This is a genomic window from Corynebacterium accolens (assembly GCF_023520795.1).
Classification (GTDB): Bacteria; Actinomycetota; Actinomycetes; order Mycobacteriales; family Mycobacteriaceae; genus Corynebacterium; species Corynebacterium accolens.
This window is the reverse complement of sequence record NZ_CP046605.1, coordinates 1,210,617-1,325,959: the sequence shown is the minus strand read 5'-3', so window position 1 is coordinate 1,325,959 and position 115,343 is coordinate 1,210,617. Positions and strand designations below refer to the sequence as shown.

Annotated in this window: 107 protein-coding genes, 2 tRNA genes, 3 rRNA genes, 1 pseudogene and 1 riboswitch (2 of these 114 cut by a window edge); of the genes and pseudogenes, 61 read left to right on the top strand and 52 right to left on the bottom strand. The window is 58.3% G+C overall.

Annotated elements, in window-relative coordinates; translation table 11 throughout:
• On the bottom strand, positions 1-636 hold the 5' end (the start) of the coding sequence (gene can, locus CACC_RS06355; RefSeq protein ID WP_023017477.1) for an aconitate hydratase. Its footprint begins 2,181 nt before the window's first position; the window shows 636 of its 2,817 coding nt (coding positions 1-636); the start codon lies at positions 634-636; its stop codon lies off the left edge, out of view.
• Positions 637-1,010: 374 nt separating this feature from the next.
• On the opposite strand from can, the gene CACC_RS06350 reads away from it, so the two are divergent.
• The 3 genes from CACC_RS06350 to CACC_RS06340 all read left to right on the top strand — a co-directional run bounded on the left by CACC_RS06350 (position 1,011) and on the right by CACC_RS06340 (position 5,626).
• The gene (locus CACC_RS06350) at positions 1,011-1,484 is read left to right on the top strand and encodes an Rv1476 family membrane protein (protein ID WP_005279161.1); all 474 of its coding nucleotides are present in this window, start codon (positions 1,011-1,013) and stop codon (positions 1,482-1,484) included.
• Positions 1,485-3,164: 1,680 nt separating this feature from the next.
• A complete protein-coding gene (locus CACC_RS06345) occupies positions 3,165-4,520 on the top strand; it encodes an NlpC/P60 family protein (RefSeq protein WP_244262148.1) in 1,356 nt (451 codons plus the stop codon).
• A gap of 32 nt (positions 4,521-4,552) precedes the next feature.
• Complete coding sequence (locus CACC_RS06340; RefSeq protein WP_005279165.1) at positions 4,553-5,626, top strand: ferrochelatase; 1,074 nt, start codon at positions 4,553-4,555, stop codon at positions 5,624-5,626.
• A gap of 22 nt (positions 5,627-5,648) precedes the next feature.
• Here CACC_RS06340 and CACC_RS06335 read toward each other — a convergent pair whose 3' ends face one another.
• Positions 5,649-6,422, bottom strand: a complete 774-nt coding sequence (locus CACC_RS06335) for a hypothetical protein (RefSeq protein WP_005279167.1) — start codon at positions 6,420-6,422, stop codon at positions 5,649-5,651.
• A gap of 33 nt (positions 6,423-6,455) precedes the next feature.
• Here CACC_RS06335 and CACC_RS06330 point away from each other — a divergent pair, with 33 nt between their 5' ends.
• Complete coding sequence (locus tag CACC_RS06330) at positions 6,456-7,295, top strand: DUF3097 domain-containing protein (RefSeq protein WP_023017483.1); 840 nt, start codon at positions 6,456-6,458, stop codon at positions 7,293-7,295.
• Between the two features lie 26 nt (positions 7,296-7,321).
• On the opposite strand, the gene CACC_RS06325 is transcribed toward CACC_RS06330, so the two are convergent.
• The 3 genes from CACC_RS06325 to CACC_RS06315 all read right to left on the bottom strand — a co-directional run bounded on the left by CACC_RS06325 (position 7,322) and on the right by CACC_RS06315 (position 8,852).
• Entirely contained in the window at positions 7,322-7,894 is a 573-nt protein-coding gene (locus CACC_RS06325; protein ID WP_005279171.1) for a hypothetical protein, read from the bottom strand.
• A 29-nt stretch (positions 7,895-7,923) separates the two neighbouring features.
• The gene (locus CACC_RS06320) at positions 7,924-8,664 is read right to left on the bottom strand and encodes a TVP38/TMEM64 family protein (protein ID WP_005279173.1); all 741 of its coding nucleotides are present in this window, start codon (positions 8,662-8,664) and stop codon (positions 7,924-7,926) included.
• Between the two features lie 102 nt (positions 8,665-8,766).
• A tRNA-Leu gene (locus CACC_RS06315) sits at positions 8,767-8,852 on the bottom strand.
• 238 nt (positions 8,853-9,090) lie between these two features.
• On the opposite strand from CACC_RS06315, the gene CACC_RS06310 reads away from it, so the two are divergent.
• Positions 9,091-9,630 (top strand): YbhB/YbcL family Raf kinase inhibitor-like protein, encoded by a 540-nt coding sequence (locus CACC_RS06310; protein WP_005279176.1) that lies wholly within the window; start codon positions 9,091-9,093, stop codon positions 9,628-9,630.
• Entirely contained in the window at positions 9,630-10,022 is a 393-nt protein-coding gene (locus CACC_RS06305; protein ID WP_005279178.1) for a hypothetical protein, read from the top strand. The genes CACC_RS06310 and CACC_RS06305 overlap by 1 nt, the downstream gene beginning before the upstream one ends.
• Positions 10,023-10,088: 66 nt before the next feature.
• Here the strand turns inward: CACC_RS06305 and CACC_RS06300 are convergent, their stop codons facing one another.
• Entirely contained in the window at positions 10,089-11,204 is a 1,116-nt protein-coding gene (locus CACC_RS06300) for a quinone-dependent dihydroorotate dehydrogenase (protein WP_005279179.1), read from the bottom strand.
• A gap of 3 nt (positions 11,205-11,207) precedes the next feature.
• Positions 11,208-12,260: an NHL repeat-containing protein gene (locus CACC_RS06295; RefSeq protein WP_005279180.1), complete on the bottom strand. Its 1,053-nt coding sequence runs from the start codon at positions 12,258-12,260 to the stop codon at positions 11,208-11,210.
• Positions 12,261-12,326: 66 nt separating this feature from the next.
• Here CACC_RS06295 and CACC_RS06290 point away from each other — a divergent pair, with 66 nt between their 5' ends.
• The 9 genes from CACC_RS06290 to CACC_RS06250 all read left to right on the top strand — a co-directional run bounded on the left by CACC_RS06290 (position 12,327) and on the right by CACC_RS06250 (position 22,019).
• Complete coding sequence (locus CACC_RS06290; RefSeq protein ID WP_005279182.1) at positions 12,327-13,181, top strand: undecaprenyl-diphosphate phosphatase; 855 nt, start codon at positions 12,327-12,329, stop codon at positions 13,179-13,181.
• A gap of 33 nt (positions 13,182-13,214) precedes the next feature.
• The gene (gene mshC / locus CACC_RS06285) at positions 13,215-14,453 is read left to right on the top strand and encodes a cysteine--1-D-myo-inosityl 2-amino-2-deoxy-alpha-D-glucopyranoside ligase (RefSeq protein ID WP_005279184.1); all 1,239 of its coding nucleotides are present in this window, start codon (positions 13,215-13,217) and stop codon (positions 14,451-14,453) included.
• A 24-nt stretch (positions 14,454-14,477) separates the two neighbouring features.
• Positions 14,478-14,861 (top strand): hypothetical protein, encoded by a 384-nt coding sequence (locus CACC_RS06280; protein ID WP_005279186.1) that lies wholly within the window; start codon positions 14,478-14,480, stop codon positions 14,859-14,861.
• 121 nt (positions 14,862-14,982) lie between these two features.
• Positions 14,983-15,705 carry an HAD family hydrolase gene (locus CACC_RS06275; protein WP_005279187.1) on the top strand — a complete coding sequence of 241 codons (723 nt, stop codon included), beginning with the start codon at positions 14,983-14,985 and terminating at the stop codon, positions 15,703-15,705.
• A gap of 43 nt (positions 15,706-15,748) precedes the next feature.
• A complete protein-coding gene (locus tag CACC_RS06270) occupies positions 15,749-16,012 on the top strand; it encodes a phosphoribosyl-ATP diphosphatase (RefSeq protein ID WP_005279188.1) in 264 nt (87 codons plus the stop codon).
• 42 nt (positions 16,013-16,054) lie between these two features.
• On the top strand, positions 16,055-16,900 hold the full coding sequence (hisG, locus tag CACC_RS06265; protein WP_005279189.1) for an ATP phosphoribosyltransferase: 846 nt from the start codon (positions 16,055-16,057) through the stop codon (positions 16,898-16,900).
• A gap of 111 nt (positions 16,901-17,011) precedes the next feature.
• Entirely contained in the window at positions 17,012-18,571 is a 1,560-nt protein-coding gene (gene aspA / locus CACC_RS06260; protein WP_035108477.1) for an aspartate ammonia-lyase, read from the top strand.
• A 325-nt stretch (positions 18,572-18,896) separates the two neighbouring features.
• Positions 18,897-20,204 carry an anaerobic C4-dicarboxylate transporter gene (locus tag CACC_RS06255; RefSeq protein ID WP_005279191.1) on the top strand — a complete coding sequence of 436 codons (1,308 nt, stop codon included), beginning with the start codon at positions 18,897-18,899 and terminating at the stop codon, positions 20,202-20,204.
• Between the two features lie 147 nt (positions 20,205-20,351).
• The gene (locus tag CACC_RS06250; RefSeq protein ID WP_005279192.1) at positions 20,352-22,019 is read left to right on the top strand and encodes a formate--tetrahydrofolate ligase; all 1,668 of its coding nucleotides are present in this window, start codon (positions 20,352-20,354) and stop codon (positions 22,017-22,019) included.
• Between the two features lie 6 nt (positions 22,020-22,025).
• Here the strand turns inward: CACC_RS06250 and CACC_RS06245 are convergent, their stop codons facing one another.
• The gene (locus CACC_RS06245) at positions 22,026-22,847 is read right to left on the bottom strand and encodes a RecB family exonuclease (protein WP_005279193.1); all 822 of its coding nucleotides are present in this window, start codon (positions 22,845-22,847) and stop codon (positions 22,026-22,028) included.
• Positions 22,848-22,893: 46 nt separating this feature from the next.
• Here CACC_RS06245 and CACC_RS06240 point away from each other — a divergent pair, with 46 nt between their 5' ends.
• The 13 genes from CACC_RS06240 (at position 22,894) to CACC_RS06180 (ending at position 38,184) form a co-directional block, all read left to right on the top strand.
• A complete protein-coding gene (locus tag CACC_RS06240; RefSeq protein ID WP_005279194.1) occupies positions 22,894-24,147 on the top strand; it encodes a M18 family aminopeptidase in 1,254 nt (417 codons plus the stop codon).
• Between the two features lie 28 nt (positions 24,148-24,175).
• Complete coding sequence (locus CACC_RS06235; protein ID WP_005279195.1) at positions 24,176-25,012, top strand: tRNA (adenine-N1)-methyltransferase; 837 nt, start codon at positions 24,176-24,178, stop codon at positions 25,010-25,012.
• Between the two features lie 82 nt (positions 25,013-25,094).
• Complete coding sequence (arc, locus tag CACC_RS06230) at positions 25,095-26,675, top strand: proteasome ATPase (RefSeq protein ID WP_005279197.1); 1,581 nt, start codon at positions 25,095-25,097, stop codon at positions 26,673-26,675.
• The gene (gene dop, locus CACC_RS06225) at positions 26,660-28,204 is read left to right on the top strand and encodes a depupylase/deamidase Dop (protein WP_005279199.1); all 1,545 of its coding nucleotides are present in this window, start codon (positions 26,660-26,662) and stop codon (positions 28,202-28,204) included. The genes arc and dop overlap by 16 nt, the downstream gene beginning before the upstream one ends.
• A gap of 31 nt (positions 28,205-28,235) precedes the next feature.
• A complete protein-coding gene (locus CACC_RS06220; protein ID WP_005279201.1) occupies positions 28,236-28,427 on the top strand; it encodes a ubiquitin-like protein Pup in 192 nt (63 codons plus the stop codon).
• A 38-nt stretch (positions 28,428-28,465) separates the two neighbouring features.
• Entirely contained in the window at positions 28,466-29,845 is a 1,380-nt protein-coding gene (pafA, locus tag CACC_RS06215) for a Pup--protein ligase (RefSeq protein WP_005279203.1), read from the top strand.
• Between the two features lie 35 nt (positions 29,846-29,880).
• Positions 29,881-30,867 carry a helix-turn-helix transcriptional regulator gene (locus CACC_RS06210; protein WP_035108479.1) on the top strand — a complete coding sequence of 329 codons (987 nt, stop codon included), beginning with the start codon at positions 29,881-29,883 and terminating at the stop codon, positions 30,865-30,867.
• Between the two features lie 4 nt (positions 30,868-30,871).
• Positions 30,872-31,825 carry a helix-turn-helix transcriptional regulator gene (locus CACC_RS06205; protein ID WP_005279208.1) on the top strand — a complete coding sequence of 318 codons (954 nt, stop codon included), beginning with the start codon at positions 30,872-30,874 and terminating at the stop codon, positions 31,823-31,825.
• A gap of 114 nt (positions 31,826-31,939) precedes the next feature.
• Complete coding sequence (tatA, locus tag CACC_RS06200; protein WP_005279210.1) at positions 31,940-32,209, top strand: Sec-independent protein translocase subunit TatA; 270 nt, start codon at positions 31,940-31,942, stop codon at positions 32,207-32,209.
• 123 nt (positions 32,210-32,332) lie between these two features.
• Entirely contained in the window at positions 32,333-33,442 is a 1,110-nt protein-coding gene (gene tatC, locus CACC_RS06195; protein WP_155802719.1) for a twin-arginine translocase subunit TatC, read from the top strand.
• 21 nt (positions 33,443-33,463) lie between these two features.
• Positions 33,464-36,280: a DEAD/DEAH box helicase gene (locus CACC_RS06190; RefSeq protein ID WP_005279213.1), complete on the top strand. Its 2,817-nt coding sequence runs from the start codon at positions 33,464-33,466 to the stop codon at positions 36,278-36,280.
• Between the two features lie 35 nt (positions 36,281-36,315).
• Positions 36,316-37,437: a M24 family metallopeptidase gene (locus CACC_RS06185; RefSeq protein ID WP_005279214.1), complete on the top strand. Its 1,122-nt coding sequence runs from the start codon at positions 36,316-36,318 to the stop codon at positions 37,435-37,437.
• Positions 37,438-38,184, top strand: a complete 747-nt coding sequence (locus CACC_RS06180; RefSeq protein WP_005279215.1) for an SDR family oxidoreductase — start codon at positions 37,438-37,440, stop codon at positions 38,182-38,184.
• A gap of 5 nt (positions 38,185-38,189) precedes the next feature.
• On the opposite strand, the gene CACC_RS06175 is transcribed toward CACC_RS06180, so the two are convergent.
• Positions 38,190-38,993, bottom strand: coding sequence for a precorrin-3B synthase (locus CACC_RS06175; RefSeq protein ID WP_244262149.1), 804 nt, complete (start codon positions 38,991-38,993; stop codon positions 38,190-38,192).
• Positions 38,994-39,057: 64 nt separating this feature from the next.
• On the opposite strand from CACC_RS06175, the gene CACC_RS06170 reads away from it, so the two are divergent.
• From CACC_RS06170 to CACC_RS06160, 3 genes are read left to right on the top strand one after another with little or no spacing between them, the layout of a single operon-like run.
• Entirely contained in the window at positions 39,058-39,660 is a 603-nt protein-coding gene (locus CACC_RS06170) for an FxsA family protein (protein WP_244262150.1), read from the top strand.
• A gap of 36 nt (positions 39,661-39,696) precedes the next feature.
• Positions 39,697-41,178 carry an apolipoprotein N-acyltransferase gene (lnt, locus tag CACC_RS06165; RefSeq protein WP_425265814.1) on the top strand — a complete coding sequence of 494 codons (1,482 nt, stop codon included), beginning with the start codon at positions 39,697-39,699 and terminating at the stop codon, positions 41,176-41,178.
• A 14-nt stretch (positions 41,179-41,192) separates the two neighbouring features.
• On the top strand, positions 41,193-42,092 hold the full coding sequence (locus CACC_RS06160; RefSeq protein WP_005279219.1) for a polyprenol monophosphomannose synthase: 900 nt from the start codon (positions 41,193-41,195) through the stop codon (positions 42,090-42,092).
• Positions 42,093-42,170: 78 nt separating this feature from the next.
• Here the strand turns inward: CACC_RS06160 and CACC_RS06155 are convergent, their stop codons facing one another.
• A complete protein-coding gene (locus tag CACC_RS06155) occupies positions 42,171-42,548 on the bottom strand; it encodes an RNA polymerase-binding protein RbpA (RefSeq protein WP_005279221.1) in 378 nt (125 codons plus the stop codon).
• Positions 42,549-42,675: 127 nt separating this feature from the next.
• Here CACC_RS06155 and CACC_RS06150 point away from each other — a divergent pair, with 127 nt between their 5' ends.
• From CACC_RS06150 to CACC_RS06135, 4 genes are all read left to right on the top strand, one after another.
• Complete coding sequence (locus CACC_RS06150) at positions 42,676-43,017, top strand: hypothetical protein (protein WP_081443662.1); 342 nt, start codon at positions 42,676-42,678, stop codon at positions 43,015-43,017.
• Between the two features lie 3 nt (positions 43,018-43,020).
• Positions 43,021-43,722 carry a YceI family protein gene (locus CACC_RS06145; RefSeq protein ID WP_005279225.1) on the top strand — a complete coding sequence of 234 codons (702 nt, stop codon included), beginning with the start codon at positions 43,021-43,023 and terminating at the stop codon, positions 43,720-43,722.
• 16 nt (positions 43,723-43,738) lie between these two features.
• Complete coding sequence (locus CACC_RS06140) at positions 43,739-43,903, top strand: hypothetical protein (protein WP_005279227.1); 165 nt, start codon at positions 43,739-43,741, stop codon at positions 43,901-43,903.
• A gap of 642 nt (positions 43,904-44,545) precedes the next feature.
• Positions 44,546-45,451, top strand: coding sequence for a Dyp-type peroxidase (locus CACC_RS06135; RefSeq protein ID WP_035108508.1), 906 nt, complete (start codon positions 44,546-44,548; stop codon positions 45,449-45,451).
• A gap of 15 nt (positions 45,452-45,466) precedes the next feature.
• Here the strand turns inward: CACC_RS06135 and CACC_RS06130 are convergent, their stop codons facing one another.
• Positions 45,467-46,780: a class I SAM-dependent methyltransferase gene (locus CACC_RS06130; RefSeq protein ID WP_005279232.1), complete on the bottom strand. Its 1,314-nt coding sequence runs from the start codon at positions 46,778-46,780 to the stop codon at positions 45,467-45,469.
• A gap of 204 nt (positions 46,781-46,984) precedes the next feature.
• Here CACC_RS06130 and CACC_RS06125 point away from each other — a divergent pair, with 204 nt between their 5' ends.
• The 4 genes from CACC_RS06125 (at position 46,985) to CACC_RS06110 (ending at position 51,500) form a co-directional block, all read left to right on the top strand.
• Positions 46,985-48,334 carry an NAD(P)/FAD-dependent oxidoreductase gene (locus tag CACC_RS06125; RefSeq protein WP_035108480.1) on the top strand — a complete coding sequence of 450 codons (1,350 nt, stop codon included), beginning with the start codon at positions 46,985-46,987 and terminating at the stop codon, positions 48,332-48,334.
• A gap of 104 nt (positions 48,335-48,438) precedes the next feature.
• A riboswitch (TPP riboswitch) is annotated at positions 48,439-48,534 on the top strand.
• Positions 48,522-49,346 carry a hydroxyethylthiazole kinase gene (thiM, locus tag CACC_RS06120; RefSeq protein ID WP_005279236.1) on the top strand — a complete coding sequence of 275 codons (825 nt, stop codon included), beginning with the start codon at positions 48,522-48,524 and terminating at the stop codon, positions 49,344-49,346. (Overlaps the previous riboswitch by 13 nt.)
• On the top strand, positions 49,343-49,972 hold the full coding sequence (thiE, locus tag CACC_RS06115; protein ID WP_005279237.1) for a thiamine phosphate synthase: 630 nt from the start codon (positions 49,343-49,345) through the stop codon (positions 49,970-49,972). Before thiM ends, thiE begins: the two co-directional genes overlap by 4 nt.
• Entirely contained in the window at positions 49,965-51,500 is a 1,536-nt protein-coding gene (locus CACC_RS06110) for a bifunctional hydroxymethylpyrimidine kinase/phosphomethylpyrimidine kinase (protein WP_005279239.1), read from the top strand. Before thiE ends, CACC_RS06110 begins: the two co-directional genes overlap by 8 nt.
• 4 nt (positions 51,501-51,504) lie before the next feature.
• Here CACC_RS06110 and CACC_RS06105 read toward each other — a convergent pair whose 3' ends face one another.
• Positions 51,505-52,107: a class I SAM-dependent methyltransferase gene (locus tag CACC_RS06105; RefSeq protein WP_023028800.1), complete on the bottom strand. Its 603-nt coding sequence runs from the start codon at positions 52,105-52,107 to the stop codon at positions 51,505-51,507.
• 116 nt (positions 52,108-52,223) lie between these two features.
• On the opposite strand from CACC_RS06105, the gene corA reads away from it, so the two are divergent.
• Entirely contained in the window at positions 52,224-53,297 is a 1,074-nt protein-coding gene (corA, locus tag CACC_RS06100) for a magnesium/cobalt transporter CorA (protein WP_005279244.1), read from the top strand.
• Here corA and CACC_RS06095 read toward each other — a convergent pair.
• Positions 53,294-53,749 (bottom strand): PaaI family thioesterase, encoded by a 456-nt coding sequence (locus CACC_RS06095; protein ID WP_005279245.1) that lies wholly within the window; start codon positions 53,747-53,749, stop codon positions 53,294-53,296. The genes corA and CACC_RS06095 overlap by 4 nt on opposite strands.
• Before the next feature lie 59 nt (positions 53,750-53,808).
• On the opposite strand from CACC_RS06095, the gene gndA reads away from it, so the two are divergent.
• A complete protein-coding gene (gndA, locus tag CACC_RS06090; RefSeq protein WP_005279246.1) occupies positions 53,809-55,260 on the top strand; it encodes an NADP-dependent phosphogluconate dehydrogenase in 1,452 nt (483 codons plus the stop codon).
• Between the two features lie 62 nt (positions 55,261-55,322).
• Here the strand turns inward: gndA and CACC_RS06085 are convergent, their stop codons facing one another.
• Complete coding sequence (locus CACC_RS06085; protein ID WP_005279247.1) at positions 55,323-56,852, bottom strand: SLC13 family permease; 1,530 nt, start codon at positions 56,850-56,852, stop codon at positions 55,323-55,325.
• 227 nt (positions 56,853-57,079) lie between these two features.
• Between CACC_RS06085 and CACC_RS06080 the strand changes: the two genes are divergently transcribed.
• The 3 genes from CACC_RS06080 to CACC_RS06070 are packed head-to-tail and all read left to right on the top strand — an operon-like array spanning position 57,080 to position 60,156.
• A complete protein-coding gene (locus CACC_RS06080; protein WP_005279248.1) occupies positions 57,080-58,387 on the top strand; it encodes a DEAD/DEAH box helicase in 1,308 nt (435 codons plus the stop codon).
• Positions 58,388-58,418: 31 nt separating this feature from the next.
• Positions 58,419-59,267, top strand: coding sequence for a hypothetical protein (locus CACC_RS06075; protein WP_005279249.1), 849 nt, complete (start codon positions 58,419-58,421; stop codon positions 59,265-59,267).
• A 49-nt stretch (positions 59,268-59,316) separates the two neighbouring features.
• Positions 59,317-60,156, top strand: a complete 840-nt coding sequence (locus CACC_RS06070) for a vWA domain-containing protein (protein WP_005279250.1) — start codon at positions 59,317-59,319, stop codon at positions 60,154-60,156.
• A gap of 62 nt (positions 60,157-60,218) precedes the next feature.
• On the opposite strand, the gene CACC_RS06065 is transcribed toward CACC_RS06070, so the two are convergent.
• The 5 genes from CACC_RS06065 to secA2 form a co-directional block, all read right to left on the bottom strand.
• A complete protein-coding gene (locus CACC_RS06065; protein WP_005279251.1) occupies positions 60,219-60,782 on the bottom strand; it encodes a MerR family transcriptional regulator in 564 nt (187 codons plus the stop codon).
• 146 nt (positions 60,783-60,928) lie between these two features.
• Positions 60,929-61,522, bottom strand: a complete 594-nt coding sequence (locus tag CACC_RS06060; protein ID WP_005279253.1) for a bifunctional nuclease family protein — start codon at positions 61,520-61,522, stop codon at positions 60,929-60,931.
• Positions 61,523-61,560: 38 nt separating this feature from the next.
• Positions 61,561-62,307 carry a transcriptional regulator FtsR gene (gene ftsR / locus CACC_RS06055; protein ID WP_023017530.1) on the bottom strand — a complete coding sequence of 249 codons (747 nt, stop codon included), beginning with the start codon at positions 62,305-62,307 and terminating at the stop codon, positions 61,561-61,563.
• Between the two features lie 100 nt (positions 62,308-62,407).
• Entirely contained in the window at positions 62,408-62,842 is a 435-nt protein-coding gene (gene odhI / locus CACC_RS06050; RefSeq protein WP_005279257.1) for an oxoglutarate dehydrogenase inhibitor Odhl, read from the bottom strand.
• A gap of 85 nt (positions 62,843-62,927) precedes the next feature.
• Positions 62,928-65,219 carry an accessory Sec system translocase SecA2 gene (secA2, locus tag CACC_RS06045; RefSeq protein ID WP_005279259.1) on the bottom strand — a complete coding sequence of 764 codons (2,292 nt, stop codon included), beginning with the start codon at positions 65,217-65,219 and terminating at the stop codon, positions 62,928-62,930.
• 87 nt (positions 65,220-65,306) lie between these two features.
• Here secA2 and CACC_RS06040 point away from each other — a divergent pair, with 87 nt between their 5' ends.
• The 3 genes from CACC_RS06040 to CACC_RS06030 all read left to right on the top strand — a co-directional run bounded on the left by CACC_RS06040 (position 65,307) and on the right by CACC_RS06030 (position 67,015).
• The gene (locus CACC_RS06040; RefSeq protein WP_005279261.1) at positions 65,307-66,467 is read left to right on the top strand and encodes a bifunctional alpha/beta hydrolase/OsmC family protein; all 1,161 of its coding nucleotides are present in this window, start codon (positions 65,307-65,309) and stop codon (positions 66,465-66,467) included.
• Complete coding sequence (locus CACC_RS06035) at positions 66,467-66,865, top strand: YchJ family protein (RefSeq protein ID WP_005279262.1); 399 nt, start codon at positions 66,467-66,469, stop codon at positions 66,863-66,865. The genes CACC_RS06040 and CACC_RS06035 overlap by 1 nt, the downstream gene beginning before the upstream one ends.
• A gap of 76 nt (positions 66,866-66,941) precedes the next feature.
• Positions 66,942-67,015, top strand: a tRNA-Pro gene (locus CACC_RS06030).
• A 59-nt stretch (positions 67,016-67,074) separates the two neighbouring features.
• Here CACC_RS06030 and CACC_RS06025 read toward each other — a convergent pair.
• Positions 67,075-67,644 (bottom strand): cadmium resistance transporter, encoded by a 570-nt coding sequence (locus CACC_RS06025; RefSeq protein ID WP_005279264.1) that lies wholly within the window; start codon positions 67,642-67,644, stop codon positions 67,075-67,077.
• A gap of 96 nt (positions 67,645-67,740) precedes the next feature.
• Here CACC_RS06025 and CACC_RS06020 point away from each other — a divergent pair, with 96 nt between their 5' ends.
• From CACC_RS06020 to CACC_RS06005, 4 genes are all read left to right on the top strand, one after another.
• Complete coding sequence (locus CACC_RS06020; RefSeq protein ID WP_035108509.1) at positions 67,741-68,667, top strand: ABC transporter ATP-binding protein; 927 nt, start codon at positions 67,741-67,743, stop codon at positions 68,665-68,667.
• 83 nt (positions 68,668-68,750) lie between these two features.
• On the top strand, positions 68,751-69,506 hold the full coding sequence (locus CACC_RS06015) for an ABC transporter permease (RefSeq protein ID WP_005279268.1): 756 nt from the start codon (positions 68,751-68,753) through the stop codon (positions 69,504-69,506).
• A complete protein-coding gene (locus CACC_RS06010) occupies positions 69,506-70,642 on the top strand; it encodes a sensor histidine kinase (RefSeq protein WP_005279270.1) in 1,137 nt (378 codons plus the stop codon). Before CACC_RS06015 ends, CACC_RS06010 begins: the two co-directional genes overlap by 1 nt.
• Positions 70,635-71,252 carry a response regulator transcription factor gene (locus CACC_RS06005; protein ID WP_005279273.1) on the top strand — a complete coding sequence of 206 codons (618 nt, stop codon included), beginning with the start codon at positions 70,635-70,637 and terminating at the stop codon, positions 71,250-71,252. The genes CACC_RS06010 and CACC_RS06005 overlap by 8 nt, the downstream gene beginning before the upstream one ends.
• A gap of 128 nt (positions 71,253-71,380) precedes the next feature.
• Here the strand turns inward: CACC_RS06005 and CACC_RS06000 are convergent, their stop codons facing one another.
• Positions 71,381-71,578, bottom strand: coding sequence for an antitoxin (locus CACC_RS06000; protein ID WP_005279274.1), 198 nt, complete (start codon positions 71,576-71,578; stop codon positions 71,381-71,383).
• 161 nt (positions 71,579-71,739) lie between these two features.
• Between CACC_RS06000 and CACC_RS05995 the strand changes: the two genes are divergently transcribed.
• Positions 71,740-72,990: a site-specific DNA-methyltransferase gene (locus CACC_RS05995; protein WP_005279276.1), complete on the top strand. Its 1,251-nt coding sequence runs from the start codon at positions 71,740-71,742 to the stop codon at positions 72,988-72,990.
• Here CACC_RS05995 and CACC_RS05990 read toward each other — a convergent pair.
• Genes CACC_RS05990 through CACC_RS05980 form a run of 3 tightly spaced genes read right to left on the bottom strand, consistent with a single transcriptional unit; the run spans position 72,987 to position 77,139 of the window.
• Positions 72,987-73,967, bottom strand: coding sequence for a CE1 family esterase (locus CACC_RS05990; RefSeq protein WP_244262151.1), 981 nt, complete (start codon positions 73,965-73,967; stop codon positions 72,987-72,989). The two genes, CACC_RS05995 and CACC_RS05990, sit on opposite strands and share 4 nt — an antisense overlap.
• Positions 73,964-75,706, bottom strand: a complete 1,743-nt coding sequence (locus CACC_RS05985) for an ABC transporter ATP-binding protein (RefSeq protein ID WP_005279279.1) — start codon at positions 75,704-75,706, stop codon at positions 73,964-73,966. The genes CACC_RS05990 and CACC_RS05985 overlap by 4 nt, the downstream gene beginning before the upstream one ends.
• Positions 75,706-77,139: an ABC transporter transmembrane domain-containing protein gene (locus tag CACC_RS05980; RefSeq protein ID WP_035108482.1), complete on the bottom strand. Its 1,434-nt coding sequence runs from the start codon at positions 77,137-77,139 to the stop codon at positions 75,706-75,708. Before CACC_RS05980 ends, CACC_RS05985 begins: the two co-directional genes overlap by 1 nt.
• A 37-nt stretch (positions 77,140-77,176) precedes the next feature.
• Here CACC_RS05980 and CACC_RS05975 point away from each other — a divergent pair, with 37 nt between their 5' ends.
• Entirely contained in the window at positions 77,177-77,992 is an 816-nt protein-coding gene (locus CACC_RS05975; protein WP_005279281.1) for a class I SAM-dependent methyltransferase, read from the top strand.
• On the opposite strand, the gene CACC_RS05970 is transcribed toward CACC_RS05975, so the two are convergent.
• The 20 genes from CACC_RS05970 to CACC_RS05875 all read right to left on the bottom strand — a co-directional run bounded on the left by CACC_RS05970 (position 77,993) and on the right by CACC_RS05875 (position 96,948).
• Positions 77,993-79,378, bottom strand: a complete 1,386-nt coding sequence (locus CACC_RS05970) for an anaerobic C4-dicarboxylate transporter (protein ID WP_005279282.1) — start codon at positions 79,376-79,378, stop codon at positions 77,993-77,995.
• A 285-nt stretch (positions 79,379-79,663) separates the two neighbouring features.
• Complete coding sequence (locus CACC_RS05965) at positions 79,664-80,332, bottom strand: GNAT family N-acetyltransferase (protein ID WP_430733301.1); 669 nt, start codon at positions 80,330-80,332, stop codon at positions 79,664-79,666.
• Between the two features lie 75 nt (positions 80,333-80,407).
• Complete coding sequence (gene der / locus CACC_RS05960; RefSeq protein ID WP_005279284.1) at positions 80,408-81,991, bottom strand: ribosome biogenesis GTPase Der; 1,584 nt, start codon at positions 81,989-81,991, stop codon at positions 80,408-80,410.
• Entirely contained in the window at positions 81,988-82,680 is a 693-nt protein-coding gene (gene cmk / locus CACC_RS05955; RefSeq protein ID WP_005279285.1) for a (d)CMP kinase, read from the bottom strand. Before cmk ends, der begins: the two co-directional genes overlap by 4 nt.
• The gene (locus CACC_RS05950) at positions 82,680-83,591 is read right to left on the bottom strand and encodes a pseudouridine synthase (protein WP_005279286.1); all 912 of its coding nucleotides are present in this window, start codon (positions 83,589-83,591) and stop codon (positions 82,680-82,682) included. Before CACC_RS05950 ends, cmk begins: the two co-directional genes overlap by 1 nt.
• Positions 83,592-83,646: 55 nt before the next feature.
• Positions 83,647-84,201: an SMC-Scp complex subunit ScpB gene (gene scpB, locus CACC_RS05945; protein ID WP_005279288.1), complete on the bottom strand. Its 555-nt coding sequence runs from the start codon at positions 84,199-84,201 to the stop codon at positions 83,647-83,649.
• 37 nt (positions 84,202-84,238) lie between these two features.
• Positions 84,239-85,036: a segregation and condensation protein A gene (locus tag CACC_RS05940; protein ID WP_005279289.1), complete on the bottom strand. Its 798-nt coding sequence runs from the start codon at positions 85,034-85,036 to the stop codon at positions 84,239-84,241.
• A gap of 6 nt (positions 85,037-85,042) precedes the next feature.
• Positions 85,043-85,915, bottom strand: a complete 873-nt coding sequence (locus CACC_RS05935; protein ID WP_005279291.1) for a ParA family protein — start codon at positions 85,913-85,915, stop codon at positions 85,043-85,045.
• 152 nt (positions 85,916-86,067) lie between these two features.
• Positions 86,068-86,958: a site-specific tyrosine recombinase XerD gene (gene xerD / locus CACC_RS05930; RefSeq protein WP_005279293.1), complete on the bottom strand. Its 891-nt coding sequence runs from the start codon at positions 86,956-86,958 to the stop codon at positions 86,068-86,070.
• Positions 86,955-87,593 (bottom strand): NUDIX domain-containing protein, encoded by a 639-nt coding sequence (locus tag CACC_RS05925; RefSeq protein WP_005279295.1) that lies wholly within the window; start codon positions 87,591-87,593, stop codon positions 86,955-86,957. The genes xerD and CACC_RS05925 overlap by 4 nt, the downstream gene beginning before the upstream one ends.
• A complete protein-coding gene (locus CACC_RS05920; protein WP_005279297.1) occupies positions 87,593-88,504 on the bottom strand; it encodes a copper transporter in 912 nt (303 codons plus the stop codon). Before CACC_RS05920 ends, CACC_RS05925 begins: the two co-directional genes overlap by 1 nt.
• Before the next feature lie 14 nt (positions 88,505-88,518).
• Positions 88,519-89,679: a putative cytokinetic ring protein SteA gene (steA, locus tag CACC_RS05915; protein WP_005279299.1), complete on the bottom strand. Its 1,161-nt coding sequence runs from the start codon at positions 89,677-89,679 to the stop codon at positions 88,519-88,521.
• Positions 89,680-89,689: 10 nt separating this feature from the next.
• Complete coding sequence (recN, locus tag CACC_RS05910) at positions 89,690-91,360, bottom strand: DNA repair protein RecN (RefSeq protein WP_005279301.1); 1,671 nt, start codon at positions 91,358-91,360, stop codon at positions 89,690-89,692.
• Positions 91,360-92,241: an NAD kinase gene (locus tag CACC_RS05905; protein ID WP_005279304.1), complete on the bottom strand. Its 882-nt coding sequence runs from the start codon at positions 92,239-92,241 to the stop codon at positions 91,360-91,362. Before CACC_RS05905 ends, recN begins: the two co-directional genes overlap by 1 nt.
• Positions 92,241-93,047 (bottom strand): TlyA family RNA methyltransferase, encoded by an 807-nt coding sequence (locus tag CACC_RS05900; protein WP_005279306.1) that lies wholly within the window; start codon positions 93,045-93,047, stop codon positions 92,241-92,243. The genes CACC_RS05905 and CACC_RS05900 overlap by 1 nt, the downstream gene beginning before the upstream one ends.
• Positions 93,047-93,208 carry a hypothetical protein gene (locus tag CACC_RS05895; RefSeq protein WP_005279308.1) on the bottom strand — a complete coding sequence of 54 codons (162 nt, stop codon included), beginning with the start codon at positions 93,206-93,208 and terminating at the stop codon, positions 93,047-93,049. The genes CACC_RS05900 and CACC_RS05895 overlap by 1 nt, the downstream gene beginning before the upstream one ends.
• Positions 93,199-94,182, bottom strand: a complete 984-nt coding sequence (locus tag CACC_RS05890; RefSeq protein WP_005279310.1) for an HAD-IIA family hydrolase — start codon at positions 94,180-94,182, stop codon at positions 93,199-93,201. Before CACC_RS05890 ends, CACC_RS05895 begins: the two co-directional genes overlap by 10 nt.
• The gene (locus CACC_RS05885; protein ID WP_035108485.1) at positions 94,182-95,003 is read right to left on the bottom strand and encodes a hypothetical protein; all 822 of its coding nucleotides are present in this window, start codon (positions 95,001-95,003) and stop codon (positions 94,182-94,184) included. The genes CACC_RS05890 and CACC_RS05885 overlap by 1 nt, the downstream gene beginning before the upstream one ends.
• A 169-nt stretch (positions 95,004-95,172) precedes the next feature.
• A complete protein-coding gene (locus tag CACC_RS05880; protein ID WP_035108487.1) occupies positions 95,173-95,463 on the bottom strand; it encodes an HNH endonuclease in 291 nt (96 codons plus the stop codon).
• Positions 95,464-95,613: 150 nt separating this feature from the next.
• Complete coding sequence (locus CACC_RS05875; protein ID WP_249852936.1) at positions 95,614-96,948, bottom strand: IS256 family transposase; 1,335 nt, start codon at positions 96,946-96,948, stop codon at positions 95,614-95,616.
• Positions 96,949-97,089: 141 nt separating this feature from the next.
• On the opposite strand from CACC_RS05875, the gene CACC_RS05870 reads away from it, so the two are divergent.
• Positions 97,090-98,282, top strand: a protein-coding gene (locus CACC_RS05870; protein WP_155802809.1) for an IS3 family transposase whose coding sequence is annotated in 2 segments (ribosomal slippage) — positions 97,090-97,369 and positions 97,369-98,282 — 1,194 coding nt in all. Because the reading frame shifts where the segments join, the coding sequence is not laid out codon by codon here.
• On the opposite strand, the gene CACC_RS05865 is transcribed toward CACC_RS05870, so the two are convergent.
• Entirely contained in the window at positions 98,189-98,725 is a 537-nt protein-coding gene (locus CACC_RS05865; protein WP_249852967.1) for a hypothetical protein, read from the bottom strand. The two genes, CACC_RS05870 and CACC_RS05865, sit on opposite strands and share 94 nt — an antisense overlap.
• A 102-nt stretch (positions 98,726-98,827) precedes the next feature.
• Here CACC_RS05865 and CACC_RS05860 point away from each other — a divergent pair.
• Positions 98,828-100,046: pseudogene (locus CACC_RS05860) on the top strand (IS3 family transposase).
• Here CACC_RS05860 and CACC_RS05855 read toward each other — a convergent pair.
• The 6 genes from CACC_RS05855 to CACC_RS05830 form a co-directional block, all read right to left on the bottom strand.
• Entirely contained in the window at positions 100,043-100,531 is a 489-nt protein-coding gene (locus CACC_RS05855) for a hypothetical protein (RefSeq protein WP_005280362.1), read from the bottom strand. The pseudogene CACC_RS05860 and the gene CACC_RS05855 sit on opposite strands and share 4 nt — an antisense overlap.
• A 330-nt stretch (positions 100,532-100,861) precedes the next feature.
• Positions 100,862-100,979: ribosomal RNA gene (gene rrf, locus CACC_RS05850) — 5S ribosomal RNA — on the bottom strand.
• Positions 100,980-101,134: 155 nt separating this feature from the next.
• Positions 101,135-104,216, bottom strand: a 23S ribosomal RNA gene (locus tag CACC_RS05845).
• 504 nt (positions 104,217-104,720) lie between these two features.
• A 16S ribosomal RNA gene (locus CACC_RS05840) occupies positions 104,721-106,238 on the bottom strand.
• The 16S, 23S and 5S rRNA genes sit together here, the layout of an rRNA operon.
• Positions 106,239-106,867: 629 nt before the next feature.
• A complete protein-coding gene (gene tyrS, locus CACC_RS05835) occupies positions 106,868-108,154 on the bottom strand; it encodes a tyrosine--tRNA ligase (RefSeq protein ID WP_005280349.1) in 1,287 nt (428 codons plus the stop codon).
• 54 nt (positions 108,155-108,208) lie between these two features.
• Positions 108,209-108,376 (bottom strand): Trm112 family protein, encoded by a 168-nt coding sequence (locus tag CACC_RS05830; RefSeq protein WP_005280348.1) that lies wholly within the window; start codon positions 108,374-108,376, stop codon positions 108,209-108,211.
• 244 nt (positions 108,377-108,620) lie between these two features.
• Here CACC_RS05830 and thiC point away from each other — a divergent pair, with 244 nt between their 5' ends.
• From thiC to CACC_RS05800, 6 genes are read left to right on the top strand one after another with little or no spacing between them, the layout of a single operon-like run.
• Positions 108,621-110,552 carry a phosphomethylpyrimidine synthase ThiC gene (thiC, locus tag CACC_RS05825; RefSeq protein ID WP_005280347.1) on the top strand — a complete coding sequence of 644 codons (1,932 nt, stop codon included), beginning with the start codon at positions 108,621-108,623 and terminating at the stop codon, positions 110,550-110,552.
• Positions 110,542-111,222, top strand: coding sequence for a thiamine phosphate synthase (locus CACC_RS05820; RefSeq protein WP_005280346.1), 681 nt, complete (start codon positions 110,542-110,544; stop codon positions 111,220-111,222). The genes thiC and CACC_RS05820 overlap by 11 nt, the downstream gene beginning before the upstream one ends.
• On the top strand, positions 111,215-112,336 hold the full coding sequence (gene thiO, locus CACC_RS05815; protein ID WP_005280345.1) for a glycine oxidase ThiO: 1,122 nt from the start codon (positions 111,215-111,217) through the stop codon (positions 112,334-112,336). The genes CACC_RS05820 and thiO overlap by 8 nt, the downstream gene beginning before the upstream one ends.
• A gap of 24 nt (positions 112,337-112,360) precedes the next feature.
• Positions 112,361-112,564: a sulfur carrier protein ThiS gene (thiS, locus tag CACC_RS05810; RefSeq protein WP_005280344.1), complete on the top strand. Its 204-nt coding sequence runs from the start codon at positions 112,361-112,363 to the stop codon at positions 112,562-112,564.
• A gap of 9 nt (positions 112,565-112,573) precedes the next feature.
• On the top strand, positions 112,574-113,356 hold the full coding sequence (locus tag CACC_RS05805; protein WP_005280343.1) for a thiazole synthase: 783 nt from the start codon (positions 112,574-112,576) through the stop codon (positions 113,354-113,356).
• Positions 113,356-114,516 carry a ThiF family adenylyltransferase gene (locus CACC_RS05800; protein ID WP_005280342.1) on the top strand — a complete coding sequence of 387 codons (1,161 nt, stop codon included), beginning with the start codon at positions 113,356-113,358 and terminating at the stop codon, positions 114,514-114,516. Before CACC_RS05805 ends, CACC_RS05800 begins: the two co-directional genes overlap by 1 nt.
• Before the next feature lie 137 nt (positions 114,517-114,653).
• On the opposite strand, the gene ocd is transcribed toward CACC_RS05800, so the two are convergent.
• Positions 114,654-115,343, bottom strand: the 3' portion of a protein-coding gene (ocd, locus tag CACC_RS05795; RefSeq protein WP_005280341.1) for an ornithine cyclodeaminase. 348 nt of this gene lie beyond the right edge of the window; 690 of the gene's 1,038 nt are visible here — the last part of the coding sequence; its start codon lies beyond the right edge, outside the window; its stop codon occupies positions 114,654-114,656.

Here is a 115,343-nt window from a genome sequence, read left to right as displayed (position 1 = left end):
GTTTTCCATGGTGGTGTGGGAATCGGTACCGATACAGGTATCCGGGTATGCAAGGCCCTCGTTGTCAAAGACAACGCGGGACAGGTACTCGATGTTGACCTGGTGGACAATACCGGTTCCCGGAGGAACAACGCGGAAGTTGGAGAAGTTCTCAGCACCCCAACGCAGGAACTGGTAGCGCTCTTCGTTGCGCTGGTACTCGATTTCGACGTTCTTCTCAAGAGCGTCGGTGGAACCAAAGGCCTCAACGATAACGGAGTGGTCAATAACCATCTCGGCAGGGTTCAGCGGGTTCACCTGGTCTGGCGTGCCGCCAAGAGCGGACACGGCCTCACGCATGGTTGCGAGGTCGACGACACAGGGAACGCCGGTGAAGTCCTGCATGAGGACGCGGGCCGGGGTGAACTGGATTTCAGTATCCGGCTCGGACTTTGGGTCCCAATTGGCAAGGGCCTTGATGTGGTCCTCGTTTACATTCTTGCCATCCTCATTGCGCAGCAGGTTTTCTGCCAGCACCTTGAGGGAGTACGGCAACTTCTCCATGCCAGGAACCGTGTTGATGTCGAAGTAGTCGTAAGACTTACCGTTGACATCAAGGGTCTTCTTAGCGTCGAAGGAGTTCAAGCTTTCAGTCACAGGGAGCTCCATTCCTTGTTGATAAACAGTGTGTTCTGTTTTGTACTCGCCGCCTGCTGGAGTTGCGGGATAAGCAAAAGGCGTGCGACCAATTGATGGTTGCGACGAAGCCATGGGGCCCGCAGTGCCAAAGACGGCAAAGAACGCGATGGTTCACCTATTTATTGTAGAGGTAAAAACCTTCCGTTGCTCTCATTGTAACGGGACAAGCGTTCTGTTTAAAGTTATTGGCGGCTCTCGGCGCGTTAACTGCGCGAACGGCCGCGGTAACCTTTATCTTTAGAAAAGATTGGCCCAGGCACAAGCGCAGTGCACAACCCCCGATCTCGGGTGCGCAAGCCCCTGTAATAGGAAAGAAGAGGGAAGGGGATTGAATGGTTCCACATGAAGTGGACATCCCGCAGCTAGCTCAGCAGCTCAAGCAGGACGGCGTGGCCTACTCCGCCCCCTCCTTGGAATCGGATGCTCAGCTGAATGAACACGTCGCCGAGCAACTGCGTGAGGGTGACGGGCTCGCTGTCGTTGATGTTTTTGTCTCCAAGGCTGCGGACGTGCGCGATATTGCACAAGAGCTTTATGACGCTACGGATCTGCAGACCGTCATCGTGCAGACCCCACGCCATGTTTCCTCGGTCAGCGAGAACTATAGCCGCGCGGATATTGAATCCACCCAAGCTCAGTTAACGCCGGGGCTCAATCAGGTCGATCTCCTAGAGCGGTACTACGCGGGGCTTGAGCACAGCAGCTTTCCGATGATCGCGATCGTCGTCGCCGTCTTAATTCTCGCCCTGATTTTGGGTGGCCTAAGTTACCGGCGCACCTCCCGGTACCACGAGACGCGAGGGTAAGTAGCAACTCCTTAGGGGAGTCAGAAGTAGGGAGAAAAGAGCCTCAAAACTAGCCAGTTTCCGGATATGTTTGTTCGAAAAAATAGTGGACATTTTCCGTTCTTTGAGACTCCAGCACGGCCCAAAATTATCCGCCGATGCGGGCCCAAAATTTCAAGGGTGAATGATTCCCTGTGGCCCGTCACGCCGAAAGGTGTGGGGAAGCCGCGCCGAGATTTATAGAAAATGATCTTCAAGCAGCGGCGTCATAGTGGGGGTGTCTATAGGTGTCCGTCGAGCGACACCGGGCGCCCGCGAGTGAAGGAAACTGCACACGTCTAAAGAAGCTAGGGGAGCGGGGGAGGGGTCGAAGTAAAGGTTTAGTGGTTGACTGTGGCCGGGGGAGTGGTTCTCGAGTGGTGAATCGGCCCCGATTTTGGCCACGCCTACGGCCGGGAGGCCATGAAATCTTAAAATTGAAGTGATGAACATCACAATAACGGGATGGTAACAAAATCATTGCAGGTTAGGTACGCCTGTCGTGTCATGTGGTTTAACTTGACTCCACGTAATTAAGTGGAATGTGTGCGAAAAGGGCGTGTCGTGACGTATGGTTCGAGTGTCGACTCAAGGGACATGAATATCTTCTTGAGTTCATGGGCTTAGCCTTGACGGTCAATTGAAGATTCACACGGGTATGTGGGGAAGCACGCCTCGCGGGAATCGAGGAATTGGCGGTACTTGGAAGTCAATGAACCACGAGGGACCTCTCGAACGGGAGGGCAGAAAAACTTTTCACTTGAGCGATGACAATGTTCGAAAAAATAAACATCAACCCACCTTCCTTAAAAGTGGTGAGACGAGTTCGCTAGAGCTCCATCGTGTGGGTATGCGGATGTGGTTCTCCCTGAACCCTTCAACGTTGGATTCCCGGAGAAGCGGGACCCAGTCGCAAGGTTCGCGGAGGAGCGCAGTCGGGTACGCGCAGAATGAGAGAAAGAGGGAACCGAAATCACACTAGGGCCAGCATCGTGTGGCCTGTTCATGGTTTGTGGCCGCTTGCCCTCGCAGGGATGAGCTCAGATTTGGAGCTGTACTTTCACTGCGCCGCGGCGAGTCGCGCCAAGGATCATAGGGCAGTTCTCACTATGCCAAGCGCAGCGTGCGAGGGGGCCTGGACTCTGTCAGCTACCCAAACTCACCGCACACTATAAGCGAAGCTCAATGAAGATGCGCCAATCCCGGATCTCCCGGATTGGCACTGCGATGGGAGCGTAGATGCTTCCCGCAAGTCTAGGGCGCTCACGCTCACAATAAACCGCGTAGGACACGTGGGAGAAGTGCACCATATACGTCGCTGGTATGGGGAAATAGTAGCGAGTGATGGGCATTGAGCCGGTGAGGCAGCGCAGTTAAGCATCAGTGCATAGGGCTTTAGACGTGCGCACTCCCTAGGTGAAGTCTCTAGATTTTCGGGCACATGTGCCGTTTACCTCCTGGAGCCGAGGGCTGCCAGGGCGATGACGCCTACCCATAATCCTCTGGGTAGGTAGCTATCGGATGTGGAATATTCCACTAAAGACTCAGGGCTTACTGCTGTGCGAAATGCGCAAGCTAAGGGTCTCGGGCATTCCTATGTCCATTTACGGCTCATTGTGTCCCAATCTTAAAAAGGAAGGTGGTCCAACAAGGAGAATTCCAGTGGCCACCATTCGTTTACCGCGCATTCGACACGTTCGCGCAATCATTGCTGCAGTCGCAGGTACCGCAGCGCTAGCACCCCTGACCGCCGTCGCTCCCGCGGGAGCAGAAGAGTACCCCGATCCCGCCCAGGCCGATGCCGATGCCTCCATCGCCCGCGCTGTATCCAATGTTGATGCTCAGCAGCGGGAAGTAGATCAGCTACGGCAGCTGCTCGACCAGGCAGAGGAACAAGCGGCGGCCGCGACGGACCGCATCGCCGAGCTTTCGGCCGATCCGGAGGTTGCAGACGATGCGGCAGAACTTGACCAGGCGTATGCCGAGAAGCGCGCGGCCGAGTCGGCATTGGTTGAGCACCGCCGCAACTTGGCCCAGCGGGAAGCGCAAATGAATGCCACGCGCAACTTCGCCGAGGCCTCCTTTGCACACCAGCAGCAGGCAAGGGAAGTAACCCACCAGGGCGACCTTCCAAGTGCGCAAAATCAAGATAATAACCTTGATTTTAGGGTAGATGCGGATGCGCTTGCCGATGATCCCGTCAAGTCCCAAGGCTTGAATGAAGACAAGGGTCAAGACTTTACCGACGAAATCGTTCCGGATGAAGCACCACTACCTGAGGCGGCCAACGATGGCGCCGCTGTAGAGGGGCAGGCTCACTCGACTACCCCGAAGGCAGAGTTCGGCACCGCGCTTAACCAGGGGGCAACGCCGTCCTTTAACACGGTGGACTACGGCACCGGATCCTCGGCATCGGACGTTATGGATATTGCCGGCGAGCTCGCCGCAGCCGTCGATCAGGACGATGTGCGGGCGCTGATGGCGGGTTCTGCGGACCTGTTGGGGATTGGCAGCCCGGATACAGCGCCATCGGCAAGCACTGATCCTTCTGCCTTCGGTCAGGGATCGGGAACCCCATCCAGCGCTGCCCCGGGCAACAGCAGCCAGATTGAGGCGGTCATCGCTCGCGCAGAATCTGTGATCGGAACCCCATACGTGTGGGGCGGTGGCGACAATAATGGCCCCACCGGTGGCCTCCGGGATGGCGGCATTGCCGATAGCTTTGGCGACTACGGCCGCACCGGCTTTGATTGCTCTGGATTGACTAAGTACGCGTTCGCCGCGGCCGGCCTAGACCTTCCACACTATTCTGGTGCGCAGTACCAAATGGGCAATAAGGTCTCGCGCGATAACATGCAACGCGGTGACCTCATCTTCTACGGTGCCGGCGGCAGCCAGCACGTGGCAATCTACTTGGGTAACGACCAAATGATTGAGGCCCCACAGTCTGGGCAGAACGTACAGGTCTCCCCTGTGCGCTGGGCTGGTGCGACTCCGGATGTCGTGCGCCTTCTCTAATTCTTAGCCTTGTGGTTGCTACTATTTAGGGCATGACTGACGCACAGCATCCTGCCCAAAAATTCGACGCCCTCCTCGTTCTTTCTTTCGGTGGCCCGGAAGGAAACGAGGAGGTCGTTCCGTTTTTAGAGAACGTGACGCGGGGCCGCGGCATTCCGCGCGAGCGCTTAGAAGTAGTGGGCAAGCACTATTACCACTTTGATGGGGTAAGCCCGATCAACGGCCTGAATCGGGAAATTATCCATAACGTCGAAGGCGAGCTGAAAAAACGCGGACATAATCTACCGGTTTATTTCGGCAACCGAAACTGGCACCCCTTTGGTACGGCTACCGCAGAGAAAATGGCGGAAGAAGGGATCCGCAACGTGGCCGTCTTTGCCACCTCGGCTTGGGGCGGTTACTCCGCGTGCCGGCAATACGATGAGGACATTGCGGCGATGCGCCAGCACCTTGCAGATAAGGGGCTGCCAGAAATCGAATTCACCAAGATTCGGCAATTTTATGATCACCCCAAGTTCATTGCGGAGATGGTCGATGCCGTCGCCGAGGCCTGGCAGCGTATCCCCGCCGAGAAGATGGGCAGCGCGCGCATGCTGTTTACGGCGCACTCCGTGCCGAATGCACACGATAATGTCGGCGGGGCAGACGGGGACAAGAACCTCTACTCCCGGCAAGTAGCCGAAGCCTCCCGCCTGGTGGCCGAGCGCGCCGGAATCTCGGATTACGATTTGGTGTGGCAATCGCGCTCCGGCAATCCGAAGACGCCGTGGTTGGAACCAGACATCGTTGACCACACCACCGCAATCCATGACCGCGACGGGGTAGACGCCGTCGTGGTGTGCCCCATCGGTTTTATCTCCGATCACATGGAGGTCATCTGGGACTTGGATTCTGAGCTGCAAGCCGCTGCCGATGAAATGGGCGTACAGGTCGAACGCGCCCGTACCGCTGGCCCCTCCCAGCGGTTTGCGGCCATGATCGTGGATCTGGTGGAAGAACTCGAGCAGGGGCAGCCGTGGGAGACCAGCGGGAATGTCACCGTCCAGGGGTGCACCACCAACGGCGCTCCCTGCGCTGCGGGCTGCTGCGATATCCGCGCTCACTAACGGGCCCGCAAAAGAGCCTGCTCTAGCGGGCGAATTCCGCTGCCGAATAAGCCACTCCCGTCATCCGCGCCTGCCGGATATGGCGCCACAGTCGGAGAAGCTCCGGATCGAGGCTGTGATCGTTAATCCTATCCGTGACGGTTTCGATGATCGCGGCAACGCGGTCCGCGCGCGCAAAGAGTTTTGCAGCCCGTGGCGGGGTGGCCGGGGGCAGGCCGGGCGTGTCATAGAAATCGCTCAAGGTGCCCACCGTGAGCCGGGGATTATTAAGAGCGGTGGACTGGTAGCCGCTGGCCGTAATGAGGTCGGCGGATTCATCCGTTGCCTTAGTCAACAATGCGTCCGCCTCGCCGGGGCTTAGCCAGGCAGGCGAGGGCAGCGGCTGATCCTCTCGAATCACCTGCCATGCCGTGTGGGCTTGACGGGGATGGGGGATGAGAACGAGCGAGGCTTCCGGATCATTGGTGCGCACCACAATGGCGCCCGCTGAACTTTGCGCCGCCGCACGGGCAGACTCTGAGCCCGCAGGAAGCGCCGGCGCTTCACCCGGGCCAGATAAAATAAGCCGGAGGAGAGGCTCCCGGCCCGCGCCTGGCTGAGAGGTGAGCTCTTGCGTTTCGGCGCGCAGCAGGGCGAGCAAATCGATGAGGGGGGATTCATCGACGCATTCGGGGCGCCCGCCCAGTTCCGTCAGGGCATCGAGCAGCTCATCTGTTGTCTCATGTCCCCACAACCACGCAGCGAGCCAAATGGCGGAGTTTTGGAGAGGGGACCACACTTCGGCGCGCATATCCATGGCGAGCAAGTGTAGTAGATAGACTATCGGGCCATGAGTTTAGATCCTTATGGCGGAGATATTTTTGCTGGGCACCGACGCAGCAAGCCCACCCAGTACCCAGAAGTGCCGGCAGAACCGGGCATGGTGGTAGAAGTGCGCGGTGATGATTTCGTGGGCGCCGTTTTAGGCGTGGATAAGACCGTCTTTGGTGAGGTCGTGCGGCTAGAGGACCGCCACGGTGTAGAGCGAGTATTTAACCTCATTAAAGGCGGATTCTTAGTAGAAGGTCAGCCGGTGACGCTGACGAGGTACGTGCCCAAGCAAGCACCCCGCAAATCGAATTCGGGTTCTAGGCGGGTAGAAAACGTGGAGGCCAAGGTGGCAGCGCCATCGCGCATTTGGGTCGAAGGCGTCCACGATGCCGCCATCGTGGAAAAGGTGTGGGGGCACGATCTGCGCGTCGAAGGCGTGGTCGTGGAATACCTAGAAGGCTTGGACAACCTCGAAGAAAGGCTCGCCGAATTTCAGCCTGGCCCTGGCCGCCGGGTCGGCGTGCTCGCGGACCACCTGGTCAAGGGGTCGAAAGAAACGCGAATGACTGAGTCAGTGGGGGAACACGTTCTAGTCACCGGCCATCCCTTTGTGGATATTTGGGCGGCAGTAAAACCGCAACGGGTAGGCCTGCAAGCATGGCCGGAGGTACCGCGCGGTGAAGATTGGAAAACGGGGATTTGCCGCCGCGTGGGATGGTCTGATCCCTCCGATGGGTGGCGCCACGTTTATAACGCGGTCCATTCTTTCCGGGATTTGGACTCGAGCCTTATCGGGGCGGTCGAGCGGCTGGTGGATTTTGTGACCACGCCGGAGCTGCACAAATCAGACCTTGTCTAAGCCGCCGCGGGCCGATCTTTCTGGCCCTAGGCTAGATTGGCCCGTTCAATGAGGTTGACCGCCAATTGCCACCCGGCCATCTCGGCGCTCCAGCCCGCAGCCTGCAGCCTTTGGGACATCGCCTGTTTGGAAATGCCCAATTCTTCCGCGGCCTCATTTTGATTGAGCCCCGCCCTTACGAGCGAGGTCGCCTCGCGGCCCTCGATGGTGCGCTTATTCAAAACGTATCCAATGAGCGCGAAGGCGGCGGCGATATCGCTTGCCTCCGCGGAACGGCCGCGCTTATTGAGCTTGGTGTAGACCTGCCCCATGCGCGCGGAATTTTTCAGCGCCGCGGTGGCCACGTGGCGTGCGCTGTCTTCGTCTGCCTGGTTGCCGGGGCTGATGCCGATGCCGATGGCCCAGTCGCCATCGGCAAGCAAGGCCATGACGACCTCACACACCGCGGTGGCGGAATCGACAACGGCGCAAACATCCTCCACGCCAAGGACGTGAAACTCGCCGACGCCCTCGAGGGTGGATAGCGCGGCCGCCGAGCGCTGCACGAGCTCAGCGCGGCGCACGGAACGCCCACGGTAGCGGGCATGGACAGCGAGCACGAGGATCCTCCTTTATTGCGAGCAGTTCGTTACAGTCTATCGCTTAACCTTGACTGGACGGGAGTCGGCAGGCGCGAATCGAGTACAAGCCCGCCGATGCCGGCGAGGGCAAAGACGATAAAGGCAGCGATGATCCCAGGGCTGGCCGTACCGGTAAGCGCATCGCCGAAAAAGACGCCGATGACCGTAGTGGGAATCGAGCCCAGAAACGTAGCCACCGTAAAGTGCGAAACGCTGATGGGGGTAAGCGCAGCGACGTAGTTGAGGAGGCTAAAGGGCACCCCCGCGACCATGCGCAGGGAAGCGATGGCCAGCCAACCGCGCCGCTCCAAGTGGGCATTGATGGTATAAACCGCGGGGTGGGCAAGGTGCGGCCTGATCCATTCTCCGAGCAGGCTGCGCACAATCAGCAGCGATAATACGGCCGATATTGTGAGCGCGAATAGCGAAATGGCAAGACCCTGCCAGGGGCCGAAAAGGATGCCTGCTGCAACCGTCCAGATGGTCCGAGGCAGGGGAAATTGCGTAAATATGACATAACCTAGCGTGAAGGTAACCGGAAACCACGCGCCAAGGCGGGTAGCGGCGGCCCGCATCTGGGAGAGATCGGGAATGTCGAGCCAGATAAAAAGCGCAACTCCAGCAAGCGCGAGCGCGATGATAAGCGCCCAGCGTCGCGGTGACCACGCGCGGACTGAGCCCCACGCAGAGTGGGCGAGTTGAACGCAGAAGCTGCCAAAGCTGCGTATCCAATCCCGGAAAGTGGTCATGCGTTCGTATCGTAGTCGGCGCGGCCGTGCTTTTAGAAAAGAGCAGTACTTATAGAAAAATCTCGAGGCACCTTAGGAACGATGTCTCGAGACTTCACAGTGTGCCCGGAGGGGGACTTGAACCCCCACGTCCGTTAATAGGACACTAGCACCTCAAGCTAGCGCGTCTGCCATTCCGCCACCCGGGCAGGGTGTTTGCAACCTCTCGGTTGGGCACCTCGAAACTTTATCGTGTTCGGCCGTTGGAATACAAATCGCCAGGTAAACGCTCATAAAACGGACGATCGCAAAGCGGTTAAATACATCCTTGTAACTTGGGCGGCCGCAGCGCCTACATAGGAGCACGGTTTGAACCCAGCTGGACGGTGGTGGGGTGAGTGGGAGGGACATCGACAAGCGCGTGTGATCTGCGGTACAAAGGGGTACATGACTTCTTATGCAGATGACACTCGATTCCCCGGACCTGACCCGTACGCCCCGCTGCGCGATCTCCCCAGCTTTGGGCTGTCTTCTACCGACTTGGTAGAAGGCGATGAGATTCCAGAAAAGCACCGCGCGCCGGAAAGCGTGTCCCCACAGCTGGCATGGTCCGGACTGCCGGAGGGAACCAAGTCTTTAGCGGTTACCTGCTTTGACCCGGACGCACCGACTGCCTCCGGTTTCTGGCACTGGGCCGCTTTTAATATCCCGACCGATGTCTCGGAGCTGCCCACCAATGCCGGTGCGGCAGAGGACCTTGGCATCGACGGTGTTATTAGCCTGCGCAATGATTCCGGCAACCGCACCCACTTCGGTGCCAACCCGCCGGCCGGCCACGCTCCGCACCGCTACCTCTACGCAGTCCACGCCGTAGACGTCGAAAAACTTGATATCGATCCAGATTCTTCCCCCACCGTCCTCGGCTTCAACTTGCACTTCCATGCACTGGGCCGGGCAATCCTCTGGGGTTGGTACGAGGCCAAATAATGGCGAGTTCCGCTTCTAAAGATCCCGTGACCCCACCCGCAGCGCTGCGGGTGGGCGGCGCTTTTTTGGTCGTCGCTTTTGTGTTGGTCCTGTTCGCCCTCATTTCCGTTTTTAGTGATGGGTGGGGCGCACCCTTTGTCTGGACCTACAGCAACCTCGCGATCATTATTGCAGCGGTGATGGTGGGTGCCTTCAGCACGATGAGCAAGGAGCATGCCGGTAGCCGCGCACAGATCATCGCCTTGGCGGTGGCGGTGCTCTTGATTATTGCTAGTCGCTTTCTTCCGCAACACGATTTGCTGATTCAGCAGCAGTATTGGCTGCTGTTTTATGCCGGTATGTCCGCCATTTGTGCCTTGATCTTGCGGCGCAGCGTAATGGCGACCTCTTAACCGCCCCCGCCAACAAACAATGCCACGTGTAGGACCACGTGGCATTTTTGCTTTTCTACCGAGCTACTACTTTGTTGCCTTCCACGGCAGGTTGGAGCCTACGGCCTCAGAAATATTGCTCAGTCCATGGGCGCGAATTTGCTGGGCGATGCCCCGGTGAATATCCCGAATCCAATCCGGCCCACCGTAGATGAGCCCGGTATAACCTTGGAGGAGACAAGCACCGGCGGAAATCCGCTCCCACGCCTGTTCCGGGGTGGAAATTCCACCAACGGAAATAAGGACAAGCTGCGAGCCAACGCGCGCATTCAGGCGGCGGAGTACCTCTAAGGAGCGCTCGGCCACCGGTGGGCCGGAAATGCCACCGGCGCCGAGGGCTTCTACCTCCGCGCGGGGAGTGCTAAGCCCCTCGCGGGAGATGGTGGTATTGGTGGCGACGATGCCGGCGAGGCCTAGCTCCACGGCAAGATCGGCGACGGCATCGACATCGGCATCCGAAAGGTCCGGCGCGATTTTGACCATGACGGGGACATCGGTGGATTCTTGCACGGCGCGCAGGATGGGGCGCAGCGATTCGACCGCCTGCAGGTCCCGCAACCCAGGGGTATTGGGGGAAGAGACATTGACCACCAGGTAGTCAGCCAGCCCGCCTAACACGGAAGCGGAGCGGCGGTAATCATCCACGGCGCGTTCGGCCGGGGTGACCTTGGTTTTGCCGATATTAATCCCGATGACGTCGTTGTACCGGCGCTTGCGCAGATTCTCTGCCACGGCCGCCGCACCCTCATTATTAAAACCCATCCGGTTTAAGATGGCGGCATCTTCTTTGAGGCGGAAGAGGCGGGGAGTCGGGTTGCCCGGCTGCGCCTGCGCCGTGACGGTGCCCAGCTCGGCATAGCCGAAACCAAGCGGCGACCAGGCATCGGCGGCAGCGGCGTTTTTATCAAACCCAGCCGCCAGGCCAAGCGGGCGCGGGAAGGTGATCCCGCATACTTCCTGTGTCAAGACCGGATCGTTGACCGGCAGGATGCGGCCAAGCGCGCGATTGGCAGGCCCTGCCGCGTGCAGACCGTGGAGGCCAGAGTTGATAATGCCGTGGATGCGCTCGGGGCTTATGCGAAACATCCCGCGCAGCGCCAGCTGATAGGCGCCTTTGCGCAGCGAATCGAAGGTCGAAACCATGGATTAAGACTCCTTTGCCTTTGTCAGGTGTGGATCCGCCACGAACTGCAGCCCCTGGCCGGATGCGGAGGCAACCACGATGGTGCCATTGGAAAGAGCGGAAATATTTTGCGCATCGGCAAGCGTGGCAATCTCGCCGCGGGATTCGGGAACGCCCTTGTCAATGGAATAGGCGTGTGCGATGTTGTTATCGGTGGTGGTAACCCACGCGAGCTCGCGCGAGTCATCCCAGGCCACCGCCCACGGGGTACCGTCGACCACGCCGTATTGGTGCAGGCGGACGACGTCATCGGAGGTATAGACCGCGATCCGGCCGCCCTCGGTATCGGAGGCGAGCACGACGCCGTTATTACCCACCGCGATTTGGCCGACACCCTGGCCAGCGCGCAACCGGCCGCCGGCGCGGTCATTGGGCCAATCGATATTCTGGATGGTGGAATCCGAACGCTGAATGCGCACAATCCCGTCATCGCCGTCCGCATTGGGAACGGCGAGCATCTGGTCCGAGCCGGCCTCGACGGAGATTTCGCCGTCCCGCGTGCCATCCTTGTACCGGCCGACCACAGCGGAGTCGCTTGCGGTGACAAAGACTTCGCCGGTGGAAAGTTGGGTCGCAGCGGTGACCTGGAAGTCTTCCTCCATCTTGATTTCTTCCGGTGACTCCGGCGCAGAAGGATCAATGAGTAGGACCTTATCCGGGCAAGCCAAGACGAATCCAGATTCGGAGGAGCTCAAATCGCCGCAGGTGGAATCGACATCGATGCTCTTGGCCTTCTTGGCGGCAAAGTCATCCTGGCTGCCAATGCGCACCTGGTCCGCGGTGCGAACGGCAATCGTATCTTTGACCGCGGCCAGATCCGTGATGTCTTCATCGAAGTCGATGACCGTACCGGCAGGATCGGTGTCGCTCGGAGAAGCGGCCGGGGTGGCGTTGCCCTTCACTGCGGTTTCGGGATCACCGCCTACGCCCACGGTGGAATCGCAGGCGGCCAGCGCAGCAGTGGAGAGTGCTAGCAAGCTGGATAGTACGAGTGTGGAGCGGGATCGTGATTTCACGGATACTTATCCTAACAGCGCGCGTTGCGATTTCCCGAAGCCGTGCGCGGCGGTAGTGTATGGCGGGTGATTTCTGATACCGCGACCGAAGCAGTTTCTTGGGCACAAGTTATCGTTTTATCCATTGTGCAGGGGCTTACGGAGTTTCTCCCGGTAAGCTCCTCGGGGCACCTGCGCATTGTTTCCGAGCTCTTTTGGGGCAACGATGCCGGTGCTTCCTTTACAGCCGTCATCCAGCTCGGCACCGAGCTTGCCGTGCTGGTTTATTTCGCCCCGATGATCTGGCAAATCCTCTCCGGATGGCTGCGTGGGTGGACCAACCCCGCCTCGCGCGGACAGGACTGGCGCATGGGCTGGATGGTCATCGCCGGATCCATTCCCATCGGCGTTATCGGGTTGGTTTTTGAAGATGCCATCCGCGGTGCGCTGCGCAACCTGTGGATCACCGCCGCGATGCTGATCCTTTTCTCCTTCGTCTTCATCGCCGCAGAGCGCGTGGGCTCCAAAAAGCGCGGTTATGACGAGCTCACGATGAAGGATGCCATCATCATGGGCCTGTGCCAGTGCTTGGCGCTGATTCCTGGCGTTTCGCGTTCGGGCGGCACCATTTCCGGTGGTCTTTTCTTGGGCCTTGATCGCGAGGTGGCCACGCGCTTTAGCTTCCTCTTGGCCATTCCGGCAGTGCTGGCCTCGGGGCTTTTTTCGCTTCCCGATGCCTTCGCGCCAGAGGCCGGTCAAGCCGCTTCCGGTATGCAGCTGCTCGTCGGCACCGGAATTGCCTTCGCCTTGGGCTACGCGTCGATTGCCTGGTTGCTGAACTTCGTGGGCAACCACTCCTTTGCCTGGTTTGCGGCCTACCGCATCCCAGTGGGCATCCTCGTGATGATTCTGCTGGCCTTGGGAGTCCTACAGCCCATTTAAAGCACCCCATAAGTTCGCGTTAGGATAGGTGCCATGCATTCTTGGCCAACACCTTCTTATAGTCGCGTCCCAGGCGATGCGGCGCAGCTCTATCTCTACGATTCCGCGAATCAGACCAAGGCCCCCGTGCAGGTAAAGGGGGATACCGCCACCATGTACGTGTGCGGCATTACCCCGTATGATTCCACCCACTTGGGCCACGCAGCCACCTATCTCACCTTCGATCTGATTTACCGGCAGTTCCTGGACGCTGGCAAGAAGGTCAATTACGCGCAAAATATCACCGACGTCGATGACCCACTCTTTGAGCGCGCGGAGCGCGACGGCGTTGATTGGCGCGAACTCGGCACCTCCCAGATCGACCTTTTCCGCTCCGATATGGAGCTTTTATCGGTCATCCCACCGCAGCACTTTATCGGCGCCATGGAAGCGGTCGATGAGATCGTGGACATGGTGCAAAAGCTGCTGGATAACGGCGCCGCTTACGTGGTCGATGACCCGGAGTACCCGGATGTATATGCCTCCATCGATGCCACCGAGGAATTTGGTTATGAATCCAATTACTCGATGGAACAGATGCGGGAGTTTTTTGCCGAGCGCGGCGGCGACCCCGACCGCCCAGGCAAGAAGCACCCCATGGACGCCCTGATTTGGCGCGCCCACCGCGAAGGCGAACCGGCGTGGAAGTCTCCCTTCGGTTCAGGCCGCCCTGGCTGGCACATCGAGTGCTCTGCCATTGCCACCAACTACTTGGGTAGCACTTTTGATATCCAAGGCGGCGGCAGCGATCTGAAGTTCCCGCACCACGAATTTTCCGCCGCGCATGCAGAGGCCGCATTGGGCGTAGACCGCATGGCGCAGTTCTATGTCTACACGGGAATGATCGGCCTCGATGGCGTGAAAATGTCCAAGTCCCTGGGCAACCTGGTCTTCGTCCACAAGCTCGTGGAGCAGGGCGAGGATCCCTCCGCCATTCGCCTTGGCGTATTCTCCGGCCATTACCGCGCCGAGCGGGACTGGTCCGATGAGGTGCTCGACCAGGCCAAGGCCCGCCTGGCCACCTGGCGGACCGCCCTGGAAGCCCCTGGGGCCCTGTCGGCTGCGGAGGATGCGGTAGCGGGGCTTCGCCAAGCGCTTGCCGATGACCTCGATACCCCCGCCGCGCTGCGCGCCATCGACAATTGGGCAGGCAGTGACCGTGGCGAGGACGAGGAAGGGGCTGCGCAGTTGGTGCGTACCGCACTTGATTCGCTGCTCGGCGTGCGGGCCTAGCCAACTTAGGGCAATATCGACAGCATGAGCATTCGCGCAGATTTCCAACCCACCGTTGATGAGTTCATTGCTGATCTGAAGTCCTTTGCCACCGGTGATTACCTCAAGGATGAGGAAAAAGAGTTCTGGGAGGCGCCGTTTAACGCGGCGGTGCTACCAGAACTTAAAGGCCACCTCGAGCAGATGCTGGACGGGCTAGACGGGCTGCCGGATGATCCTGATGGCGGCCAGCTCGCCGCGGTGCTGAATAAGACCGTTAAAAAACTCGCCACCTTTAATCGCAAGCAACACGATGCCGTGGTGGAGCCGGAGGAAAAGGAAGAAATCGCCGAGCTTATGTACAACGCCTCCGCGGCAACCGGTGCCGATGATGAGGCGCTATCACAGATTCCCGAGTTGGACTTCTAAGCCTCTTTACGGCGCCAGCCCGCTGTGGGTAGATTCCTAAGGTGAAGTTGATCGATCACCGCGCAGCGCGAATATCCTCGTTGAGCCTTAATTCTATGCCGGAAAAGCCGGTGGAGTGTGTATGACCACAGTGAGTAATTCCCAGCTTTTGTCCCGTCCAGCGGCGATTTTCTGGGACATGGACGGCACCTTAACGAACTCGGAGCCCCTGTGGGGCGAGGCGACCTACTACCTTTCAGAAGTGCTGGGAAAACGCCTTACCCCAAGCCAACGGATGGATACGGTGGGGGCTACTTTTACGACGACGCTGCGCATTTGCGCCGACAACGCTGGGGTTGTCTTGGGTGAAGGCGATGTCGAGGCCTACCGGCACAAGATGTTTGATTATATGAAGACTCTTTTTGCTGGCCGCCTCGAAATCTTTCCCGGCATCCCTGAGCTTTTAACTTCGCTGCACCACGACGGCATGCCGATGATGGTTACGACGAATACGGACCGCGACGTTGCAGACGCCGCCATTGCTGTCATCGGCAGCGAGTATTTCGTAGACACTATTTGCGGCGATGAAGTTCCCACCGGCAAGCCTGCCCCAGACATGTACTTGGAAGCGGCCCGGCGCCTGCAGCTTAATCCAGCTCAGTGCCTCGTATTTGAGGATTCCCCGGCAGGTATGCGCGCTGCCGTGGCCGCGGGATGCACCGTTATCGGTCTGCCAGAAGATGAAGGAGTGGAAGTACCGGACGGGGTAGTAGAAATCTCTCGGCTGCGCGATTCTCGCCACCTCGCCGGCGCGCTCCACACGGATGTCTACGAGTGGTTCCGGGCTATCCAGGAAATGAAATAAAACCCTTCGCATTGTCTGCTTACCTGTGGAACAATAGTTAGCCGTGAAGGATTTTGAGACACTTTTTGCTGAGCTACTAAACAAAGCAGACCAGAAGCCTGAGGGCTCTGGGACCGTCCAGGCGCTGGAAGAAGGCGCCCATCATATTGGCAAAAAGATCATCGAAGAGGCAGGCGAGGTATGGATCGCGGCCGAATACCAGTCCGATGAGGAACTGGCGGAAGAAATGTCGCAGCTTATCTATTGGACGCAGGTCATGATGATCAAGCGTGGCCTGCGCCCTGAAGATATTTATAAATACCTATAACTTGTTGCCACCTGCGGTGGAGCAAAATTCCTGGAGAACAGCATGATCAAAATTGCAGTACCAAATAAAGGGTCCTTATCGGAGGCGGCTTTAGAAATCCTTGGTGAGGCCGGATACAAGGGGCGCGGCCACTCCAAAACCCTGAACGTGGTGGATCTGGATAACGGGGTGGAGTTCTTCTTCCTCCGCCCGAAGGACATCGCGATCTATGTTGCCCGCGGCGTGCTCGATCTAGGGATTACGGGGCGCGATTTGGCGCTCGATTCCAATGCCCAATTTAAAGAGGTCCTCTCGCTCGGCTTCGGCGACTCGACATTCCGCTACGCCGCACCCCAAGGAGAGGGGTGGGATATCTCTCACCTAGAGGGCAAGCGTGTGGCGACGTCGTACCCGAATTTGGTCCGCCAGGACCTGGCGGAGAAAGGGATTTCCGCGGATGTCATCCGCCTAGACGGGGCGGTAGAAATCTCCATCCACTTGGGCGTGGCCGATGTCATTGCTGATGTCGTGTCAACTGGTACTACGCTGCGGCAGCAGGGCTTGGCACCGTTTGGCGAGCCCATCGTGACCTCGGAGGCCGTGGTTATTAAGCGCCACGATGCAGAGGTGACGCCGGAAGAGCAGGTTGTCTTGGGCCGCATCCAAGGAATTTTACACGCCCGCACCTACCTCATGATTGACTACAACATCGCGGAAGAAAATCTGGACAAAGCAGCTGGTGTTACTCCGGGTCTGACTGGACCCACGGTCTCACCGTTGGCGCGGCAAGACTGGGTAGCGGTGCGTGCGATGGTTCCGCAGAAGGAAGCCAACCAGATTATGGATCGACTTTCCCAACTCGGTGCGGAGGCAATTTTGGCTTCCGATCTCCGCATTGCCCGCTTTTAGGGGGAGTATTAAATTCTTGGTCGTCCCAACTGGGGCGAAACGTGGCTACCATTGGCGCTTGAGAACATTTACTCGGACATCATTCTCGACAGGCAAAGGAGCCGCGCCATCATGGCAAAGTCGTCTAAGAAAGAAGAAAAAGACACTAAGTCTGCCGCAAAGGAAGGGCAGGAAAAGCAGGAGGATAAGACCACTCATTCTGCACAGAAAAAGGTAGCTGAGCAGAAGCAGCCAAAGACGTCGAGCAAGAACACTCGTACGGAGACCGACCTGATCGGTGACTTGGAAATTCCTGCTGATTCCTACTTTGGTGTCCACACCGTCCGCGCGATGGATAACTTCCAGATTTCTTACGTGACCATTAACACCATTCCGCACTTCATCCGCGGCATGGTGCAGGTCAAAAAGGCCGCTGCGATGGCCAACCGTCGCCTGCACGTGCTTCCAAAGAAGAAGGCGGAGGCCATCATCTGGGCTTGTGACCAGATCTTGGACGAGGGCCGCTGCATGGACCAGTTCCCGCTCGATGTATTCCAGGGCGGTGCCGGCACCTCGTTGAACATGAACACCAATGAGGTCGTTGCCAACCTGGCCCTTGAGCACTTGGGGGAGGAGAAGGGCTCCTACGACATCATCAACCCCAACGATGACGTCAACATGTCCCAGTCCACCAACGATGCTTACCCAACTGGCTTCCGTCTGGGCCTGTACGCTGCCATCGATGACCTCGTCGTGCGCATCGACAGCCTGCGTTCCGCATTCCAGGACAAGGGCAATGAGTTCCAAGACATCCTGAAGATGGGCCGCACCCAGCTACAGGATGCCGTCCCCATGACCTTGGGCGATGAATTCAAGGGCTTTGCCAATAACCTGAACGAGGAGCAGGCCGTTCTGCGCGACGCACAGAGCCGCTTGCTGCAGATCAACCTCGGCGCCACCGCCATCGGCACCGGCGTTAACACCCCAGCCGGCTACCGCCACCAGGTAACCGCCGCTCTGTCTGAAGTCACCGGCCTGGAGATGAAGACTGCAAGCGACCTGATCGAGGCCACCTCTGACTGCGGTGCCTACGTATTCTTGCACTCCGCCATCAAGCGCGCCGCCATGAAGCTGTCCAAGATCTGTAACGACCTGCGCCTGCTGTCCTCTGGTCCGCGCGCTGGCCTTGGCGAAATCAATCTGCCGGCCCGCCAGGCTGGTTCCTCCATCATGCCGGGTAAGGTCAACCCGGTTATCCCTGAGGTGGTCAACCAGACCTGCTTCAAGGTCTTCGGCAACGACCACGTCGTGACCATGGCCGCAGAGGCAGGTCAGCTGCAGCTCAACGTGATGGAGCCGGTCATCGGTGAGGCGCTGTTCCAGTCCATCCGCATCATGGGCAACGCGGTTGATGCGCTGCGCGAAAAGTGCGTCACCGGTATTACCGCTAACGCCGATGTGTGCCGCCAGTACGTGGAGAACTCCATCGGTATCGTCACCTACCTGAACCCATTCATTGGCCACCACAACGGTGACGAGATTGCCAAGGAATCCCTCAAGACCGGCAAGGGCGTCAAGGAACTCGTCCTGGAAAAGGGCCTTCTGGATGAGGCAACGCTGAACAAGGTGCTGTCGGTAGAAAACCTCATGCACCCAGAATTCCGCGGCCAGCTTTTCTTGGACGAAAACTAAGTAAAGCCCGCGAGCCATAGCGCAACATTCCGCACACACCGTGCTCCCTCTTCCCGTGGAAAACGGGAGGGGAGTACTCCACGGTGTGTGCGGCCTCTTTCGTCTATGCCCGAATTGGTGTCTCCCATTTCCATAGCGCAGTGGCATGGAAATATACCGAACGGTTTATAACGCGAGGTAGAACACATGTGGGAACCGACACAAACGGGCATATTGTGTCAATAAAACAACACATTCAGGGCAAAATAGAAGTGTAAGGGTGGTCCACGACCGGCAGGTCAAGGCGGGTCCACTACGTGTAGTTGAGAACGTGTGGAGTGTATCCATGGTTATTGTTCATATTGTCATCGTTCTCGCGGCCATTATCTTGGGTGCGAGAATTGGGTCCATAGGCATCGGCATGGCCGGTGGCCTGGGCGTTCTCCTTTTGGGTGTTGCGGGAGTTCCCGTAACTAGGGAAGACATTCCATTCGATGTCATCGCCATCATCATGACGGTGATTGCGGCCATCGCCGCCATGCAAAAAGCCGGCGGCATGGACTATTTGGTTCACGTGGCCGAGAAGTTCCTGCGCAAAAACCCTAAGAAAATTACGTACTACGCACCCATCGTGACGTGGCTGATGACGGTCCTTGCCGGTACCGGCCACACCTCCTTTTCCACGCTGCCGGTGATCGTCGAGGTGGCCAAGGAGGGCAAGGTTCGTCCGTCGCGCCCGCTGTCTATCGCGGTCGTCGCCGCGCAGATGGGTATCTGTGCCTCGCCAATTTCGGCCGCGGTGGTCATCCTGGCTGGCCTGCTTGAGCCCATGGGCGTGGGGTACCTTCAGGTGCTCGGCGTGCTGATTCCAGCTACCTTCCTGTCCATCTTCCCGGCAGCGTGGCTGGCCAATAGGTTTGGCAAGGAACTGGAAGATGACCCCGTCTACCAAGAGCGCAAGGCGCAGGGCTTGGTCAAAGAGCCGATTGGTGCTAGCAAATATGAGCCAAAGGAAGGCGCTAAGTCTTCCGTCGTTATCTTCCTTATCGCCATCGTTATCGTCATGGCATGGGCTACCATTTCTTCCGAGCAGGTTGGTCTCATTACGGATCCCACGTTGCCGCGCAATGAGGCGATTATGACCGTCATGCTTTCGGCCGCAACGATCATCGTGCTCAAGACCAAGATTCCGGCAGCTGACGTCCTCAACACCCCGGTATTTAAATCGGGCATGTCCGCCTGCATCTGTGTGCTGGGTGTCGCGTGGTTGGGAACCACCCTCATCAACCACTACTTGGACGATATTCAGGCCTTGGCCGGAGACGTCATCGAAGCTTCGCCATGGTTGCTGGCAGTGGTGCTCTTCTTCGCCGCAGCCCTGCTGTACTCGCAGGCCGCCACCACCAAGGCACTCATGCCCGCCGCCTTGGCGCTGGGAGTAAGCCCGGTTACCGCCGTGGCCGCATTCCCGGCAGTATCTGCCCTGTTCATCCTGCCTACCTACCCAACGTTACTGGCAGCAGTCGAAATGGATGATACGGGCACGACCAAGATCGGCAAGGCCGTCTTTAACCACCCATTCCTCATCCCCGGCGTGGTCAGCATTGTCGGTTCCGTGCTCTTGGGCTACGCACTCGGCGCGGTAATCATCTAGCGAGTCCTTCAATTCGCATTCCCAGTGGCGTCTTCTCCGCAGAGAGGGCGCCACTTTTATGTGGCAACCCCACCCGAAGAATGTTGTGTCTCACACTTCTTACCCCATGCGACTTGGCTTATGTCAGAAATCGGTAGGGTAGGTGCTATGACTACGCAGCCATCCGATGTTGAAATCGCACAAGCCCATAACCTGCAGCCGATTGCGGAGATCGCAGCCAAAGCAGGTATCCCTGAAGATGCAGTAATTCCCTTTGGTTCCACGAAGGCCAAGGTGGATATCACCAAGGTGGACTACGCCAAAGACAAGCGCGGCAAGCTCGTGCTGGTGACAGGAGTCTCCCCAACACCTGCCGGCGAGGGAAAATCCACGGTGCTTATCGGCTTGACCGATGCCTTGGACCAGATTGGGAAGAAGGCCATCGTGGCCCTCCGCGAGCCATCCCAGGGCCCGGTCATGGGCATCAAGGGCGGTGCCGCGGGCGGCGGCTACGCCCAGATTGTGCCGATGGAGGATATCAACCTGCACTTCACCGGTGACTTCCACGCCATTGCCGCGGCAACGAATACGCTGGCGGCCATCATCGACAATCACATTCACCAGGGCAACCAGCTGGGCATCGACCCGCGCCGCGTCACGTGGCAGCGCTGCGTCGACGTGAACGACCGCGCACTGCGCAATGTGGTCACTGGGCTCGGCGGCTCTGCGCACGGCGTGCCGGCAGAAACTGGCTTTACCATTACGGCGGCCTCTGAAATCATGGCCATTTTGTGCTTGGCGACGAGTCTCGATGACCTCAAGCAGCGCCTAGGCGATATCACCGTCGGCTTTACCTATGACCAGCGCCCGGTAACCGCGCGCGAGCTCGATGCGGAAGGCGCGCTGACCGCGCTGATGCGCGATGCCTTGAACCCGAACTTCGTGCAAACCCTCGGTGGGGTTCCCGCACTCGTGCACGGTGGTCCTTTTGCCAATATCGCGCACGGCTGCAACTCCTTGCTGGCGACGCAGACCGCGCTGCAGTTCGGCGATATCGTGTTGTCTGAGGCCGGCTTCGGCGCGGATCTCGGCGGCGAGAAGTTTATGGATATCAAGTCCCGGTTTGGTGACCTGGACGTGGCCGGCGCGGTGGTTGTGGCGACGATCCGCTCGCAGAAGTACAACGGGGGCGTTGCCAAGGATAAGCTCACCGAGGAAAATGTTGAGGCTCTGCAGAAGGGCATCGTCAACCTTGAGCGCCACGTAGAAAACCTGCGCAAGTTTGGTATCAAGCCCGTTGTCGCGGTGAACCTCTTCTGGTCCGATACCGAGGCGGAGCGCCAGTTTATGCGCGATTGGGCCAAGGACTTCGGCGTGGCCTTGGAAGAGGCCAACGTCTGGGCCGAAGGCGGCGCGGGAGCGACGAAGCTGGCCGAGACCTTGCTGGAGAACCTCGAGGGCGGCGCGCAGCAGCTCTATGATCCTGAAGAAGGCATCGAGGCCTCCATCGAGACCATCGCCCGCGAGATCTACCGCGCGGACCGCGTGGAATACGGCTCCAAGGCAGTGAAGGACTTGCAGTACATTAAGGACAATGGCTGGGATAAATTACCCGTTGTCATTTCCAAGACGCAGTATTCCTTCTCCGATGAAGCCACGGAACTTGGTGCTCCTGAGGGACACACATTGCACGTGCGCGAGTTACTGCCGCGCACCGGTTCCGGGTTCATCGTGGTGCTGACCGGCAACGTGATGACCATGCCGGGCCTGCCTAAGAAGCCGGCGGCCAATAATATTGACGTCGCCGCCGATGGCACGGTATCCGGACTGTTCTAAAAGGATTTAATCCGCCGCGGAGCCCGGCCACCCCGGGTACTCCGGCGGCGTGCCGCCAAATTCAGGGCATATCGCCTGATGCGCGCACCAATCACAGAGCTTGGAGCGCTTCGGGCGAAAATCCCCGGCGCGCCCATCGGCTTCAATCTTGGCCCACAGTTGGCCTAGATCGCGCTCGAAGTATTCGAGTTCCTCCTGGGTAGGAGCTAAAAACATCGAATCCAGCACCTTGAGATACATCAGCCGCAGCTGGTGGGGGATGGTGCCCAGCAGGCGCCAGTACACTAGGGCATAAAACCGCATCTGGAATTGGGCGCTGTGGGAAAAGCGCGGTGCTGGTTTCTTTCCCGTCTTATAATCCACGACGCGCACCTCGCCGGTGGGGGCGCGGTCCACGCGGTCAATAAACCCGCGCACGGGCACGCCATTGGGCAGGACCGTATTGACATACATCTCGGTTTCTTGGCAGTCGAAGCCCTGCGGGTTTTCCATCTGGAAATAGCCCTTGAGCAGCTCGCGGGCCGCGACGAAGAAGTCATACGTTTCTTCTTCGGGCACGAGCTCGAGCAGTTCAGCGTCCTTTTCTGTCATCGCGGCCCAGCTTGGTTTAATCATCTTTACCGCTGCCGGGTAGGTGCGCTCTTCACGCGGGAGTTTATGCGTTTCTTCTAGGACCGCGTGGACCAGGGTTCCCTTAACTTGGGCGATGGTTTTGGGCTCGGGAATCTTGTCGATGGCCCGGAATCGATAGAGCAGCGGGCACTGCTGGTAGTCGGAGGCGCGCGAGGGCGACAGGGCAAGAGGGCGGGGAGTAGATGAAGTAGCCATGGTGTATCTAGCCTATCGCCGATAGTTTCGTGGCAAGCTAGAAGGTATGAGTTATACCGATAAGTTCCTTGATTTTCTGGCGGCCTCGCCGTCGTCGTACCACGCCGCGCATGAGGTAGCGCGCCAGCTGCAAGAATCTGGCTTCCAGATTCAGGATGAGCGCGAGGATTGGTCGGCTGCACCGGGCGGGCACGTCATGGTCCGCGGCGGCGCGGTTACCGCGTGGTACGTGCCGGAAGGCGCCGATAAGAACTCCGGTTTCCGCATCGTTGGCTCGCATACTGATTCGCCGGGCCTGGCGCTTAAGCCCACGCCCGATTTTTCTGCTGCGGGCTGGCAGCAGGTCGCGGTAGAAATCTACGGCGGCGCCTTGCTGCACACGTGGTTTGACCGCGAACTGACCGTCGCCGGCCAGGTTGTGACCACGGATGGGCGCCAGCACCTCGTGAATACGGGCCCAGTCCTGCGCCTTCCTTCGCTGGCTATTCACTTGTACCGCAAGGATGAGTTCAAGCCGGACCGCCAAAAGCACATGCAGCCGGTGCTGACGGTCGGCGATGAAGAGGCGTCGATCCTGCAGGTGGTGGGGGAGCAGGCGGGCATCGCTGAGCAGGATATTGCTTCCTTCAACCTGATTACGGCCGATGCCGCCCGGGGTGCGGTCTTTGGCGCGGGCGAAAAGTTTATCGCAGCCGGCCGCATGGATAACCTGTCTTCGGTGCACGCCTCGCTGGAGGCCATGCAGAATGCCGCGCAGGACTATGATGGCTCCGATATTTTGGTCATGATGGCGTTTGACCACGAGGAAGTGGGATCGAGCTCCCGTTATGGTGCCGCCGGGCCCATCCTGCAGGACGTGCTGACCCGTACCGCGCGCGCCTTGGGGGCCAATGAGGAAGAGCGTTTCCAAATGTATGCCCGGTCTAGTTGCGTGTCTGCCGATGCCGCGCACTCGGTACACCCCAACTACGTGGATAAACACGATCCCACCCACCATCCAATTATTGGGCAAGGCCCCGTGACCAAGATCAACGGCAACCAGCGCTATGCCTCCGATGCACAGACGATCGCGCTGTGGGAGACCGCGTGTGCCAAGGCTGGGGTTCCGGTGCAGCGTTTCGTGGGCAATAACGACGTGCCGTGCGGATCGACCATCGGCCCCATTACCGCAACGCGGCTGGGCATCGACACCGTCGATGTGGGCGTGCCGATGCTGTCGATGCACTCCGCGCGCGAGATGGTGGGCGAGCAGGACCAAATATGGCTCTCGCGGGCACTTGAGGCATACTTGAAGGGTTAGTACCCACAACCTCGAGGAGTTTTGCGGCATGGCTTATTCTGGCCCCTTTTCCTATGGCGACCGCGTGCAGCTGACGGACGCCAAGCGGCGCCACTACACGGTCATTTTGAAAGAAGGAGGCCAGTTCCATTCCCATAAAGGCATAATCAACCACGATGACATCGTGGGGATGGATGAAGGTTCCGTCATCGAGTCCACCTTGGGCTCGTCCTTCCTGCTCTTCCGCCACCTCATGGTGGATCACGTCCTCTCGATGCCGCGCGGCGCCGCCGTTATTTATCCCAAGGACGCCGCGCAAATCTTGGTCGAGGGCGATATTTTCATGGGCGCCCGCGTGCTGGAGGCTGGTGCGGGCTCCGGCGCCTTGTCGATGTCCCTCCTGCGCGCCGTGGGCCCCGAAGGCCACGTCTATTCCTACGAGATCCGCGACGATCACTTGGAGTACGCGGTCGATAACGTTGAGGAATACTTTGGCGCCCGCCCCGAGTGGTGGTCGCCGCGCCTAGGCGATCTCGGTGATGTCACCGCTGAGGACCTCGGCGGCCCGGTCGACCGCATCATCTTGGACATGCTTGAGCCCTGGGAGAACCTGGAGACCGTGCGCGATCTGCTGATCCCCGGCGGCGTATTCATGACCTATGTGGCAACGGTCCCGCAGCTGATGAAGGTCATGGAGGGCATCCGCGAGCTGCAATGCTTTACCGAGCCGAAGGCGTGGGAATCCCTCGTGCGCGAATGGAAGGTAGAAGGCCTAGCCACCCGCCCGGAGCACCGCATGAACGCGCATACCGCATTCCTTATTTGGACCAGGCGGCTTGCCGATGGCGTCACCCCGCCGCGCCCCCAGCGCCGCGCCCGCAAATAAGGTGCACAGTTTTAAGTACACGGGTGTAATTAATTACTAAAGTGGCCTCGCTCATAGCTGCTCGCGCGTTAAAGTGGTGTGCATGGATGAAGCCACGGATAATAAGCGGCAACTCAGCCAGCTTGCTGCGCGCAACCAAAAGCTGGTGGAGCTATTACAGAAATCGCGCGCCGAGCTCGAGCAGTTATTTGCTGAGGTCAATGCGCTTGCAGAGCCCGCCTCTACATATGGGGTCTTTTTGGCCTACTCGCCGCACCAAAGCGAGGTAGGCACCACCGCGGAGGTCTATACCAACGGCCGCGTCATGCAGCTCAAGGTCTCTCCCAACGTGGAGCCGGGCAGCCTGCAGGTGGGCCAACAGGTCCGGCTGGGCGATGGCTTCGTGGTCGTCGAAGGCTGCGCTCCTACGAGGACTGGCGAGCTTGCCACCGTGGTCGAGCGCTTGGACCAGCGCCGCGCCGTCGTGGCTAATTCTGCGGGGGATAACCGCGTTGTTCTGCTCGCACAGGCGCTGCAAGAAAGCGTGCGCGCGGGCGAGGTAGTACTGCTGGATACAAAGGCTTCCGTGGCCGTGGAAAAGGTCGATCAAGCAGAGGTTTCCCAGCTTTCGCTGGAAGAGGTACCCGATGTGCGCTACGAGGACATCGGTGGCTTGGACGAGCAGATTTCCCAGATCCGCGATTCCGTCGAGCTGCCCTTTATCCACCCCGAGCTCTACCGGCAGTATGGCTTGCAACCGCCCAAGGGTGTGTTGCTTTATGGCCCACCCGGCTGCGGAAAGACGCTCATTGCTAAGGCCGTGGCGAACTCCCTGTCTACCCAGATGGGGGGAGACGGATCCAGCTACTTCCTCAATGTCAAGGGCCCAGAGCTGCTGAATAAGTACGTCGGTGAGACCGAGCGCCGCATCCGGCTTATCTTTGAGCGCGCCCGCGAGCTCGCCCAGGCCAGCGCGGATCGCCCCGTGGTCATCTTCTTTGATGAGATGGAATCCATTTTCCGCACCCGCGGATCCGGGGTCTCGTCCGATATGGAAACCACCGTCGTTCCCCAGCTGCTGACTGAGCTCGATGGCGTGGAGGGCCTCAGCAATGTGGTCATCATCGGCGCCACCAACCGGGAAGAGCTCATTGACCCCGCCATCATGCGCCCGGGCCGGCTGGATATGAAGGTGCGCATCAATCGGCCTACCAAGCGCGGCGCGCGCGAGATTTTCGCCCGCCACTTCGATCCATCCATTCCACACGAGGGCGATATCGACGAGCTCATCGTCGATGCCGTGGACGAGCTATATAGCGATAGGCCGTTTGCGCAGCTGCACTTTAGCAATGGGCAGCGCCAGGTCCTGCACTACCGCGATTTCGTCTCTGGCGCGATGATCGCCAATATCCTGGCCCGGGCAAAGAAGCTGGCCATCAAGGAGGCGTTATCGCACCACGGTGCGCCGCGCGCCGCGGAGGAAGGCGATGGGGGCGTTAAAGGGGGCATCGGCAAGCAGCACCTGCGCACCGCCATCGCCGCTGAGCAGGAAGAATCGGAATACATGCCAACCTCGACCAACCCCGAGGAATGGAGCAAGATCGTTTCCGCGGATCACGGCGGATCGCGTGTGACCAGTGTGGAACTTTTGAGTGGAAGGAGCTGTACGTGGCCCGTGTGCTAGGAACGGAAACGGAATACGGTATTTCTACTCCGGATTCGCCGGAGCATTCCCCAATCATTACCTCGACCCATGCGGTGGTGGCCTATGCTGCGCTGTATACGGGCGCGCGTTCGCGCTGGGATTTTGCGGAAGAGCACCCCTTGCGGGACTCGCGCGGTTTTGATCTCAAGCGCTACGATACGGTGCCCGTGGTAGACCCCAATGCGGTTGGTGTGGCCAATGTTGTCACCCCGAGCGGGGCGCGGTTCTATGTGGACCATGCCCACCCCGAGTATTCCGCTCCGGAGTGCACGAATGCGTGGGACGCGACGCTCTATGACGCCGCCGGCGATCACACGTTGCTGCAGGCCCGGGATGCTGTGGCGGAGCTGACGGCACAGGGAAACTCCGTCTTGGCGGACCGGCAGCCGTGCCCGCCGCTGCGGTTGTACAAGAATAACGTCGATGGCAAGGGCGCCAGCTACGGTTCGCATGAGAACTATCAGTATGCTCGCAGCACCGATTTTTCGGTCATGGCCCAGGCGCTGATTCCCTTCTTCGTGGCCCGGCAGGTCGTCATTGGTGCTGGGCGCATGGGGCGCGGGGAGTTTGGCGAGGAACCGGGGTTCCAGATTTCCCAGCGCGCGGATTATATTGAGCAGGAAATCTCCCTGGAAACCACCCTCAACCGCGGCATTATCAATACCCGCGACGAGCCCCATGCCATCCACGATGACTTCGGCCGCCTGCACGTCATCATCGGCGATGCGAATATGTCGCAGACCTCGACGCTGCTGAAATTGGGCATGACCTCGCTGGTGCTCGATGCCATTGAGGCCGGCACGGACTTTAGCGATCTGCGCCTTGCCGATGCCGTCGCGGAGGTCCCCCTGGTAAGCCGCGACCTCGAATTGCGCCACCGGCTCACGCTTGCCGATGGCCGCACGCTCACCGCCCTCGAGCTGCTCGCCGAATACCGTCGCCGCCTGCAGCCGGAGACTTCCGCCGACCACAAGGTGCTGGCGGCCTGGGACGAGGCAGTAGAGCTGCTTGCCGATGACCCCCTCAAGGCCGCCCACCTCCTAGATTGGGTGGCCAAGTACCGGTTGATCAAGAGCTACCTCGACCGCGGCATCGCCCCAGATGATCCCAAGCTGCGCCTCATCGACTTGCAATACGCGGAAATCGATCCCGAGAAGTCGCTGCACCATGCGCTGGTGCGCAAGGGGCAGATGCGCCAGCTCTTTACCGCTGAAGACCTACACCACGCTGCGGCCGAGCCGCCCGCCGACACCCGAGCATATTTCCGCGGGCGCATAACGCAGAAATTCGGCGAAGACATCATCGCCGCCAGTTGGCAAAGCCTCACCCTGCGCCGTGGTGCTACGGACGGGCGCTCCCGCAATGGCGTCTGGGCCACCGTGGCCATGGATGATACCCGCGGCCTTACCCGCGCGGACTGCGAAGGCATTATCGAGGGCGCCAGCAGCGTAGAGGAGTTACTTGAAGGGCTTGCTGCCATCGGCATCCAGCCCGAGTATCGTAAGTAATGATCACCTAATATGACGAAAGGATGACACCGTGTCCACTTCGAATCGCCAGGTTTCTAGCAATAATGGGGGAAATGGCCCCGAGTCAGAGGAAGAATTTACCGCTACCCAGCTCAATATCAACACCTCTGGCACCGATGATCTCTTGGATGAGATCGATGGCCTGCTAGAAAATAACGCGGAAGAATTCGTCCGCTCGTACGTCCAAAAGGGCGGACAGTAGGCGTGGAATCCACCCGTCCCGTTTTTGCCCGGCGGATCATGGGCATCGAAACCGAGTACGGCCTGTCCACCGCGACGCCGAAGAGCCAGCGGGCATTAAGTCCGGATGAGGTTGCGCGCGTGCTCTTTCGGCCGATCGTGGAAAAGTACGCCTCGTCCAATATCTTTGCCACCAATGCCAGCCGCCTGTACCTCGACGTCGGCTCGCACCCTGAGGTAGCCACCGCCGAATGCGATAGCCTCAGCCAGCTCATCGCCCATGAATGCGCCGGTGACCGCGTGATGAACCGCCTAGCCCTGCAGGCAGAAGACGCTTTGGCCGAAGAAGGAAACGAGCGCGCGGTCTACCTTTTTAAGAACAACGTCGATTCCGCCGGGCACTCCTTTGGCTGCCACGAGAATTACCTCATTAGCCGGCACATGGTCCTCAAAGACCTGGGCGTGGCGCTCTTGCCGTTCTTGATTACCCGCCAACTTATCTGCGGGGCGGGAATGGTACAGCCTGCCAAGGGCGATCACCCCGCGCAATTCCTCTTATCCCAGCGCGCCGATCAGGTATGGGAGGGCGTATCGTCCGCGACCACCCGTTCCCGGCCCATCATCAATACCCGCGATGAGCCGCATGGGGATTCCAAGCGCTTCCGCCGCATGCACATCATCGTCGGCGATTCCAATATGGCAGAGCCCACCATCGCACTAAAGGTCGGCTCCACCCTGCTCATGTTAGAGATGCTGGAGGCAGGCTTCGAGCTACCCGAGCTCGAGATCGCAGATCCAATCCACCACATTCGCTCCATTGCGCGCGATGTGACCGGCTCAACGCCGTTGCCGCTTGTTAGCGGGGGAACCATTACAGCCTTGGAGGTCCAGCAGCAGCTTTGCGCGCGGGCCCGCGATTGGCTCGCCCACCGCGAAGACGCCGGCACGCCCACGGCGGAATTGGAGCGCGTCGTTGACCTGTGGGAGCGCATTCTGCGCGCCATCGAGACCGGAGACTTTTCTGGGGTGAACCGCGAGATCGATTGGGTCATCAAGCTCGAGCTGCTTGAACGCTACCGCTCCCGTTTGGGTGGTGACTGGGCGCATCCGAAGCTGACGCAGGTCGATATGACCTATCACGATATCCGGCCCGGGCGAGGCTTATATGACGTGCTGCTGCGCCGTGGGATGATCGAGCGCTGGATCGAAGATGAAGACATCGAGCGTGCGGTATCCGCCGCGCCGCCGACCACGCGCGCGGCTTTGCGCGGAAAGTTCCTAGCTGCGGCCGAAGAATGCGGCGCGCACGTGACCGTGGATTGGACGCGGCTGAAGGTTAACCGCCCAGAACCGCGCACCGAGGAACTGCTCGATCCCTTCACGTCCACCGATCCGCGCGTTGAGGCATTGCTAGACTATATGCACGATAATCACGCCTAGGGCGTGCACATTGAGCACTGGGGAGAGTAGACAACGTGGTGGCATCACGATCCACGCCGAGCCGGCAGGATGCGGCGGTAGAAAGGCTCACCAACCTATCCTTTGCGCTGCAAGGAGTGGCGAATTCGGGTGGTTCACCGGACCGCTCCGCGGCCTGGATCCGCAGCCACGTCGCAGGTTATAGCGATAAATCCGACGAGGCTTTTACCAAGGCGCTGGCTCGCGATATCGCCACCTTGCAACGCGCCGGAGTCCCCATCGTGCACACCGGTGGGGAAGACGGCGCCTCGTACCGCCTCGACCAAAGCAATTACCAGCTCCCGCCGGTGGAATTTTCACCGGAAGAAGCGATGGTGCTTGGCATCGCAGGGGGAGTGGGAACCCCTGGTGGCTTGAGCGATTTCTCCCTGTCCGGGTGGACCAAGATTGCCGCCTCGGGTGCTTCCCGGAACCTGGAGGGCGCGCCCGTTTATACCGCGGTCAATGACATCACCCGCCTCGCACCCGAGGTCATCACCTTCGTCCTGGCCGCCGTGCGTAATAAAGTCCGCATTACCTTTGCCTACCGCCCCCATCCGGCAGCAGAGACCGTGCGCCGCACCATGGATCCCTGGGGAGTGGTCAACCATCAAAGCCGCATCTATATCGTTGGCTTTGATGTGGACCGCGCCGCCCCGCGCGTCTTCCGCGCCTTAAGGCTTTCCGATATCAAAAGGTCCCACCAGCCGGCTGAGCATATCGAGCCGACGGTGGACATCGACAAGCTCGTCAAAGAGGCGCTACAGCGTGGCGAAAAGGTGGACGCGACCCTGCATATCCCTGAAGGTCAAGCCCAAGAGCTAGAAAGCGCGGGGGAGCGCACCGCCGAAGGCACCGTAGTGCTGACCGGGGTCCAAAAAGATTGGTTGGTGCGCACCGCAGCGGGCTATGCCCCAGAAGTAAAAGTGCTCGATCCCCCTGAGGTGCGCACTGACATCATTAACCTATTGCGCACAGCCGCCAACCACAACGGAGCTGAGTAAACCAATGGCCGATGGATCTCATAAACTGCAGGCGCTCGTCCGGTCGCTCAACCTCATCCCATATTTTCAAAACCATCCGGATAAAACCCCGATGGAGGCGGCCGCGGATTTGGGGATGGACCCAGGAGAGCTCAAAGATGCCGTGGACCGGCTATTTTGCTCTGGGACCGGGCGCAATACCGAAGAGCTCATCGATCTCTCTTTCAGCTACCGCGATGGGGTCACCATCTACAACGACCAAGGGCTGGGACAAGCATTGCGGCTTACCCCAACCGAGGCCGGCGCACTCCTGCTTACCCTAGAATCCCTCGAGGCTATGCCCGGGCTGCTGGATGCCAGAGCGATTAAGTCGGCCGCGGAAAAATTGCGCTCCATTATGGATGAGCGCACGCTGAGCATTTATGACACATTATCGACGGTGGACCCGCAAGAATCCGATATCCAGGCAACCTTAAACCGCGGGCTCAATGAAAAACGGCGCATCCGGATGCGCTATTGGAGTGCTTCATCTAATAAGGAAACCGAGCGCCTAGTTGATCCGGCCCGGATCTTCATCGTGGATGCGGAGCCTTATCTCGCGGCGTGGGAGGAAGAAAAGCAGGGGCACAGGACCTTCCGCATCGACCGCATCAAGCATGCCGAATTGACCGAGGAAACCGCTCATCCGCGTCTCAAGGAGTTGGATTTCGACGCTGCGGCACCCTTTAATTTAGGTACGGCGGATTCCGTGGAATTAGCCATCCGCGAAGAATTCACCTGGTTGGCAGAATACTACGACATGCAACTAGGAAAACGCCTAGAAAACGGCACCATAGCTGCGACAATGCAGGTGGGATCGGTAGATTGGGTGGTTCGTTTCGCCCTCGGTCAGGCAGATAGGTTACGCGTTATAGCCCCGCAATCTATCGTGAATCTCATTGCGGAACGCGGGAATGCCGCGTTGAAGGGCTATACTTAATTTTCAGTTACTGCACGCACATGCGTCTTACACGTGCCCCGCGACTATTCCCCGCGAAGGGAGCGCCCGCGGCGGCTACCCGGCGCAGGCAAAGAAGAACCGAAAGAGGATCTTATGACCTTAGGACCATTGGAAATCGGCCTGATTGTTCTTGTCATCATCTTGCTATTTGGCGCGAAGAAATTGCCCGATCTTGCTCGTTCCATGGGCCGTTCGATGCGCATTTTCAAATCCGAGGTCAATGAAATGCAATCGGAGGACTCCAAGCGCTCTGAGGCGCAAGCTCAATTGAGCCAGAAGCGCCAGCAGTCCGATGAGGAGTTCTGGAACCGCCCGGATATGCAACCTGGCCACCAGCAGGGAAACTCTTCCTCTCAGAATTAACGCCTGCCAGCTAAAAAGGCGAACACGCTCTGCCTATGCACTCGCCGGCCGCGCAGGAGCGCGGCCCTCAAAACCGAGTGGGCAGGGTAGTGTTCGTTCTTGTGCGTTGAAAGAGCCAAATTGATGTCCTCACAGTCCCACCCTGCCGGCGAACCAGGAACCCGCGTGCGCCGCAAGCGGCGAGGTTTTTCACGCAAGCCCAAGAACCCGACGGGCGAGATGACCTTAGTGCAGCACCTGCAAGAGCTGCGGCGAAGGATCATCATCTCCTTGCTGGCCTTGGTCATCGGCGCGATCATCGGTTTCATTTGGTATCAGCAGGCGCCCTTCCGGATTCCGCCGCTGGGAGAAATCCTGCGCGAACCGTATTGCTCTTTGCCGGAAGATAAGCGGGCCAATTTCAATAACGATGGCGAATGCCGCTTGCTTGCCACCAGCCCCTTCGAGATGCTGATTTTGCGCCTGAAGGTCGGCACCTTGGCAGGCACGGTGCTTTCATCCCCGGTCTGGCTCTACCAGGTGTGGGCATTCATCGTCCCTGGGCTGCATAAGAATGAGCGCCGCTATACCTTAAGCTTCGTCGCTGTGGCCGTCTTCCTGTTCTTGGTGGGCGCCATCTTGGCCTACTTCATCTTGTCCGTGGGCCTAGAATTCCTCATCGGCATCGGCGCCGAGTATCAAACAGCAGCATTAACCGGTGAGCGATACTTCTACTTTCTCTTGGCGCTCTTGCTCATCTTCGGCATCAGCTTCGAGATTCCGCTGTTGATCGTCTCGCTCAACCTCATTGGCGTCTTGGAATATAACCACGTCAAGGACAAGCGCCGCATTATCATCGTCGCCGTGATGATCTTCGCCGCCTTCGTGACTCCGGGCCAAGATCCCTTCACGATGGTGGTCTTGTCCGCCTGCCTCTTGTTGCTTATTGAGATTGCATTCCAGTTCTGCCGCGTTCACGATAAACGCCAGAACCGTGAGCGCCCTGCGTGGATGGATCTCGATGATGAATCCGCGTCCGCGCTTGATGAGGGCCCCACGGGCGTAGGCGGGCCCGCGCCTGTCGATGCCCCCTCGGGAGTGTATGCCTCGCCAAAGCCCGCGGCACCCAGCGCGTCAGCGCAGACTGTCCGCGCGGAAAATCGTGCGTCAGATAGCAACTCGCAGCAGGCTGGGGAGCGCAAGGGGCCGCACCGGCCTACCGATGAAGGCGGCTTTTTCGACGACGTGCTTTAAGCACGGGTAGCCTTGTGAGATATGACTGAGACTCACCTGGATACCTTTGCTGCCGGCCTCCCATACCCCTTGGATGAGTTCCAGGTGCAGGGGTGTGAGGCGGTAGAAAATGGCCAAGGGGTGCTCGTTTGTGCCCCTACCGGTGCAGGTAAAACCGTCGTTGGCGAGTTCGCCGTTTCTTTGGCCCTAAGCCGCGGCACGAAGTGCTTTTATACCACCCCGATTAAGGCGCTGAGCAACCAGAAATACCACGACCTCGTTGCTGAGCACGGCGATGATGCCGTTGGTCTGCTCACTGGCGATGTCTCTATCAACGCCGATGCCGAAATCGTCGTCATGACCACCGAGGTGCTGCGGAATATGATCTACGCGGATTCTCCCGCGCTGGATAGGCTTACCCACGTGGTCATGGATGAAATCCACTTCCTTGCGGATGCCTCCCGCGGTGCGGTCTGGGAGGAAGTCATCTTGAACTTGGCGGACCACGTATCCATCATTGGACTATCTGCCACCGTGTCCAATTCCGAGGAATTCGGTGAATGGCTCGCTACGGTCCGGGGTGATACCTCGGTCATTGTGACCGAACACCGTCCAGTCCCGCTCGATCAATGGATGATGTTGGGCCGCAAGATTTATCCGCTCTTTGAGCCGGAATCCGGCGGCCAGGTCAATTCTGAGTTAGAGCGCCGCATTCAGCGCTTGGAGGCAGGCGATAGCGATGATGGGCGCGCGGACTATAAATCTGGCAAGGGTTTTCGCGCGAGGGCGCGCCACAAAGGCGGCGGGCGCAGCGAATTCCACGGGAAGGCAGGCGGGCGTTCCGGTTCTTCCCGCCCGCAAGATCGCTACCGCCCCTTAGGGCGCCCGGAGGTGCTCAAGGTGCTGCAATCGCAAGATATGCTGCCCGCGATTACCTTTATTTTTTCCCGCGCCGGTTGCGATGGCGCCCTCTATCAGTGCCTGCGCAGCAGGATGGTGTTGACGACGCAAGAGGAAGCAGAAGAGATCAAGGCCATCGTCGATGCCGGCGTCGAAGGCATCCCAGAGGAGGACTTGCAGGTCTTGGATTTCCGTCGGTGGCGCGAGGCGCTTTCGCGCGGTTTTGCCGCCCACCACGCAGGGATGCTCCCGGCGTTTCGCCACATCGTAGAAGATCTCTTCGTCCGCGGTTTGGTGCGCGCCGTATTCGCTACCGAAACCCTTGCCCTGGGCATTAATATGCCCGCTCGCACGGTGGTGCTCGAAAAGCTCATTAAGTTCAATGGAGAGGCGCACGTCGATCTCACGCCGGGCCAATACACGCAGCTGACTGGGCGCGCTGGCCGGCGTGGAATCGATACCCTGGGCAACGCGGTCGTGCAGTGGGCACCGGCTATGGATCCGCGTTTTGTCGCCGGTTTGGCATCGACCCGCACGTATCCGCTTATTTCCACGTTTGCGCCGGGCTATAACATGGCCATTAACCTGTTGGGCATGCACGGTTTTGAGGACTCGCTGCGGTTGCTGGAAAAGTCCTTCGCGCAGTTCCAAGCCGATGGCTCCGTGGTGGAAGAGACCCGCGAATTAGAGCGCGCGGAGCATCGCGTGCGCGAGTTGCGGGAGCAGCTTGATGATGCGGTGGATGCCCTCGCACCACCAGCCAAGGACGGCGAAGATCCCGCCGAGGTGCTCATGGATTATATCCGGTTGCGCCGCGAGCTGACGGCGGAAGAAAAACAATCCAAGGTTGATAAGGAACACCAACGCACCCAGGAAGTGGTCGCGGTGCTTGCCCGCCTGCAATTAGGTGATGTCATCGCGATTGCCGGAAAGAAGCGGCCCACCCTTGCCGCGGTGGTCACCCCGGCTAATCAGACTGAGGATCCACGCCCGTGGGTGACCACGGAATCTGGGTGGTCTGGGCGCATCGATGCCACCGGGATTAGCAATCCACCGATTCAGCTGGGCCGTATAAAGATCCCGAAGCCGGTGCGGAAGAATCCGCGGCGCAATACCAAGTACATCCAGGATATCTTCTACCGCGAAAAGTTTGACCGCCCGAAGCGGATGAAGTCGAAGCCACGTTTGCGACCAAATAAGCGGGTAGGTGAGTTGCGCGATGCCATTCGCGAGCACCCTGCGCACGAGTGGCCCGCCACCGATAGGGAGCAACTGGCCGGGGTGGCGCAGAAGTTGGCGCGGCGCGAGCGCGACCTCGAAAAGCTGCAGGCCAAGGTGGATAAGGCAACCGATACATTGGGTCGCACCTTTGAGCGTATCGTGGATCTGCTCGCGGAGATGGACTATGTCGAGTTCTCTGGTGCCGGCAGCGATCGCACGCCGGTCATCACTGAGGAAGGCGAGCGCCTGGCAAAGATTCATAGCGAATCCGATCTGCTCGTTGCCCAATGCCTGAAGCGAGGCATTTGGGATGAGCTGGATCCGGCGGAATTGGCCGGCGTTGCATCTCTGTGCTGCTTTGAAAATAGGAAGGCCACTGGGGGCCAGCCGGAAGCGGCAACGGACCGCATGGCCGATGCCATGAATGCGACCTGGCGCATCTACACCGAGCTCGGCGCGGATGAACGCCGCCACCGCTTGCCCCCGACGCGCGAGCCGGAAGCCGGCTTTGCGCTGGCCATTCACCAGTGGGCGGCGGGTGCGCCCTTGGGCTATTGCATGGCGGCGGCCAATGAGGCGGGCGCGGAGCTTACTCCCGGTGATTTCGTGCGGTGGTGCCGCCAAGTTGTGGACCTCCTGCAGCAAATTGCCAAGACTGGCTACGATGGCCAGATTCAGCGCAATGCGCGCCGCGCAATGGATGCCATCCAACGCGGGGTCGTCGCGATCGGGGCTTAAGCTAGTGCGTCCTACTGGCTAGTAGACTGTGGGGCATGACTACTCAGGCTTTTTCTCCCGAAGTATATTCGCGCCGGCTCTCGGCAGCGCAGGAAGCGGCCGCCCAGCAGGGCATTGACCTTTTGCTGATTGGCACCGGCCCCGATTTCGCCTACTTGACCGGTTCGTGGGTATCGTCCCACGAGCGCCTGACGGTGTTGGCCGTTCCCCAAAGCGGCACGCCGTGGATCGTCTCGCCGAATACGGATATTACGGATATTAAATCGGCGCCCGTCGGCAAGCTGGATGTGGAGCTGCGCGGGTGGAATGACGGCGATAATCCCTACGAGCTCGCCCTTGAGGGCGCTGCGTCAATCAACAAGGTCGCGCTGGGCCAATCCCTGACGGCGGATCATATTTTGCAGTTCCAGGGGCTCGTATCTGATGCAGACTACGTTCTTGCCACCTACGCGCTGGCAGAGCTGTTTACCCGCAAGGACGAAGCGGAAATCGCGGAGCTGCGCAAAGCCGGCCAGGCCATCGACGCCGTGCACGCCAAGGTCCCCGAGCTCCTGCAGCCCGGCCGCACCGAGGCCGAGGTGGCCCATGAACTGGAAAAGCTCATCCTCGAAGAGCATTCCATCATTGACTTCGTCATCGTGGGCTCCGGCCCTAATGGCGCCAATCCGCACCACAGCTTCTCCGACCGGAAGCTGGCTGCGGGCGAGCCCGTCGTCGTGGATCTCGGGGGCACCTTGCCCTCCGGCTACCACTCCGATTGCACCCGCACCTACGTCGTAGGCGGCGATCTCAGCCAGGCGCCGCAGGACTTCCAGGACGCCTATGCCGTGCTTTACGATGCCCAAGCGGCCGCCCGCGCCGCCGCCAAGCCCGGCAGCACGGCCGAAGAAATCGACGGGGTTGCTAGGAAGGCTATTACCGATGCCGGCTGGGGCGATAAATTCGTTCACCGCACCGGCCACGGTATTGGTCTCTCGACCCACGAGGAGCCCTTCATCATGGAAGGAAATGACCTAGCGCTGGAAGAGGGCATGGCCTTTTCCATCGAGCCAGGCATTTACCTAGAAGGCCAGTGGGGCATGCGCCTCGAGGACATCGTGGTGCTGACCAAGGATGGCTACGAGTCCCTCAACGTCGTTGAACGCGAAGTGCGCTAAGTGGCTGGCGTACTGATCTTGGGCGGGCGCAGCGATATCGGCGGCGAAATCGCCCAGCGCGTGGCCCGTGGCAACGACATCGTCCTCGCCGCGCGCGGGACGCATGGGCTTGAGGAGATTACCTCCCAGCTAAAGGCCGCTGGTGCGCGCAGCGTCCACCAGCTGTCCTTTGACGCGGAGGACTTTTCCCAGCACCGCCAGATCTTTGCCGAGGCCAAGGAACGCGTCGGCGCCATTGAACTGACGGTGGTCGCCTTTGGCATCCTGGGGGATCAAGATAGGGCGGACACCGATCCTGCCCACGCGGCACAGATCGCCACCATCGACTACACCGCCCAGGTCTCCGTGCTCACGGTGGCGGCGCAATCGATGCCGCGTGGCCATATCGTGGCCTTTTCCTCCATCGCTGGCTGGCGGGCGCGGCGCGCCAATTATGTCTACGGTTCCACCAAGGCTGGCCTGGATGCTTTTTGCCAGGGCCTTGCGGATAGGTTGCACGGCAGCGGGCTCGGGCTGATTACCGCGCGCCCCGGGTTCGTCATTGGATCCATGACCCAAGGAATGAAACCGGCCCCGCTATCGGTGCGGCCAGGCGATGTCGCCGATGCCGTCGTTGCCTGCATTGATAACGACGACCGCCGCGGTCAGGCGCGCAGCCACACCCTGTGGATCCCAAGGGCGCTGCAAGCCTTGGCATGGGTCATGCGGTTGGTGCCCCGACCCGTGTGGCGGCACATGCCGCGTTAGTCGGCCTAGCCCTCCCGCAGCAGGGGCGAGTTGATATCAAAGATAAAACCGCGCGGGGCGAGCACGCGGAGGACGACCTCGGCATCGCCCTCCGCGATGTCGTGAAAGACTAAGCCACCCCACGGGGTGACGGTGATGGCCACCTCGAGCTGGCCGATAAGCTGCGCGAACTGTGCCGGGATGGCGCCTTGGTGGACGCCCGCGCCAAGGTCGACCACGCCATCTGCCTGGTGCTCGTCCAGCCAGCCAATCGGCCCTGGTTCCGCGTTAAGCTCCGAGCCACTTGCCCCAGTGCCCTTCGTCTCGGTGCTTTGCGCACCGAGGCGTTGGAGGTGGGCTGCGGCATCGGCAAGCGAGAGGCCTGCGGTAGGGCTGTTGGTGGCGGGGGACTGGATGATATCCAAGGTGGCATCGTCAAGCAGCCGCATGCTGACCTGCGTGGCAGAAGCCGGGAGATCGTCGTCGGTAGTGGTAATCGCGAGCGACTCCAAGCCGGGCTGTTCGGTATACAGGTGCGTGGCCAGCTCGCGCGCGGCCTGCTTCGCCGCGGCAGAAAGGGGAGAGGCCAGCATAGGAATGTGGAAGCTCTGCAGCTCTAATTTATCCAGCTCCGCCGCAAGCTGGGCCTTGTCTGTAACTCCCCGCAACTCGATGGCGGAATTGGGGCGGATATAAACGCTGCCATCGGCCCAGTGCGCCGCGCAATAACCCAAATGGATCCAATCATTGGGGCTGGTAAAACCGCCCACAACGTGCAGGCGCAGGCAAGTGCCGGACTCGGGATGCTGGAAAAATTCGGGGTAATGCATAGCTTGCCAGTCTAGCCTGAGTGTTGCCAGCATATCGTCAGCAATGCTCGTTAAACTGGAAGCTATGCCGTTTTTATATCTCGTCCTCTATATGCTGGCGGAAACCCTAGCGTTTTGGGCCGTAGCCGAGTGGATTGGCGTCTTTTGGGCGCTCATTGCCCTGTTCATCACGATGTTCTTTGGCATGTCCATCGCCAGCATTGAGGTGCGCCGGCTGATGGGTAAACAGGTAGAGCAGGCCGGTGACGGGACCTACTACGTGCGCGATGACAACGTAGGAAAAACCGCCGGCAACGTGGGCTTGACCTTGGCCGGTGGCATGTTGCTGTCCCTGCCTGGGTTCTTGACCAGTTTTCTGGGGATTCTGCTCATCTTCGCCCCAACGCGGTCGCTGTTTCGAAAGTTTATGGCCGTATCCATCTACCGCAAGGTGGAGAGGATGGGTGTGCGCATTTACGAGGCATCGCCCATGGCGCAACAGCACGATAGCTATGGCAACTTTGGTTCCTTTGGGCAAGCAGCGGGGCAATCCTTTGGTCAGTCCTCTGGTCAGAGCGACTCCCACGAGGTAATCGATGAGGAAGAGCTGCGCAACTGGTCCGAGAACCTGGATCCTGATGACTTCGGTCCCCGCGGAGGCGACGATAACTCACAGGGTGGAAAATAAGTGGCGGTATTTTTCGCCCGCCTCGTCATAGCGGGCATGTCTGGTGCGCTGACCTTTACCGCCGTTGAGCCGCGCGGCTGGTGGTGGGGCGCGATTATTGGCATCGCCCTGTTATATGTGAGCCTGATGCCGTGGCGTGGGCGACAGGTGCGCGGATCCGTAGGCGCGCTTTTGGCGGTGACGCACGGGTTGGTCTTGTACCTGCTGAGCCTGCCCTGGATTGGCGAGTTGGTAGGGACCGTGCCCTATGCAGCACTTTCTATCTGGCTTTCGGTCTATGCCATCTTTTTAGGCATCTTCGGGGCCGCTGTGGCTCGGTGGCGATACGGATTTTTGGTCTTTCCCTTCGTATACCTCGCCGTTGAGGTCCTGCGTTCCTCGGTTCCCTTTGGCGGTTTTCCTTGGGTCAAGCTGGCGTGGGGGCAAATTGAAGGCCCCCTAGCCAACCTCGCCCCGTGGGGTGGGACCTCGCTGATCACGGCGGCAACGGCATTGTGCGCCTGCGGCCTGGCCGGCTTGTTGCTGCGCGGCGGGCGGGTGAAAGTGGCCGCTGGCGCCGCGCTCATCCTCCCGCTCATTGCGGGACTCGCGGCTGGGCACGGCATCGATCCCGCAGATACCAAGGTTGGCGATACCAAGGTGGCGGCTATCCAAGGTAATGTGCCGCGCAGTGGTCTGGACTTCGCTGGGCAGCGTCGCGCGGTACTGAATAATCACGTCCAGGAAACGGAGAAGCTCGCGCGCCGCGAAGACGATATAGATCTGGTGATCTGGCCGGAAAACTCTTCCGATATCGACCCTTTCCGTGACGGCGAGGCGGCCCAAGCCATTAGCGGGGCCGTCGATGCCATTGACGCGCCCGTGCTAGTCGGTACCGCCACCCGCGATGAGGTGGGCGCGCGCAATACCATGCAAGTCTTTACCCCTGGCCATGGTGTGGGCGATCACCACCATAAGAAGTATCTGCAGCCGTTCGGTGAGACCATGCCAATGCGGGACTTCTTCGCGCATTTTTCGGACTACGTCGACCTCGCCGGGGATTTCAAGGCAGGGGACGGGCCTGGTGTGGTCTCCATGAATTCCGTCGCGGTAGGTGTGGCGACCTGTTACGAGGTCTCCTTCGATAATGCCTTCCACGAGTCAGTTAAAAACGGCGCGCAGATTCTTACGACGCCAACCAATAACGCAACGTTCGGCTTTTCCGATATGACGTACCAGCAGCTGGCCATGAGCAGGCTGCGTGCGCTTGAAACCGACCGCGCCGTCGTGGTTGCAGCCACCTCCGGGGTCTCCGCACTCGTGCACCCAGACGGCAACGTAAGCCAATCCACGGAGCTCTTTGAGCCCGCGGCACTGGTAGAAAGCCTGCCGCTGAAAACCGGCGAAACATTTTCGGTGCGCTACGGTTCGCTCATGCAGTGGCTGATGGTTATTATTGGTACCGTCTGCGCACTCATTGCCGTGCGTACCAACCGATTGGGTCGTACACCTCGCGGTGTCGGCGCTAAAGAAAAGTAGGAGCATTAATTACTGTGAGCACTCTTGATTCTGCGACGCTGGTTATCATCCCAACGTATAACGAGATTGAAAACCTTCCCCTGATTACCGGCCGCGTCCGCGAGGCGCTGCCGGAGGTTCACATCCTCGTTGTGGATGATAATTCCCCCGACGGCACCGGCGAGAAGGCCGATGCTTTCGCAGCAGAAGATGACCACATTCACGTGCTGCACCGCGAGGGCAAGGGCGGCCTCTTGGGCGCTTATATCGCCGGCTTTGAGTGGGGCTTGGAGCGTGACTACCAGGTTCTTTGTGAGATGGATGCTGATGGCTCCCACGCCCCAGAGCAGCTGCACTTGCTGCTGGAGGAGATTGACAAGGGCGCGGACCTCGTCATCGGCTCCCGCTATGTGCCAGGTGGCGAGACCGTCAACTGGCCGGCATCCCGCGAATACCTGTCCCGATTGGGCAACCTGTACATTTCCTTCGCGCTTGGCACCGACCTGTCCGATATGACCGCAGGCTACCGCGCCTTCCGCCGCGAGCTCTTGGAAGACATCGACTTTGATGAGCTGTCCAAGGCCGGCTACATCTTCCAGGTGGACTTGGCCTTCCGCGCGGTCAAGGCTGGATACGATATCCGCGAGGTGCCCATCACCTTCACCGAGCGCGAGTACGGCGAATCCAAGCTGGATGGCTCCTTTGTCAAGGACTCCCTCTTCGAGGTAACCAAGTGGGGCGTGGCCCACCGCGCGGAGCAGGTGAAGGATTTCGCCGGCGAGGCGTCCAAGCTGGCGGACCACGAGGTCAAATACGGCTCCGTTCACAATGCCGGCCAGAAGGCTCGCAACGGTGTAGGTTGGGCCACCAATTTGGCCAATGAGCTGGGCTACTTGGTCAAGCACCAGGTGGGCCAGCTGACCAAGAAGAAGTAATCTAGGCAGCATTTAAGCCCGTACCCCGTGCCAAAATGGCAGTCAGGGTACGGGCTTTAATTAATTCCGCTTGAGCCTTTAAGACTTCTTTTGCTGCTCCTGCTCCTTGAGGAGGCGAGCAGCGGTCCGACGGCGGGAGCGCAGGTGGTTAATGCGCTCTTCCAAAAGCTCATCGAGCTCCTCGATGGAGCGACGCTCCCGCAGCATATCCCAGTGGGTGCGCGGTGGCTTGATGGGCTTAGCTTCCACGCCTTCACCCTCTACGAGGTGGCCCAGTTTGCCATTCTTGCACATCCATTCTTCAGGGATTTCTGCCTCATGTGCAAAGGGCACCTCATAAATCTCACCATCGTCCGTGCGGTATTTCACCATCTGGCGCGGTGCGAGGTCGTGGTCGCGGTCAGTTTCGTAGCTGACTGCACCCATACGGCTGCCACGGAGTACGCGATCTGCCATGCAACATCATCCTTTTCAAAGAGATCCCTGATTGACGGCGATAGTTTCGCCTAAGAGCTATTTATTATAACGAACACCCACGCAGTATTGTTCCCAGCCCGCCGTTTAATGGACTAAAGTGTATCGAGTGATCCGTACAGCTAGTCGTGAAAGCAATGTCGGTTCCTGCCAATGGTGTGGAAAGGATATTGACCAAGGCGGTAGGGGACGACCACGTAAGTTTTGCAGCGCCTCGTGCAAACAGCGTGCTTATGAACAAAGAAACAATGTTAGTGGCACGGATATTCCTGCCGATGCAGTAATCTTAAGCCCAGATAAAGTGCAAGGTTTGCGCGACGGCCTTTTTGAATTGCGGTGCTCCGCAGAAGACATTCATACCGCCGCAGAAGAAGGCGCGAGCGCGGAAGAGCTTTCCAGTCTGTGTGAGGAGCTTATTTCGCTGGCTCGGCGTTTAGAAGGACTTCGATAGTAGATGAAAAATCTTTTTTATAACCGGAAACTCGTCGTTTCCATCTTCGTGGTTTTAATCCTCGTGCTTACCGCCGTAGCGATCGGCCCGATTGTGTACTCGCTTTTTAAAAGCGGCGGCGTCAAGACGGAGCCCGTGACTGCCGATGGCGCCAAGGCAGCCTCAACGCCGCTCGACGGTTCCTGGTCCGTGGCCAAGGGTCGCGCCGATAACCACACCTCGGTGGGCTTTACCTTCGACGAGGTTCTGCCCGCGGAGAGGACGTCCACCTCCGGATCGACCACGGAGGTCACCGGCCAGGCGGAGATTTCCGATTCCACGCTGGAATCCGCCACCATCACGGTGAATATGGATGCTCTTACCACGGACAAGAAAGTCCGCGACCAAAACATGAAGTCCAAGCTCTTTAAGACCTCAGACTTCCCAGAATCTTCCTTCACGCTTACCAAGCCCGCCTCGCTTGCCGATGTCCCCGAAGACGGCACCGTCGGCTCCGTGAAGCTCACCGGTGACCTTAAGATCAAGGACAAGACGCAGGAAATCACCCATGAGTTCGATGTCCTGCGTGACGGTGACGATATCGTCATTGGCGGCGACGTTCCGATCAACCGCCTGGACTACAACGTGGAGACCCCAGACATGCTGGCGGCTAAGGTCGCCGAGGACGGCGAGATCAACCTGCGCATCTCCTTAAACAAGGACTAAGAATTAGGACTACATCGTGAATTCTCGACGCTTAATTTCCGCCCTGTGGTTCCGTCTCGTAGTCGTCATAGCTTTCACGATTTTCGTCGCGGTCCAGCAGATGTGGATTGTCACTGCGGTTGCAGCATTGCTAGCCGTATTAACCATCTGGCAGCTGTGGAGCGCCTATAAAAACCAATAGAGGACCAAGGCGTCACCCCTTTGATTAGCGTCACTGTGACTAAATATCAGGATATAAGTGCCCCTAGCGTAGCGGCAGGAAAGTCCCGCTATCGGCGCCCGCACACACAATCGGGCGTTTGGGCCGTGAACTCGTTCGCCGGACACCCCAGACAAGCCCAAACGGATTCGCAATGCTGGCTCGCTTCAGACATTCAAAGGCTGCTCGGCAAAGTCTGGGCCAACTTAACCACGGAACCTGCAAGCCTTAGCACGCCGCATCCAAAACAAACAGGGCGGTCAAAGCTCCGGGCCGAACTGCGAACATGACAGGCGGGATCGCACGCAACCCAAACACGCTCAAGCCGTCCGCAGCCTAACCTGCAGATCCCCATAATTGTCCGATAATGTACATTATGTCATTTTAGATCCGTGGAAGTCCCTCCCATCGGGCCGAGGCCCGTCAAATAAGAATGTTCAAGCCACTCACAGCGCAATATGTTCCAAATTGACAAATAGTGCCCTCCAAATGCCCTAATTCGGCCCTCTATTTGTCAAAACGCATCAAATCCTGCACATCACGCATCAAAGCATCCGCAACACACCCACAGCACCACATACGCCAAACGTGCAACGCCCAAGGCCAACACATATGCTGGAGCTCATGACTATTCAACGCGTTGTTAAAAGGCCTTCCCGCGCCGCCCTGTTCCTGGTCTTGGACATTGCGGAAGGCGGCGAGCAAGCTACTCGGGACATGCTCTCCGCATTTGGCGATACCTTCAAGTCCGTCAATTTCCGCCACAATGAGGGCGAGCTTTATACGGTCGTCGGCATCGGCGCGTCTATGTGGCCGCGCCTTACCAGCGCTCCCCGCCCGGACAAGCTCAAGGAGTTCGAGCCGCTGGAGGGTACGTACAAGGCTCCCTCTACGCCCGGCGATATCCTGCTGCATTTCCGCGCGAATACGTATGACCTTTGCCACGAGATGGCGCGCCAGGTCCTGCGCCAGCTGGGCGATGCCGCCACCGTGGTCGATGAGACCCAAGGCTTCAAGTACCTGGACCAGCGCGATCTCCTGGGCTTTGTGGATGGCACCGCCAATCCCCTCCCCGAGGAAGCTTTAGAGACGGTGCTGCTTGCCGATGACGCCGATTATCCCCGCGGCTCCTACGTCACCGTGCAAAAGTACACCCATGACCTAGATAAGTGGAGCGGCATCAGCACCGAAGAGCAAGAACGCGTTATCGGGCGCACCAAGGCCGATGACGTGGAGCTCGATGAGGATGCGCAGCCCTCCAATTCCCACGTGGCCCTCAATGACCTTGAGGAGGATATCTACCGCGAGAACATGGTCTTCGGTTCCTTTGCCGCAGGTGAGATGGGCACGTACTTCATTGGATATGCCAAAGACCCAGAAGATATCAACGAGCGTTTGCGCAATATGTTCATCGGCGATCCGGAAGGCAATTACGACCGGATCCTGGACTTCTCCACGGCCCTGACTGGAACGAACTTTTTCGTCCCGAGCGTGGATTTGCTAGACGAATTCGACGAACTTCCGCACTAAAAAGCAATAAAAATCCTAACGGCGCCCGCCGCGATTGCGGTGGGTTAGGCCAAATTGGACGGAATCGATCATCCCGAGCGTCATGAGCGCCTCGCGAAGTGCGAATTGGAAGGTCCATAACCTGCGGAAAACCGGATCAAAGCCGGCAGCGGCGGCCTCGCGAAGGTGCCCATCAAAAAAGGATCGCTGCTGGCGCAGGGACTCAATATAGTGGCTGCCCACGTGCGTTTCGGACACGATGCGCAGGTGAGAGTTCTTATCCACGAGCCGGTGCACATCCATAGTCAGCGGGTAGTCGAGGCCTGGCCAGATATAGGCCCGCATGGCCTGCAACGATGCTCGGGCCGCGTCCGACATGGATTCGGTGGCCACGATGGATTGAAAAGCCGCCCGCCCGTTTGCGGTAAGGAAGCGATCGAGGACTCGGATATAGGCCTTGCGCTCGCGCGGGCTTAATTGCTCGAATTTTTCCACGCTGATGATCGCGTCGTAGTGCCCGCGCCACTGCTTGGGGCTCGGAACAGAATCCGGAATCCGCTCTACGTGGATAGAATCTTCCGTTCCGGCAAAGACAAGCGCCTCGCGCATCTGGGTGATTTGTTCGACATCGCTGGTCAGGACGTCGACTGTGGCGCGGCGTTTGGTAGCGCGTATCGCGGCCTGCATCCCGGCAGCGGGATAGACCAGAAGGTGGGTACCGGCGCCGGTGCGGGTGGCATCGAGGAGCCAATCTGCCGCCCTGCGCTGCGCCTCACCCAAGTCATCCCGGTCCACGTTGGTGGGCTCGCTGACCGTGGTGACATCGACAAAGTGGCTCTTCGGCTCCCTGCCGCCGGCCTTTGGGCTAAAGCTTTCGACCGTTTCCCGGATCGTCGTCGGCACGCCGCTGGAGAAAATCCCGCCAACGTGGCTGAGGCCATCGCCGGCATAGAGGCGCACCAAGTCGAGTGGCAGCTCCCCTGGCTCGGAATCGCGGACGCTTACTCCCTGCGGCTTGGGGAGGTATCCCACCTGCAGGAGCTTGCCCAAAACCTTTACCAATTGGGCGGAGGATTCGACGGTCCACTCGCCTGCCATGTAGCTTTCGGCAAAACCTAACCATCCGGTAGCGGCGATTCGCTCGAAGAGCGCATCGTGGCCCACCTTTAAATCGGGACCGCCCGCTGCATCGAGTTCGAGCTCCAAGCCGGCATTATCGCAGGCCTTGGCAAATTCCGCCTCGGCCCGGCGGGATTTTAGCGTCGCCCAGCGCTGCGATGGCACGGTCGCGATATTGGGCCATGCCTCCGCGTCGATGGAGCGTAAATGCTCGGGGGTGGAAAAACTCATGGTTTGAGGAGCGCTCCTGGGTGCAAGGGGTCACGGTGTGGGCTTATTTTAGCCAGTTTCTGAGCGGTTTCGGTCAAGACGCTCCGCAGGAAAGTAAACCCGAAACGCATGTAAATGGGTATCAAGTATGCACGTTATGTGACGAGCGTTTACACTATACGGGTACTTAAATTAAGCTTTCTCGAGGAAGGTCGCATTAATTCCATGACTGATACCCCTTATCGTCCAAACGGAAGCCGTCACCACGTTGTCGTGGTTGGCGGTGGATTCGGCGGTCTTAACACTGTGAAGAAGTTGAAGAACGCCGATGTTGAGATCACCCTCATCGATAAGAAGAACCACCACCTGTTCCAGCCGATGCTCTACCAGGTGGCAACCGGCATGATTTCCGCAGGTGAGGTTGCTCCCTCGACCCGCCAGCTGCTGCGCAACCAGGATAATGTGGACTTTGTCAACGGCAACGTGACCGACATTAACCTGGAGGACCAGACGGTTACGGCCGAGCTCGATGACTTTTCGCGCACCTACTCCTATGACTCCCTCGTCGTCGCCGCTGGTTCCAGCCAGTCGTACTTTGGCAATGACCACTTTGCGGAGTTTGCCCCAGGCATGAAGACCCTGGATGATGCCTTGGAGCTGCGTTCCCGCATCATTTCGGCCTTCGAAAAGGCTGAGCTTACCGATGACCCCGCAGAGCGCGAGCGCCTCCTCACCTTCATCATCGTTGGCGCCGGCCCGACCGGTGTGGAGCTCACCGGCCAGATCGCGGAGTTGGCTAACCGCACGCTTAGCGATGTCTACTCCACCTACGGCACCTCCGCCGCTAAGATTTACCTGCTTGATGGCGCGCCACAGGTACTCCCGCCGTTCGGCAAGCGCCTGGGCCGCCGCGCCCAGCGCACCCTGGAGAAGGAAGGCGTCAATGTTCGCCTGAACGCCATGGTGACCGATGTCAACGAAGACTCCGTGACCTACAAGAACATGAAGACCGATGAAGAGGTCACCCTCGAGGGCGCGACCAAGATCTGGTCCGCCGGTGTTGCCGCTTCCCCGCTGGGCAAGATGGTCGCTGACCAGGCCGGCGTCGAGGCTGACCGCGCCGGCCGCGTCTCCGTCAACGATGACATGACCGTTGGTGACTTCAACAACGTCTACATCATCGGTGACATGATGTCCCTGAACCGCCTGCCGGGCTTGGCACAGGTGGCAATTCAGGGTGGCGAGCACGTCGCCAAGCTCATCGAGACCAAGGTGGACGAGGAATCCACGGCCGATGAAAAGGAACCTTTCGAGTACTTCGACAAGGGCTCCATGGCCATCGTCACCCGCTTCAATGCCGTCGTGAAGCTGGGCAAGACCGAGTTCTCCGGCTTCCCAGGCTGGTTGGCGTGGTTGGCCCTGCACCTGACCTACGTCATTGGCCTGCGCAGCCGCTTGGCCGTATTGGTCAACTGGGCAGCTAATATCCTCTCCCGCAACCGCGGCAACCTGGAAATTACTACCCAGCAGCGCATCGCCCGCAACCTCATCGACGAGGCAGAAGAAAAGAACTAAACTTTCTTCGGCACCAGCCGCCGTCCCACTACCTCACCTTCGGGGCTGTGGGCGGCGGCTTTTGTGGTTTTCGTTCCTATTTTCCCATTTTTGTTAGGCTTGGATATTACAACATGGGGTGCCACGTACCGTGGCTGAGAAAAACCCATCGAACCTGCACTTAGTTAGAACTAGCGAAGGGATTGTTGTGGACTTATCATTTCTGCGTGCCCACGATGCGGTGCGCGATACCGCTCCACTTATTCAGTGTTTGACCAATAAGGTCGTCAGCAATATTTCTGCCAATGCGCTTTTGGCTATCGGCGCCAGCCCAGCAATGGTAGATACTCCAGATGAGTCGCAAGATTTTGCGAAGATCGCCAGCGGCGTGCTCATCAATTGCGGAACCCCGAATTCCGAGCAATACGCCGGCATGCGCGAGGCCATCGCCGGTGCGACCGCGGCCGGAAACCCGTGGGTCCTTGACCCCGTCGGCGCGGGAGGGCTGGAAAAGCGCACCGGGTTCATGCATGAAGTCTTGCCGCAGGGCCCGACGGCGATTCGCGGCAACGCCTCCGAAATCATCGCCTTGGCAGGAACCGGAGCCGGCGGGCGCGGCGTGGAATCTACCGATGGCGTGGAGGCGGCGCTGGAACCTGCACTCAAACTTTCCCGCGAGACTGGGGCCGTTATTGGCGTATCTGGCCCCACGGATCTCATCGTGCAGGCAGACGAAAAGCCGCGTGCGGTAAGCCTCGAATCTGGGCACCCGATGCTGCAAAACGTCATCGGCACTGGGTGTTCGCTTGGCGCTATCTGCGCGGCTTACCTAGCAGCGTGGGAGGATCCATTCGCGGCTATCGTCGCCGCGCATGCGCATGTAGGGGCCGCGGGCAGCGTTGCCGCTGAGAAATCCACGTCACCTGGCTCCTTTGCGGTTGCCTGGCTCGATGCGCTGCATGAGCTCACCACTGACGCCATCGAAGAGCGCATCTCTGCCTCCGAGGTCGCGGACGTTGCGGAGCTGTCATGAGCATCGATTGGACGCTGTATCTCATCACCGATCCTGAGCTCGCCGGCGGGCGGGACAAGGTCATACCCATCGTGCAAGAGGCGGTGCGCGGCGGGGCGACCGTCGTGCAATTGCGCGATAAGGAGGCCAGCGACGAGGAGGTCGAGGCTACCGCCCGCGACCTTCTGGAGGTCTTGGGCGACGTACCGCTCTTTATCAATGACCGCGTCGAGGTAGCGGCCAAGGTGGGCTGCCACCTGCACATTGGCCAAGACGATATGGACTTATCCCAGGCCCGCGCCCTGCTCGGCCCTGATAAGTTCATCGGGCTTTCGGTGGGCACGCGGGAAGAGCTGGACGCCATTGACCCGCAGGAGGCCCCCGATATCATTGGCATCGGCCCAGTTCACTCGACGGCGACCAAGAAGAATGCACCCGCGGGAATCGGCGCCGAGGCCGCTAGGCACCTTGCCACCGCGGCGCGCGAACGCGGCATCGAGTCCGTCGCCATCGGCGGCATCAAGGCACACAATGCCCACGAACTTTCCGGAAGCGGCTTCGCAGGGATCTGCGTGGTCAGCGACATCATGGCTGCCGATGACCCGGCAGCGGCAGCACACAACCTAAAGGAGGCCTACCGTGGCTAAAGGAACCTACCCCCGTATTCTCTCGATTGCTGGGACCGATCCCACAGGCGGAGCCGGCATCCAAGCCGATCTGAAGTCCATCGCCGCCGCGGGCGGGTATGGAATGAGCGTGGTCACCGCGCTGGTGGCCCAAAATACCCAGGGCGTGCGCAGCGTCCACGTCCCGCCGCTGGATTTCCTCCAAAAGCAGCTGGATTCGGTCCGGGAGGACGTTGACATCGACGCCATCAAGATCGGCATGCTTGCCGATGCCCCCATCACCGACCTCGTATCCACCTTTCTCGACCGCATCGACCCGTCCGTCCCCGTGGTCTTAGACCCGGTCATGGTGGCTACCAGCGGAGACCGTCTTTTGGACCCCGAGGCAGAAAAGGCGGTGCGCGAGCTGTGCTCCCGCGCTGATGTCATCACGCCCAACCTCAAGGAGCTGGCCGTACTCACACAGACGGAGGAAGCAACGGACCTGGACCGCGCCATCGAGGTGGCTAAGGCATGGGCCGCTGAGGCGGATACGGCGGTCATCGTCAAGGGCGGGCACCTTGACTCGCCGATTGCCGATAACGCCGTGGTCACCCCAGGTGGAAAGGTGCACCGCGTGGAATCGGCCCGAGTGCAGACCAAGAATACCCACGGCACTGGCTGCTCCCTCTCCTCTGCCCTCGCAACGCGGCTTGGCGCAGGCGATGATGCCGAAACCGCCCTTGAGTGGTCGACGGATTGGCTGCACGAGGCGATTGCCAATGCGGATGCGCTGGCCGTTGGCAAGGGCAGCGGGCCGGTAGACCACCTGCACCGCTCGCAGCGCTTGATGCGGGCTGCATCCTCGGTCCCGCTTCCTCATCTGGCTGGGCCTTTGGAAGAGGCGGAAAACCCAGACCAGCCGCGCGTTGCGCCCGCAGGACCGTACACGCAGCGCCTGTGGAATATCGCGGCGGAACACTGGGAGCAGGTAAAGGCACTCCCCTTTATTCAGAAGTTGGGTTCCGGTGCGCTTGCCAATGATGCTTTTAGCTTCTACCTCGATCAGGATTCGCAATACTTGGCGTCCTATTCGAAGGCCCTGGCCCGCCTCGCTAGCCAAGCGCCCGATACCGCGCAGCAATTGCACTGGGCGCAGGGCGCTTACGAGTGCCTCGCGGAAGAGGCTGAGCTGCACCGCGGGTGGTTGAAGGATTCTGCTACTACCGCGCCATCGCGGGTCACCAGCGCCTACACGGATTTTCTCATCCGCAGCACCCATACGGACGACTACGCCGTCGGCATCGCGGCCGTACTTCCCTGCTACTGGCTGTATGCAGAGGTGGGCCTACATTTGGCGGAGTTCGATTCGCCTGATCACCCCTACCATGCCTGGTTGGAGGTCTACGGCGGCGAAGATTTCCTCGCCGGAGTGCGCGAGAGCATCAAGATTGTGGAGGAAACCTTAGAAAAGGCGGATGAGGCCACTCGGACGCGCGCCGAGCGCGCCTTTATCAGCGCCAGCATCCACGAGGTCGATTTCTTCGACCAAGCGGACCGGCGCTTTTAAGGCCTTAGGCCAAGAGGTCCGCGCCAGGCCTAGATAGCACGGCGACCAAGAAGGTGGAATGCTCCGAAAATAGCTTCATGTCCCAAGAGGAAAACGTGAAGTCAACGCGGTAGCCCACCTTCTGCGCCATATCGAGGAAGTCCTGGAAATCCCAACCGCGGCCTTCCCCAAAGCCGGTGACGAAGCGCCCGCCGGGGGCCAGCGAGTTAAAAATATTCCGCAGGGCTTCCTCGCGGCCGTCCACGGCCAAAAAGCCCATGACGTTTCCTGCGGAAACAGCCAAGTCAAAGGGGCCTTCAGGAACCTCTTCCGTGCACAGGTCCCCGACGAACCACTCGCCGTCGGGGAAGTCATGTTCAGCGTGCTCGATCAAAATGGGGTCCACGTCAATGCCCACCACGCTGTGACCGCGGCGCAGCAATTCCCCGCCGACGCGGCCGGTTCCGCAGCCGGCGTCGAGGATGGTGGAATTGCGCTCCACCATGGCATCGACAAGCCGGGCCTCCCCATGAATGTCTTTGCCCTGCGCCTCAAGCATCTTCCATTTGCGGGCGAAATTATGGGAGTGGGCGGGATTGGCTTCGGTAACTTCTTTCCACGTAGGCATAGATTCGATTATATTACCCACCGTCGGTGTAAGCTTTACCCGCTGCGTAAAACGTGGCGCGTTTTACTACTTGATTGCGTTACTATCCGCACTACCGTGCAAAGGAGGCTGAAACGATGCCGTCCGTACCCACGCCCTTTAGGGGCCGAAAGAAATCCACGCCTCCTAGTCAGCCCTCCTTCCCGCCGGTTCCCGCGGAGCGCGCCATTGAGCACTGCCGCGTCTTCGTCGATGGTGAGGCCCTGCCCGGCGAGTATTCCGCGCATTCCGCCTTGGAAACCGTGGCGGAATACGGCCGCGGGTTCGTCTGGGTGGGCCTGCATGAGCCCTATGAATCCCAGATGACGAAGATCGCTTCGCAATTTGGCATCCACGAGCTCATCGTGGAAGACGCCGTCATGGCCCACCAGCGTCCGAAGCTGGAGCGCTACGATGACCAGCTCTTTGTGGTGGCCCGCTCGGTGAATTACCGCGACCACGATGAGGTGAAAGATAAGCGCCAGATTATTTCTACGGGCGAAATCCAGATGATTATGGGCTCTAACTTCATCATCACCGTTCGCCACGGTGCGAAGCTGCCTAACTTGGCGTACACGGTCGAAGACGAGCAGGATTTGGTGGAGCTCGGGCCCGTCGCCATGGCCTGGAAGATCCTAGACATGATGGTGGACCGCTACTCCGAGGTTGCGCGCCTTATTAGCGATGAAGTCGATGAACTCGAAGAGGAAATCTTTACCCCGAACCTGAAATTCGATGTTGACCGCATTTATATGTTCAAGCGCGAAGTCTTGGAGATGAAGCACGCCATTTATCCGCTTTCTGCGGCGCTAAAGGCGATGGTCTCGGATCACAAGGATCTCATCTCTAAGCAGATCCGGTCCTACCTGCGCGATGTCTATGACCACGAGCTCGTGGTCAATGACTTGGTCGCCAGCTTCGATGAACGCCTGACCTCGCTTATCGATGCCTCGGTGGCCAAGGTCACCATGCAGCAAAACTCGGATATGCGCACCATCTCCGCGGTCGTCGGCATGTGGGCCGCGCCGACCCTCGTCGCCGGTATTTACGGCATGAACTTCGATATCATGCCGGAGCTTCACTGGGCCTTTGGCTATCCCATGGCAATCATCATCATGGTCGCTGTCGTTGGCGGCCTGTGGGCGTGGTTCCGGAAGAACCACTGGCTCTAGCTGCGCTTATCCATAATCATGGTGCGCAGCGTGGTGCGTGCAATGAGGGTGTCTCCTTGGCGCATCTCTACGCTCCACACGTGGGTGCGCGTGCCCAATTGAATGGGGGTGGCCACCGCTTCTAGCTCGCCCTCCCCTGTCGCCTTGATGAAGTCCGTGGAGTTATTGACGCCCATCGCCGGGGCATCGGCAGCCGCGACGCTGGCGATAGACGCCACCGATTCCGCGATGGTGCAATAAAGACCGCCATTGGCCACGCCCCACGGCTGGTGATGCTGAGGAGTCACGGTAAGGCGCGCGCGGGCCTCGGTCGGGCCCACGCGGTCGAAGGTGAGCCCGATGAACTCAGCAAGCCCGCCGTTAACCGAATTTAGTTTCTCCAGTTCCTCCTCGTTGAGCAAGCGCGTGTGCGCGGTATGAAGCAAGTCATTGAGTATCTGGGTATCTGACATAGTCTTCAAGCTTAACCGCCAGCGCGGCGAAAGCGCGGCGGTGACGTAGGATAGGCACCATGACTGAAAAGAACGAACTCGCGCACATTGGTGTTGTCGGCCTGGCGGTAATGGGCTCCAACCTCGCCCGCAACTTTGCCCGCAATGGCAATACCGTCGCCGTCTATAATCGCAGCCCGGAAAAGACCCGCGCCCTCATTGAGGCCCACGGTAACGAAGGAAACTTTATTCCTTCCGAGTCCATCGCGGATTTCGTCGCTTCCCTGGAGCGCCCCCGCAAGGCCATCATCATGGTGCAGGCAGGCAAGGCCACCGATGCGGTCATCGATCAGCTTGCCGATGCCATGGATGACGGCGATATCATCATCGATGGCGGCAATGCGCTGTTTACGGATACCATTCGCCGCGAAAAGGAAGTGGCCGAGCGCGGTAAGCACTTCGTGGGTGCGGGCATTTCCGGCGGTGAGGAAGGCGCCTTGAACGGCCCGTCCATCATGCCTGGTGGTCCGGCCGAGTCCTGGGAGACCTTGGGCCCCATCCTAGAGTCCATCGCCGCCGAAGTAGATGGCACTCCGTGCGTGACCCATATTGGACCGGATGGCGCCGGCCACTTCGTCAAAATGGTCCACAACGGCATCGAGTACGCCGATATGCAGGTCATCGGCGAGGCCTACCAGTTGCTGCGCTACGGCGCTGGTCTGGAGCCTGCCGAGATCGCGAAAATCTTCAAGGAATGGAACTCCGGCGACTTGGATTCTTACCTCATTGAGATCACCGCCGAGGTACTCGCCCAGAAGGATCCGGATACGGGCGCCCCGCTTGTCGATGTCATCCTGGACGCCGCCGGCCAGAAAGGCACCGGCCGCTGGACCGCCATCAACGGCCTCGAATTGGGCGTGCCAATTACCGGCATTGCCGAGTCCGTCTTTGCCCGTGCACTGTCTTCTTCGAGCCAGCAGCGCGCCGCCGCGCAGGAGGGCCAGCTTCCGGCAGGCACGAACGCGAACTTCGACATCGATAAGGATGCCTTCATCGAAGACGTTCGCCGGGCCCTTTACGCAGCCAAGCTCATCGCCTACTCCCAGGGCTTCGATGAGATCAAGGCCGGTTCCGCCGAATTCGGTTGGGATGTCGATCCGCGTGACCTAGCCACCATCTGGCGCGGCGGCTGCATCATCCGCGCTAAGTTCTTGGACCGCATCCGCGAGGCATTTGATACCAATCCAGAGCTTCCCGCTCTGATCCTTGATCCCTACTTCAAGGGCGAGCTGGAAGATCTCATCGAACCGTGGCGCCGCGTCGTCGTCGCCGCAACCCAGATGGGCCTGCCCGCTCCGGTCTTTGCCTCTTCGCTGTCCTACTACGACAGCCTGCGCGCCACGCGCCTGCCCGCCGCCCTGATCCAGGGCCAGCGCGACTTCTTTGGTGCGCACACCTTTAAGCGCACCGATAAGCCGGGCACCTTCCACGTCGAGTGGTCCGGCGACCGCAGCCTGACGCAGACGGACTAAGTACTGCAAATAAAAAGGGAGGACATGCACGGTGCAGGCCCTCCCCTTTTTCGTCTCTGGATTTAGACCAAGCCCAGCCACGACCAGTAGGTGGCAGACAGCAGCAGGATGAGCAGGTACCCGACAATGGTCAGCGGGATACCAGAGCGCAGGAATTGCTTGGTGCTAAAGGCACCGGTGCCATAGGCCAGCATGTTCTGCGGCGCCGAGACAGGCAGCAAGAATCCGAAGCAGATGACGAACTGTTGGATGACCACGAAGCCGATGCCGCCGTTGGGCACATCCAGCGTGGAAGCCAAGGCAATAAAGACCGGGATGAGCGCGGAGGCCAGCGACGTCGCTGAGGCAAAGCCCAAGTGGATGAGGATATTAAATAGCGATACCAGCGCAATCGTTGCCAGAATCGGCAGCGAATCCAGCCCCATTAACCCGAAGGTCTTTTCTGATAGCCACGTGGCAGCGCCAGTATCCAGCAGGAAGGAGCCAAGGGAAATACCAATGGCAAAGACGATGAGGGTACCCCAGCTCACGGACTTTTGGGCCTCTGGCCAGGTAAATACGCCAATCTTCGGCAGCAGCATCAGGGCGACGGCCACCGCGGTAATGACGGCCGAGCTAATCGGGTGCAGCAGTCCCTCCGTGGCCCAGAAGAAGAGCAGGAGGAGGGAAAACCCGATGAGTCTTTTCTCTTCCGGTGAGGTGGGACCAAGGTCCTCTAGCTGCTTGGCGATGAGCTCCTTTCCTCCCTCAATGCGCTCCGTTTCCGGTTTGATGACGGCGCGCATGATGAAGTACAACGCGACGGACATCAGGATGGGCCAGGGCGCGGCCCAAATAAACCACTGCCCCCAGGAGACCGACTGCCCCATTTGATCCTCGATAAAGCCCACCGCCACGAGGTTTTGTGCGGCTGCGGTTTTAATACCTACATTCCAGATCGAGACGGCCTGCGCTGCGGTAATGACGAGTAGGGCACCCAGCTTCGACTCATAGGATAGGCCGAAGGCGGCTACCATACCGAGCAAGATAGGCACCACGGCGCCCGCACGCGCGGTGGCAGAGGGAACGAAGAAGGCCAAGATGATGGCGATCGCGATGGCGCCGATAACGATGTGGGAGGTCTTCTCCCCCGCGATCTTCAGCACGTACAGCGCAATCCGCTTGTGCAGGCCCGTAGCCTGCATCGCTCCGGCCAAGATCAGCGCCGCGGCCACGAGCGCTACCGCAGACGAGGAAAATCCTGCCATCGCGACCTTGAGGGCATTAGAGGTGCCATAGATACCATCGGATTCTGGATCCGGCCCGAGCCCCAAAAGTAGGGAGATAAGGCCGACGATCAACAGTGCGCTCACCGGATAGCTCACGGCCTCGGTCACCCACATGATCACCGCGAAGGCCAGCATGCCTAGGGCCACTTTAGCGGGCCAGTCGAGTCCCGGGATCGGGATAAGTAAGACGGCCGCTAGGGCCAGGAAGGCCAGCGCGAACCACACGGCATCAAGGTGAAATTTCTCCTTTTTCGTGGGTTCGGTAGATTCCTGCGGCGAGGAGTGGGAAGAAGAACTGGCTGTGGATGCTTGTGCTTGAGCCATGGAGACGACTCCTTAACAGTTCGTTGTGGCCCTGGGATGGGCCGGTGAGTGGAGGAATAAATCGTGTGTGCTTCCCAGCACCACCTTCCACGTTAGGTAATAACCAGTGAAATACCTAAAGTAGAGCCCTATTTTTGCTATGGCATTTCTCACTCATAAAGAGGGTGCCCAATCGTGCGCTGGCCGATGCGGAATTTTGCGCACCCACCAGTTAGAATTGCCCAACGATGACTACTTTTGCCGAACTCGGCTTACCTCAGCGCGTGGTTCACGTTTTGAACGACCAAGGAATCACGGAAGCATTTCCCATCCAAGCCGCAGCCATCCCGGATGTACTTGCGGGCAAGGACGTACTCGGCCGCGGGCCTACCGGATCCGGAAAGACCTTTACCTTCGGGCTTCCCACGCTGGCCCGATTGGCTGGCTCGGGTGCCTCGACCCCGGGCCACCCCCGTGCGGTCGTCCTCGCCCCCACCCGTGAGTTGGCGACGCAGATCCAACAACGCCTCGATGAGCCCGCCACCGCATTAGGGCTGCGCGTCCTCGCGGTGGTCGGCGGCGTCAATATCAACCACCACATCCGGTCTTTGGCGCGCCCAGTGGATCTCTTGGTCGCTACACCTGGTCGCGCCCAGGATCTCATCGCCCAAGGCAGGTTGTCCTTTGACAAGGTGCAGATCACTACTTTGGACGAGGCGGACCAGATGGCCGATATGGGGTTTCTTCCCCAAGTGCGCAAGCTCTTAAACTACACCCCGCCCACCGGTCAGCGGTTGCTGTTTTCGGCGACCCTCGACGGAGACGTCAATAAGCTCGTCGAGCAATTCCTGCACGATCCCGTGGTGCATTCCACCGCACCGGTGACCGCGGCGGTGGAATCGATGTCGCACCACCTGTTTTTCGTCGGGGATCGCCCCGCCCGCAACGAGGTGGTTATGCGCATCGCCGCACGCGCGGGCAAGACCATTATGTTCATGCGAACGAAGCACGGCGTGGATAGGCAGGTGAAAAAGCTAAGGCGCGTCGGCATCAACGCCTATCCACTCCACGGGGATAAGGGCCAAGGCGCGCGCACCCGCGCCATTTCCGGCTTTGCCGATCGCTCCATTCCCGTCCTCGTTGCCACCGATATCGCAGCACGCGGCATCGATATCGCAGACGTCTCCCTCGTCGTCCACGTGGATCCGCCGGCCGAACACAAGGCCTACCTGCACCGCGCAGGGCGCACGGCCCGCGGCGGCGCCACAGGCACGGTGGTTACCCTGGTCACCGATGAACAGCGTTCAGAAGTAGCTGCCCTCATCAAAAAGGCCGGTGTGAACGCTACCGAATACGATATTTCCCACCGCGATAACCCGGCCGGCGCTCCCGAGCTGCGCACGGTCACCGGCGCCCGCAAACCGCACGGACCGGCCCTTCCACCGCCGGGCCAAGACGGTTCGCACGGCTCGGGCCAGCAACAAAAGAAACAACCCCCACGCCAACAGAAGCGGCAGGTTGGTGGAGCCAGGAGGGGTAAGGGGCGGCGTCGCTAAGCGCTGGCGCAATAGAAAGGAGGATAGGCCCATGCAGGTTTTATCTACCGCTGACTGGACCGCCCGCATGGATGAGCACGAACGGCGGGCAACGGACCGCCTGGAGCGGTTTCGCCATCCGGGCAGCTATCACCCGGTGTTTGATTTCCTCTTTGAGTATTACCCGGTGCGCCCATCGCATCTAAAGCGTTGGCACCCGGGCATCGGCATGGCGCTCGAGGGCGACGCGCCCCAAGCTAGCTGGCGCGACTACCGCGAGACCCCGGACGGCATCACCGTGGACGTGGAGTCCTATATGCAACGCCGCGGCAGCTCCGTTGACTATATTCTGAATCTGCTGCGGCGCTCTGCCACCAACCCGGTGCACTTTGATTGCTTTGGCCTGCATGAATGGGCGATGGTCTACCACACCGATTCCCCGCGCCACGATCTCCCGCTGCGCTTAGGCGCCGAAGGGACCAACCGCGTCGTGGATACTCACTCCCTCAAGTGCTCGCATTATGATGCCTTCCGTTTCTTTACCCCGCCGGCGCGCCCGCTCAATCTGACGGTGCTCCACCGCGAGGATCAACCAGCCAACGACCAGGCAGGCTGCGTGCACGTGAGCATGGATCTTTATAAATGGGCATGGAAGCTGGGGCCCTTGGTCCCAGGTGATCTCTTCCTCGATTGCCTGGATCTGGCTATCGATGCCCGCATCCTTGACATGGAGGCCTCCCCGTACGATTGCCGCGACTGGGGCCTTGGGGTAGTGCCCATTGAAACGCCGGAGGGAAAGGCAATATACGTCAATCGTCAACGCGGCTTGGCCCAGCGCGCCCAACCGCTGCGCGAGCGGCTTGTCGCAGTAATGGAAACGGCTTACTCCCAGATACACTAGGTTAAACGCATCACGCGCTGGCTCGGGAGACTTTGGAGAAAGGCATTACATGGCACGGCACTCAAACGGGGAAAACAAATTCGCGATCGCCGGATGGGTTGTCGCGGTTGCCATCATCGCGATCCTTGCCGTCATTGCACTGGTGGTTTTCTTAATGCGTGATGGCGATGATTCCGGCGACACTACGGCCGCCGAGACCGCATCCGAATCCACTGTAGAAAGCAGCACCGCGGCCGCCTCCTCTACTCCTAGTACGTCGGGCACCGATGCTCCGCAACCTTCGACAACCGACGGCGCCGAAGCAGGCAAAGATACTTCCTCCCCAGCTCCCTCCTCCACCGTGGAACTGGCGCCCAATACCCTCCTGCTCGTTGATACTTCCGCGAATATGACCGCGATGTTTGATGCAACGCAACAAGCGCTTTCGAGCACCGCGGGAAAACTGAGCCAGAATAATAGCCAGGTTGCTCTCTGGAACTATTCGTCTCCTATCTCGGAAGCCGCCACGGTGGGCTACCGCGATAACCTCGGATTCGGCAATGGCGCTGCGGTTCCGGATACGCTCGCGGCATTCGGCACCGGTGGCGTGCCGCAATCGCGCAGCGCCACAATTGCCGCGCTGAACACCGCTGCGGATCAGGCCGCCGGTACCAACCAGAAGGCGCGGGTGCTCCTTGTGACAACGGGCACCGAGCTCGATATGGACGATGCCCAGTTTGCCGCCGCTCTTGACGGCGCGAAGTCAGACAACGTAGAGCTATCCGTTGTCCACGTGGGCCCAGGGGCAATCGATGAACAGCTAAAGAACGCCACTGACAACTTCACCAGCGTCGATGCAGGTACGCAAGAGGACCTCAACGCGGCAATCGATAAGGCCGCTGGGGTTTAAACAAAAAATTCTCCCTCCACCCCCGTGAGCTGGGGTCTGGAGGGAGAACCTATTAAGAGGACTTAGGAGCTCTTGCGATTGCGGCGAGCGGCGAGCTCATCCAAGCCAACCACGTTGTCCTCGGGCAATTCCTCGATGCGCTCTGCGGGGAAGGACGTAATCGTGCCGGACAGTTCCTTCAAGATTCCCGGCACTGCGATGCCAAAGACGCCCTGGCCGCCGGCGAGAAGGTCAATGACCTCATCATTGGAGCGGCACTCGTACACGGTGGTGCCATCAGAGACGAGGGTGAGCTCCGCCAAGTCATTGACGCCGCGGTCGTGCAGCGATTCCACGGCTAGGCGGATGTTCTGCAGGGAGATTCCGGTATCGAGCAAGCGCTTGACAATCTTGAGGACCAAGACGTCCTTGAAAGAATATAGGCGCTGCGAGCCCGAGCCGCGTGCGGTGCGAATGGAGGGGTTGACCAGGTTGGTGCGTGCCCAGTAGTCCAACTGGCGGTAGGTGATGCCAGCAACCTGGCAAGCGATGGGCACGCGGTACCCCACTTCTTCGTCCGGTCCCACATCAAAGAGGGATTCTTGGACGTACTGGGACTCGGACTGAGTGTCCTCGGTGATGCTCACGTAATTACTCCAATGGGGTTTGTTGGAAGCTCTAAAGATCAATTAAATGCCAAGCGCACACCCCCGTCAAGCGGTGCTTGCTTAACCTTCGAGTACAACTTTAGACTTTAAAAACCACATTGTCACCATTAGTCACACGCGTGTCATTAATTTTTTTCGTCTTCTTCCCCCGTGTGGAAATCGGATTCATCCATGCCAAGGCTGCGCATCATCTCTTCGAAATCGGCATCGGCCTGCGCGTTTCCGGATGCAGAGGTGCTTTCCTCGGCAGAGGAGGCATCGCTATCTTCCCAGTCCTGCGTGGGGGTAGGAAGCTCAAGGTCGAAGTATTCCTTGATGTCCTCCTCGCTGGCGAAGACGGATACCTGCGCCAAGAGCGCAGATTCGGCAACGATGGGCACCTTAAAGTACTCGGCTACCGCCAAGGCATCGCTTACACGCGCATCAAAAACCTCGCCTTGCGCAGACTGAATATCCACCATGAAGGTGCCTTGATGGTGGTTGACAATCTCGATGGCCTCGACGCCGCCTGCAGCCTCCAAGACCTCGCACAGAAGATCGTGGGTCGTGGGGCGGTTCGGGCGCTGGTCAGCAAAAACGGTAGCCAATTGAATTCCGTCTACGGCCGAAAGCCAGACGGGAATGAGGCGATTTTCTTCGGGCCAACGCAGCAGTGCGCAGACATCATCTTCTGGCCCAAGCTGGTGAATGCCGTGAAATTCAAGGGTTACATCACTCATAGCTACCACTCTCTCACACGGGAGGCGGCCATGGTGAGTTAGGCGTTAAATTCGTGGCGCAAATCCGTCTTTACCAGGGTGGCATGCAAAGAAACGACCAGCGCCGTCATCTGCTGGGAAAGTTCCTCTGCCTGCTGGTGGGCGGTATCGGAATTCGAGTGCGCCACGGGGGCTGCGACCTGGGAAATCAAATCCGCTTGGCGGCGTGCGCTATTGCGCAGGGACTTCAGCTGGCTAGAGCTAAACCCGAAGGCCTGCAGCGCTACTGCGGCAGAGGCAATGGCCACGTCATCGGTATTGAAAAATCCCGCGGCATCCGGCTTAATCAGCTTGTCCTTGATAAAAGAGGCAATATCCGCTTCCGATGCCCCCGCCTGCTCTGCTACCTCGGCATCGGTCAGGCGCGTTACCGCGGGTGCTTTGAACTGCTGCGGGGACAGCAAGGTCTCCGCATTGCCAGCAGAAACAATGGCGGTGACCTGGCCGGAATCCATTGCTTCCAGCTGCTCGCGAATGACCTTGAGCGGGGTGTAGTTATCCCGCTGGGTGGTCAAGATGTAGCGCAGCCTATCCACGTCTTCCTGCGTGAACCGGCGGTAGCCGGAGGCGGTGCGCTGGGGAGAAATCAGCCCCTCTGATTCGAGGAAGCGGATTTTAGACACAGTGACATCAGGAAATTGCTGATTCAGCGTTTCTAAGACCACGCCAATGGACATGGTCTTAGCCTTCTTCGTGTTCGGGCTCTTGCGGCGAGCTGATGCCGCCGCGGATTCTGCTGCGCTCACTGTGTCTATCTCTTTACAGGTGTCTCAGTAGTCGTTGGATATAAAAAGGAGACTAAACCGCTTTAACCAAGGACGGCAAAACGGTTTGTCTGCTGCAGTTTTAGTCCTGCTTGGTGATGAATACGAGGCGGAATTTACCGATCTGAATCTCATCTCCAACCTCGAGCGCCTGCGAATTGCGCGGCTCGCGGTTGACGTAGGTACCGTTCAGGGATCCCACGTCTACTACCTCGAATTGGCCGTCATCGTTCTTGCGGAATTCAGCGTGGCGGCGGGAAACGGTGACATCATCCAGGAAGATATCTGCCTCCGGGTGGCGCCCTGCCGTGGTGGTGTCCTGGTCAAGCAAGAAGCGGGCACCGGCGTTGGAGCCGCGCTTGACGACGAGCAACGCCTGGCCATCTTCCAGGTTTTCCGTACCTACCGCAGAGGTATCGGTTCCCTTGGTGCCATTTTCCATTTCCTTGAGCAGGTCAGCGCGGAATACAGAGGTGGTCTCCACCTGTGGTTCCGGGGTTCCGGTGTTCTCGCTCATTGTTACCTCCGGGGATTAGTTTTGAGTTACTTATACCAATAATAGCGACTCTTCCGAGTCTGTGATCTCTCAGTGGGCAATTATTTCACCGGAAAATGTTTCCGATGCCGCTCAACACGGAATTTCCCTGCCCCGCAAGGGGGTTATCAGAGACCATATAGGTCCACGTTGCGCTTGGACGGTTCAATCCTGAGTCTGCAAGGTGTGCCCCCTCAGAGTCAATAGGCACCTGTCTGAAGGTCTCTACTGACTGATCCACCGCCCGCTGCGCCAAGTCCTTAAACTCGCGCACCGCAATGCGGTGATATTCATCGATCGGGGTCTCGCGCGCGATGGCGCGCAGGTGAATGGATTCGCGCACATCATCGAGCAGCTCGAGGTGATCGGCCCAGCCCATGTCTAGGTGATACAGCATGATTTCGCGCGCCGCCTGGATGCGCGCCGCCTCCGGGATATCCGCAAGCTCGCTCGCCCGCTCTGGGGCGCGCTCGGCTAGTTCCTGCCACGCCTGGTCTGTGTCCAATAGCGCTGCACGGCGCTTATCGATGATGATGCGCTGATCCGCCAAGAGCTGGTTATACTTCCAGGTCTGGGCGTGAATCTCTAGCAACTGGCCCTCTGTCACCCGCTGGCAATGGGCGACAAAGTCCTGCACCCGCTTGGATTCGATGAGCCCGCCAGGGCCAGGTTGCGCGCTGACCTTTTCCCCAGCGCCGCCTTGTTGCACCACATCATCTTCCAGGGAGACGAAAAATAGGGCCAAGCCTGGGTCCCCTTGCCGCCCTGCACGCCCACGCAGCTGGTTATCGAGCCGCGCGGTGCGGTGCCGAGAGGTTCCGATCACGGCAAGGCCGCCGCGCTCGGCCACCTCATCGTGGTCGGCCTCATCGGCACCACCGAGCTTGATGTCGGTACCGCGGCCGGCCATTTGTGTGGAGACAGTTACCCGCCCAATATCGCCTGCTTCGGCAACTATCTGTGCCTCTTCGCGGTCATTTTTGGCGTTGAGCACGTTGACTTCGATATCTCTATCGCGCAAGGCCTCAGCCAAATTTTCTGATTCCGCTACGTCTTGGGTTCCCACAAGCACTGGTTGACCAGCATCGTGCAGGCGGGCAATTTCTTCGACGATGGCCGCCGACTTCTCCCCTATGGTGGCAAAAATACGATCCTGCTCATCAAAGCGCTCTAGTGGCTTGTTCCGATCGATGACGGACACGTGCAGGTCATAAAACTGCCGCAACTGGTCGGTGGCCTCTACCGCAGTACCCGTCATTCCGCAGACCAGCGGGTAGCGGCGCATGAGTTCTTGCAGGGTAATCGTATCGAGGATGCGCCCGCCCTCAGAGACTTCCAAGCCCTCTTTGGCCTCTACAGCTGCCTGCAGCCCGTCGGGCCAGCGTTGCAGATCGGCGACGCGGCCACGGGAGGCATCGATAAGCTGCAGCTTGCCGTCCACCACGATGTAGTGAATATCGCGGATCAACAGCGCCTTTGCGTGCAGCGCCAAGTTGACCTTGACTAGGACGGTACCGATAGTGTCCTCGGAATAAAGGGAATCGATGCCGAGCTCTCGCTCCACGCGGGCTGCGCCGAAATCGGTAAGCTGCACCGTGCGCCCGTCATCCGAGATGACGTACTCGTGGTTCTCTCGGAGGCGGGAGACCACATTGGTAATTTGCCCAGTGGGCGCTTCACCGGGGCGATTTCCAGCCAGCACCAGCGGCACGAGGGCCTCGTCCACCAAGACAGAATCGGCCTCGTCTACCAAGGCGACATCGCCAGGAGCCTGCACCGCCTGTGCGCGTTCGGTGATCTGATTATCGCGCAACAGGTCAAACCCCAGTTCATTCACGGGGGCGTAGATAATATTTCGCGCATAGGCAACGCGGCGCTCATCCGCGCTCATGCTTTCTGTCACGGAAGCTACCTGCAGGCCAAAAAATTCCACGACAGGTCGCATCCATTCGGCATCGCGGCTGGCTAGATAGTCATTGACCGTCACGACGTGGACCCGCTTTCCGGTCAGCGCGAAACCCGTTGCTGCCATCGCGCCAACGAGCGTTTTGCCCTCACCGGTGGCCATTTGAATGACATCGCCGGTAAGCAGGCGCAGTACCGCCTGTGATTGCACGGTAAACGGGTGTAAGCCCAGGGTGCGTTCGCACGCGACGGCCAAGGCGCCGAGGAATTGCGCCTTGTCAGCGACCTCGCCGCCGCGCACCGCATCGCGGGCGGCTTGAGCTACGGCAGCATCGTCGCTCTGTGCGAGTTTCTCCGCGGCGGAGCGAGCTTCATCCACGATGGCCTTGGATTTCTTATCGTTTCGCTCGCTTTGCGAGCCCATCGCTTTCCAGAACCAATCGAATGCTCCCACGACAATTCCTCCTTTAGGGGCTGGCTGCCTACGACTCTAGTCAACCTCATCTGGCTTGGAACTTATGGGGCCGTTATTGTAGGTGCCATGCAATCCGTCAATGTTAAGCTGCCGTCCAGCCGAGGAACCGAGATGGCAGGAACCATCGACTTTCCTGATGCTCCCCCTCTCGCCTTCGCCGTCTTCGCGCATTGCTTTGCCGGCTCGCGCCATACCCCTGGCGCGGCCCGCACCTCGAAGCAATTAACGGAATTCGGTATCGCCACCTTGCGCTTTGATTTTCCCGGTTTGGGGCAATCAGAAGGCGAGTTTGCGGACACCACGTTTAACCAGAATGTCGACGATATCCGCGCCGCCGCGGACTGGCTAGAAGAACACTATTCCGCACCACAGATGCTCATTGGTCACTCCTTGGGTGGCGCAGCGGTGCTCAAGGCCGCCACGGCAATGAAAAAGATTCGGGCCGTTGCCACCATCGGCGCCCCCTTCGATCCGGCGCACTCCGTGCTGCACTACGCGGATAAGATCGGCGAGGTAGACGCTAATGGCGAGGTCGAGGTCGTCCTAGGCGGCAGGGCGCTGACCATTTCGCGTAAATTCCTAGAGGATTTGGCAGAAACCAACCCAGAGGAATACCTGCCGCGGTTGCGCAAGCCACTCTTGTCCCTGCATTCTCCCATCGACCAAACGGTGGGCATCGACAATGCGCAAAATATTTTCCGCATGACCCGCTATCCCAAGTCCCTCGTCTCGTTGGATAAGGCCGATCACCTGCTGACGAAACAGGGTACGGCGGCCCGCGCCGCTGATCTCATCGGTGCATGGTCGCGGCAGTTTATCGTCCCCGACTATGAACCCGAGGAAGTGGGTACGGATGCCGCCGTTGCCAGCCCTGCTATCGGCACCAAATTCGGTGTCGTGGTGCGCCACAATGATCATTCCGTTACCGCGGACCGGACCAAAAAGGAAGGCGGCAAGGGCAAGGGCTTTACCGCAACCGGCCTGCTCATGTCGGCCTTGGCAGCTGCCTCCACCCAGGCCATCAAGGAAGCCGGCAAGAAGCTTGCGCTTGACGATGTCCACGTGACCATCACCCAGACCGGTTCCACCTCTTTCGAGCGCCGCATCGAACTAAAAGGCTCCTTGGACGATTCCGAGGTCGATGCACTGCGCGTAGCCGCGCGCGATACCGACATCGAGCGCATGGCCGCCGGCGCCACCATCACCGATATCGTGGACGCCAACTAATGGTGGCCCTCAACCCCATCGCCGATTCCCGCCGCTGCCCCTGCACGAGCGGGCTGAGCTTTGGCGAATGCTGCGGCAAGTACCACGCTGGTGCCAAAGCTCCCACGGCGGAGGCCCTCATGCGGTCACGCTTTAGCGCCTTCGTCAGCGGCGATGAGGACTACCTCCTGCGCACCTGGGATCCGGTGACTCGGCCGAGCTCATTGGACTTGGCCGACTCCCCCATCCGGTTCTACCGCCTCGATATCCTCGATACCGAGCGCGGTGGCCTTGTAGACTATGAAGGCATCGTGGAATTTGAGGCCTTCTACAAGGGTGAGGCGGTAGGCTCCCAGCGAGAGCGATCGTCTTTCCGGCGCCTTAATGGCGCATGGGTCTATTCCACCGGCGAGCTTTAATGCAGGTCACGGCCTAGATTTCACTGTGGAATTATCCTGATGTAATCTAGGGCAGTCGCAACAAATAATGCGACGCCGGGCTATGGCGCAGTTTGGTAGCGCACTACACTGGGGGTGTAGGGGTCGCAGGTTCAAATCCTGTTAGCCCGACAAATTATCCCACGGCTATGGAGTAACTCCTCGGCCGTGGGATTTTCTGTATGCCTCGTCTACACCGCAAAAAGGATGGCAAGGCCTAATAGGATAAGCACCGTGGGAAATAACACGCTCTCCCACTTCTCTAGCGCTTCTGCTACGGCTGGCCGTGTGGCCACGAACTTCGCTACCGCTACAAGGCCGGCGACCAAAACGAGGAATACGATGCAGTACACCGCGATGTCTGAGGGCGAAGACGTGGTAAATACCGGCAGGTACACTCCGATATTATCGCCGCCATTGGCAAAGGTGACCCCGGCTACCGCAGCGACGCTGAGCTTCTTTCCGGAAACGTCATCGTCCTCTTCCCCGCGAAAGGCCTCCCAGGCTGCCCAGAGGCCAATGGCCAAGGGAATAAGCCCGAAAAAGCGTATCCAGTCTTCCGGAAGAATAGCGCTAAGTCCCAGGCCAAGTGCTACAGAGACCGCGAGGATCCCTAAAAATCCCAGATATTGCCCCAAAAGAATGGCTTTGGTCGTGCCCTTCCTGCCCGCGCCACGGGCAAAGAACAGCGAGAGAACAACGATATCGTCGATATTGGTGACGATAAATAAGACGATTGCGGATGCGAGAGTAGTAATCACATAATCAGCTTAACGTATCCACCGATGACAATTGTCATGGAAACTTCGTGACACGACCCCTGCTATTAAAAGCGCAAACGTAGTTAAGTGCAAGACATGAAAACTACACGTATCCCTAACTCAGGTTCCTCAACAGCGATTGAGGTACGCGACGTAGAAAAAGTCTTCGCAGCGAACTCCTCGCATTCAGTGCGAGCACTGAATGACGTATCAGTCTCCATCGCCACCGGAGAAATCGTAGCGTTGTTAGGTTCCAACGGCGCTGGAAAGTCCACACTCATTGACCTTATCTTGGGCCTTACCGAACCTTCTTCCGGCGCTATTACAGTCCAAGGCAAAAGCCCCCAGGAAGCGATCAACAACACACAGCTAGCAGCGGTGCTCCAATCCGGAGGTCTTCTCCCCGAGCTCACCGTAAGCGATACCTTAAAGATGATTTCCGCTACCTTTGCCCAGCCCCTAGACATTGGCGAGGTCGCACATCACACCAACTTAGAACCGATATTGTCTCGACGAGTGGGCAAGTGCTCCGGCGGCGAGCAACAACGTCTTCGTTTCGCGCTTGCGCTCCTGGGTGACCCACAGATACTCATCCTTGACGAGCCGACTGCCGGTATGGATCCAGGCGCTCGCCGGGATTTTTGGGCGTCCATGCAGCACCAGGCTGAGCTCGGGCGCACCATCTTCTTCGCGACACACTATCTCGAAGAAGCGGACAATTTTGCTGAAAGGATAGTGCTTTTGCACAAAGGGGAAGTTGTGGCCGATGACAAGGTAATTGACATACGTAGCCGCGGCGAGGTCCGAAGAATTACGGCCCAATTTGACGGCAGTATCCCTCCAATGAGTGCGCTACCAGGCGTTACCGAAGTCACCCGCACTGGAGATCACATTCAAATGACTACCTCAGATTCGGATTCACTGGCCCGTCATCTTCTTAACCACACAGGCGCCTATGACCTCACCATTAGCGCTCATAGTCTGGAAAATACTTTCCTCGCTCTCACCGATGAGCACAACTAATCCAATTCTCCTCCCGCCAGCCCCCCAAACGAAAGATTCCAACCATGTCTAATAGTTCCACCGCGCCTGCGTTGAGTAACACAATGCGTTTTGCTGGGTACAATTTCCTCCGGCTGCGCCGCAACCTCGCCCCGCTATTTTTCACCACCATTTTGCCGGTATTTTTCTATTTACTTTTCGGCACACTAATGGACTTTGGCAGCCTTCCTATTCACAACGGTAACTTTGCAGCTCTCCAAATGATCAGCATGGCCCTGTACGGTGGCGTCGCCGGTGCGGTGGGAGCCGCTGCTTCTTCAGTCACTGATGCTCGGTCCGGTTGGAGACGCCAACTAGCGCTTACTCCGCTGCGCCCTCACCAGATCCTCTGGGCGAATATCACATCCATAGCATTGCAAGCTCTGCTCCCCATTGCAGCAGTGTTTCTCACTGGTGCATTAACTAAGGCTGACATGGAGCCCCACCAATGGGTTCTGTCCTTTCTTGCGTGCGCTGTTGTCTCTATTCCCTTTGGCTTATATGGAATGATATGGGCACTTGCTTTACCGACGGATAACTCCGTGGCCATTGCTTCTTCCTCTATTGTCCTCCTGCTGTTCGCCGCCAATGTCTTTATCCCTCTATCTTCCTCACTTATGGAGTTTGGCCGCTTTACACCCCTTTTTGGCCCAGTCGTGTTGGCTCAATGGCCATTGGCAGAAGGGATGCAACTGCTCAATGATGCCGATGGCACGGTTAACCATTCCTTGTGGAGCGCGGGACTAAACTTCGCCGTATGGACCGCAATTTTCGTCGGAGCCTGCGCAATGCTGCTCCACCGCGACAAATCACGAATGTAATGAATTCATTCCACTCGCCCTTCAAGGGATTCGCTACAAATAATGCGGTGTTTGCCAGCGTTTGGCTTATATTTCTGCTCTTCGGCTTAATTCTCAATTTCAATCAGCCTGGTGTGGACGCTACGCAGCGCCTAGGTTCCACTGCCTGTGTTATCGCTTTCAGCGCCCTATATTTCTTCAGCTTTGGTTCGGTGACTTACTACCCGCGGGGCTGGAACTTACGTTATCGCTTGGCTGCTCGATGGTCTGCCTTAGCGCTCATAGCACTTATCTCCATACCCTTCTTCGGAGTTTATGCTACGACATTTGTGCCCTATCTAGCTGCTTTCCTCGGGTTTCAATTACCGCTGCGTCGGGCATTATTATGGGTACTTCTTACCGGACTCGTAGTCACAGGTGCCTTATGGAGCGTCGATTCGCAGGACCTCTTAGGGACATTCATTGTGATATTCGGCTGGCCAATTTTGCTGGTGTTGCTAGGCACAATGTCTCAAAGAGAAGACTCGCGCACGGATTTAGAGCATCAACTCGATCTCGCTCGCCAACGCGAAGACATTGCCACCGACGTTCACGATTTGCTCGGTCACTCGCTTACCGTCATTAATTTAAAATCTGAGTTGGCACAGCGGCTAGTAGACGTAGATCCAACTCGAGCTCGAAACGAGCTTCAAGAAATAAGTGACCTTTCCCGTAAGAGTTTGGCAGAAGTCCGCTCCACAGTTACCCGGATGCGCATGCCGACCTTCGAAGGAGAAGTTCAGGCAGCACGACGAGCATTCGATACTACAGGGATTCAAGCGCATCTTCCTGCCAACGTCCAAGCTGTAGGACTTTATGACGCCGCCTTTTCCTGGGCATTACGCGAACTCACCACTAACGTTATTCGCCACTCAGGAGCACAGCACTGCTGGGTGAGCATAACCCAGAATAAGCTCCAAGTCGTAGACGATGGTTGCGGCTTCGATCCGAAAAAGCAGTGCCAAAGTGGCGGGCTACACGGGCTGCACAAGCGAATGGAGGACAGCGGTGGAAAGTTGATTATTATGAGGAAGGACGACCGCACCGTAGCGCTGATTACTATGAATGGTGATACTGAGTTACTACCCTTAGACAGTGAAGTGGAGTCCGATGGCTGAGACATCTCCACCCATCCGTATCCTTATCGCAGAGGATCAATCATTGGTTCGCGGTGCCCTGGTTGCTCTCCTAACTACCGAACCAGATATTGACGTAGTTGCTCAATGCGCAACGGGCAACGAGGTTGCGGGGCTCGTCGCCAAGCACAATGTAGAGGTAGCTCTACTCGATATTGAGATGCCTGGAAAGAGCGGTCTAGACGTCGCTGAAGAGCTCTCCGGCAGTCCATGCAAATGCCTCATCGTTACTACTTTTGGCCGCGGCGGCTATGTAAAACGTGCTATTGATGCTGACATCGCTGGATTCATAGTCAAAGACACTCCCCCAGAACAACTTGCGGAGGCAATTCGCCGAGTAAAGGCTGGGCTCCGGGTAATCGATCCTGCCCTGGCACGAGAGAGTCTTTTTACCCCGGACAACCCGCTCACACCCCGGGAACGAGAAATCGCGCGGCTTTTATTATCTGGGGTGACTTCCTCAGAACTGGCGCGCAAAGTGCATCTTAGTCCAGGCAGTGTACGCAACGTCGTGTCCAGTATCATGACAAAAACCGATGCAAATAATCGCTACGAGGCAGCGACGAAAGCCCAAACTCAAGGCTGGATTTAAAGAACACATTTTTCTCCAGCCCAATTAGACCGCGTTTTCCTGAAAAATCGGCCATAGACATAGGCTTAAGCCCCGCTCCTGTCTGGAACGGGGCTTAAGCGTTATTTAATTAGAAATTAGGGCGCGAACTACTTGTTCTCGTCGTCGCCGTCATTATTGGTGCCGAGCTTGTCATCAATGGCATCGCGGGCCTTGTCCACCTGGTCTGCCTTGTCCTCGCCCAGCTTGTCCTTGGCAAAGTCCTCGGCCTTGTCCAGGCCCTCCTTGGTAACTTCCTCGCCCTTTTCGGAGTTCAGTGCTTCCTTTGCTTTGTCAAAGATACCCATTGCTAATCCTTTCGTTGTTTACTTCATCTAACCATTGCCCTAACCGGCAACACTGCCCACGATAACGACACTGCCGGTGCTTCGCCACCAAAGCTAGCCAGAGGTTCTAAAGTGATAGCATTAATGAGATCAATGACCAGCTCGCACGGAAAAGGCAGCAAATGACGCACACTAGCCCTGGTGCAGATGGCAACGCCGCGGAATTCTTTGGGTTGGTGTGGCCTGGCAAGCAGGCAGCGCGCGCTGCGGCGGAGGCTCCCCTAGCCGCCGAGTTCGAGCTCGATGCTGCGTTAAGCAGCGTGACCGCCTCTCCCAATAGCATCCACTTGGCCGATAATCTGCCGGTTCTACAGCACTGGGCTTCCACGGGCGAGACCTTTGATGTTATCTACATCGACCCGCCGTATAACACCGGCCGAGACTTTGTCTACCGCGATAATTACCGCGCGCGGCGCGAGGTAAAATCCGGCAGCTATGCCCAGTGGCACGCCGAATGGCTGTCCATGATGCTCCCGCGGCTCATCTTGGCGCGCCGCGTCTTGGCGGAGAACGGCTTTATATTCGTCTCCATCGGAGAGGACGAGGCTGCTAATACCCGCAAGGTTTTAGACGAGGTCTTTGGCGAGGGCTGCTATGCCGGGCAATTCATTTGGAAAAAGGCCGGCACTGGAAAAAACGATTCCAAGTATGCGGTCGTAGAACACGAATACATCCTCTGCTATGCCAAAAATCCAGACAACCCTGGGTTTAACCTGGATGCAGAGGGCTTCACGAGCACCAAATATAACCACGAGGATGAACGCGGCAAATACTCCTTGGTGCGCTTAGATTCTAAGACCCTGGGGTACCTGCCATCGCTGGATTTTCCCATTGCCTCACCCGATGGCACGCAACATTGGCCGGACCAACCGGCTGGCCACAGCCGGGTAGCGCGCTGGCGCTGGGGCAAGGACATGGTGGAAAAACGCTACGATGAGTTGGTCTTTCGGCGCGGATTCGTCTACACCAAGAACTATAAGAAGGCAGGGGCACGGCCGCGATCCATTCTCGATGGGCAGAGGTTTGGGGTAACCCGCACGGGCCGCCGCGACGCAGAGGACGTCATGGGCGTGGAGGGAATCTTTGAGTTCCCCAAGCCGGTGCGCCTAATCAAGCACCTCATCGCCATTGGTGGCGGAGTCGATGCCCGGGTGCTCGACTTTTTCGCAGGTTCAGGCACCACGGCGCAGGCGGTCATAGAACTCAACCGGGAAGACAATGGTGCGCGCAGCTTTCACCTAGCGCAAATTCCAGAGCCCACCGGCCCGAACAGTGCGGCGCACCGGGCAGGCTTTTTTAGCGTCGCGGATATTTGCGTAGAGCGCGTGCGATCCGTGCCTGGGTCCTCTTTCCGGGCCTACCGCGCGACCTAAGTTTCGCGGGTGCCGTCGGGCCTGCCCGGAATGCCGAAGAAGTCCAAGACGCGGTCAGTGGCGAAGAACTTTCCTACTTCATTATTTTTGTCTCCAAGACCACCCGGCCACACGTGGGAGCCGCCACCGATGCGGATATGCTCCAGCGGTGCGGAACAACCCCGCCAATGCAAATCGAGGGCATTATTGACCAAGCGGTTGGTGTCCACCTTTTCCGAGCATTCATTGCGCTTGCGGTCCTGCTCCAGGACGGATTCGACGGAGAAATATTTGGTCTTGTGCCGGGTTCCGCCGTAATAGCCCACGACGGGGTCATCGGTGCCGTGCATATCCAGGCGCCCTACCGGTTCATGGGCGCAGTCTTTCAGAATATCTTCGTAATAAGCAGCGGAAATGGTGGCAACCGAGTGGAAGATGCCGGGCATCTGGCAGGCCAGGTAGGCAGCAAAACCGCCGCCGTTGGACATGCCGGTGGCAAAAAGCCGCGAATCATCGACGTTGTAGGTCGCGCGGAGGGAATCGAGGATATCGAGCACGAATTTCTTGTCCTCGCTCCCGCTGGTTTCCGCGTACGGGGCGGGACTCCAGGCCTTTTTCTTGCCCGTGGGAAATACGGTGATGGCTTGTGCCGCATCGAGGCGGGAATAGCCGCGCAGGTTTTCCGCCGACTGCCCCCACCCGTGAAAAGCCATGACCACTGGCCACTGTTTTTGGGACGTATACTTTTCTGGCACGCTGAGGATAAATGAGCGCCCGGACGGAAGGTTAATCGTCGTATGCGATCCTGGTTCCGGCCCACTGAGCGGCGCAGAGGTAGGAATCCCGAGCTGCGAGGCAGCCGAACCGTGCGCTTGCGTGCTTTCGCTGCGTGCCGCCGAGCCCGATTCTTCCTCGTTATTTGCGCATGACACGCCCAGCGCCGCCACGCAGCACAAGACTGCGGTGCTCAACGCAGCGCGCACCGGCCTCCGTCTCATGATGTTCGTCCCTTCTGCCAAGCGGCCCATAATTGTTTATAACGGCCCCCATAATTTAGCAGTTCTAAATGGCTACCCTGTTCTACCACCCGGCCATTGTCCATGACCACGATGGCATCGGCGCGCGAAGCCTGATCCAGGCGGTGCGCAACCACTAAGGCGGTCCGACCCTCCATCACAGTCTCTGCGGCGTCCTCTAAGGATTCAGCGCCCACCGAGCCTGCTTCCGCCGTGGCTTCGTCCAAGATAATAATGCGGGGATCCAGCAGCACGATTCGGGCAAGAGCCAATTGCTGCGCCGCCACCGGGTCCAACGGCATGCCTTGCGCGCCCACGATGGTATCGAGGCCCGCTTCCAGATCGAAAAACCAGTCAGCCTGCACTTGGCGTAGGGTCTGCACCATTTCCTCATCGGTGGCCTGTGGCGCTGCGAGTGCAAGATCCTCGCGCAAACTCCCAGAAAAGACGTGCACCTCCTGGGAGACGAGGGCGAGGCGCTGGATACGCTCGGCATCGGAAAGCAGGGCAACCTCGACGCCATCGACAAGCACGGTGCCCTGATCCGGAACGCGCAAGCCCGCGAGCAACGCAGCCACGGTGGATTTCCCGGCGCCAGACGCCCCGACGAGGGCCACCGTTTCGCCGGGCTTAATCGCAAGGTTGAGTCCCTCGACGGCCCAAGAGTTATCGCTATAGCGGAAGGAAATATCCCGCATATCAACGCTGCCATCGCCCCTCGGTGCACCGCTATCCGGTACCGGCGCGGGCGGATCGATGACCACGCCCACGATACGCGCCAATGAGGCATACCCGGATTGCACCGTATCTAGCACGCGCATCAGCCCCATCAGTGGCCCGCGCAGGCGTATGAGCAATAACATCGCCGCGGTGACCGCTCCAACAGTAAGCGCATTGGCCTGCACCACCCAAAAGCTCACCGCCAAACCGCTGGCCAATAAGACCAGTTCAATGCCGGTGAGGTGAGCCTGGAGCACCATCATCGTCCGGCGCGCGTTATACCCTTCTTCCACCACACGCGTTGAAGCCGCGCCGATCCGGTCGTGCATCGTATTTTCCATGCGGAATGCGCGCACCGTGTCCCTGCCGTGGATCGCCTCCAAAAGCCGGCGGGCGCGGTCCGCCATGGCGGCGCGCTCAGCGGCATACCGGTCAGGGGCGCGCCGCAGGTAATACCGGCCGGCGAAGAAATACAACGGGGTCACGGCAACAATGACCACGAGGTATTGCCAATCCACCGTAAGTAGAGCTACTGCCGTTGAGGCAATGGCAAAAATGGACTTTGCCAGCACGGGGACCGTCTCTGTAACCGCGGCGGAAAGCTCCGCGACGTCATCGGTAGAGCGCGATACCAAGTCTCCGGTCCCGGCATCCTCGACGCGGTGCGTGGGAAGGCCGAGTGCCGTAGAGACCATATCCTCGCGCAGGGACGCGATGACGCGCTCGGTCAGCTGGGACAGAACATAGAATCCCGCTGCCGATAAAGTAGCAGATGCGGCGGCGACCCCGATGAGCAGGACTCCGAGGAGGGCGATGCTGGCGCCCGTTGTCACGGCATCGACAATTTTGCCGAGCAGGATCGGGATGGTGACATTGGCTGCTGCCCCGGCTAGCAAAAACACCACGGCGATAAGGGTGCGACGGCGCGCGTGCGGGATAGCCGATAACTGCTGCGCCACAACCTTTCGCACCTGTGGCCACGTGGCGGTGGGAAAACGCATTAGGATTCCACCCCCACTGCATGCCACGCAGGCGCCGACGTATAGACGATGGTGGGTTTATCCTTCCGGTAGTCCGCAACGCGGTGGGCTACCTCTTGCTCGGTCACGGAATCGACCGCGGTGGTGGGATCAGAGAGAATAAGCACCTCTGGATCCGCGGCGATGGCGCGGGCAAGGGCGACTCGTTGCTGCTGGCCGCCGGACAAGTTGTTTCCGCGCTCACCCACGGCACGGTCAAGCCCACCGGGAATATCCGCGCCCGCAGCCACCTCTAGAGCCCGTGCGGCCGTATCCGCATCCGGATGAATATTATCTTGTACGGTCCCGGCAAACAGCATGACTTCGTGCGGCACGACGATGAATTTCTCCCGGGGCAAATCCCGCAGTCCTTCCGGAGCATGTCCATCGATGGCGGTGATACCCGGCCGTAGCGCCGGCACCTGTGGTGCAGCGTCCTCGGGAAGTCCAGGAGCGCCCAGCAGGCCCACGATTCGCTGCGCACTCGCCTGCGCCGCGGCCCACCGGGAGGCAATATTCCTTCCCAGCATGGTCATCGGGGTAATGATGAATTGGGTAAGGCCAATGATCATAATGAGCTCGCCGGTGCTCATCTGCCCATCCAGCGCCAGGTAGCCGGCGGCAACCGCGACGGCGATGACATAGATGGACCCGAGCGCTTCGGTAGAAGCATTCAATCCAGCCTGCGCTGCATTGGCCTCAACGGTTCGCTCGTAGGCGGCATCGGAATCGCCCGCATACCGCTTGCGCACCGTGCCAATCGCTCCGATCCCTTTAATAATGCGCAGGCCATGGACAATATCCGTCGCCGTCGCGCTCGCCCGGCCCAATGCTTCTTGCCGGATACCAGAGCGCTTGCGCAAGGGACCAGCCGAGCGCAGCGATCCCCACACCACGATGGGGCCGCCGCATAAAATGGCCACGCCTAGCGGCACATTCACCCGGCTGGTCATCACCGCGACATAAATGATCGACGTAATCTCCGCCACCGGGAACACCGTCATCATCACCGCGTTCTGCACACGGGTCGCATCGGTCGAGGCAATGGCCAATAACTCCCCTGGCGTGCGTTTCGGCCCGCCCATCCCTTTGGGATCCATAATCCGATCCGTGATGGCCATGCGCACGTCGTGGCCGATAACCAGCATGCTGCGCGCATTGAGTCCGCGGCCACACCACCCAGTAACGACATTAACCGCGAAGGCCAAAACCAGAAGTGCAAGCCACCACCACAGTCGCTTGATCGAACCTTGTACTACCGCTTCATCGATGGCATAGCCCACGATGACCGGTGTTGTGCCATTGAGCACGAAGGAGATAGCCATGCACACAGCGGCGGGGATGGTCATCCCAGGCCGGGAGAACACAGTCTTCAGCAACCACCGCGGATCTGATGGTTCTGGAAGTGTTGTCATAAAGAGCCATTCTAATTCGAGGTAGGTTAGATAGGCTATGTCGACTCGCCACCCCAACCCCCAACACTTCCCCAGCTACCGCAATCCCTCTGCGAAGCAGAAGCCTACCTTCAGCACCGATCCCCAGCGCACCCAGGCAGCGCGCGCCTTCCACCGCGGCGCCCACACCTATCAGGATGTTCGCCCCCATTACCCGCCCGAGGTTGCTGAGCTCATCGCCGGAGCCCACCGTGTTGCCGATATCGGCGCCGGCACCGGCAAGCTCACTGAGTCCCTCACCAATCCCACCGTGCTCGCGGTCGAGCCATCTCCAGACATGGCCCGCGTGCTCCACCGCCGCCTGGATATTCCCATCATCCGCGCCACGGCCGAGCACACCGCGCTTGCCGATGCCTCCCTCAACGCCGCCTGCCTCGCCCAAACCTGGCACTGGGTCGACGTTGCCGCCGCTTCCGCCGAGCTGGACCGCATCCTCGCGCCGGGCGGGCGCGTCCTTTTAGTGTGGAATACCCTCGACGTACACGCGGATCCCTGGATCCTTCGGTTAAGCCGCATTATGCACTCCGGCGACGTGCATAAGCCAGGCTTCTATCCCGAATACAAAGCACCCTGGACCTTAGACCGCGAGGTCCGTCTAAGCTGGACCCACGAGCTTACCCCAGAACAGCTCCACCAACTCATGCACACCCGTTCCTACTGGCTCAGAAATAACGAGGCCATCCACGAGCGCATGACCCACAACTTGAACTGGTACCTCTACGAACACATGGGCTTTTCCGCCGGCCAAAAACTGCACATCCCGTACCGCACGGATGCTTTCGTGCTGGTACGGGAGTCGAAGTCTCGCGACTGATTACAGGAGAACCTGGGCCAAGAGGGAGCCGACCACACAGGAGGTAAATACGGAGATCGCTCCGGGGATAAGGAACGAGTGGTTGATGACGTATTTGCCAATTCGCGTCGTACCCGTGCGATCGAAGCCGATGCAGGCCAAGTCGGAAGGATACGTGGGCAAGATGAAGTAACCATAAGCCGCACCGTAGAAACCAACGATGACAGCCGGGTCAATGCCCAATTGCAAGCCAATGGGAGCAATTGCTACCAGTGCAGCAGCCTGCGAATTTACCAATTTGGATACAATTACCAACACGACGGCGTAGGTCCAAGGGGCCGCCTCAACGACAGAGCCCAAGTTCGTCTCCAGTGCATCGATGTGGGATTGGAAGAACGTATCTGCCATCCACGCAACACCAAAGACGGAAAATACAGCTGTCATGCCGGCCTTGAATACTGGCGTAGATGCAATCTTTTTAGTATCTACCTTGCAGCTAAGAAGGATGATGGCACCGGCGACGAGCATGACCATCTGGATGACTAGGTTCATGGATACAGGGCTCAGCTCGCCGTCATCACCAGGAACCAGTGGGCGCAGGAACTCGAAGGCGCCGAGGAGGACCACGCAGGCAATAGCGACGAGGAAAACGACTACTGAACGCTTAGCCTCGCGGGAAAATTCCTTACCGATGAGCGAATCGGCGCTCTCATTGATGCTGGCGGCAAACTCTGGGTCTTTCATCCGTTCTTGGAAAGCCGGATCCTTGTCCAGGTCCTTGCCGCGACGCAGCGACCATAACGCGGCGAGAAGAACACCGCACAAGGACGCGGGTAGCGCCACCGTAAGAATCTGCGGAATCGAATAAGCCTTGTCGATAGCTCCAGCATTTTCCGCAAGGATCGACGCAAGAGAAACGGTAGCCACAGACACCGGTGAAGCGGTAATACCCATCTGCGCCGAGGTCGAGGCCACTGCCATAGGACGCTCAGGACGGATTCCCTTTTTGAGCGCGATGTCTTCAATGATCGGAAACATGGTGTAGACCACGTGGCCAGTGCCGCACAGTACGGTAAGGAACCAAGTAGTCAGTGGTGCCAAAATGGTGATGCGCTCTGGATGAGCACGCAAGAACTTCTCCGCATGCTGCATCATCACTTCCAAACCTTGTGCTTGTTGCAGTGTGGCTGCACAGCCGATAACGGCAATGATCGTAAGCATGACCGACACGGGGGGCTCGCCCGGTGCCAAGCCAAATACGAAGACCATCAGCATCAAGCCGATGCCAGAAATTAATCCTAGGCCGATCCCGCCATAGCGGGTGCCCAAAAGCAAAGCACTTAAAATGATTATGACTTGAAGCACGATAGCCAGGACTGAATCCGGGGCAATCACATTCGCTAACATGTCATGCCTTTCAAACAGAAAGTAAATGGTTGACAAGTTTTATCCTATCGGCGCCATAATGCTTTCACCGAAGCGAAAAGGAGAGCGAAGTGTCACACCATTGTTGGTGACACTTTTGCTCTCCTAAGTGGTAAAATACCGGGTTAACCGGCAAAATTATGTAGTTTTGAGGCCCCCTGATGCCTCTACAGTAAGCTCCGGCTTTGCTGGCGAGACAAGCTCAACTACACCTCACGTGCCAACCCCGAAAGATGTTGTGCACTATTAGTTGTCGATTCCTCAGGCCTAGTCCTTCCCGGACTTTAATTCGACCTTGTACTGTAAGTGATTTTTCACTGCGGGCCACTCATGCCGCAGCACGCTATACACGCAGGTATCTCTGACTAACCCGTTATCGAGTATCTGGTGGCCACGAAGGATTCCATCAAGATGTGCCCCTAGGGATTCCAACGCGCGGCGGCTTTCGCGGTTAAAGGAGTTGGTGGTGAAGAACACGGATAAGCAATCAAGCTGCTCAAATGCATGGCCCATGAGGGCCAGTTTGCAGTCTGCATTAACCGCAGTATTCTGCGCTGATTGCCTGTACCAGGTGTATCCGATTCGTGAGCGCCTATTACCCAGATCAAAGGCCTGATACCCAGTCATTCCCACTGTAGTGCCGGCTGAATCAAAGACCGTAAAAAGCTGCGCCCCGTGGGAGTCATACCAAGAAATGCGCTCTTCCACGGCTTTTTCCATCTCGCTCGGTGATGGAACCTTGGTGTACCACCGCTTCCATAACTCCCCGTCCTGTACCGCCTCAGCTAGTCCAGGAGTATGGTCCACGCTCAACGCCTTGAGAGTGACATGTTGCCCGCGCAAGATCTCGATTTTCTGTGACACCGTATTTACCTTCTTGCTTTCTGGGCCTAAGCCAATGATCTGATGTCTTTCAAGCTTAGCTGCCAATGACACCGAGCGTAATGAGATAGATAAAAACGAGCGAAGCCCCACGGTTGTGAAGGCTTCGCTCGTTTTCGCAGTGAACTCTTATTTCCGCTTTTTACCTCGGCGTTCGCGCACGCGCACGGCGATGCGGATGGGAGTGCCGTGGAAACCAAAGCGCTCGCGGAACTTGCGCTCAAGGTAGCGCCGGTAGGACGCGTCGAGGAACCCGGTGGTAAAGAGAACAATCGTCGGCGGCTGGGTCGATGCTTGCGTAGCAAAGAGCACGCGTGGCAAACGATTATTCTTCATCGGCGGCGGGTTGGCAGCAATCGCCTCACGCATCCAATTATTGAGCTGGCCGGTGGACACGCGCTGATCCCAGCTTTCTAGGGCCTCGATCATGGCCGGCTCCAGCTTTTGCAAGGCGCGGCCGGTCTCAGCAGAAATATTAACGCGGGTTACCCACGGCAAGTGTCGCAGCTGCTCGTCGATCTCGCGGTCGAGGTAATAGCGGCGGTCCTCGTCCATCAGGTCCCACTTATTGAACGCGATGACCAGCGCCTTGCCGGATTCCAGCACCATATTGAGTACGCGCTGGTCTTGCTCGGAGATCTCCTCGGAGGCATCGATAAGCATGATGCATACCTCGGCCGCATCGATCACGCCACGGGTGCGCAAGGACGCATAATACTCGTGGCCCTGCGCGTTCTTGACCTTCTTGCGCAGGCCCGCGGTATCAATAAACTTCCACAACTGCTCATCTAGCTGCACCAGCGAGTCCACAGGATCCACCGTGGTGCCGGCGACATTATCTACCACCGAGCGCTCCTCGCTGGTGAGCTTATTGAGCAACGAGGACTTGCCCACATTAGGCCTGCCGACGAGCGCGACGCGGCGAGGGCCCGACGTAATCGAGGTCTCGCGCGGTTCTTCGGGGAAGCTGCGCAGGATCTCATCCAGCACGTCCGCGCCACCGCGCCCATGCTGTGCGGACACCGGCCACGGGTCCCCGAGGCCCAAGGCATAAAACTGCGCCATATCCGCATACTGGTTATCGGAATCGAACTTATTCGATACCACGATCACCGGAACCGGGGACTTTTGCAGGCGGCGCGCCATAACCTCATCGGTTTCGGTAATGCCCACTTTGGTGTCTACCACCATCACGATGACATCGGCGGTATCCATCGCCAGTTCTGCCTGGCGGGCGATATCGGCGTGCATGCCTTTGACGTTGGGATCCCAACCGCCGGTATCCTGCACGATAAAGCGCTGCCCATTCCAGTCCGCCACGTAGGACACGCGGTCACGGGTAACGCCAGGGTGGTCTTCTACGACGGCCTCGCGGCGGCCGAGGAAGCGATTAACCAGCGAAGACTTGCCCACATTCGGCCGGCCCACAATAGCGACGGTGCACAGGGCTTCTTCGGTGGCATCGGCAAAGCCCAGCGACTGCGAGAGCTGCTCCCACTCGTCCTCACTGAGAGGCTGCTCTAGGTCGTCCTCGTCCCCGTAGTCGGCCTCGCCGAACTCTGACTCATCAAAGTCGTAGTCGAATTCTTCGGCATCAAAATCGTCCGTAGCCCACCCCGGCGAGGTCTCTACCGTTTCCTCGTCGAACTTACCCGCAGGGTAATGGAACTGCGTGACTTCTTCCTCTGGGGACTCAAAATCTTTATTGCTCATGAGCGGGACTCCTTAACCACGTTGATAAGAGCCTGCACGACATCCTCCGGGCTCATGTCAGAGGTATCGACAATAGTGGCGTCGTCGGCTGGGCGAAGCGGCGAGGTGGCGCGGGAAGAATCCGCGGCATCGCGGCGCTGCACATCTGCCAGTACCGATTCAAAATCGGAGGCGATGCCGGCCTTTTCGTTTTGATCGTGCCGGCGCTGCGCGCGAACTTCCGCGGAAGCCGTCATAAAGGCCTTCGCCGGGGCATCGGCTAGCACGACGGTGCCGATATCGCGGCCCTCTACGATGGCGCGGTGGGCGCGCTGTGCCAGCGTGCGCTGCAATGCCACCAAGTTCTCCCGCACCTCCGGGATGGCAGATACCGCGGAGACGTTCTGGGTGACCTCGTCTTCCCTAATGATGCGGGAGACATCGGCGCCATCGAAAAGCACCTGCGTGGAATCGGGATCATCGGAAACCTCCAAGGGCAGGTTGGCCGTCGCGGAAATCACCGCCTGCTTGTCCGCAGGGTCCACGCCTTGGCGCAATACCGCAAGGGTTGCCACGCGGTACATGGCGCCGGTATCGATGTATTTTGCATCCAACTGCTTGGCCAAGGCCCGGCAGGTCGTGGACTTTCCCGTTCCGGAGGGGCCATCGACCGCGAGAATCAGGCCTTCATCAGGCATATTCGAAATCATTACATCCCCACCGCCTTGTACAAGCTCGTCAACTCGTTGGAATTCAGCGCGCGCAGCCCGCCGGGCTTCATATCGCCCAATTGGACCGTGTGCAGCTTGGTGCGCACCAGGCGCTGCACGGGATAGCCAGCTTCCTTCAGCAGGCGGCGGACGATGTGCTTGCGCCCTTCGTGCAGCTCGACTCGGACCAAAGAGAATCCCTGGTTCTTGTCCACTACCTGCACGAAATCGGCCTTGGCTAGGCCATCTTCTAGCTCGATGCCCTCTTTAAGCTGGCGCACCAACTTATTATCGGCCTCGCCCAATACCGTGGCCAGGTAGGTTTTCTTCACCTCATATTTGGGGTGCATCAGGCGGTTGGCCAATTCCCCATCGTTGGTGAGGATGAGCAGGCCTTCCGTATCCGCATCCAAGCGGCCTACGTGGAATAGGCGCTGGCCCGAGGCAACCTTTTCAGAAACCACGTCACCCACGCAGGGACGGCCGAGATCATCTGACATCGTCGACTGCATTCCGCGGGGTTTATTGAGGATGAAATATTCTTGGTCCTCGTTGACGTTGACGCGAACGCCATCAACGCGGATGACGTCCACGGCGGGATTGACCTTCACGCCCTGCTTGAGGATGACATTGCCGTTTACTTCAACGCGTCCGGCATCAATGAGGATTTCCGCGTGGCGGCGCGATGCGACGCCCGCCTTGGCCAAGACCTTCTGCAGGCGCTCGCCCTTGGGCTTATCGTCATCGACCAGCCAGTCAGCGCCCAAATCGCGCGCCACCGATTCTGCAGTGGCCTTCTGCTTTTTCTTGGAAACGTGTTGATTACGAGCCGGCTTGGCATTAGAGACAACGATATCGCTGTCTCGCTGCTTCTTATCCGGTGTGCCGTCACGGCGAGCGGGAGGAGTCACTTAAGTGTCCTTTTCTCTCGAAGATATGAAATTACCTGCGTGAGTCTACCCCACCTCAGTACTCTTCGTCGATTGCATCGACGTCTGGAAGCAGCGGCGCCAGATCCGGAAGGCGTTCCAGCGAGTCTATACCTAGCAGTTCGAGGAAAAGCTCGGTGGTTTCATATCGGTGCGACGCCCCCTCGAACTCGTCCTGCGGGAGCTCACGGATGAGCCCGCGCAGGTTAAGGGTGCGCATCACGCCGTCCACGTTGACCCCGCGGACCGCAGAGACCTGCTGGCGCGTGACCGGTTGGCGATAGGCCACGACGGCGAGGGTTTCCAAGGCCGCGCGCGAGAGCTTCGTTTGCGCCCCATCCAATAAAAACTCCTCCACCGCGCTGGCGTTTTCCTGGCGGGTATAAAACCGCCAACCTTCTGGCGTTTCGCGCAGCTCAATTCCAGAGCCGCGGCTGTCGAATTCGCGTTGGATGGCCCGCAAGCAGTCACTAATGACCGCAGGTTCTACGCTAAGCGCCCGCGCCAAGGACTCTACGGATGCCGGCGAATCGAGCACCAGCAAGATCGATTCAAGCCGGGATCGCAATTGCGAAATGAACGGAAGATCCATGCCCCTTAGAGTACAACCACGGACGGCGGTGCTAGCACTAATCCCAATTTGCTGCAGCAACGACCGCAGGATCTACGTCCAAGCCGGTCCAGGAAAGGTCTAGTTGGCCCAATGCCTCCTCCTGCTGGGCATCAACCGCCTTGGCCTTAAACAGCTCCAAGAGCGCCAAGAACCTGCCGACGATATGCATGGTTGTGGTGCAATCCCGGGTAAGCGAGGAAAAACTTGTCCACTGCCCAGCGCCCATGAGTTTGAGCGTTTCGAGTATTTTTCCTGCCTGTTCGGGCACGGAGACGGCGACGCCATGAATATGGCCCGTTGCCACTTCTTCCGGCGGCCTGGGGCGAAAGACGCCCGCCGCCATTTCCGCAAAGCTCGCTGGAGTATGCCCCAACGTTACGGGAGGTAGAAGCTCCGCAAATTGCTCCTCGATGCTCACGGCTCGCGGGTAACTGCGCTGTGCCTCCCGTTGCCAACGGGCAAATTGATCCGCCGCCTGCTTGTAAGCCTTGTACTGCAACAGACGAGCAAAAAGTAGGTCGCGCGATTCCAGCAGCTCCAGGTCCTCTAGGTCATCGACTTCGCCGCGCGGCAATAGGCGCGCGGCCTTCAGGTCCAACAGCGTTGCCGCCACGACCAAGAAGTCCGTCGTCTCATCCAGATCCGCGTTTTCGCCCAATTGACGCGTGTATCCGACAAATTCATCGGTCACCTCAGACAAGGCTACATCCGTGATATCCATCTTCTTGGCCTGGATGAGCTGCAAAAGCAGATCGAATGGCCCCTCGAAATTCCGCAGGGCAATGCGGAACCCCGTAATCTCTGGCTGCGTCACGGTGGCTTAGACGGTCGAGCACTCGATGACTTCCTTCGCCAGATCACGGTATTGCTGCGCGGCCTGCGAATTCGGCGCCCACGAGGTGATGGGCTCGCCGGCCACGGAGGTTTCTGGGAAGCGCACGGTACGGGTAATGACGGTATCGAATACTTGGTCCCCAAAATATTCCACCACGCGGGACATGACTTCACGGGCGTGCTTGGTCCGCCGGTCAAACATGGTGACCAGAATGCCCATTACTTCCAGATCGAAGTTGATGCGGTCAGAGACCTTTTCCACCGTATCCGTCAGCAAGGCAAGCCCGCGCAGCGAGAAGAACTCGCATTCCATAGGAATGATGACGCCCTGGGAACAAGCTAGGGCGTTGACTGTAAGCAGACCCAAAGAAGGCTGGCAATCAATGATGATGAAGTCATAATCTCGGCGCACCGGACGCAGGGCGCGGGCCAAGGTGTGCTCGCGGCCTACTTCATTGACCATCTGAATCTCTGCTGCGGAAAGGTCAATATTGGCCGGAACGAGGTCCATGCCGGACACGCTGGTGTGGTGAATGGCGGAGTGGATAGAGGTATGGCTATCCAGCATCACGTCATAAATCGAGTCCTCGATGTCATCATGGTTTAATCCCAGCCCAGCCGAAAGAGCACCCTGCGGGTCCAAGTCAACCAAGAGGACCTTGCGCCCATACTCTGCGAGGCAGGCCCCCATATTGATGGTGGACGTGGTCTTGCCCACGCCGCCCTTCTGGTTACACATCGAGATGATGGTGGCGGGCCCATGTTTTTCCAAGGGGGCGGGTTCCGGCAGCTCGCGGACAGGGCGGCCAGTTAGCCCCGTCTCTACATCAGAGGTTGAAAAGAGACCCTCTTCGCTCACAGTCAAACCTTCTTCCTTGACGCCAAGTCATGGACCATGACATTTGGCATAGGGTTGCTTACAACGTTGTAACTATAGCGTACCCGCTCCCCTTTATGACTACCGAGACTTTGCAAATATCAAGCCTCTAACTTTGACTTAAACGCTGAAAGCTACGCCCGCGGATGCGCTGTCCGCCACACCTCCCGCAAGGAATCAGCAGTCACGTGCGTATAGATCTGCGTGGTAGTCACGGAGGAATGCCCTAAAAGCTCCTGCACGGTGCGCACATCGGCACCGCCTTCGAGAAGGTGCGTGGCAAAGGAATGACGCAGCGTGTGCGGGGAAATGGACTTATCCAACTGGCTGCGCTGCGCGGCGGTCTTAATGATGGACCACGCGCTTTGCCGCGATAGCGCGCCACCGCGGGTATTCAAAAACAGCGCAGCCGTTTTGCCCTTTCCCAGCACGGGACGGGCGCGCACCAGATAGGCATCGATGGCCTGGCGAGCATGCGAGCCAAGGGGTACGAGCCGCTCCTTATCACCTTTGCCGTGCAGGACTAGGACGTCATCGCCAGTAGCTACGTCATCGACGTTGAGCGAAATTACCTCAGAAATGCGCGCCCCAGTGCCATAGAGTACTTCCAATAGCGCCCTATCGCGAAGGTCGACCGGCGTTTCCGTCGGCGTCGCTTCGATAAGCTGCGTCACCTCATCAACGCTCAAGGTCTCTGGCAGGTGCTGTCCAGTGGAAGGCGGGCTTACCTCGGCCGCAACATCACTATCAATTTCACCCTCCGCAACGGCGAATTTATGCAACCCGCGGGCCACGATGAGGGCACGGTTGGCAGAGGACACCGCCATTGTCTCGCGCAGGTCCTTTAAGTAGGCTTCCACCATCGGGCGAGTCACCTGCCGCAGGTCCTGGACCTCATTTACTGCCAGCCAGTCCACGTACCGGCGAATATCCCGCCGATAATTGCTCAGGGTGTTCGCTGAAACCCCGCGTTCGACGGCGAGATGATTCAACCAAGTCTGAGCTATGTCCTCCGCAGCAGTCACTGCTTTTTCAGGTCCGGTCCGCTGCGGCGGGCAGCCATATGGGTCGGGCGCAGATCGAACGGGGCATCCACCGGACGAGTCGGCTTCCCACCAATCACCGTGGCATATGCGGCCAAAATACCCGCGCACGCAACGGAATTAACGATCTCACCGGCCAGCACCTTATTTACTGCCCTGTCTAAATCCACCCAGGCAAAATCCATATCGGCTTCTTCATCGCCGGTACCCTCCAGTGCCGGGACCTCGCTAAGGTCGCGGGCAAGGAAAATCCGCACTGCTTCCTCGCAGAACCCCGGTGAGGTCACCATATCCGTGAGAACTTCCCAGTTCTTCGCGGCAAGGCCCGCTTCCTCCTGCAGCTCGCGCTGCGCGCCGGAAAGCTCATCCTCGCCCTTTACATCTAGCAGTCCTGCAGGCAGCTCCCACAGCCGCTTGCCGACGCTATGCCGGTACTGATGCACCATCGCGATGCGCCGATCCTCATCCAAGGCCACCACCGCGACGGCTCCCAAGTGCTCAATGATCTCCCTATCCGCGGTATTGCCTCCCGGCATGGACAACGTATCGCGGCGTACGGCGACGATCGGGGCATCAAAGATTAACTCTGAATCCAAGACTTGAAAATCGTGGGCCACTATTCTTTCTCCTCTTCAGGTAGGGCGGAATCCGCGCTTTCTGCAGAACCGTAGTCTCCCCTGCCCCCATTGAGCTGTTCCTCGGCGGCGGAAATGACGGCGATGCGCTCTACCGCTCGCTCGATGCCATCTACGGTAGAAAGATCCACGTCTTTGGTGCGCAGCTGCTCTATTGTCTTTTCATCTTGGGTCTGTTTGGCCCGCGCACTCAGTACCACGCTGCCATTGACCTCGTCCAAGGCGGTGGCGAACTCTGCCAAGGTATCCGAATAATATCCGCGCACCCCGCTGCCGGAGACGATGATGATGGACTGGGCCGGAAGGATGGTCCCGTCCTCATAATCAATAAATTCCTTATCGCGCAGGGCACGCAGCAGCTCGGATCGCTCCTTCACGCTTGCGAGCGGCTCCGTGCTTTCTTGGTCCATGGATAAGGCCGCGCCCAAAGCCTCGCCGCCATAGCTTCCCACGGTTTTATCGAGCCCCTTAAGATCTGCCTTTTTCGGGGCCTTATCTTTAAGGATTGATACGATATCGTCTTTGCTTTCCCCGCGCAGGAAGTCTTTGCTCAGCTTGATTTCTCCTGCCTTGGTGGCCCCAGAGGCTTCTAAGAGCTTCGTGATATCAGACAGGTCCCTGCTATTTGCATCATCGGTGGAAATGACCAGCACTGGCCGCTGCGATAACGTCCCAGACACCAAGTCTGGTGCCACGTTCTTGACTATGTCATCGCTCGCCTCATTTTGGTTCTGCAAGATCCTATTTTCTTGCACCACCTTGCGGTGTTCCGCACGGATCGGGTCATCATCGGCCACGCTGGTGGTCAGGTTGGGCGCGATCACCAAGGCTCCGAGGGCTACACCGACCGCTGCGCCGAGTCCAAGGCCCGTAATTAGTTGCGTTTTCGCCATACTGCTACCCCCGCTCAGAATAGGCTCGACCACGTTTGGCTCAAATTACTCAAGAAATCCTGGCTCCCGCCAAAGCCCACGATCAAGATGATCGCTGCAATCGCGACCAAGATGCTGAGGAGGGCCCATAGCCAGCCAAGGTGTGAAGATGGAACAGAATACAGGTTGATCACAGCCTCCGCATCAACCGCCTTGGTTCCAGCCTTCAGCCGAGACAAGACGGCAGACGGTGCCACCCGGTTGGCAAAAATATCATCGAGGTCAAAGCCGCCGCCTGCCTGCACGATGAGGCCCGCACCGTGGTAATCCGCAAAGAGCAGCGCTAAATCCGTGGCCGATTCCGATGCCGCCGGGAACGTCATGGCCCCAATACCCAGCTCTTGGATGCGGTCAAGGCCTTCCACGCTGCCTTCTGGATCCGCGGGTACGACGATGCGCGCGCCGCAGCGCAGCGCCTCATCGCTTACCTTGGCTGGATCCCCAATAACGAAGTCAGGCTTATATCCCTGCTCCAGCAAGGAATCCGCGGCTTCCTCAACCGCAACGAGCAGCGGCTCATATTCCCGGATGAAATTCCGCAAGTCTTTCAGCAGGGCTCGGTGGTCTTCGGTGGGAGATAAAACGATGACCTTCCTGCCAGCTATCTCGGCACCGGATGCGGGGACACCGAGGCCATCGATAAGCAGCGGGCCCTCAGAGTTAATGAAATCAATGGAACGCGCAAAATAGGACTCCATGTGGTCAATGAGTGCGCTTTGTGCCGCCTTGAAGTTCTTGTCTGCGCGCTCCCGGGAAATCTTCTGCCCCGTCCCGATTACTTTATCGCCAACGTAGACCTTTCCATCCTCGCCGATATGCGCCTTTTTGCCGTCTTTAAACTCCGAGATAAATTCCTCGCCGAGGCCCTCGAGGAGGTCAATATCGGCATCGAGAAGCATGTGCGGACCGCAATTAGGGATGGAACCGGTAGAAAACCTGGCGACATTGACCACCGCGGAGGGCTGCAAGTCCACAAGCGTTTGTGCCTCGGGCCGGGAAATATTCGCCGCATCGATAACGGCGATATCACCTGCAGAAAACTTCTTAAGACCTTTCGCGCCCGGGGTACAATCGCGCAATGCGGCAGACTCACCGGGTTGCTCAGGGGTACGGGAAAACAGAGCCATGTGCCCCATTCTTCCTTGCTTAGTCCGCCAGCTGGGTAAGGCGCGCGGAAGCTTCCTTTTGTGCGCGGTCAAAAAGCTCTTGGGCGTGCGCGCGCCCAGTGTCCGTGTCATCCAAACCGGCCAGCATGCGCGCCAATTCCTCCACGCGCTCCTGTTCCGATAATTCGGCTACCCCAGAGGTAAATTTATCCTTAGAAACATGCAAATGCGCATCTGCATACGCAGCTACCTGCGGCAAGTGGGTGACGACGATAACCTGATTATGCGCAGCGAGCCGCGCTAGCCGACGCCCAATTTCTACCGCCGCACGCCCGCCCACGCCGGCATCGACCTCATCGAAGACCAAGGTCGCACCGTCTTCGCTGGCGAGCACGACCTCGAGGGCAAGCATGACGCGAGACAGCTCGCCACCGGAGGCCGCGGTGGCCAAAGGCTTCCCATTGAGCTGCAACTCCGCGGCATCGGCGCCCGTCTTGGAATACTTAGCCGTGGACAGCTCAACCGACAACGTGGAATTGGGCATAGCCAATCCATGCAACTCCTCAGTCACCAGCTTGCCCAGCGCTTCCGCGGCTTTCTGGCGGCCCTTCGTAAGCTCCGCCGCCTTCTGCTTCATCTCCTGCTCGGCCTCTTTGACCTGTGCCTTAAGTTCCTCGAGGACCTCCGTCGAGGTATCCATCGACTGCAGTTTGGCCTCCGCCTCATCGCGCCACGCCAAAACGCCATCGATATCGCTGGCGTATTTCCGGGTCAATGCTCGAAGATCCTGCTGGCGCTGCAGCGATTTTTCCAACAGATTCGGATCCGCCGGCAGCCCCGCGAGGTATCCACCGAGCTCGGCCGAGATATCGCCTAGCTGCGAGGTGAGCTCAGAGATGCGCTCGCCCAAATCCGCCAACTGTTTATCCGAGGATCCCACCAGCGCCGAGCCCGCGCGCCCGAGCAGCGAAGAAGCAGCCTCATCAAGCTCTTCAGTTCCATCGATCGCTGCCAAGGCAGTGTGCGCGGATTCGCGCAGGCCGTCGACGTCTTGCAAGCGCTGCACCAACTGCACCAGCTCCGCGTCTTCGCCTGGCTCGGGTGCCACACCGTTGATTTCCTCTAAGGCATATTGCAGGCGGTCAGCTTCCTGGGCAAGCTCCCTACGGGACTCCGTGCGCCGGCGATAGTCCTTGGCCAAGCTGCGCCACTTTTTGAAGGACTCCGCATAGTCTTCCCGGATGCCCGCCAATTGCGGGTCCGCACGGTCTACCGCCGCTAGCTGCTCCTCTGGGGCCAAGAGGCGCAATTGATCGTTCTGGCCATGCACGGTAATTATCTCCCGCGCGAAATCTCCCAACGTGGCGGCCGGTACGGCTCGCCCTCCCAGATACGCCCGCGATCGCCCTGCTGCCGAAACTGTGCGCGAGACGATAAATTCACCATTTTCATCTGGCTCGCCGCCCACCGAGTCCACCAGTTGGCTAATGCTCTCCTTCGCGGAACTAAAGTGGCCTTCTACGGCTGCTTTTTTAGCGCCTTCGCGCACCCTCGAGGCATCCGCACGCCCGCCTGCCAACAGTCGAAGCCCCGTGACCACCATGGTTTTACCCGCACCGGTCTCACCGGTCAATACGGTCAAGCCCTCCGACAATTCCGCAGAGCTATGGCGAATGACTCCTAAATCATTAATAGAAATATCGACAAGCACTATTTCTCCTTCGGTCCGCGCCAGCCTTCCACGGGCAACCGCAGCTTAGAGACCAATCGATCCGTAAAGGGCTGATCATCTAACCGCACCCAGCGTACGGGGCGCTTACCGCGCACCACCTCGACGCGGGCACCCGGCGGCATAATAAGTTCCCTGCACCCATCCAAGATAACCACGGCCGGTGTGGTTTGCATGGTTGATTCCACCGCCACCAAAGAGTTCGGGGAAACCACTAATGGTTTGGTAAAGAGCGCATGGGCATTATTCGGCACGACCAAGATTGCATCCAGGGATGGCCACAGCACTGGGCCTCCAGCTGAAAACGCATACGCCGTAGAACCCGTTGGGGTAGAAATCAGTACGCCATCACAACCGAACGACGAAACGGGGCGCCGGTCGATCTCCAAAATCGCATCCAGCACGCCCGACCTGTTCTGGTTTTCAACCGAGGCCTCATTCAAAGCCCAACTGCTAGCCAGTTGGTGACCGTTGGCATCCGAAATAGAGACATCCACCGTCAACCTGTCCTCTACCCGGTAGCTTTTCTCAATCACGCGAGCGACGGCACGGTCTAATGACTCCACTTCCCATTCCGCGAGGAAGCCTACGTGGCCCAGATTCACTCCGAGGACCGGGATATCTACCGCCCGCGCCATATCGGCGGCGCGCAGGAAGGTGCCATCACCGCCTAAAACAAGGACCAGTTCGCATCCCGCCGCAGCAGCATCAGAATGCGACACATGTTGGAGTCCCGGCAAGACGGTTTCGTCCGCGCACACGCGCACCGTTATCCCCGCTTCCTGCAATAATTCGGCTGCACGGGAGGTAGCCTGCAGGTTCTCTGCACGATTGGCATGCGGAACCAACAATATCTCTCGCATTATTGCGGACCTTCTTCAACGGCAGTATCAATCATCTGTTTCATTGTAGCTGCGTCCGTTGACATACCGTCCTTTTTCAGCCAAAGGAAATATTCCACGTTTCCACTCGGGCCAGGCAATGGTGAAGCCACAAAACCGTGCAGGCTAAGGCCTAAAGACACGGCAAACTCGGCGACATCCTGTGTAACCTCTTTCCGCATCTCGGGAGAGCGGACCACCCCGCCGCTGCCAATGCGATCCTTGCCCACCTCAAACTGCGGCTTAACCATCGGCAGCAGCCACGCTCCGTCCTTCATACACTCCACAATTGCTGGCAGTACCAGCTTTAAGGAAATGAAGGATAAATCCCCGACCATGCCATCACACAGGCCATTGGTCATTTCTGGATTAATAGTGCGGATATTGGTCCTATCCAAGACGGTTACGCGGTCGTCATTTTGCAGCCGCCACAGTAATTGCCCATACCCAACGTCAACAGAAAGCACTTCCCTCGCACCAGAGGCCAGGCACACATCCGTAAAGCCTCCCGTCGATGCCCCTGCATCTAAGATGCGACCGTCCATGTCGACGTCGAATGCGGCAAGCGCGCCCAAGAGCTTATGTGCGCCGCGGGACGCCCACTTGTCTTCCTCGGACTCCTCGACCTTGATGGAGACTTCAGGATCCACAACTGTTGCAGGCTTTTCTGCTTTAAACCCGCCGACCGTCACACGGCCAGACTTGATCATCTCGCGGGCTTGCTCACGAGATCGCGCAATCTTTCGGCGCACAAGTTCTGCATCCAGCCTGCGGCGTTGTGGTGGCATTAGTTCTCCTGCAAAGCATTCCGCAATACGGAATGCGCCCTGTCCAGTTGATCGACTTCTTCTGCAAGTGATGGCGCATCTTCGCCAAGAATTGTCGAAATCTCCGAATCTACTGCTTCAGGCTCTTTCACGGCCCGAAAATCGTGTGGCTTTACCGCCATTTCGACACAACCTTTTCCGCAAATTCGCTACGCGGCTGAATATACCGAGGTGGTGCCGGCATTGACCACGCCACTTCCAATACGGTCCGCAATGCTTGCACCGAGGTAGAGGACTCATTTCCGCCCTGCAAAAGAACGTCATACCCATCGCACCGCGCGGTAAAGTCTCCTTGCGGCCCCGGTCGCACCTGCGAAATAGGCAATGAAAGCTCGTGCATGCCCGCACCAATAAAGTTGGGCCGCGCCTCCACGGGGGCCTCGATAAGCTCAAGCTCGCCCGAGACACCGGTCAATACATGGAAAGTATTCATCGCTGCGGTGTTACCCCCAACGATATCCGTATCTAGCCTGTCGCCCACCGCCAATGGCTTTTTCGACCCGACCTTTTTCGCTGCGAGGAAGAACATCGCTGGTTCAGGTTTGCCGGCAGAAACGGGCTCTACTCCCGTCGCCTTCTGGACAGCAGCAACAAGGGAACCATTGCCAACGCCTAGTCCTCGCTCGATTGGAAGGGACGTATCCAAGTTCGACGCAAAATATTTCGCGCCTGCCCGGATAGCCAGAGCCCCCTCCGTTAACTGTTCCCAACCAACGGACTTATCAAAACCTTGCAGGACGGCGGCTGGTTTATCATCGGCACTCGAGACCACGGAAAAACCCATGTCTTTAGCCAAATCGCGGAAAGAATCCGCGCCAATAATTAGTACCTTGGCACCCGAAGGAATTTCCTCGGCAGCCAATTGCAATACCGCTTGGGCGGAGGTGACGATGTCACCTGAATCAGCCGCCAAGCCGATATCCGTTAGCATCGTCGCAACGGCTTCAGGGCTGCGCGACGCATTATTTGTTACATATACTGCGGGAACACCGCACGTATTAATAACGTCTACGACGTTGCTGAGCGGACGACCGCCTTCCCAGACGGTTCCATCCAAGTCCAACAATAAGGCATCATGTTTGCTTAAAACACTCATTACTTACATTCCGCCAATCGGTCAGCGGCATCGGTCCAATCACCCTCATCAATGGCGATGGTGTGCTCGAACCACTCTCGGGCTTCGTCCTTGCGCCCTGCGGCAAGCAGAGCATTTGCATAGGCATACGACAACCTACAAGCACTTACTCCACGATCGCTGCGGTCCGGTTGTGCCCGCTGAATTGTAACCACCGCTGATTCGGGCTGATCGAGGTCAAGGCGAGCACCCGCCAGCACGATCGCTAATTCAATGGCGGATTCTTTGTCTAGTTCCTTCGCCTCTTCGCTGCGCCCCAGCTCTAATGCCTTTTCCGGCCGACCCAACCCACGTTCACAATCGGCCATAACCGCGAGCATCCCCGGGCCGCCAGAAATACGACGGGCAGCACGAAGCTCAGCGAGCGCCTCTTTCCACTCGCCGGCGCGGTATGCAGCGATACCGTTAACTTCCCGAGCGATAGCCACACGTCCTGCACGATCCTTAGCCGCACGCGCATGCCGCAGCGCCAGTTTAGGATCATCGTCCATCCAGGTTGCTGCCATGATCATGTGCTTAGCGACGGCCTCCGAGTTCTCTTTAGAGAGAGACTTCAGGTCTTGGAGCACCAATGGGTCCAAGTCATTGATATCGACCTCTTCAGGAATATCCGGATCGGTCATACGACGGTTGATTCGCTCTTCCCGATACCCAGAGCGCTGTGGAGAGAAAGACTTCTTCTTTCCCCCGCCGCGAGAATCGCGGTCCCCCGAGTTGCGTGGATTTCGACCCCGACGGTCTTGTCCGCGGCCATTACGGCCGTGCTGGTTGCGCTCCGACATTCAGTCCTACCCTTTCTTGGTTGGAACTCGCACAGAAATACCGCACCCATTCTACAGTGCTAAACGACATTCAAAGAATCTAGAATATCCTCGTCGATTGCCCGTAGTTTGATGAACCCGGCCACTGCTTTTGGGCGCACTGGTGTGGTGGTGTTGGGTTGGTGGGCTTTTATTTTTGTTTGTTGTGTTTGTTTCTTTTGTGTGTGAGGAATTGTTTCCAGGTGTAGTGCCAGTGTGTGTTTGTGGTGGCTAGTGGCCCGGTGGGGTGGTCTATGTGGTAGGTGCCGTCTTGGTGTAGCCAGGCGATGGTGCCGGTGACCGGGTCCATGATGTAGTGGACGCGTTTGTCGGTTTTGATGTTGTGGTGGTGTTGGCACAGGGTGACGAGGTTGTCGGGGCTGGTGGCTCCGCCGTTGTGGTATTCGATGCGGTGGTCGAGTTGGCATTTGTGTGCTGGCATGGTGCATCCGGGCCAGCGGCAGGTGAGGTCTCTTCCTTGTGTGTAGGCGCGGATGTGGCTGGTGGGCTGGTAGCTTTCGGTTTCTTTTGCTTTTAAGTGTCGGGTGAAGGTGGACCGAGCGTGTCAAGTTGTTTGTGTGTGGGGCTAGGTTTATAGGTATTTGTCGAAGCGGTCGGGAAAGGCCACGGCCATTTGGTTGATGGCTTGTTTCCAGCCGGAAACTCGGGCTCCTTCCATGAGTCTGCCGGCTGTCGCGGAGACTCGTTTGCCCTGCTTTGCTCTCTTTGCGGCTCGTTTGTCTTCAATATTGCAGATCATCAACCACAGCGTCTTGAGCGCGGATTCATCGTTGGTGAACTGCACCCTGTTGCGGGTGGCTTTACGCAATTGGTTGTTAAACGACTCAATGGAATTCGTCGTATAGATGACCTTTCTTGCTGCTGGTGGGAACTGCAAAAATGGCACGAATCTATCCCATGCATCCTGCCAGACCTTGACCGACTGAGGATACTTCACACCCAGTTCAGAATCGGAAAATTCCTTCAACGCTGCTTCTGCCGTGGATTCATCAGTAGCCGTATAAACCTTCTTCAACGCGGCTGATACAGCCCGGCGATCCCCGTAAGACACCCACCGATTCGCGGCGCGAATCAGGTGCACGATACAGGTTTGTACCATAGAGTTCGGCCAGGTTGCCTCCACTGCTTCTGGTAGGCCTTTCAGCCCGTCACAGCAGACGATAAAGACGTCTTTGACCCCACGGTTAGATAAGTTGGCGCACACGTGTGCCCAAAAGGAGGCGCCTTCTTCTTTGGCGATCCACAATCCCAGGATGTGCTTGATCCCGTCGAGGTCCACCCCGATTGCCATGTACGCAGACTTGTTAACTACCCGGCCGCCGTCGCGGACTTTAATGCGCAACGCATCCAGGAATATCACGGGGTAGAACTCGTCTAACTGGCGGTTTTGCCAGATCATGACCTCATCCAAGACTGCGTCTGTAACCGCCGAAATCGTCTCATGGGAGATATCAACCCGCATCGCAGTAGCCATATGGTGCTGGATATCCCGAATGGTCATTCCGCCGGCATATAAGCTGACAATCATATCGTCAACATCTGTTAGCCGCCTGGAGCCTTTGGGCACCATAGTAGGAACAAACGTGCCGTTTCTGTCTCGTGGAACATCAATGTTTACTGGCCCGTAGTTAGAATCCACGGTTTTCGGGTAGGTGCCGTTGCGGTGATTGTCTGTTTCAGCAGTAGCTTTAGCTGCTCTATCGCCGGGCTCATAGCCTAGGTGGGCATCCATTTCAGCATTCAAACCCCGGGTAATTGAGGCTTGCAACATGCCCCGAACTAGGTCGTTGGCATCCGTGGTGGACGTGCCTAGCTCATCAATCAGTTTCGCGATTTCTGGGTTAGCAAGCAGCTTCTTTTCAATCGCATCAATCTTGGCCTTATCAGCCGGATCTCGTCTCGCCATAGTAGTCATTCTGGTTCATCTCCTCATGCGGGTTAGGTTCCCACACACAAACCATTAGACACTCTCGGTGGACCTGACCCCCATGTGGTGGACACCTGATATCCAGCCCAGTCGAGCTGGGAAGAAAGGTAATCTACCACCATGTCCAGGTACTCCGAACAGTTCAAACGCGATGCCGTGGCCCTCTATGAGAACAATGAGGACCTCTCGCTGAACTCAGCATCAGCCGAGCTCGGAATCAATCGAGCCTCGCTGCATTCTTGGGTCAAAAAGTACGGCACCGGCAAACGTGCTCGCACAAAGGCCATGCACGATAAAGCCCAAGCGGCGAATGATTCCGAGCGAATCCGCCAGCTAGAAAAAGAGAACGCAAAATTGCGCGAAGAGCGCGATATTCTGCGCAAGGCCGCCAAATATTTTGCCGAAGAGACACGCTGGTGATCCGCTTCCAGTTTGTCTATGACCACCGAACCGAGTACTCGGTCAAGCGGATGTGCCATGTGTTAAAGCTCAATCGCTCCTCGTTCTACAAATGGGTCAATACCCGCGAAAATCGCAGGTTAAAGATGTGCTCTGATGCTCTTATTGGTGCAAGAATCAAGACCATCTTCGATGATGAGCACGGGCTTTATGGTGCCAAACGCATCGCCGCAAGCCTCAACGACGATACGGACCTCGGCCCGACCAATCATAAGAAGGTCGCACGCATCATGAAATCGATGGGGATCAAAGGCTTTACCAAACGACGTCGATGCATCACCACCAAGCGCAAGCCTGGCCACCGTGTCATGCCAGATTTAGTAGGCCGCAATTTCACCGCTGACAGGCCGAACCACGTCTATGTAGGCGACATCACCTACCTGCCGTGCAAGGGAGGCAAAAACATGTATTTGGCTACAGTCATTGACACCTATTCACGGAAACTTGCAGGTTATGCACTCGCAGACCACATGCGTGTCTCACTGGTCATCGATGCCCTAGCCCACGCACACGGTGTGCGTGGCAGTCTTGACGGGGCTATTTTCCATTCCGATCACGGCAGCGTGTACACCTCACAAGCGTTTAGAAACTACTGCTCGTCGCTGGGTGTACGCCAATCCATGGGCGCGGTGGGAACGAGTGCCGATAATGTCCTGGCAGAGTCATTTAACGCCACCTTAAAACGTGAAGTGCTGCGTGATCGGAAAGTCTTTGATAATCCCATTATCTGCCGTCAGGAAGTCTTCCGGTGGTGCATGCGCTACAACACCCGCAGGCGCCACTCCTGGTGCAATCTTGTGGCTCCTGATGTCTTTGAAGCCGAGACTTCAGCTATACTAGCTAAAGTCGCATAGTTAACCCCCGATGTGTCCACTTTCCGGGGGTCGGGCCCGGTGTCGATGTTTTCTAGGTTGGTAATGCGGGACCAGCCGTAGCCTGGGAAGTAGACCTTTGTATCTGCAGTCCCGGCGGCACCAGTTCCGGAACCGTCATTATGGTCGGGGTTAGTGGCGGCTGCGGTGGTGAAGGTATTGATCGCAACTTTGGTATACGTGTTATCCAGGATGAGTTGGATAAGCGCCTCACCGGCACCGCACTGGTTGTGTTCTGCTTGGGAATCGATGTGGCGGGCGATAATAGCAGCCGTAGCTTTATCACACGTCAGGCTCATGGTGGCGCGGTTGTTATGCACTGACACGTTGAGGGTGGGTTCGACCTCGTCTGTGTCATCGTCTGCCAGGTGGTGAGTGTCGATGAAGTCGCGGATAAACCGGCGGATATCCGCCACCGTGGGCACATGCTGGCACAGTGCTGTCGGGGTGAGAAAATCTGCCAGGGCTGAGGTTACCCTCGTTTAGTGGACACCCGATTAGTGCGGATCTTGTGTCCGTAAGAGAGGATGTTCATTGTGAGTCAACAACGCCAGAAATACACGCCGGAGTACCGGCGTGAAGCCGCAAACCTAGTAATCGAGTCAGAACGCCCGATTGCTCATGTAGCGAAAGAAATTGGTGTCGCACCTGGCCTTTTAGGTCGGTGGGTGAAAAATGAGCGTCAACGCCGAGGATCCTCTGATGGGCTAAGCGAGGCTGATCTTCGTGCTGAGAACGCTCGTCTGCGTCGTGAGCTGGCAGAAGCCAAGATGGATAACGAGTTTTTGTCAAAAGCGACAGCCTTCTTCGCCGCAAAGCAACGCGATCAGAAAAGTTCGAATTAATGCAGCAGGAGAAGGCGAATTTCAGTATCAATCGCATGGCACGCCTTTTGAAGGTATCTCGGTCTGGATACTACAAATGGGCCCATATGCAGCAGCAACGCTTATCCGGTAAGGATGATCGTGCAGCATTTTACGATGATGTTGATCGCAAGATTCATCAGATCTGGAAAGACTCCAACGAGGTCTACGGTGCCCCGCGAATCACCGCAGAACTAGGTGAGCGCTACCAGATTGTTCTTAACCGCAAGACTGTGGCTAAGCGGATGCGCCTGATGGGAATTGAAGGAATTTCACCGCGTGCCTTCGTCCCAGCGACAACGATTCAATCTAAACGTAAGTCGAGTCTTCCTGACCTGGTAAAGCGCATGTTTGATACCGGCGAGCTCAATCGAGTATGGATGTCAGACATTACCTACCTGCGAACCGGCGAGGGTTGGTTGTACTTATGCGCAGTTCGCGATGGTCATTCCCGCAGGGTGCTGGGCTGGGCTATGGATAGCGTGCAAGATACATTCCTGGTCGAACGAGCACTGCGGATGGCACATACACTTCCGTGGTGACGTTCCTGACGGGCTGGTGTTTCACGCCGACCGGGGAACACAATTTACCAGCGAGCAGCTCTGGGAGGTGTGCCGCAACCTAGGTGTTGCTCAGTCTGTGGGGCGTACTGGGGTGTGTTTCGATAATGCGATGGCTGAGTCGTTCTGGTCGACGCTTAAGACCGAGTTCTACGACCGGAAGCACTGGCCAACCCGCGATGCTGCGCGTCAGGCCGTTGCCTACTGGATTGAAGCCGTCTACAACCGTCGGCGCCGGCACTGAAGCCCTCGGGATGGTCAGCCCCGTCGATTTCGAGAACCACACCAGCCTAACCACCAGCAGAAAAGAAATAGCTGCCTAACCACTAGGCAGCTCCACTACGTGTCCACGATTTGCGGGCAACCCCAGGGCGGCATCCACGAGGCCTATGTGGTCGTGGTTGTCGCCTAAACGTTCTATTTCCCTGTCGATAACCCTCAGGCGTGGTGTATCCAGGATCCACTGCTCCATGTTGGTCGCTGTAACGAGGGGTAGCTCTTGCATGCGGAAATGTGCCCGAATAATCCCCGACAGGGTGCTATAGGTTAGGCCTAAATCTTTAGCCAGGCTCGTCAGTGTCAGATCGACGTCGTCGTCGAGGTCTGGCAACAGTGACTGGTAGAAAAACCAGGAGTTCTTCCGGGCGTGTGCTCCAACTGCGGCAATAGGATTGCCAGGTGTGTTGGTTGCATAAAAGACTACCGGCAGACCTGCCTCTGCCTCAGCATCAGCATCAGTGCCGGTATCAGCGTCAGTGTTGGTGTTGTAGTCTAGTGGCTCGCCGGCTGCACGGTCATTGCCCGTCATGGTGTCGCCTACTGGTTGGTGTCCTGTCGTGGTTGGTGGTGGTGTGCTACTTGTCATGGTGGTTGTGTCCCCCGGGGTGTGATACACCCTCAACTGTGTCGAATTTGTTTTCGTCTAACAAGGCATCAGACTACCCACCACACCTGACACTAGGGGGTAAAACCACGACACCTACCACGCATTCCCCCAGCTCGACAGTGTACACGTCGCAAATACAAGCGGGGGTAAAACACCAAGTAGTCCCCGAAACACCAACCACCCACAATTATTCGGGATGGTGGTCTTTCGGGGACTACCGTATAAACACTATTTTGTTGTTTTGTTGTTTGGTGTCGGCGGTGACTTACTCTCCCACAACCTCCCGGTTGCAGTACCATCAGCGTGTACAGGCTTAGCTTCCGGGTTCGGAATGGGACCGGGCGTTTCCCTGCAGCTATGAACCACCGACAAACCTATCAGAACACTACCCACTGTGTGTGGTGTTGTGTCAGATACTGCATAGTGGACGCGACACACACGATAATGTGTATTTTTGTTTGTTTACTCGCTAAACAAGAACACTCTTCAACTTCCCTTAAACCACATGGTGTTTGGGTTGTTGTGGTGTGTTTGTTTTGGTCAATTAGTACCAGTAGCCTTCACACCTTACAGTGCTTCCAAGTCTGGCCTATCTACCCCATAGTCTTTAGGGGACCTCAAAAGAAACCTCATCTTAAAACAGGCTTCCCGCTTAGATGCTTTCAGCGGTTATCCCTTCCGTACGTAGCCAACCAGCGATACCCCTGGCGGGATAACTGGCACACTAGAGGTACGTCCGTCCCGGTCCTCTCGTACTAGGGACAGCCTTCTTCAAGTTTCAACGCGCGCGGCGGATAGAGACCGAACTGTCTCACGACGTTCTGAACCCAGCTCGCGTGCCGCTTTAATGGGCGAACAGCCCAACCCTTGGGACCTACTCCAGCCCCAGGATGCGACGAGCCGACATCGAGGTGCCAAACCATCCCGTCGATATGGACTCTTGGGGAAGATCAGCCTGTTATCCCCGGGGTACCTTTTATCCGTTGAGCGACACCACATCCACAAGTAGGTGCCGGATCACTAGTCCCGACTTTCGTCCCTGCTCGACATGTCTGTCTCACAGTCAAGCTCCCTTGTGCACTTACACTCACCACCTGATTGCCAACCAGGCTGAGGGAACCTTTGGGCGCCTCCGTTACATTTTGGGAGGCAACCGCCCCAGTTAAACTACCCACCAGGCACTGTCCCCAACCCAGATCATGGGCCAAGGTTAGATGCTCAATCCGATCAGAGTGGTATTTCAACAACGACTCCACCACCACTAGCGTGACGGTTTCACAGTCTCCCACCTATCCTACACAAACCGAACCAAACACCAATACCAAGCTATAGTGAAGGTCCCGGGGTCTTTTCGTCCTGCCGCGCGTAACGAGCATCTTTACTCGTAATGCAATTTCACCGGGCCTGTGGTCGAGACAGCAGAGAAGTCGTTACGCCATTCGTGCAGGTCGGAACTTACCCGACAAGGAATTTCGCTACCTTAGGATGGTTATAGTTACCACCGCCGTTTACTGGGGCTTAAATTCTCAGCTTCGCAGCCAAAAGACTACTAACCGGTCCTCTTAACCTTCCAGCACCGGGCAGGCGTCAGTCCATATACATCAACTTAACGTCTTCGCATGGACCTGTGTTTTTGATAAACAGTCGCTTCCCTCTATTCTCTGCGACCCCACAACACTCCAACCGCAAGGGTCTTCACATCACAGGGCCCCCCTTCTCCCGAAGTTACGGGGGCATTTTGCCGAATTCCTTAACCACAGTTCACCCGAACGCCTTAGTATCTTCAACCTGACCACCTGTGTCGGTTTAGGGTACGGGCCATACACACACTCGCTAGAGGCTTTTCTCGACAGTACAGGATCACCACCATCAACCCTCATAGGGTCTACGCATCACGCCTCAACCTATATGTGYGGCGGATTTACCTACCACACGGCCTACACGCTTACACCACCAATCCACTAAGTGGCGCGGCTACCTCACTGCGTCACCCCATCACTTGAACCACACATCAGGCCCCACGACATCAACACCACCAACACTCAAAAAGTGCCAAAAGGTAGCGTATCCGCAGTGGTTAGTATCCGTGCTTTATCATGGGCGCACATGTACGGGTACCAGAATATCAACTGGTTATCCATCGACTACGCCTGTCGGCCTCGCCTTAGGTCCCGACTCACCCTGGGAAGACGAACTTGACCCAGGAACCCTTAGTCATCCGGCGGTAAGGATTCTCACCTTACAATTCGTTACTCATGCCTGCATTCTCACTCGCACACAGTCCACGCCTCCTCACGGTAACGCTTCCACCCATGCACGACGCTCCCCTACCCAAACAACAAAAAATTGTTGCTTGCCGCGGCTTCGGCGGTGTACTTGAGCCCCACTACATTGTCGGCGCAGAACCACTCGACCAGTGAGCTATTACGCACTCTTTCAAGGATGGCTGCTTCTAAGCCAACCTCCTGGCTGTCTTCGCGATCCCACATCCTTTTCCACTTAGTACACCCTTAGGGGCCTTAACCGGCGATCTGGGCTGTTTCCCTCTCGACTATGAAGCTTATCCCCCACAGTCTCACTGCCGCACAACACAATTGATGGCATTCGGAGTTTGGCTGACATTGCTAAGATTGTAGTCCCGCTCAACCAACCAGTCGCTCTACCTCCACCAAGCTAATACGACGCTGCACCTAAATGCATTTCGGGGAGAACCAGCTATCACGGAGTTTGATTGGCCTTTCACCCCTACCCACAGCTCATCCCCGCAGTTTTCAACCTACGTGGGTTCGCGCCTCCACAACCTCTTACAGCTGCTTCACACTGGCCATGGGTAGATCACCCCGCTTCGGGTCCAGGACATGCCACTTATCACCCCATTAGGATTCGGTTTCCCTACGGCTACCCCACACGGGTTAACCTCGCGACATGCCGCTGACTCGCAGGCTCATTCTTCAAAAGGCACGCCATCACACAATAAAAAGTGCTCTGACGGATTGTAAGCACATGGTTTCAGGAACTATTTCACTCCCCTCCCGGGGTACTTTTCACCATTCCCTCACGGTACTATCCACTATCGGTCACACTGAGTATTTAGGCTTACCGGGTGGTCCCGGCAGATTCACAACAGATTCCACGAGCCCGTTGCTACTCGGGAACCCAACAACCCCCACATCATCATCTTCAGCTACAGGACTCTCACCTACTCCGGTGGGCCATTCCAAACCACTTCACCTAACAACAATGCAAAAAAGGGCGTGCCACTGGTAGATGACACAAAATCAGGCCCCACAACACCGCACACACAACCCCTACCAGGTATCACATGCACACGGTTTAGCCTCATCCACGTTCGTTCGCCACTACTAGCAGAATCATTATTATTTTCTCCTCCTACGGGTACTGAGATGTTTCACTTCCCCGCGTAACCCCCACAACAGCTATGAATTCACTGAAGGGTAACCCCACATAACCAGGGCCAGGTTTCCCCATTCGGACATCCTCGGATCAACGCTTTATTGACAACTCCCCGAGGCTTAACGCAGCCTTACACGTCCTTCATCGGCTCAGCATGCCAAGGCATCCACCATGCGCCCTAAATAACGAACACACCAACCACCACACACAAACCACACAACACGAAGCCATGCAGCCAGCATGTGGCAGCAACAAGTGAACTTGACAAAATAAACAAAAGAAAAATCACATCACACACACAAGACACCACCCACAGCAGGCGGCATCATGTGAGATGCTCGCGTCCACTATACAGTTCTCACACAACACCCCAACCAACACACACCACACAACACACGGCATGCATCAACTAGTCAGGCACACACAAAGGGGATAATGCCCCAGACACCCAACAATGCACCAACGACTTACCAATCAACTTTACTTCCTGTATGCATGGACACTTTTACGCATGTCACAAAGCACTGTCTCAACACTTAGACCCTGCTGATTAAGGTGTATGTCCTACCGGAATTTCCAAACATCGGTGGCAGCAGAACACTCGCCTACTCAACCACCAACCCACCATCAAACAACAGTGGACAACCCACAACTGTGGGTCATGGCTGCAACTGCAGCCAAAATAAAAGCTCCTTAGAAAGGAGGTGATCCACCCGCACCTTCCGGTACGGGTACCTTGTTACGACTTCGTCCCAATCGCCGATCCCACCTTCGACGGCTCCCTAACACGTTTAGGCCACCGGCTTCGGGTGTTACCAACTTTCATGACGTGACGGGCGGTGTGTACAAGGCCCGGGAACGTATTCACCGCAGCATTGCTGATCTGCGATTACTAGCGACTCCGACTTCATGGGGTCGAGTTGCAGACCCCAATCCGAACTAAGGCCGGCTTTCAGCGATTCGCTCCACCTCACAGTGTCGCAGCGCGTTGTACCGACCATTGTAGCATGTGTGAAGCCCTGGACATAAGGGGCATGATGATTTGACGTCATCCCCACCTTCCTCCGAGTTAACCCCGGCAGTCTCTCATGAGTCCCCAACCAAATGCTGGCAACATAAGACAAGGGTTGCGCTCGTTGCGGGACTTAACCCAACATCTCACGACACGAGCTGACGACAACCATGCACCACCTGTACACCAACCACAAAGGGAAACTACATCTCTGCAGCGATCTGGTGTATGTCAAGCCCAGGTAAGGTTCTTCGCGTTGCATCGAATTAATCCACATGCTCCGCCGCTTGTGCGGGCCCCCGTCAATTCCTTTGAGTTTTAGCCTTGCGGCCGTACTCCCCAGGCGGGGCGCTTAATGCGTTAGCTACGGCACGAAAGTCGTAGAAAGACCCTCACACCTAGCGCCCACCGTTTACGGCATGGACTACCAGGGTATCTAATCCTGTTCGCTACCCATGCTTTCGCTCCTCAGCGTCAGTAACTGCCCAGTAACCTGCCTTCGCCATCGGTGTTCCTCCTGATATCTGCGCATTTCACCGCTACACCAGGAATTCCAGTTACCCCTACAGCACTCAAGTTATGCCCGTATCGCCTGCACGCCCGGAGTTAAGCCCCAGAATTTCACAGACGACGCGACAAACCACCTACGAGCCCTTTACGCCCAGTAATTCCGTACAACGCTCGCACCCTACGTATTACCGCGGCTGCTGGCACGTAGTTAGCCGGTGCTTCTTATCTAGGTACCGTCACAAAAAGCTTCGTCCCTAGCGAAAGGAGTTTACAACCCGAAGGCCTTCATCCCCCACGCGGCGTCGCTGCATCAGGCTTGCGCCCATTGTGCAATATTCCCCACTGCTGCCTCCCGTAGGAGTCTGGGCCGTATCTCAGTCCCAATGTGGCCGTACACCCTCTCAGGCCGGCTACCCGTCGCCGCCTTGGTAGGCCATTACCCCACCAACAAGCTGATAGGCCGCGAGCTCATCCTACACCGAAAAAACTTTCCAACCACCACACTAAAGATGGTTCCTATCCGGTATTAGACCCAGTTTCCCAAGCTTATCCCGAAGTGCAGGGCAGATCACCCACGTGTTACTCACCCGTTCGCCACTCGAGTACCCTGCAAGCAGGGCCTTTCCGTTCGACTTGCATGTGTTAAGCACGCCGCCAGCGTTCGTCCTGAGCCAGGATCAAACTCTCCACAAAAAGAATTTCAGAACAACAAAATCCTGAAAAGGCCGTGAAAAGCCCAAACCTAACCAAAAGAACAAACCACCACAAACCCACAAAAGCAGGCCCATGCTGGCGTCCAAAAATTACTACAAAGAAAAATCACTGCCTCCCCAACCCGACGGGGCACAAAAAAGGGAGACAAAAAGTTGAACACAATCACATGCCAACCAATCCATCAATGCAGCCGAAACACTAAACAGTATTCAAAAAGATGCGTATTCCAACACCTTACCGGCACACACCAACCAACAAGCAAAAACACTCGCTGGCCAACAGACCAATCAACACACAACCATGCACACAAAAATAAAAAATAAGTACATTGGCACACTATTGAGTTCTCAAACAACATCCACACACCACAAGAAAATTAAACCAAACGTTAACCTCTCAATGGCGGCTCGTACCAACTTACCCAACAACCTGAACCAAGTCAAATCCTCGAGCCAAGTCAGTACAAAAAGCCACTCAAAAGTAACCAACCGGCTACCTCTCGGCGACTTCGATAAAGTTACACCCAACCCCGAAAAACACACAAATCCCCTGGCAAAAGCGTAAAAATGCAATTACCAAGGGATCAGTTAACAGCTAAGGTGACGCCCCTAGGAAGGATTCACAACCCGTGCTCCGGCGAAACGCTTCTTGCCTTTACGCAACACGAGCCACGAACCATGCAGCAGATCGTTGGAATTCGGCGACCACTCGATGTCCTCGATGCGCTGGTTATTCACGTAAGCGCCGCCCTCGCCCACGGTGCGGCGCGCAGCACCCTTTGATTTTTCCAGTCCCGCCTCAACCAGCAGATCCAGAATCGTTGCCTCTGGGCCGACCTCGGCAATCTCGGTTTCCTGCAATGCGGAAGACAACGTGGCCTCGTCCAAATCCTGCAGCTCTGCCTTACCAAACAACGCCTGGGAAGCCAGCTCCACTGCTTCGGTGGCCTGCTCGCCGTGCACCAGGGTGGTCATCTCCCGTGCCAATACGCGTTGCGCCTCACGCTTGTGGGGTTCCTCCTCTACCTTGCGTGCCAGCTCTGCGATCTCCTCCTGAGTGAGGAAGGTAAACCAACGCAGGTAGTCGATAACCACCGCGTCGCCAGCATTAATGAAGTACTGGTACCAGGAGTACGGGCTGGTCAGCTGTGGATCCAGCCACAGTTTGCCGCCGCCGGTGGACTTGCCAAACTTATTGCCCTCGGCATCTGTCACCAACGGCACCGTCAGGCCGTGGACCTTCGCACCATTCACGCGACGATTCAGATCGACGCCGGAAACGATGTTTCCCCACTGGTCGCCACCGCCAATTTGCAGCACACAGTCGTACTCTTTGTGCAGGTGCACAAAGTCGTTTGCCTGCAGCAGCATGTAGGAAAACTCGGTGTAGGAAATACCGTCGGATTCCAGGCGGCGCTTGACCGTATCGCGGTCCAGCATGGTATTCAGCGAAAAGTTCTTACCGATATCGCGTAGGTACTCGATGACGTTGATCTGGCTAGTCCAGTCCGCGTTGTTCACCATAACCGCCGGGATTGCGGACTCGCCCGCCTCAGTGAAGTCCACGAAGGCCTCAAGTTGGTCCTTGATTGCCTGCATATTCTCTGCGATCTGCTCTTCTGAGAGCATGGAGCGCTCTCCGACATCCCGCGGGTCACCGATCATTCCCGTCGCGCCACCGGCCAGCGCGATGGGACGGTGGCCGAAGCGTTGGAAGCGCTTCAGCATAATCAGCGGCACGAGGTGGCCAGCGTGCAGCGAGCTTCCCGTCGGGTCAAAACCGCAGTACAAGCTGATCGGGCTCTCTGCGGCTTCCTTCAATGCCTCCAGATCTGTGGACTGGTTGATCAGCCCGCGCCATTGCAGTTCATCGATAATGTTCGTGGTGTTGCTCATACGTAGGTGCTCCCTTGTTCCCTATTACGTGTTGTCTTTCCAGAGCGCGGCGCTCTACTTAATGGGCCAGTCCTTGGCTTCGTCGACCAGCATGACCGGAATATCATCCTGCACCGGATAGGCCTTGTTCAGCCTTGGGTTCACCAAATAGTCGCCGTGATCCTCCAGCGCCTGCTTGTCGATGGGGCACACGAGGATCTCTAGGAGCTTCTGATCGATCATGCTGCCTAGTCTAACCCGTACCCCAGACAAGCTATTTAGTGACTCCCTGATGTTGCTTGCCGATGTCCCCTCGGTCAATCGCCTAACCCATAACTTCACCCTCGCGTGGTGTGCGTTACAGTGGAAGGCGCAACCGAACACGGGCGCTCGAGGTATCGAGCTGAGATCGCGCTGTATGCCCGCGTGAGTACCGCTAGAACCTGCCTGGTTAGAACCAGCGAAGGAAGAATGAGGAGAGTCAACTATGACGGATACGTCTGCCCAGCACACCCGTACTACCATCCCGAACGACGAGTACGGTGCGGAAATCCACCCGAAGCACAGCTTCGCCCCCATCGAAAAGCAGGTGGAATCCTTCGGCAAGACCTTCACCCTACAGGTGCCGGAGACCGAGGTGCAGCTGGACGATTCCCCTACCGGCCCGAACGCGCCGCAGAAGCTCTACCGCACACGTGGCCCGTGGGCCGAGCCGACAGAGGGGCTAGAGGCTCTGCGCAGCGAGTGGATCGAAGCTCGCGGCGATGTGGAGGCCTACGAGGGCCGGCGCCGCAACCTGTTGGACGACGGTAACCGCGCCCTCAAGCGTGGCGAGGCCAGCGATGAGTGGAAGGGTATAAGCCGCGAGACGCTGCGAGCCAAGGAAGGCAAGCGCGTAACCCAGATGCACTACGCCCGCCAGGGTATTATCACCCCGGAGATGGAATACGTCGCACTGCGCGAGCACTGCGACGTAGAAAAGGTGCGCGAGCAGGTTGCCTCCGGTAAGGCAATCATCCCGAATAATATCAACCACCCGGAATCCGAGCCGATGATCATCGGCAATGCCTTCAACACGAAGATCAACGCCAATATCGGCAACTCCGCAGTGACCTCCTCCATCCGCGAAGAGGTGGACAAGCTGCGCTGGGCTACCCGCTGGGGCGCAGATACCGTGATGGATCTATCCACGGGCAACGACATTCACACCACCCGCGAGTGGATCATGCGCAACTCTCCGGTGCCGATCGGTACCGTGCCGATCTACCAGGCCCTTGAGAAGGTCGACGGCGTGGCCGAGGACCTGACCTGGGAAATCTTCCGCGATACCGTAATCGAGCAATGCGAGCAGGGCGTGGACTACATGACGATCCACGCCGGGGTGCGCCTGCCCTTCGTGCCGCTGACCACCAAGCGCGTGACCGGCATCGTTTCGCGCGGCGGTTCCATCATGGCCGGCTGGTGCCTAGCCCACCACAAGGAATCCTTCCTGTACGAGAACTTTGACGAGCTGTGCGAGATCTTCGCCAAGTACGACGTCGCGTTCTCGCTTGGCGATGGCCTGCGCCCCGGCTCCATCGCCGATGCCAACGACGCAGCCCAGTTCGCTGAACTGAAGACCATCGGTGAATTGACCCACCGTGCCTGGGAGTACGACGTTCAGGTCATGGTAGAAGGCCCAGGCCACGTGCCGCTCAACATGGTGCAGGTCAATAACGAAAAGGAGCAGGAATGGTGCGGCGGCGCGCCGTTTTACACCCTGGGACCGCTGGTTACCGATATTGCTCCCGGCTATGACCACATCACTTCCGCCATCGGTGCGGCCAATATCGCGATGGGTGGTACCGCGATGCTGTGCTACGTCACCCCGAAGGAGCACCTCGGCCTACCGAATAAGGACGACGTGAAGACTGGTGTGATCACCTACAAGGTCTCCGCGCACGCGGCGGACGTCGCCAAGGGCCACCCTGGCGCCCACGAGTGGGACGATGCGATGAGCAAGGCTCGCTTCGAATTCCGTTGGCACGACCAGTTCGCCCTGTCCCTGGACCCGGATACCGCCCAGTCCTACCACGACGAAACCCTGCCTGCGGAGCCGGCGAAGACCGCCCATTTCTGCTCGATGTGCGGACCAAAATTCTGCTCCATGCGCATCAGCCAGGATATCCGCGACGCATTCGGCGAGAAGATCGACGAGGCTCTGGCCACCGACCGAGAGCAATCGCTAGTCAAGGACCTCGGCTTGCCTGGCTTCGGCCGCCAGAGCGTGGACGAAGAGGGCGTCACTAACGCCGAAGGCGAAGAAGAAATGGCCGAGGAGTTCCGTCGTGCGGGCTCCAAGCTCTACCTAAACCGTGACGAGGCTAAGGAAGTTTCCGAGGACCTGCAGAAGGAAGCAGCGGCGTACAGTGAGCGCTAACCAACCGGACCTGCGGTGTTACCACGTGACGGGTGTACCGCAGGAGAAGGTCGTGCAGGTTGCCGCAGCGGCAGCAGCCGGTGGCGCGGGCGTGATTCAAGTTCGCAGCAAACCCATTAGCGTGCGCGATCTGACCGCGCTTGCTATCGACGTGGCGGCGGCGGTCGAAGAGGCCAATCCAGCAACGCGGGTGCTTATCGATGACCGAGTCGACGTGGCCGCCGCGCTGATGGGTAACCACAATATCCACGGCGTACACATCGGCCAGGACGACCTGGATCCGCGCCTGGCACGACGAATCCTTGGCGAGGATGCGATCATCGGGTTGACCACCGGCACCCTCGAGCTTGTGCAGGGTGCTAACGAGTACGCCGATGTGATCGACTACATCGGTGCCGGGCCGTTCCGCCCCACGCCCACGAAAAACTCCGGCCGCACCCCGCTGGGGTTGGATGGTTATCCCCCACTCGTGAGTGCATCGGCAGTTCCGGTGGTGGCTATTGGAGACGTGCAGGCCACCGACGCAGAAGCACTGGCCCAGACCGGTGTGGCTGGAGTGGCGATTGTGCGTGCTTTTATGGACTCCGATGATCAAGCTGCGCTGGCAACCACGGTTGTCGATGCCTTCGATCGGGCGGACAAGAATGCAGCCACAGGTTCACATGCATAATGCCGAGCACGCGATCATTGGCGCGGGAATCATCGGGCTTACCACCGCATTCGAGTTGGTGGATGCGGGTGTCGACCCACAGGAAATCGTGGTGATCGATCCCCACCCCATTAGCGGTGCCACCTTCGTGGCCGGCGGCATGCTGGCTCCGGTGGCGGAGGTGCAATACCGGCAAGAGCCGTTGTACCCGCTGATGGTTGCTTCGGGCGAGATGTTCCCGGATTTGCTAATCAGGTTGAGTGCGAAAACCACCGCACCGACCGGGCATCGCCGTGAATCCACCCTGGTGGTGGGCGCCGACCGCGCCGATGGCGTGCACATCCGCGAGCTGCTGGCGCTACAGCAGAAACACGGCATGGATGCCCACGCACTGCCATTGCGGCAAGCACGAAAGCTAGAGCCTGGGCTCAGCCCCCAACTGGCCGCCGCGGTGGAAATCCCGGGCGATCATCAGATCAACCCGCGCATGTTCAGCGCGTGCCTGCTGGAATACCTGCAGCACGCCGGGGTTCGCTTTCTGTCCACGGCAGCAACGCGCATCGACGGCCAAAATGTGCAGCTTGCCGATGCCCCCATGGTCACTGCCAACATGATCTACCTCTGCAACGGGCTGGGCGCCAAGGACGTGGATGGCTGGTTCGAGGGTGCCAATCCCCTAGCGCTGAGGCCGGTGTTGGGTGACATGCTGCGGCTGCGGGTACCAGAGGAGCTAGCGCCAATCACCCGGGTGGTGCGCGCATTCGTGGAGGATCGGCCGGTGTATGTTATTCCCCGCACCGACGGCACCATCGCTATCGGTGCTACCAGCCGCGAAGACAACCGCAAGGGCCCGTCTGTGGACGGTGTGCACACGCTCCTTCGCGATGCCATCCGCGTGGTTCCGGGACTGGAGGATTGCGAGTTCATCGAAGCGATCGTTGGAGCCCGGCCAGGCACCCCCGATGATTTGCCCTACCTGGGCAAAGTACGCGACGGGCTAGTGATCTCCACCGGGTACTTCCGCCACGGAATCCTCCTGTCCGCCCTGGGGGCTAAGGTGGGTGCCCAGTTGGGATTGGGCACGTCCCCGGGGATAGACATTTCGGCCTGCGATCCGCTACGCCACGCCCGATAGCCACAAAAGAAAGGAATAAGCACCATGGAATACACGGTTAATGGAGAACCCCGCAACAGCGATGGGCCGATCACCGTGGGCACCATTGTAGAAGCAGAAACTGGCGATGCCGTGCCGAAAGGCGTGGCCGTAGCCGTCAATGGCGATGTCGTTCCAGCCAGCAACTGGTCTTATGAAGTCGCCAACGGCGATGAGCTCGATATCCTCATCGCCGTACAGGGCGGTTAGGAATCTCCGATGCTTACTATTGCAAATAAACAATTCGATTCGCATCTAGTAATGGGAACCGGCGGGGCCAGCAGCCAGGACATGCTGGAGCAATCCCTGGTTGCCAGCGGTACGGAGCTCACCACCGTCGCCATGCGTCGGCACAGCGCTAATAGTCCCGGTGGCGAGTCCATCTTCGAGCTCTTACAACGATTAAACATTGACGTGCTACCCAACACTGCGGGGTGCCGCACCGCCCGCGATGCCGTGACCACCGCCAAGTTAGCCCGCGAGGCGCTGGGCACCAATTGGGTGAAGGTAGAGGTGATCGCGGATGATCGCACGCTTCTACCGGACGTGGTGGAGCTCGTGGATGCTTGCGAGATGCTGGTTGCTGAAGGATTCGTGGTGCTGGCATACACGAGCGACGATCCGGTCATCGCCAAGCGGCTAGAAGACGTGGGCGTGGATGCGGTGATGCCTTTGGGCTCGCCGATTGGTACGGGTCTGGGTATCCTGAACCCGCACAATATTGAGCTGATCTGTTCGCGCACCCAGGTTCCCGTGCTGCTGGATGCCGGTGTGGGCACGACCTCCGATGCTGCACTAGCCATGGAGCTGGGCTGCGATGGCGTGCTTCTAGCCAGTGCCATCAACCGCTGCCAGGATCCCCTGGCGATGGCGACTGCAATGAAATACGCCGTGGAAGGCGGCCGGTTGGCCCGCCAAGCTGGGCGCATTCCGAAAAGGCAGCACGCCGTGGCCTCGTCATCGTTTGAAGGGTTGGCGAGCTGGGAAGATAAGGTCCTGTAATGAGCCAACTGCCCCGCGAAGAGCTGCATAGAGTGGCCCGCCAGACCCTGTTGCCCGGTTTTGGCATCGCCCAGCAGGAAGCGCTGCACGGTACCCACGTATTCGTCATCGGCGCTGGTGGTTTGGGTTGCCCCCTGATGCAGCAACTGGCTGCCGCCGGTGTGGGCGAGATTTCTGTGATCGACGACGACACGGTGGATCTCACCAATATCCACCGCCAGATCCTATTCGGCGCCCAGGATGTGGGTAGATCCAAGGTGGAGGTCGCCGCCGAAAAGCTCGAGCAGCTGCAGCCCGGCATCGTGGTGCATGCGATTCGCGACCGGCTTACCGCCGACAACGCCGTGGATTATCTCCGTGGAGTGGACATCCTGGTGGATGGTTCCGATACGTTTGCCACCAAGTTCCTAGCCGCTGATGCTGCGGAGATCACGGGTACCCCGCTGGTATGGGGCTCGGTGCTGCGATTTCGCGGCGACTGCGCAGTGTGGTGGTCTGGACCCGGTGCCGAATCGGGCGTGGGCATACGGGACCTCTATCCCCTGCAACCCGATCCCGATTCCGTGCCGGATTGCGCCACCGCCGGCGTGCTGGGCGTGACCACAAGCGTGGTCGCGGGCCTGATGTCGACCGAGCTAATCCAGTTCGCCACCGGCATGAACCGCGACCGGGTTGGTCTGTTGAGCATCTACGATGCCCTGAGTTCCTCCATCACTCACTTCCGCGTGCCCCACGACCCAGCACGTGAGCTAACCACACAGCTGCAGGACAACTACGGTGGCGCTGCCTGTGCCGTGCTGGAGGACGATGATACCGCTGACAAGATATTCGATAAGCTGCGCGATGGCGCCGCGGCCATCGATGTACGCGAAGCCGGGGAGGCCGCAATTGATGATTTCTTTTTTGACGCCACCGCCAAGCATTACCACTTACCAACCTCCGTGTGGCTGGAAGATCCAGAGGCAGCGCGCTCCCTGCTCGATTCCCTGCAGGGCGCGGGGCTTAGCGACGCCTGGGTGTACTGCGCCTCCGGCAAGCGATCGGCCAGCTTCATCTCGGCCTTCGCTGAGGAAGCCGAACAGCGTAGCATTATGCTGCACAACGTTGCAGGTGGCATAAAGAGCCAGCCCGCAACATTCCACGGGATGCCGGATCACTAACTAGTGCAAAACATCCGAATGTGACAAAGGGTCCTTGTCTTGCAGGAAGACAAGGACCTCTTACAACTTCTAGGGATAGTGGTTCTCACCTTAGCGAGGCAGAGGGAGAAGTTGAGCCCCTCTGCCCCACCCGTGCCTTAAAGCAGGGACGGAACGTTAGCAACCAAGGAGAACAGATCCTTAGGATCGTCCGGGTTGGCAATGATGTCAATCTCGGACTCCAAGTCGGTGCCCTTGACGGAATCGCGCAGGTAACGCAGCGCGGAGAAGTCATTGATGGCGAATCCGACGTCATCGAAAAGCGTGATCTGCTCATCGTCGTCGCGGCCGGTGGCTTGACCGGTGAGTACCTGGTAGAACTCCACGACCGGGAAGTCTTCCGGCTTCTGCTGGATTTCGCCCTCGATGCGGGTCTGCTCCGGGAATTCCACGAAGACTTTGGACTTGTCCAAAATGGAGCTCTCTAGCTCGGTCTTGCCTGGGCAGTCACCGCCAACTGCGTTGAGGTGTACGCCTGGGGCAACGTGGCGATCAGCAAGAATCTGGTTCTGAGCCTTGTCGGCGGTGCAGGTGGTAATGATATCTGCACCCAATACTGCCTCGTCGACGCTAGAGCAAGCAGTGATGTTGAAGCCGAGCGGCTCCAGGTTACGCTTGAACTTCTCCACTGCTTCAGGGTCGATATCGTAAATGGTGATGTCTTCGATGCCCATGACGCCGCGGAAGCCCAATGCCTGGAACTCGGATTGCGAGCCAGCACCAATCATCGCCATGCGCTTGGAATCCTTGCGCGCAAGGTGCTTGCCCACCATGGCGGAGGTGGCGGC

Excerpts from the sequence above, each read along its gene's own strand:
- hisG (WP_005279189.1), top strand. The coding sequence starts at position 16,055 with ATGATCAAAATTGCAGTACCAAATAAAGGGTCCTTATCGGAGGCGGCT.
- CACC_RS06300 (WP_005279179.1), bottom strand. The coding sequence starts at position 11,204 with ATGGTTTCGACCTTCGATTCGCTGCGCAAAGGCGCCTATCAGCTGGCG.
- CACC_RS06020 (WP_035108509.1), top strand. The coding sequence starts at position 67,741 with ATGAAAACTACACGTATCCCTAACTCAGGTTCCTCAACAGCGATTGAG.
- aspA (WP_035108477.1), top strand. The coding sequence starts at position 17,012 with ATGGCAAAGTCGTCTAAGAAAGAAGAAAAAGACACTAAGTCTGCCGCA.
- CACC_RS05880 (WP_035108487.1), bottom strand. The coding sequence starts at position 95,463 with ATGCCAGCACACAAATGCCAACTCGACCACCGCATCGAATACCACAAC.
- CACC_RS06145 (WP_005279225.1), top strand. The coding sequence starts at position 43,021 with ATGAAAAATCTTTTTTATAACCGGAAACTCGTCGTTTCCATCTTCGTG.
- thiS (WP_005280344.1), top strand. The coding sequence starts at position 112,361 with ATGGAATACACGGTTAATGGAGAACCCCGCAACAGCGATGGGCCGATC.
- CACC_RS05980 (WP_035108482.1), bottom strand. The coding sequence starts at position 77,139 with ATGACAACACTTCCAGAACCATCAGATCCGCGGTGGTTGCTGAAGACT.
- steA (WP_005279299.1), bottom strand. The coding sequence starts at position 89,679 with ATGGGGCACATGGCTCTGTTTTCCCGTACCCCTGAGCAACCCGGTGAG.
- CACC_RS06340 (WP_005279165.1), top strand. The coding sequence starts at position 4,553 with ATGACTGACGCACAGCATCCTGCCCAAAAATTCGACGCCCTCCTCGTT.
- CACC_RS05970 (WP_005279282.1), bottom strand. The coding sequence starts at position 79,378 with ATGTTAGCGAATGTGATTGCCCCGGATTCAGTCCTGGCTATCGTGCTT.
- CACC_RS05800 (WP_005280342.1), top strand. The coding sequence starts at position 113,356 with ATGAGCCAACTGCCCCGCGAAGAGCTGCATAGAGTGGCCCGCCAGACC.
- thiE (WP_005279237.1), top strand. The coding sequence starts at position 49,343 with ATGAGCATCGATTGGACGCTGTATCTCATCACCGATCCTGAGCTCGCC.
- der (WP_005279284.1), bottom strand. The coding sequence starts at position 81,991 with ATGAGCAATAAAGATTTTGAGTCCCCAGAGGAAGAAGTCACGCAGTTC.
- CACC_RS06105 (WP_023028800.1), bottom strand. The coding sequence starts at position 52,107 with ATGCCTACGTGGAAAGAAGTTACCGAAGCCAATCCCGCCCACTCCCAT.
- lnt (WP_425265814.1), top strand. The coding sequence starts at position 39,697 with ATGTCTGGTGCGCTGACCTTTACCGCCGTTGAGCCGCGCGGCTGGTGG.
- CACC_RS05830 (WP_005280348.1), bottom strand. The coding sequence starts at position 108,376 with ATGATCGATCAGAAGCTCCTAGAGATCCTCGTGTGCCCCATCGACAAG.
- CACC_RS05890 (WP_005279310.1), bottom strand. The coding sequence starts at position 94,182 with ATGAGTGTTTTAAGCAAACATGATGCCTTATTGTTGGACTTGGATGGA.
- CACC_RS06275 (WP_005279187.1), top strand. The coding sequence starts at position 14,983 with ATGACCACAGTGAGTAATTCCCAGCTTTTGTCCCGTCCAGCGGCGATT.
- CACC_RS05990 (WP_244262151.1), bottom strand. The coding sequence starts at position 73,967 with ATGAGACGGAGGCCGGTGCGCGCTGCGTTGAGCACCGCAGTCTTGTGC.
- CACC_RS06280 (WP_005279186.1), top strand. The coding sequence starts at position 14,478 with ATGAGCATTCGCGCAGATTTCCAACCCACCGTTGATGAGTTCATTGCT.
- CACC_RS06330 (WP_023017483.1), top strand. The coding sequence starts at position 6,456 with ATGAGTTTAGATCCTTATGGCGGAGATATTTTTGCTGGGCACCGACGC.
- CACC_RS05875 (WP_249852936.1), bottom strand. The coding sequence starts at position 96,948 with ATGGCGAGACGAGATCCGGCTGATAAGGCCAAGATTGATGCGATTGAA.
- CACC_RS06350 (WP_005279161.1), top strand. The coding sequence starts at position 1,011 with ATGGTTCCACATGAAGTGGACATCCCGCAGCTAGCTCAGCAGCTCAAG.
- CACC_RS06305 (WP_005279178.1), top strand. The coding sequence starts at position 9,630 with ATGGCGAGTTCCGCTTCTAAAGATCCCGTGACCCCACCCGCAGCGCTG.
- CACC_RS05985 (WP_005279279.1), bottom strand. The coding sequence starts at position 75,706 with ATGCGTTTTCCCACCGCCACGTGGCCACAGGTGCGAAAGGTTGTGGCG.
- CACC_RS06035 (WP_005279262.1), top strand. The coding sequence starts at position 66,467 with ATGGTGGCCCTCAACCCCATCGCCGATTCCCGCCGCTGCCCCTGCACG.
- CACC_RS06085 (WP_005279247.1), bottom strand. The coding sequence starts at position 56,852 with ATGGCTCAAGCACAAGCATCCACAGCCAGTTCTTCTTCCCACTCCTCG.
- CACC_RS06255 (WP_005279191.1), top strand. The coding sequence starts at position 18,897 with ATGGTTATTGTTCATATTGTCATCGTTCTCGCGGCCATTATCTTGGGT.
- CACC_RS06125 (WP_035108480.1), top strand. The coding sequence starts at position 46,985 with ATGACTGATACCCCTTATCGTCCAAACGGAAGCCGTCACCACGTTGTC.
- CACC_RS06190 (WP_005279213.1), top strand. The coding sequence starts at position 33,464 with ATGACTGAGACTCACCTGGATACCTTTGCTGCCGGCCTCCCATACCCC.
- CACC_RS06175 (WP_244262149.1), bottom strand. The coding sequence starts at position 38,993 with ATGCATTACCCCGAATTTTTCCAGCATCCCGAGTCCGGCACTTGCCTG.
- corA (WP_005279244.1), top strand. The coding sequence starts at position 52,224 with ATGCCGTCCGTACCCACGCCCTTTAGGGGCCGAAAGAAATCCACGCCT.
- CACC_RS05895 (WP_005279308.1), bottom strand. The coding sequence starts at position 93,208 with ATGGCGGTAAAGCCACACGATTTTCGGGCCGTGAAAGAGCCTGAAGCA.
- arc (WP_005279197.1), top strand. The coding sequence starts at position 25,095 with ATGGATGAAGCCACGGATAATAAGCGGCAACTCAGCCAGCTTGCTGCG.
- CACC_RS06235 (WP_005279195.1), top strand. The coding sequence starts at position 24,176 with ATGGCTTATTCTGGCCCCTTTTCCTATGGCGACCGCGTGCAGCTGACG.
- CACC_RS06075 (WP_005279249.1), top strand. The coding sequence starts at position 58,419 with ATGCAGGTTTTATCTACCGCTGACTGGACCGCCCGCATGGATGAGCAC.
- pafA (WP_005279203.1), top strand. The coding sequence starts at position 28,466 with ATGGGCATCGAAACCGAGTACGGCCTGTCCACCGCGACGCCGAAGAGC.
- CACC_RS06310 (WP_005279176.1), top strand. The coding sequence starts at position 9,091 with ATGACTTCTTATGCAGATGACACTCGATTCCCCGGACCTGACCCGTAC.
- thiC (WP_005280347.1), top strand. The coding sequence starts at position 108,621 with ATGACGGATACGTCTGCCCAGCACACCCGTACTACCATCCCGAACGAC.
- CACC_RS06245 (WP_005279193.1), bottom strand. The coding sequence starts at position 22,847 with ATGGCTACTTCATCTACTCCCCGCCCTCTTGCCCTGTCGCCCTCGCGC.
- CACC_RS06170 (WP_244262150.1), top strand. The coding sequence starts at position 39,058 with ATGCCGTTTTTATATCTCGTCCTCTATATGCTGGCGGAAACCCTAGCG.
- CACC_RS06080 (WP_005279248.1), top strand. The coding sequence starts at position 57,080 with ATGACTACTTTTGCCGAACTCGGCTTACCTCAGCGCGTGGTTCACGTT.
- mshC (WP_005279184.1), top strand. The coding sequence starts at position 13,215 with ATGCATTCTTGGCCAACACCTTCTTATAGTCGCGTCCCAGGCGATGCG.
- CACC_RS05805 (WP_005280343.1), top strand. The coding sequence starts at position 112,574 with ATGCTTACTATTGCAAATAAACAATTCGATTCGCATCTAGTAATGGGA.
- tyrS (WP_005280349.1), bottom strand. The coding sequence starts at position 108,154 with ATGAGCAACACCACGAACATTATCGATGAACTGCAATGGCGCGGGCTG.
- scpB (WP_005279288.1), bottom strand. The coding sequence starts at position 84,201 with ATGGATCTTCCGTTCATTTCGCAATTGCGATCCCGGCTTGAATCGATC.
- CACC_RS06015 (WP_005279268.1), top strand. The coding sequence starts at position 68,751 with ATGCGTTTTGCTGGGTACAATTTCCTCCGGCTGCGCCGCAACCTCGCC.
- CACC_RS06335 (WP_005279167.1), bottom strand. The coding sequence starts at position 6,422 with ATGGATATGCGCGCCGAAGTGTGGTCCCCTCTCCAAAACTCCGCCATT.
- CACC_RS06240 (WP_005279194.1), top strand. The coding sequence starts at position 22,894 with ATGAGTTATACCGATAAGTTCCTTGATTTTCTGGCGGCCTCGCCGTCG.
- CACC_RS06005 (WP_005279273.1), top strand. The coding sequence starts at position 70,635 with ATGGCTGAGACATCTCCACCCATCCGTATCCTTATCGCAGAGGATCAA.
- CACC_RS06155 (WP_005279221.1), bottom strand. The coding sequence starts at position 42,548 with ATGGCAGATCGCGTACTCCGTGGCAGCCGTATGGGTGCAGTCAGCTAC.
- CACC_RS05920 (WP_005279297.1), bottom strand. The coding sequence starts at position 88,504 with ATGGCGAAAACGCAACTAATTACGGGCCTTGGACTCGGCGCAGCGGTC.
- CACC_RS06000 (WP_005279274.1), bottom strand. The coding sequence starts at position 71,578 with ATGGGTATCTTTGACAAAGCAAAGGAAGCACTGAACTCCGAAAAGGGC.
- CACC_RS06070 (WP_005279250.1), top strand. The coding sequence starts at position 59,317 with ATGGCACGGCACTCAAACGGGGAAAACAAATTCGCGATCGCCGGATGG.
- CACC_RS06205 (WP_005279208.1), top strand. The coding sequence starts at position 30,872 with ATGGCCGATGGATCTCATAAACTGCAGGCGCTCGTCCGGTCGCTCAAC.
- gndA (WP_005279246.1), top strand. The coding sequence starts at position 53,809 with ATGACTGAAAAGAACGAACTCGCGCACATTGGTGTTGTCGGCCTGGCG.
- CACC_RS05905 (WP_005279304.1), bottom strand. The coding sequence starts at position 92,241 with ATGCGAGAGATATTGTTGGTTCCGCATGCCAATCGTGCAGAGAACCTG.
- CACC_RS06010 (WP_005279270.1), top strand. The coding sequence starts at position 69,506 with ATGAATTCATTCCACTCGCCCTTCAAGGGATTCGCTACAAATAATGCG.
- CACC_RS05885 (WP_035108485.1), bottom strand. The coding sequence starts at position 95,003 with ATGTCGGAGCGCAACCAGCACGGCCGTAATGGCCGCGGACAAGACCGT.
- CACC_RS06040 (WP_005279261.1), top strand. The coding sequence starts at position 65,307 with ATGCAATCCGTCAATGTTAAGCTGCCGTCCAGCCGAGGAACCGAGATG.
- CACC_RS06060 (WP_005279253.1), bottom strand. The coding sequence starts at position 61,522 with ATGAGTGATGTAACCCTTGAATTTCACGGCATTCACCAGCTTGGGCCA.
- CACC_RS05900 (WP_005279306.1), bottom strand. The coding sequence starts at position 93,047 with ATGCCACCACAACGCCGCAGGCTGGATGCAGAACTTGTGCGCCGAAAG.
- odhI (WP_005279257.1), bottom strand. The coding sequence starts at position 62,842 with ATGAGCGAGAACACCGGAACCCCGGAACCACAGGTGGAGACCACCTCT.
- CACC_RS06095 (WP_005279245.1), bottom strand. The coding sequence starts at position 53,749 with ATGTCAGATACCCAGATACTCAATGACTTGCTTCATACCGCGCACACG.
- CACC_RS05995 (WP_005279276.1), top strand. The coding sequence starts at position 71,740 with ATGACGCACACTAGCCCTGGTGCAGATGGCAACGCCGCGGAATTCTTT.
- tatC (WP_155802719.1), top strand. The coding sequence starts at position 32,333 with ATGTCCTCACAGTCCCACCCTGCCGGCGAACCAGGAACCCGCGTGCGC.
- cmk (WP_005279285.1), bottom strand. The coding sequence starts at position 82,680 with ATGATTTCGAATATGCCTGATGAAGGCCTGATTCTCGCGGTCGATGGC.
- CACC_RS06185 (WP_005279214.1), top strand. The coding sequence starts at position 36,316 with ATGACTACTCAGGCTTTTTCTCCCGAAGTATATTCGCGCCGGCTCTCG.
- tatA (WP_005279210.1), top strand. The coding sequence starts at position 31,940 with ATGACCTTAGGACCATTGGAAATCGGCCTGATTGTTCTTGTCATCATC.
- CACC_RS06135 (WP_035108508.1), top strand. The coding sequence starts at position 44,546 with ATGACTATTCAACGCGTTGTTAAAAGGCCTTCCCGCGCCGCCCTGTTC.
- CACC_RS06130 (WP_005279232.1), bottom strand. The coding sequence starts at position 46,780 with ATGAGTTTTTCCACCCCCGAGCATTTACGCTCCATCGACGCGGAGGCA.
- CACC_RS05975 (WP_005279281.1), top strand. The coding sequence starts at position 77,177 with ATGTCGACTCGCCACCCCAACCCCCAACACTTCCCCAGCTACCGCAAT.
- thiO (WP_005280345.1), top strand. The coding sequence starts at position 111,215 with ATGCATAATGCCGAGCACGCGATCATTGGCGCGGGAATCATCGGGCTT.
- CACC_RS05855 (WP_005280362.1), bottom strand. The coding sequence starts at position 100,531 with ATGACGGGCAATGACCGTGCAGCCGGCGAGCCACTAGACTACAACACC.
- CACC_RS06320 (WP_005279173.1), bottom strand. The coding sequence starts at position 8,664 with ATGACCACTTTCCGGGATTGGATACGCAGCTTTGGCAGCTTCTGCGTT.
- CACC_RS06250 (WP_005279192.1), top strand. The coding sequence starts at position 20,352 with ATGACTACGCAGCCATCCGATGTTGAAATCGCACAAGCCCATAACCTG.